This is a genomic window from Acinetobacter sp. 479375 (assembly GCF_000581715.1).
Classification (GTDB): Bacteria; Pseudomonadota; Gammaproteobacteria; order Pseudomonadales; family Moraxellaceae; genus Acinetobacter; species Acinetobacter ursingii.
Genome location: NZ_JEZN01000006.1, coordinates 57,672 through 171,942 on the forward strand (window position 1 = coordinate 57,672; position 114,271 = coordinate 171,942).

General features: G+C 41.2%; 124 protein-coding genes, 4 tRNA genes and 1 pseudogene (2 of these 129 only partly in view). 79 read left to right on the plus strand and 50 right to left on the minus strand.

Annotated elements, in window-relative coordinates; all coding sequences use genetic code 11:
- Both yccS and J500_RS07005 read right to left on the minus strand, forming a co-directional pair.
- Positions 1–1,200, minus strand: partial view of a YccS family putative transporter gene (yccS, locus tag J500_RS07000; RefSeq protein WP_034698903.1) — the 5' portion only. It extends 951 nt beyond the left edge of the window; only the first 1,200 of its 2,151 coding nucleotides appear in the window; it begins with the start codon at positions 1,198–1,200; its stop codon lies off the left edge, out of view.
- 121 nt (positions 1,201–1,321) lie between these two features.
- Positions 1,322–1,933 carry an NAD(P)-dependent oxidoreductase gene (locus J500_RS07005; RefSeq protein ID WP_034698906.1) on the minus strand — a complete coding sequence of 204 codons (612 nt, stop codon included), beginning with the start codon at positions 1,931–1,933 and terminating at the stop codon, positions 1,322–1,324.
- A 215-nt stretch (positions 1,934–2,148) separates the two neighbouring features.
- Here J500_RS07005 and J500_RS17375 point away from each other — a divergent pair, with 215 nt between their 5' ends.
- A complete protein-coding gene (locus tag J500_RS17375) occupies positions 2,149–2,316 on the plus strand; it encodes a hypothetical protein (protein ID WP_155757820.1) in 168 nt (55 codons plus the stop codon).
- A gap of 39 nt (positions 2,317–2,355) precedes the next feature.
- On the opposite strand, the gene J500_RS07010 is transcribed toward J500_RS17375, so the two are convergent.
- The 3 genes from J500_RS07010 to J500_RS07020 form a co-directional block, all read right to left on the minus strand.
- Positions 2,356–3,036, minus strand: a complete 681-nt coding sequence (locus tag J500_RS07010; RefSeq protein WP_004995195.1) for a hypothetical protein — start codon at positions 3,034–3,036, stop codon at positions 2,356–2,358.
- 205 nt (positions 3,037–3,241) lie between these two features.
- Positions 3,242–4,351, minus strand: a complete 1,110-nt coding sequence (locus tag J500_RS07015) for an AI-2E family transporter (RefSeq protein WP_004995194.1) — start codon at positions 4,349–4,351, stop codon at positions 3,242–3,244.
- Positions 4,352–4,574: 223 nt separating this feature from the next.
- Positions 4,575–5,219 carry a ParA family protein gene (locus J500_RS07020; protein ID WP_004995193.1) on the minus strand — a complete coding sequence of 215 codons (645 nt, stop codon included), beginning with the start codon at positions 5,217–5,219 and terminating at the stop codon, positions 4,575–4,577.
- 153 nt (positions 5,220–5,372) lie between these two features.
- Between J500_RS07020 and J500_RS07025 the strand changes: the two genes are divergently transcribed.
- Together J500_RS07025 and J500_RS07030 are read left to right on the plus strand one after the other, a co-directional pair.
- On the plus strand, positions 5,373–5,840 hold the full coding sequence (locus J500_RS07025) for a Holliday junction resolvase-like protein (protein WP_004995192.1): 468 nt from the start codon (positions 5,373–5,375) through the stop codon (positions 5,838–5,840).
- A gap of 204 nt (positions 5,841–6,044) precedes the next feature.
- Positions 6,045–6,605: a hypothetical protein gene (locus J500_RS07030; protein ID WP_004995190.1), complete on the plus strand. Its 561-nt coding sequence runs from the start codon at positions 6,045–6,047 to the stop codon at positions 6,603–6,605.
- 82 nt (positions 6,606–6,687) lie between these two features.
- Here J500_RS07030 and J500_RS07035 read toward each other — a convergent pair whose 3' ends face one another.
- Both J500_RS07035 and J500_RS07040 read right to left on the minus strand, forming a co-directional pair.
- On the minus strand, positions 6,688–7,257 hold the full coding sequence (locus J500_RS07035) for a hypothetical protein (RefSeq protein ID WP_004995189.1): 570 nt from the start codon (positions 7,255–7,257) through the stop codon (positions 6,688–6,690).
- Positions 7,258–7,288: 31 nt separating this feature from the next.
- On the minus strand, positions 7,289–8,059 hold the full coding sequence (locus J500_RS07040) for a class I SAM-dependent methyltransferase (protein ID WP_004995188.1): 771 nt from the start codon (positions 8,057–8,059) through the stop codon (positions 7,289–7,291).
- A gap of 203 nt (positions 8,060–8,262) precedes the next feature.
- Here J500_RS07040 and J500_RS07045 point away from each other — a divergent pair, with 203 nt between their 5' ends.
- From J500_RS07045 to J500_RS07055, 3 genes are all read left to right on the plus strand, one after another.
- A complete protein-coding gene (locus J500_RS07045; RefSeq protein WP_004995187.1) occupies positions 8,263–9,111 on the plus strand; it encodes an aldo/keto reductase in 849 nt (282 codons plus the stop codon).
- A gap of 127 nt (positions 9,112–9,238) precedes the next feature.
- Complete coding sequence (locus J500_RS07050; protein ID WP_004995186.1) at positions 9,239–10,141, plus strand: siderophore-interacting protein; 903 nt, start codon at positions 9,239–9,241, stop codon at positions 10,139–10,141.
- Positions 10,142–10,460: 319 nt separating this feature from the next.
- Positions 10,461–11,732 (plus strand): hypothetical protein, encoded by a 1,272-nt coding sequence (locus J500_RS07055; protein ID WP_004995185.1) that lies wholly within the window; start codon positions 10,461–10,463, stop codon positions 11,730–11,732.
- 116 nt (positions 11,733–11,848) lie between these two features.
- Here the strand turns inward: J500_RS07055 and J500_RS07060 are convergent, their stop codons facing one another.
- Entirely contained in the window at positions 11,849–12,436 is a 588-nt protein-coding gene (locus J500_RS07060; protein ID WP_004995184.1) for a hypothetical protein, read from the minus strand.
- Positions 12,437–12,754: 318 nt separating this feature from the next.
- Between J500_RS07060 and J500_RS07065 the strand changes: the two genes are divergently transcribed.
- Positions 12,755–13,717: a 2-hydroxyacid dehydrogenase gene (locus J500_RS07065; RefSeq protein ID WP_004995183.1), complete on the plus strand. Its 963-nt coding sequence runs from the start codon at positions 12,755–12,757 to the stop codon at positions 13,715–13,717.
- A gap of 20 nt (positions 13,718–13,737) precedes the next feature.
- Here the strand turns inward: J500_RS07065 and J500_RS07070 are convergent, their stop codons facing one another.
- The 3 genes from J500_RS07070 to J500_RS07080 all read right to left on the minus strand — a co-directional run bounded on the left by J500_RS07070 (position 13,738) and on the right by J500_RS07080 (position 15,777).
- On the minus strand, positions 13,738–14,253 hold the full coding sequence (locus J500_RS07070) for a hypothetical protein (RefSeq protein WP_004995182.1): 516 nt from the start codon (positions 14,251–14,253) through the stop codon (positions 13,738–13,740).
- Positions 14,254–14,428: 175 nt separating this feature from the next.
- Positions 14,429–14,818 (minus strand): hypothetical protein, encoded by a 390-nt coding sequence (locus tag J500_RS07075; RefSeq protein ID WP_004985234.1) that lies wholly within the window; start codon positions 14,816–14,818, stop codon positions 14,429–14,431.
- 86 nt (positions 14,819–14,904) lie between these two features.
- Entirely contained in the window at positions 14,905–15,777 is an 873-nt protein-coding gene (locus J500_RS07080) for a LysR family transcriptional regulator (RefSeq protein WP_004995181.1), read from the minus strand.
- Between the two features lie 104 nt (positions 15,778–15,881).
- On the opposite strand from J500_RS07080, the gene J500_RS07085 reads away from it, so the two are divergent.
- Positions 15,882–16,769, plus strand: coding sequence for a DMT family transporter (locus J500_RS07085; RefSeq protein ID WP_004995180.1), 888 nt, complete (start codon positions 15,882–15,884; stop codon positions 16,767–16,769).
- A gap of 109 nt (positions 16,770–16,878) precedes the next feature.
- Here J500_RS07085 and J500_RS07090 read toward each other — a convergent pair whose 3' ends face one another.
- From J500_RS07090 to glyQ, 4 genes are all read right to left on the minus strand, one after another.
- Positions 16,879–17,331: a hypothetical protein gene (locus J500_RS07090; RefSeq protein WP_004995178.1), complete on the minus strand. Its 453-nt coding sequence runs from the start codon at positions 17,329–17,331 to the stop codon at positions 16,879–16,881.
- Positions 17,328–17,567, minus strand: a complete 240-nt coding sequence (locus J500_RS07095; protein WP_004995177.1) for a hypothetical protein — start codon at positions 17,565–17,567, stop codon at positions 17,328–17,330. Before J500_RS07095 ends, J500_RS07090 begins: the two co-directional genes overlap by 4 nt.
- 168 nt (positions 17,568–17,735) lie before the next feature.
- Positions 17,736–19,805, minus strand: a complete 2,070-nt coding sequence (glyS, locus tag J500_RS07100; protein ID WP_004995175.1) for a glycine--tRNA ligase subunit beta — start codon at positions 19,803–19,805, stop codon at positions 17,736–17,738.
- Positions 19,805–20,791, minus strand: a complete 987-nt coding sequence (gene glyQ, locus J500_RS07105; protein ID WP_004995174.1) for a glycine--tRNA ligase subunit alpha — start codon at positions 20,789–20,791, stop codon at positions 19,805–19,807. The genes glyS and glyQ overlap by 1 nt, the downstream gene beginning before the upstream one ends.
- A gap of 177 nt (positions 20,792–20,968) precedes the next feature.
- Between glyQ and J500_RS07110 the strand changes: the two genes are divergently transcribed.
- The 3 genes from J500_RS07110 (at position 20,969) to J500_RS07120 (ending at position 23,566) form a co-directional block, all read left to right on the plus strand.
- Complete coding sequence (locus J500_RS07110) at positions 20,969–21,931, plus strand: alpha/beta hydrolase family esterase (RefSeq protein ID WP_004995173.1); 963 nt, start codon at positions 20,969–20,971, stop codon at positions 21,929–21,931.
- Between the two features lie 12 nt (positions 21,932–21,943).
- Positions 21,944–22,345 carry a lysozyme inhibitor LprI family protein gene (locus tag J500_RS07115; protein WP_004995172.1) on the plus strand — a complete coding sequence of 134 codons (402 nt, stop codon included), beginning with the start codon at positions 21,944–21,946 and terminating at the stop codon, positions 22,343–22,345.
- Positions 22,346–22,453: 108 nt separating this feature from the next.
- Positions 22,454–23,566: an HPP family protein gene (locus tag J500_RS07120; protein WP_004995171.1), complete on the plus strand. Its 1,113-nt coding sequence runs from the start codon at positions 22,454–22,456 to the stop codon at positions 23,564–23,566.
- Positions 23,567–23,656: 90 nt separating this feature from the next.
- Here J500_RS07120 and J500_RS07125 read toward each other — a convergent pair whose 3' ends face one another.
- Positions 23,657–23,923: a PspC domain-containing protein gene (locus J500_RS07125; RefSeq protein ID WP_004995169.1), complete on the minus strand. Its 267-nt coding sequence runs from the start codon at positions 23,921–23,923 to the stop codon at positions 23,657–23,659.
- A gap of 343 nt (positions 23,924–24,266) precedes the next feature.
- On the opposite strand from J500_RS07125, the gene J500_RS07130 reads away from it, so the two are divergent.
- Entirely contained in the window at positions 24,267–24,902 is a 636-nt protein-coding gene (locus J500_RS07130) for a hypothetical protein (protein WP_004995168.1), read from the plus strand.
- Positions 24,903–24,977: 75 nt separating this feature from the next.
- On the opposite strand, the gene J500_RS07135 is transcribed toward J500_RS07130, so the two are convergent.
- Positions 24,978–26,801: an acyl-CoA dehydrogenase C-terminal domain-containing protein gene (locus J500_RS07135; protein ID WP_004995166.1), complete on the minus strand. Its 1,824-nt coding sequence runs from the start codon at positions 26,799–26,801 to the stop codon at positions 24,978–24,980.
- Between the two features lie 487 nt (positions 26,802–27,288).
- Positions 27,289–28,077, minus strand: a complete 789-nt coding sequence (gene aroE / locus J500_RS07140; protein ID WP_004995164.1) for a shikimate dehydrogenase — start codon at positions 28,075–28,077, stop codon at positions 27,289–27,291.
- A gap of 249 nt (positions 28,078–28,326) precedes the next feature.
- Here aroE and J500_RS07145 point away from each other — a divergent pair, with 249 nt between their 5' ends.
- On the plus strand, positions 28,327–29,769 hold the full coding sequence (locus J500_RS07145; RefSeq protein ID WP_034698914.1) for an OmpA family protein: 1,443 nt from the start codon (positions 28,327–28,329) through the stop codon (positions 29,767–29,769).
- A 169-nt stretch (positions 29,770–29,938) separates the two neighbouring features.
- On the opposite strand, the gene J500_RS07150 is transcribed toward J500_RS07145, so the two are convergent.
- The 3 genes from J500_RS07150 to ribA all read right to left on the minus strand — a co-directional run bounded on the left by J500_RS07150 (position 29,939) and on the right by ribA (position 32,010).
- Positions 29,939–30,145 (minus strand): hypothetical protein, encoded by a 207-nt coding sequence (locus J500_RS07150; protein ID WP_004985269.1) that lies wholly within the window; start codon positions 30,143–30,145, stop codon positions 29,939–29,941.
- A gap of 196 nt (positions 30,146–30,341) precedes the next feature.
- A complete protein-coding gene (gene hemF / locus J500_RS07155) occupies positions 30,342–31,280 on the minus strand; it encodes an oxygen-dependent coproporphyrinogen oxidase (RefSeq protein WP_034698915.1) in 939 nt (312 codons plus the stop codon).
- Between the two features lie 127 nt (positions 31,281–31,407).
- Complete coding sequence (gene ribA, locus J500_RS07160; protein WP_004985274.1) at positions 31,408–32,010, minus strand: GTP cyclohydrolase II; 603 nt, start codon at positions 32,008–32,010, stop codon at positions 31,408–31,410.
- Positions 32,011–32,320: 310 nt separating this feature from the next.
- Here ribA and dxs point away from each other — a divergent pair, with 310 nt between their 5' ends.
- The 9 genes from dxs (at position 32,321) to J500_RS07210 (ending at position 41,912) form a co-directional block, all read left to right on the plus strand.
- The gene (dxs, locus tag J500_RS07165; protein ID WP_034698916.1) at positions 32,321–34,234 is read left to right on the plus strand and encodes a 1-deoxy-D-xylulose-5-phosphate synthase; all 1,914 of its coding nucleotides are present in this window, start codon (positions 32,321–32,323) and stop codon (positions 34,232–34,234) included.
- Positions 34,235–34,352: 118 nt separating this feature from the next.
- Positions 34,353–35,183: an inositol monophosphatase family protein gene (locus J500_RS07170; RefSeq protein WP_004985277.1), complete on the plus strand. Its 831-nt coding sequence runs from the start codon at positions 34,353–34,355 to the stop codon at positions 35,181–35,183.
- Positions 35,184–35,258: 75 nt separating this feature from the next.
- Positions 35,259–35,798 carry a shikimate kinase gene (locus tag J500_RS17090; RefSeq protein ID WP_081402792.1) on the plus strand — a complete coding sequence of 180 codons (540 nt, stop codon included), beginning with the start codon at positions 35,259–35,261 and terminating at the stop codon, positions 35,796–35,798.
- A 379-nt stretch (positions 35,799–36,177) separates the two neighbouring features.
- A complete protein-coding gene (locus J500_RS07180) occupies positions 36,178–38,277 on the plus strand; it encodes a DEAD/DEAH box helicase (RefSeq protein ID WP_034698918.1) in 2,100 nt (699 codons plus the stop codon).
- Between the two features lie 399 nt (positions 38,278–38,676).
- Complete coding sequence (locus J500_RS07190; protein ID WP_004985282.1) at positions 38,677–39,495, plus strand: ABC transporter ATP-binding protein; 819 nt, start codon at positions 38,677–38,679, stop codon at positions 39,493–39,495.
- Positions 39,492–40,271, plus strand: coding sequence for a lipid asymmetry maintenance ABC transporter permease subunit MlaE (mlaE, locus tag J500_RS07195; RefSeq protein ID WP_004985283.1), 780 nt, complete (start codon positions 39,492–39,494; stop codon positions 40,269–40,271). The genes J500_RS07190 and mlaE overlap by 4 nt, the downstream gene beginning before the upstream one ends.
- The gene (locus J500_RS07200) at positions 40,271–40,954 is read left to right on the plus strand and encodes an outer membrane lipid asymmetry maintenance protein MlaD (RefSeq protein ID WP_004985284.1); all 684 of its coding nucleotides are present in this window, start codon (positions 40,271–40,273) and stop codon (positions 40,952–40,954) included. The genes mlaE and J500_RS07200 overlap by 1 nt, the downstream gene beginning before the upstream one ends.
- Positions 40,955–40,972: 18 nt before the next feature.
- The gene (locus J500_RS07205) at positions 40,973–41,605 is read left to right on the plus strand and encodes an MlaC/ttg2D family ABC transporter substrate-binding protein (protein WP_034698920.1); all 633 of its coding nucleotides are present in this window, start codon (positions 40,973–40,975) and stop codon (positions 41,603–41,605) included.
- A 13-nt stretch (positions 41,606–41,618) separates the two neighbouring features.
- Positions 41,619–41,912, plus strand: a complete 294-nt coding sequence (locus J500_RS07210; RefSeq protein WP_004985287.1) for an STAS domain-containing protein — start codon at positions 41,619–41,621, stop codon at positions 41,910–41,912.
- 54 nt (positions 41,913–41,966) lie between these two features.
- On the opposite strand, the gene J500_RS07215 is transcribed toward J500_RS07210, so the two are convergent.
- Positions 41,967–42,980: a CorA family divalent cation transporter gene (locus J500_RS07215; RefSeq protein ID WP_004985290.1), complete on the minus strand. Its 1,014-nt coding sequence runs from the start codon at positions 42,978–42,980 to the stop codon at positions 41,967–41,969.
- Positions 42,981–43,137: 157 nt separating this feature from the next.
- Here J500_RS07215 and J500_RS07220 point away from each other — a divergent pair, with 157 nt between their 5' ends.
- Positions 43,138–43,722 carry a TIGR00730 family Rossman fold protein gene (locus J500_RS07220; RefSeq protein ID WP_010588689.1) on the plus strand — a complete coding sequence of 195 codons (585 nt, stop codon included), beginning with the start codon at positions 43,138–43,140 and terminating at the stop codon, positions 43,720–43,722.
- Positions 43,723–43,737: 15 nt separating this feature from the next.
- Complete coding sequence (locus J500_RS07225) at positions 43,738–44,163, plus strand: NUDIX hydrolase (protein ID WP_034698922.1); 426 nt, start codon at positions 43,738–43,740, stop codon at positions 44,161–44,163.
- Positions 44,164–44,169: 6 nt separating this feature from the next.
- Here J500_RS07225 and J500_RS07230 read toward each other — a convergent pair whose 3' ends face one another.
- Positions 44,170–44,826, minus strand: coding sequence for a ComF family protein (locus tag J500_RS07230; protein WP_034698923.1), 657 nt, complete (start codon positions 44,824–44,826; stop codon positions 44,170–44,172).
- Positions 44,813–46,858 (minus strand): ATP-dependent DNA helicase RecG, encoded by a 2,046-nt coding sequence (recG, locus tag J500_RS07235; RefSeq protein WP_034698925.1) that lies wholly within the window; start codon positions 46,856–46,858, stop codon positions 44,813–44,815. Before recG ends, J500_RS07230 begins: the two co-directional genes overlap by 14 nt.
- 38 nt (positions 46,859–46,896) lie before the next feature.
- Here recG and J500_RS07240 point away from each other — a divergent pair, with 38 nt between their 5' ends.
- Together J500_RS07240 and J500_RS07245 are read left to right on the plus strand one after the other, a co-directional pair.
- Positions 46,897–47,730: an NAD-dependent epimerase/dehydratase family protein gene (locus tag J500_RS07240; protein WP_034698927.1), complete on the plus strand. Its 834-nt coding sequence runs from the start codon at positions 46,897–46,899 to the stop codon at positions 47,728–47,730.
- A 70-nt stretch (positions 47,731–47,800) separates the two neighbouring features.
- A complete protein-coding gene (locus J500_RS07245) occupies positions 47,801–48,787 on the plus strand; it encodes a putative solute-binding protein (RefSeq protein WP_034698928.1) in 987 nt (328 codons plus the stop codon).
- Between the two features lie 58 nt (positions 48,788–48,845).
- On the opposite strand, the gene plsB is transcribed toward J500_RS07245, so the two are convergent.
- Positions 48,846–51,413, minus strand: a complete 2,568-nt coding sequence (plsB, locus tag J500_RS07250; protein WP_004995138.1) for a glycerol-3-phosphate 1-O-acyltransferase PlsB — start codon at positions 51,411–51,413, stop codon at positions 48,846–48,848.
- A gap of 281 nt (positions 51,414–51,694) precedes the next feature.
- Here plsB and J500_RS07255 point away from each other — a divergent pair, with 281 nt between their 5' ends.
- On the plus strand, positions 51,695–52,570 hold the full coding sequence (locus J500_RS07255) for an acyl-CoA thioesterase (RefSeq protein WP_004995137.1): 876 nt from the start codon (positions 51,695–51,697) through the stop codon (positions 52,568–52,570).
- Positions 52,571–52,710: 140 nt separating this feature from the next.
- The gene (locus J500_RS07260; protein WP_004995135.1) at positions 52,711–53,952 is read left to right on the plus strand and encodes a dicarboxylate/amino acid:cation symporter; all 1,242 of its coding nucleotides are present in this window, start codon (positions 52,711–52,713) and stop codon (positions 53,950–53,952) included.
- Positions 53,953–54,060: 108 nt separating this feature from the next.
- Here J500_RS07260 and J500_RS07265 read toward each other — a convergent pair whose 3' ends face one another.
- From J500_RS07265 to J500_RS07290, 6 genes are all read right to left on the minus strand, one after another.
- Positions 54,061–55,005 carry a metal-dependent hydrolase gene (locus tag J500_RS07265; RefSeq protein ID WP_004995133.1) on the minus strand — a complete coding sequence of 315 codons (945 nt, stop codon included), beginning with the start codon at positions 55,003–55,005 and terminating at the stop codon, positions 54,061–54,063.
- 132 nt (positions 55,006–55,137) lie between these two features.
- The gene (gene yihA, locus J500_RS07270; protein ID WP_004995131.1) at positions 55,138–55,938 is read right to left on the minus strand and encodes a ribosome biogenesis GTP-binding protein YihA/YsxC; all 801 of its coding nucleotides are present in this window, start codon (positions 55,936–55,938) and stop codon (positions 55,138–55,140) included.
- Positions 55,939–56,031: 93 nt separating this feature from the next.
- Complete coding sequence (locus tag J500_RS07275; RefSeq protein WP_004995128.1) at positions 56,032–56,472, minus strand: RrF2 family transcriptional regulator; 441 nt, start codon at positions 56,470–56,472, stop codon at positions 56,032–56,034.
- Positions 56,473–56,576: 104 nt separating this feature from the next.
- A complete protein-coding gene (locus tag J500_RS07280; protein ID WP_004995125.1) occupies positions 56,577–57,341 on the minus strand; it encodes a globin domain-containing protein in 765 nt (254 codons plus the stop codon).
- Positions 57,342–57,549: 208 nt separating this feature from the next.
- Entirely contained in the window at positions 57,550–59,100 is a 1,551-nt protein-coding gene (locus J500_RS07285; protein ID WP_004995123.1) for a helicase HerA-like domain-containing protein, read from the minus strand.
- A gap of 17 nt (positions 59,101–59,117) precedes the next feature.
- Positions 59,118–60,314 carry a PLP-dependent transferase gene (locus J500_RS07290; protein ID WP_034698930.1) on the minus strand — a complete coding sequence of 399 codons (1,197 nt, stop codon included), beginning with the start codon at positions 60,312–60,314 and terminating at the stop codon, positions 59,118–59,120.
- Positions 60,315–60,483: 169 nt separating this feature from the next.
- Between J500_RS07290 and J500_RS07295 the strand changes: the two genes are divergently transcribed.
- The 30 genes and pseudogenes from J500_RS07295 to J500_RS07440 all read left to right on the plus strand — a co-directional run bounded on the left by J500_RS07295 (position 60,484) and on the right by J500_RS07440 (position 76,705).
- Positions 60,484–61,215 carry a type 1 glutamine amidotransferase gene (locus J500_RS07295; protein WP_004995119.1) on the plus strand — a complete coding sequence of 244 codons (732 nt, stop codon included), beginning with the start codon at positions 60,484–60,486 and terminating at the stop codon, positions 61,213–61,215.
- Positions 61,216–61,476: 261 nt separating this feature from the next.
- Positions 61,477–61,788, plus strand: a complete 312-nt coding sequence (rpsJ, locus tag J500_RS07300) for a 30S ribosomal protein S10 (protein WP_004725677.1) — start codon at positions 61,477–61,479, stop codon at positions 61,786–61,788.
- Positions 61,789–61,847: 59 nt separating this feature from the next.
- Complete coding sequence (gene rplC / locus J500_RS07305) at positions 61,848–62,486, plus strand: 50S ribosomal protein L3 (RefSeq protein WP_004985326.1); 639 nt, start codon at positions 61,848–61,850, stop codon at positions 62,484–62,486.
- 11 nt (positions 62,487–62,497) lie between these two features.
- Entirely contained in the window at positions 62,498–63,100 is a 603-nt protein-coding gene (rplD, locus tag J500_RS07310; protein ID WP_004985328.1) for a 50S ribosomal protein L4, read from the plus strand.
- Complete coding sequence (gene rplW / locus J500_RS07315) at positions 63,097–63,417, plus strand: 50S ribosomal protein L23 (protein ID WP_004985330.1); 321 nt, start codon at positions 63,097–63,099, stop codon at positions 63,415–63,417. Before rplD ends, rplW begins: the two co-directional genes overlap by 4 nt.
- 11 nt (positions 63,418–63,428) lie before the next feature.
- A complete protein-coding gene (rplB, locus tag J500_RS07320) occupies positions 63,429–64,253 on the plus strand; it encodes a 50S ribosomal protein L2 (protein WP_004985332.1) in 825 nt (274 codons plus the stop codon).
- A gap of 13 nt (positions 64,254–64,266) precedes the next feature.
- Positions 64,267–64,542: a 30S ribosomal protein S19 gene (rpsS, locus tag J500_RS07325; RefSeq protein WP_004985338.1), complete on the plus strand. Its 276-nt coding sequence runs from the start codon at positions 64,267–64,269 to the stop codon at positions 64,540–64,542.
- 11 nt (positions 64,543–64,553) lie between these two features.
- Positions 64,554–64,883, plus strand: coding sequence for a 50S ribosomal protein L22 (gene rplV, locus J500_RS07330; protein ID WP_004754247.1), 330 nt, complete (start codon positions 64,554–64,556; stop codon positions 64,881–64,883).
- A 1-nt stretch (position 64,884) separates the two neighbouring features.
- A pseudogene (gene rpsC, locus J500_RS07335) lies at positions 64,885–65,704 on the plus strand (30S ribosomal protein S3).
- The gene (rplP, locus tag J500_RS07340; RefSeq protein WP_004985344.1) at positions 65,644–66,057 is read left to right on the plus strand and encodes a 50S ribosomal protein L16; all 414 of its coding nucleotides are present in this window, start codon (positions 65,644–65,646) and stop codon (positions 66,055–66,057) included. Before rpsC ends, rplP begins: the two are co-directional and overlap by 61 nt.
- Entirely contained in the window at positions 66,057–66,254 is a 198-nt protein-coding gene (rpmC, locus tag J500_RS07345) for a 50S ribosomal protein L29 (protein WP_000849927.1), read from the plus strand. Before rplP ends, rpmC begins: the two co-directional genes overlap by 1 nt.
- Complete coding sequence (rpsQ, locus tag J500_RS07350; protein ID WP_004924117.1) at positions 66,251–66,508, plus strand: 30S ribosomal protein S17; 258 nt, start codon at positions 66,251–66,253, stop codon at positions 66,506–66,508. Before rpmC ends, rpsQ begins: the two co-directional genes overlap by 4 nt.
- Before the next feature lie 90 nt (positions 66,509–66,598).
- Positions 66,599–66,967: a 50S ribosomal protein L14 gene (gene rplN, locus J500_RS07355; protein ID WP_004924120.1), complete on the plus strand. Its 369-nt coding sequence runs from the start codon at positions 66,599–66,601 to the stop codon at positions 66,965–66,967.
- Between the two features lie 9 nt (positions 66,968–66,976).
- Positions 66,977–67,297, plus strand: coding sequence for a 50S ribosomal protein L24 (gene rplX, locus J500_RS07360; protein ID WP_004985347.1), 321 nt, complete (start codon positions 66,977–66,979; stop codon positions 67,295–67,297).
- 15 nt (positions 67,298–67,312) lie between these two features.
- A complete protein-coding gene (gene rplE, locus J500_RS07365; RefSeq protein ID WP_004985349.1) occupies positions 67,313–67,849 on the plus strand; it encodes a 50S ribosomal protein L5 in 537 nt (178 codons plus the stop codon).
- Between the two features lie 9 nt (positions 67,850–67,858).
- Complete coding sequence (gene rpsN, locus J500_RS07370) at positions 67,859–68,164, plus strand: 30S ribosomal protein S14 (protein WP_004985353.1); 306 nt, start codon at positions 67,859–67,861, stop codon at positions 68,162–68,164.
- A gap of 11 nt (positions 68,165–68,175) precedes the next feature.
- Positions 68,176–68,571: a 30S ribosomal protein S8 gene (gene rpsH / locus J500_RS07375; RefSeq protein ID WP_004995115.1), complete on the plus strand. Its 396-nt coding sequence runs from the start codon at positions 68,176–68,178 to the stop codon at positions 68,569–68,571.
- 13 nt (positions 68,572–68,584) lie between these two features.
- Complete coding sequence (gene rplF / locus J500_RS07380) at positions 68,585–69,118, plus strand: 50S ribosomal protein L6 (protein WP_004985355.1); 534 nt, start codon at positions 68,585–68,587, stop codon at positions 69,116–69,118.
- Between the two features lie 14 nt (positions 69,119–69,132).
- The gene (gene rplR, locus J500_RS07385; protein ID WP_004869518.1) at positions 69,133–69,483 is read left to right on the plus strand and encodes a 50S ribosomal protein L18; all 351 of its coding nucleotides are present in this window, start codon (positions 69,133–69,135) and stop codon (positions 69,481–69,483) included.
- Between the two features lie 2 nt (positions 69,484–69,485).
- On the plus strand, positions 69,486–69,983 hold the full coding sequence (gene rpsE, locus J500_RS07390; protein WP_004657688.1) for a 30S ribosomal protein S5: 498 nt from the start codon (positions 69,486–69,488) through the stop codon (positions 69,981–69,983).
- 6 nt (positions 69,984–69,989) lie between these two features.
- On the plus strand, positions 69,990–70,166 hold the full coding sequence (gene rpmD, locus J500_RS07395; RefSeq protein ID WP_004985357.1) for a 50S ribosomal protein L30: 177 nt from the start codon (positions 69,990–69,992) through the stop codon (positions 70,164–70,166).
- 3 nt (positions 70,167–70,169) lie between these two features.
- Positions 70,170–70,610: a 50S ribosomal protein L15 gene (gene rplO / locus J500_RS07400; protein ID WP_004995114.1), complete on the plus strand. Its 441-nt coding sequence runs from the start codon at positions 70,170–70,172 to the stop codon at positions 70,608–70,610.
- Between the two features lie 45 nt (positions 70,611–70,655).
- The gene (gene secY / locus J500_RS07405) at positions 70,656–71,975 is read left to right on the plus strand and encodes a preprotein translocase subunit SecY (RefSeq protein WP_171063242.1); all 1,320 of its coding nucleotides are present in this window, start codon (positions 70,656–70,658) and stop codon (positions 71,973–71,975) included.
- Between the two features lie 20 nt (positions 71,976–71,995).
- Positions 71,996–72,112, plus strand: coding sequence for a 50S ribosomal protein L36 (gene rpmJ, locus J500_RS07410; RefSeq protein WP_000867907.1), 117 nt, complete (start codon positions 71,996–71,998; stop codon positions 72,110–72,112).
- 108 nt (positions 72,113–72,220) lie between these two features.
- Positions 72,221–72,577, plus strand: coding sequence for a 30S ribosomal protein S13 (rpsM, locus tag J500_RS07415; protein ID WP_004985363.1), 357 nt, complete (start codon positions 72,221–72,223; stop codon positions 72,575–72,577).
- A gap of 19 nt (positions 72,578–72,596) precedes the next feature.
- Entirely contained in the window at positions 72,597–72,983 is a 387-nt protein-coding gene (gene rpsK, locus J500_RS07420; RefSeq protein WP_001040166.1) for a 30S ribosomal protein S11, read from the plus strand.
- Between the two features lie 12 nt (positions 72,984–72,995).
- Complete coding sequence (gene rpsD / locus J500_RS07425) at positions 72,996–73,619, plus strand: 30S ribosomal protein S4 (protein ID WP_004985367.1); 624 nt, start codon at positions 72,996–72,998, stop codon at positions 73,617–73,619.
- A gap of 18 nt (positions 73,620–73,637) precedes the next feature.
- Positions 73,638–74,645, plus strand: coding sequence for a DNA-directed RNA polymerase subunit alpha (locus J500_RS07430; protein ID WP_004924164.1), 1,008 nt, complete (start codon positions 73,638–73,640; stop codon positions 74,643–74,645).
- 18 nt (positions 74,646–74,663) lie between these two features.
- Entirely contained in the window at positions 74,664–75,041 is a 378-nt protein-coding gene (rplQ, locus tag J500_RS07435) for a 50S ribosomal protein L17 (protein WP_004924167.1), read from the plus strand.
- A gap of 167 nt (positions 75,042–75,208) precedes the next feature.
- A complete protein-coding gene (locus J500_RS07440; RefSeq protein WP_004995111.1) occupies positions 75,209–76,705 on the plus strand; it encodes a flavin-containing monooxygenase in 1,497 nt (498 codons plus the stop codon).
- A 73-nt stretch (positions 76,706–76,778) separates the two neighbouring features.
- Here the strand turns inward: J500_RS07440 and J500_RS07445 are convergent, their stop codons facing one another.
- A complete protein-coding gene (locus tag J500_RS07445) occupies positions 76,779–77,951 on the minus strand; it encodes an acyl-CoA dehydrogenase family protein (RefSeq protein WP_004985371.1) in 1,173 nt (390 codons plus the stop codon).
- 188 nt (positions 77,952–78,139) lie between these two features.
- Between J500_RS07445 and J500_RS07450 the strand changes: the two genes are divergently transcribed.
- From J500_RS07450 to J500_RS07470, 5 genes are all read left to right on the plus strand, one after another.
- Positions 78,140–78,397 (plus strand): succinate dehydrogenase assembly factor 2, encoded by a 258-nt coding sequence (locus J500_RS07450; RefSeq protein ID WP_004985373.1) that lies wholly within the window; start codon positions 78,140–78,142, stop codon positions 78,395–78,397.
- Complete coding sequence (locus tag J500_RS17690) at positions 78,390–78,773, plus strand: hypothetical protein (RefSeq protein WP_227613791.1); 384 nt, start codon at positions 78,390–78,392, stop codon at positions 78,771–78,773. The genes J500_RS07450 and J500_RS17690 overlap by 8 nt, the downstream gene beginning before the upstream one ends.
- A gap of 542 nt (positions 78,774–79,315) precedes the next feature.
- Positions 79,316–80,440: a hypothetical protein gene (locus J500_RS07460; RefSeq protein WP_004995107.1), complete on the plus strand. Its 1,125-nt coding sequence runs from the start codon at positions 79,316–79,318 to the stop codon at positions 80,438–80,440.
- 112 nt (positions 80,441–80,552) lie between these two features.
- On the plus strand, positions 80,553–81,146 hold the full coding sequence (rrtA, locus tag J500_RS07465; RefSeq protein ID WP_004995103.1) for a rhombosortase: 594 nt from the start codon (positions 80,553–80,555) through the stop codon (positions 81,144–81,146).
- A gap of 156 nt (positions 81,147–81,302) precedes the next feature.
- Positions 81,303–83,501, plus strand: a complete 2,199-nt coding sequence (locus J500_RS07470) for a TRAP transporter large permease subunit (RefSeq protein WP_034698984.1) — start codon at positions 81,303–81,305, stop codon at positions 83,499–83,501.
- Between the two features lie 298 nt (positions 83,502–83,799).
- Here the strand turns inward: J500_RS07470 and J500_RS07475 are convergent, their stop codons facing one another.
- From J500_RS07475 to rnr, 5 genes are all read right to left on the minus strand, one after another.
- Positions 83,800–84,237 (minus strand): hypothetical protein, encoded by a 438-nt coding sequence (locus J500_RS07475; protein WP_004995095.1) that lies wholly within the window; start codon positions 84,235–84,237, stop codon positions 83,800–83,802.
- Positions 84,238–84,249: 12 nt separating this feature from the next.
- Positions 84,250–84,459 (minus strand): YheV family putative zinc ribbon protein, encoded by a 210-nt coding sequence (locus J500_RS07480; protein ID WP_004985388.1) that lies wholly within the window; start codon positions 84,457–84,459, stop codon positions 84,250–84,252.
- Positions 84,460–84,501: 42 nt separating this feature from the next.
- On the minus strand, positions 84,502–86,541 hold the full coding sequence (locus J500_RS07485; protein ID WP_004995092.1) for a M3 family metallopeptidase: 2,040 nt from the start codon (positions 86,539–86,541) through the stop codon (positions 84,502–84,504).
- A 161-nt stretch (positions 86,542–86,702) separates the two neighbouring features.
- Positions 86,703–87,302 (minus strand): dihydrofolate reductase family protein, encoded by a 600-nt coding sequence (locus tag J500_RS07490; RefSeq protein WP_004995089.1) that lies wholly within the window; start codon positions 87,300–87,302, stop codon positions 86,703–86,705.
- Between the two features lie 37 nt (positions 87,303–87,339).
- Entirely contained in the window at positions 87,340–89,760 is a 2,421-nt protein-coding gene (gene rnr / locus J500_RS07495) for a ribonuclease R (protein ID WP_201686718.1), read from the minus strand.
- 263 nt (positions 89,761–90,023) lie between these two features.
- Here rnr and J500_RS07500 point away from each other — a divergent pair.
- The 6 genes from J500_RS07500 to J500_RS07525 all read left to right on the plus strand — a co-directional run bounded on the left by J500_RS07500 (position 90,024) and on the right by J500_RS07525 (position 92,612).
- Positions 90,024–90,113: transfer RNA gene (locus J500_RS07500), tRNA-Ser, on the plus strand.
- 15 nt (positions 90,114–90,128) lie between these two features.
- A tRNA-Arg gene (locus tag J500_RS07505) sits at positions 90,129–90,205 on the plus strand.
- Positions 90,206–90,257: 52 nt separating this feature from the next.
- Positions 90,258–90,334, plus strand: a tRNA-Arg gene (locus J500_RS07510).
- Positions 90,335–90,408: 74 nt separating this feature from the next.
- Complete coding sequence (locus J500_RS07515) at positions 90,409–90,747, plus strand: hypothetical protein (protein ID WP_004995085.1); 339 nt, start codon at positions 90,409–90,411, stop codon at positions 90,745–90,747.
- Positions 90,748–91,159: 412 nt separating this feature from the next.
- Complete coding sequence (locus tag J500_RS07520) at positions 91,160–92,419, plus strand: GAF domain-containing sensor histidine kinase (RefSeq protein WP_004995083.1); 1,260 nt, start codon at positions 91,160–91,162, stop codon at positions 92,417–92,419.
- A gap of 116 nt (positions 92,420–92,535) precedes the next feature.
- A tRNA-Arg gene (locus J500_RS07525) sits at positions 92,536–92,612 on the plus strand.
- 85 nt (positions 92,613–92,697) lie between these two features.
- On the opposite strand, the gene J500_RS07530 is transcribed toward J500_RS07525, so the two are convergent.
- Positions 92,698–94,005, minus strand: coding sequence for a hypothetical protein (locus J500_RS07530; RefSeq protein WP_004995080.1), 1,308 nt, complete (start codon positions 94,003–94,005; stop codon positions 92,698–92,700).
- Between the two features lie 200 nt (positions 94,006–94,205).
- Between J500_RS07530 and J500_RS07535 the strand changes: the two genes are divergently transcribed.
- Both J500_RS07535 and J500_RS07540 read left to right on the plus strand, forming a co-directional pair.
- Complete coding sequence (locus tag J500_RS07535; RefSeq protein WP_004985404.1) at positions 94,206–94,703, plus strand: YcxB family protein; 498 nt, start codon at positions 94,206–94,208, stop codon at positions 94,701–94,703.
- Positions 94,704–94,735: 32 nt separating this feature from the next.
- A complete protein-coding gene (locus J500_RS07540; protein WP_034698952.1) occupies positions 94,736–95,377 on the plus strand; it encodes a fumarylacetoacetate hydrolase family protein in 642 nt (213 codons plus the stop codon).
- 49 nt (positions 95,378–95,426) lie between these two features.
- Here the strand turns inward: J500_RS07540 and J500_RS07545 are convergent, their stop codons facing one another.
- Both J500_RS07545 and J500_RS07550 read right to left on the minus strand, forming a co-directional pair.
- Positions 95,427–95,807, minus strand: a complete 381-nt coding sequence (locus J500_RS07545) for a VOC family protein (RefSeq protein ID WP_004995074.1) — start codon at positions 95,805–95,807, stop codon at positions 95,427–95,429.
- 23 nt (positions 95,808–95,830) lie between these two features.
- Positions 95,831–97,105, minus strand: a complete 1,275-nt coding sequence (locus tag J500_RS07550; RefSeq protein ID WP_004995073.1) for an MFS transporter — start codon at positions 97,103–97,105, stop codon at positions 95,831–95,833.
- A gap of 134 nt (positions 97,106–97,239) precedes the next feature.
- Here J500_RS07550 and J500_RS07555 point away from each other — a divergent pair, with 134 nt between their 5' ends.
- Positions 97,240–98,133, plus strand: a complete 894-nt coding sequence (locus tag J500_RS07555) for a LysR family transcriptional regulator (RefSeq protein ID WP_004995071.1) — start codon at positions 97,240–97,242, stop codon at positions 98,131–98,133.
- Between the two features lie 6 nt (positions 98,134–98,139).
- Here the strand turns inward: J500_RS07555 and J500_RS07560 are convergent, their stop codons facing one another.
- The gene (locus tag J500_RS07560) at positions 98,140–98,943 is read right to left on the minus strand and encodes an AraC family transcriptional regulator (RefSeq protein ID WP_004995068.1); all 804 of its coding nucleotides are present in this window, start codon (positions 98,941–98,943) and stop codon (positions 98,140–98,142) included.
- Between the two features lie 116 nt (positions 98,944–99,059).
- Here J500_RS07560 and J500_RS07565 point away from each other — a divergent pair, with 116 nt between their 5' ends.
- Complete coding sequence (locus J500_RS07565) at positions 99,060–99,980, plus strand: DMT family transporter (RefSeq protein ID WP_004995065.1); 921 nt, start codon at positions 99,060–99,062, stop codon at positions 99,978–99,980.
- 42 nt (positions 99,981–100,022) lie between these two features.
- Here the strand turns inward: J500_RS07565 and J500_RS07570 are convergent, their stop codons facing one another.
- Positions 100,023–101,267 carry a YhjD/YihY/BrkB family envelope integrity protein gene (locus J500_RS07570; protein WP_004985425.1) on the minus strand — a complete coding sequence of 415 codons (1,245 nt, stop codon included), beginning with the start codon at positions 101,265–101,267 and terminating at the stop codon, positions 100,023–100,025.
- Between the two features lie 109 nt (positions 101,268–101,376).
- Between J500_RS07570 and wrbA the strand changes: the two genes are divergently transcribed.
- Positions 101,377–101,967 carry an NAD(P)H:quinone oxidoreductase gene (gene wrbA, locus J500_RS07575; RefSeq protein ID WP_004995064.1) on the plus strand — a complete coding sequence of 197 codons (591 nt, stop codon included), beginning with the start codon at positions 101,377–101,379 and terminating at the stop codon, positions 101,965–101,967.
- 185 nt (positions 101,968–102,152) lie between these two features.
- Here wrbA and J500_RS07580 read toward each other — a convergent pair whose 3' ends face one another.
- From J500_RS07580 to J500_RS07595, 4 genes are all read right to left on the minus strand, one after another.
- On the minus strand, positions 102,153–102,527 hold the full coding sequence (locus tag J500_RS07580; protein WP_034698956.1) for a hypothetical protein: 375 nt from the start codon (positions 102,525–102,527) through the stop codon (positions 102,153–102,155).
- A 194-nt stretch (positions 102,528–102,721) separates the two neighbouring features.
- Positions 102,722–103,297, minus strand: a complete 576-nt coding sequence (locus J500_RS07585) for a xanthine phosphoribosyltransferase (RefSeq protein ID WP_004985432.1) — start codon at positions 103,295–103,297, stop codon at positions 102,722–102,724.
- 86 nt (positions 103,298–103,383) lie between these two features.
- Entirely contained in the window at positions 103,384–104,100 is a 717-nt protein-coding gene (locus J500_RS07590) for a DUF3108 domain-containing protein (RefSeq protein WP_004985435.1), read from the minus strand.
- A gap of 155 nt (positions 104,101–104,255) precedes the next feature.
- Positions 104,256–104,951: a hypothetical protein gene (locus J500_RS07595; protein ID WP_005002076.1), complete on the minus strand. Its 696-nt coding sequence runs from the start codon at positions 104,949–104,951 to the stop codon at positions 104,256–104,258.
- Between the two features lie 238 nt (positions 104,952–105,189).
- Between J500_RS07595 and J500_RS07600 the strand changes: the two genes are divergently transcribed.
- Positions 105,190–106,071: an energy transducer TonB gene (locus J500_RS07600; protein ID WP_034698958.1), complete on the plus strand. Its 882-nt coding sequence runs from the start codon at positions 105,190–105,192 to the stop codon at positions 106,069–106,071.
- 24 nt (positions 106,072–106,095) lie between these two features.
- On the opposite strand, the gene ybeY is transcribed toward J500_RS07600, so the two are convergent.
- From ybeY to miaB, 3 genes are all read right to left on the minus strand, one after another.
- Positions 106,096–106,575, minus strand: a complete 480-nt coding sequence (gene ybeY, locus J500_RS07605; protein ID WP_034698961.1) for an rRNA maturation RNase YbeY — start codon at positions 106,573–106,575, stop codon at positions 106,096–106,098.
- A gap of 78 nt (positions 106,576–106,653) precedes the next feature.
- A complete protein-coding gene (locus J500_RS07610; protein ID WP_004985450.1) occupies positions 106,654–107,736 on the minus strand; it encodes a PhoH family protein in 1,083 nt (360 codons plus the stop codon).
- 40 nt (positions 107,737–107,776) lie between these two features.
- Positions 107,777–109,228 (minus strand): tRNA (N6-isopentenyl adenosine(37)-C2)-methylthiotransferase MiaB, encoded by a 1,452-nt coding sequence (gene miaB / locus J500_RS07615; RefSeq protein WP_034698964.1) that lies wholly within the window; start codon positions 109,226–109,228, stop codon positions 107,777–107,779.
- Positions 109,229–109,529: 301 nt separating this feature from the next.
- Here miaB and J500_RS07620 point away from each other — a divergent pair, with 301 nt between their 5' ends.
- The 4 genes from J500_RS07620 (at position 109,530) to J500_RS07635 (ending at position 113,815) form a co-directional block, all read left to right on the plus strand.
- Positions 109,530–111,515 (plus strand): lytic transglycosylase domain-containing protein, encoded by a 1,986-nt coding sequence (locus J500_RS07620; protein WP_034698968.1) that lies wholly within the window; start codon positions 109,530–109,532, stop codon positions 111,513–111,515.
- A 44-nt stretch (positions 111,516–111,559) separates the two neighbouring features.
- Positions 111,560–112,222, plus strand: coding sequence for a ribonuclease T2 family protein (locus tag J500_RS07625; RefSeq protein WP_034698970.1), 663 nt, complete (start codon positions 111,560–111,562; stop codon positions 112,220–112,222).
- Positions 112,223–112,391: 169 nt separating this feature from the next.
- Positions 112,392–113,378 carry a malate dehydrogenase gene (locus J500_RS07630; protein ID WP_004985458.1) on the plus strand — a complete coding sequence of 329 codons (987 nt, stop codon included), beginning with the start codon at positions 112,392–112,394 and terminating at the stop codon, positions 113,376–113,378.
- A gap of 188 nt (positions 113,379–113,566) precedes the next feature.
- A complete protein-coding gene (locus tag J500_RS07635) occupies positions 113,567–113,815 on the plus strand; it encodes a DUF2789 family protein (RefSeq protein WP_034698972.1) in 249 nt (82 codons plus the stop codon).
- Between the two features lie 22 nt (positions 113,816–113,837).
- Here J500_RS07635 and J500_RS07640 read toward each other — a convergent pair whose 3' ends face one another.
- A protein-coding gene (locus J500_RS07640; protein WP_034698974.1) for a hypothetical protein crosses the window boundary here: on the minus strand, positions 113,838–114,271 show its 3' portion. Its footprint extends 94 nt past the window's final position; the window shows 434 of its 528 coding nt (coding positions 95–528); the start codon falls outside the window, past its right edge — the gene reads right to left on this strand; the stop codon is at positions 113,838–113,840.

The window sequence follows — 114,271 nt, forward strand, 5'->3', positions numbered from 1 at the left end:
TGTTGCATGGCGAAATAGCGCAGATTTTGGAGTAAGATGCTGCTTGAATTTAAGCCATAAGTCTTTGATGCCGTGAATATCATCATCCAATAAGTTTAGATTATCGACATGCTGTTCAAAACGATACGCATAGGTAAATTGCACATCCTGTAAATGACTGAGTTGGTCGTGTAAATCTTTTAAGTTTTTTACGATCAATTTCAGATTTTTGACTTCAGTATTATATGGATGATCCTGAATCCAGTCCTGTAGTGAAAGTTCCAGATTTTCTAAAGCATGTGTGGGATCATGAATTGGCGTAAATGCTTCATTTCGCAAAATACATTCAGATAATTGCTGGCAGGAAAGCGCCAAAAGCCGAATATTCTTTTGAAAGCGAAAGATCAGATCACTGCGGCTAAAATTGTGTGGGATCTGTTCATAATGTAAATAATTGGCACTCACTTTCTCGTGAATATCTTGCGCGACAAAATATAAATGCAGCCAGTAGATGCTGTTTTTATTAACCCGAGAGGCTTTTAGTCGAGTCAGTAAAGAGGCTTTTGTGGTATTGAGATATTGAACCACTTGCGCATTTTCGTTTGAGAGTTCAAATAATAATGGCTCAACATTGTCTTTGTTATCAGGGTCAAAGAGTCGGGCTTTGGTCATCAACACATCAGATAAATGGCTAAAGACTTGCGAAAGATTATCCTGAACAGGCAGCGTTGGTTTAATCAGAAAAAAAACAATTGAGGTAATGCCGTACCAAATCACGCCGTACACAAAATAGACGGGTTGTTGATACCAATGCTGATATTCACCTAAACCAAATAAGCTGTAGATTGAAATTAAAATGGTACCAAACGAAATGGTAGCGTAGCGCTGACCAAGTGAACCTAATAAAATCAAAAAACCACTCGAAAGTGATAAGTATAAAATCAGTAGAAATTTATAAGGTGCTAAAAACTCTAAAATACTGCTGACCGCAAAAAACAATACAGCCACATAAAACAAATTTCGAAGTCGAATGCTTAAGCGATCATCAAAGTCGGTCAATGCTGTCGCAATCGCACCGAGTGTAACTGGAACGATCAACTCATCATGTCCAAGCCAACGCAAGCCAAGCGTTGTTCCTGTCAGAACAATAAAAATTTGAAAGCAATAAACCAGTGTCGCATTAAAATTATAATGTTTAAAGAAACGGGTGAGGCCATTCATGAATTGGGAGGATTTCATTAATATTTTTATTGAGGTTGGGCTTTTTTTAAAAGCCTGTCAATCCTGATTCAACAAAAAGGAAGCGAATGATTCGCTTCCTTTGCAAAAACGATTTACGATCTTAATAACCCACGGTAAAACGTTGCTGGATATGATTGTTTTGTTCAAGCTCATCAGCTAGCGCCACCGCAAAATCTTCAGCCGAGATTTTACTGCCTTCTTCACCGATCAAAAGCTCATCTTTACCCAAGCGAAATTCACCTGTACGTTTACCTGGGCCAAATTCGGCAGAAGGCGAAATAAACGTCCAGTCGAGATCATCGATTTCTTTGAGTTTATCGAGAAATGTTGCGGCTGCTTCTGCTTCAGGTTTATAAGCATCAGGAAAATCAGGCGTATCCAAAACACGAATATTTTGATGAGGCACATGTAAACTTCCTGCACCACCAACGATCAAATAACGTTTTACTTTGGAATCCCGTACCGCTTCAATCAATGCATGAGCATCTAAGCCCTGAAAACGAACGGCACTAATCACCGCATCTTGTCCTTTTAATGCATCTACTAAAGCCTCATGATCATTTAAATCGGCATCAACTGCCATCACACGTTCCGTATCCGCCACTTTATGTGTGTCTCGCGCAATGGCTTTGACATAGTGACCACGTGAAACTAGTTCTTCCAAAATACGTGACCCTGCCATACCTGTTGCACCAATTAAAGCAATTTTCATTGTTAGCCTCTTTATTTTTTGTCAAAAATTTAACTTAAGTTTGAATTACAGTGACTTCTATCATGCCCATGTGGCATGTAAGTTGCGTTCGTTTTATGTCCATACCCTGTAACAGGTTTTATATAAGTGTTGAGGTATGAATAAGAAATTTAAGCTGGATGGTAGCTTTGATACGGACAGATAGGTGAGGTTAAATAGAAAGCTATTTGGAAGAAATGTTAGAGAAGGATCGATGGAATCGTTTAATGTACCTAACTCAAAGTGATGGCGTATTGCTTAAAATGGTAGGCTGGGAACGTGAAGAATTAATAGAAAACCGTTCCAGTATGCTGAATTCTGGAATGACTTCGCTTAAGGTATTTATTTTTATTGATAAATTTTAATAATTTTACTTTCGTGGGGGCTTTGTGCGACAAAGCTCTTTATATCGTTACATCAAATTCTTTTGCCCATTCGTTAATTTGAAGAGGTTTCCATTTTTTATCTGTATAAGTTTTATAAATTAATTGATATTGATCATGGGTCAGTAAAGCTAGACGTCCATCATTTCCTCCATTGATTAAATAGCATCTTTCATCAATATTTTGTTTTTCTAATTCATTATTTAAAATTTGAGCAATTTTATAGGGCGCTTCGCCCCAACCATATCCTTTGAAATTATAAAAAATAATATATTCTACTTCATTAATAGTAATACGATGATTCAACCATTCATTTTTTTCATCCCATACTTCAAAATTGTTTTTGACATTACAATAAAAATTCATTTTAGAAAATGCAGGCATCAATTCTTTTAATAATTCAGTAATTCCACCTTGTTCAAAAATATTTTCACCATCACATAAATAGTAACGATAGTCCTTAGAAAAACCTTTTTTTTCATCCCATTGTGTGCATAACTCTCCTTGCGGATCAAAGTTCTCTATAAAGTATTTTTTTACATTCAAATAATCTAACTGACTTGTATACTTAAAATAATTTAATGCTTCTAAGTCATTAACAAATTTTTCGGCATATGTTTTTTTTAGGAAACTCTTCCTCTTTTTATTTAAATATAGAAAAATACCTAAAATTAAAAATAATGTGATTAATGTTATATACATATAGTTCTCAACATTAAATAGTCTGCTAGATTAGCAGAGTATTCAAACTAGTTTAGCGTCTTCAATAAAATAGAAGATATTTTTACCCTTATAGACTGAATTCCAGAGCAATTCAATTTTACCTATAAAACATTATACAAAGAAAAAGCCGATTGATATCAATCAGCTTTACCCCTTAGTTTCAAAACTTAAAAATATTCAACCACTAAACTTTAGGATCGTCCAGATCATCATAAATCATGGTGGTTTTTGGCATCGGTTCAGGTTCAATATTTTCATGTAACCATTCACGCCAGATCGCAAGCAAAATCGCCAAAATCACAGGGCCGATAAATAATCCGACCAAACCAAAACTCGCCAAACCACCTAAGACACCAAACATAATGAGTAAGAATGGAATCTTGGTTGCACCTGAAATCACCAAAGGGCGAATCACATTATCCGAGGTACTGACGATACAAACACCCCATAGCATCACACCAATCGCACCCATCATATGATCTTGAGAAAACAACCAAAGTGCGACAGAGGTATATGCCACAGGCGTTCCAAAAGGAATCAAAGCTAATAAAAAGGTAACAATGGTCAAAACCATTGGATTGGGGACACCTGCTATAAAATAACTGAGTCCTGCTAAAATTGCCTGAGCCACTGCGGTTAAACCAACACCGTAAACAACTGCACGAGTGGTTTCAGAAATGGTGTCCAGATAATGATGAACCCGTGGCCCGATGACCATTTCCATGGCTTTACTGACCTGACTTAAAATGATCGGCCCATCACGGTAAAAGAAATAGAGTGATAAAAGTGCAAAACCCAATTTAACCAGATTTCGGCTAATTTCACTTAATACAAAACGCCCATAGCCCATATGCCCCTGAATCCACGCGGCCACATTTTGGGTAATACTATTAGGATCATTATTGATGTCATTGAGGATCCGTGAAACTTCCTTTCCAATAATCGGCAGTTCACGAATAAAATCTGGAACATCTAAATGACCTGAAAAAATTTGTTTTTGCAGTTCAAAAAAAAGATTACGACCTTCATGTTGCAGCATAAATACGCCAAAGGTCAGCGGTACACCAATCACCAGAATAATCAGTAAAATCATGAGCGAGGCATTTAGATTTGGGCGATGCACTCCACACAAACGCTGTACCCACAGATAAATTGGCCAAGTCATATACGCAATAATCGCCGCCCAAACTACAGGAACAATAAAATATTTTAGGATATTAAATCCTAAAAAAAGCAGGATAATCAGTAATCCGAACAGTAAAGCTCGTTGTAGGGTTGGCGCGTATTGTTGCACTGAACTCTCTATCTGTTAAATATTGGGCAATTCATCATCTTAACTGAAAACAAATAATCAGAAAATAAATCTTGAGTTGCATTGCGTTGTTAAAATGAACGCAAATAAACTTCTTTCATCATTGTTGAAACCTTCTTTATTTTATTTCTCCCATAGGGAGAAATAAAAAGGATTTATGAAAGAAGTCTAATATTGCTCTAATAATTTAAAAATTTAAACGCAATTAAAACCATTCAGCAGGATCTTCAATTAAAGTATCGAGCAGCGGTTGCCATTGCGTCTGTAATAATAAAAAATTCTTTTGAGATCGATCAAAAATACTCAAGCCCTGCATGGCCAGTTGACCATAAGCACTTCGTTCAGAAATCACAGCTACAGGTTGTTGTTCGATTTTTTCAAAAAACTGCTGAATATCTTTACTACTTGAAGTATTGGCTTTCATACGATTGGCTACTAAATGAATTCCAACCTTGCCTTTGCGAATTCGTTTAATATCCTGTAAATGTTTTAAAAAACGCTTGGTACTGTCAATATCAAAAAAAGAAGGTTGAAGCGGCGTGACAATCGCATGAGCTTCACTAATCAGTTGTTCAGCCTGTTCACCTGATAAGGCACCTGGCGCATCAATAATCAGATAATCGATATTTTTAGGCGCATCTCCAATGGATTTTTCATGACGCCAGTCCAGACTCTGAATCGTTGCTGCGGTTTTTGGCCGCTGTTTGAGCCATTGCAGCGCTGATTTTTGATTATCTGCATCGGCTAGCGCAACTTTATATCCTTTTTGCGCCAGTGCCGAAGCCAGTGTAATTGCTGTAATGGTTTTACCGCATCCGCCTTTTTGATTTGCTATAAGTATCGTTTTCATGCCCGAGATATATTCTTGATTTACTGGATTAGATTAGCATCTTTTTAGCATTGAAAGGTTACACATGACAAAAGTCTTCAGCTTATTTAAAGTGTTTAAACGTTAAAATATTTAGACCTTAAAGTATGAACCAAATTTAGAGTAGGTAAATTCATGTCCATCTGGATGGCAATGTTAATAGGAGCATGTATTGGTGTCATCATCACCACCTTGATTCTTTCAAATACACGAAACGGACGTATTCGGGCAGAATATGAACAATATATTAGCGAACTCGAACTTGAACATCAGCAGGCTTTGGCGCAGGCACAAAAGCGCAGTGTAAATACCAGTCGTGCGGTCTTAAAAGGCAAAATGGCGGAACAGCTTGCCCCGATTATGCCAGAATTTCGTTATCTGCCGAGTGATGCCAAATTTTTAGGTGATCCTGTGGATTATGTGGTATTTGATGGTTATACCGACTTTCGTGATGGTGAAGGTCGAGCTGAAGATATCGAAGTGATTCTGATGGATATTAAAAGTGGAGGCGCACGACTCACTAAAGGTCAGCAAGCGATTGCGCAAGCGGTGCAAGAAGGTCGAGTCCGTTTCGAAACACTTAGAATTGATTTTGACGATTAGGTGAATCAATGATTTCTCTGCGATCTAATGCTATTTATTCTGGTCTATTTGCATCTGAAGATGAGAGTTCAAGCGTGTCTTTGCGCCACAAAAAGAGACTAAATCTGTCTTTATTGTTACCCAATTTTGCAATTTTTTATTAAATTTAAGCCTATGATAAAAAGATCAAAATGAATATTGTGATGTTTTAGTGGAGGAGTTGATATGCTCAAGCAGATAGGTATCGGATTGATTGTGGCATTGAGTATTGGGCAGGTGAGTGCCTCGACTTCCAGTGACTACAACATTGCGCGAGGTTTGGCTCCTGCGGTTAAAGGACAATCGGTGTCGGTGTTAAAACCTTTTAATGGTGATTTTCGTATTTTGGGTTCTAAACAATATCGTAATGATGAACAGGCAAAATTCTCTCCGATCGATTTTGCTGTCAGTTATGGCTTATTTGCACATCCTGAAATTGCCTCACAAATTAAAATTAATCAGTACGATCGTTACTTGAACTGGAGTATGCAAACACTCCCTGTGCCGCCAGATCAGGCAATGAAACTGGTGTCGAATATGCATATTATTCCTGCTAACCCAGATATTGCTAAACAGATTACCCAAGTCAAACGTGGTGATTTGGTTCGTCTAAAAGGTGAATTGGTCGAAGTAAAAGACAATAATTTAGTCTGGACTTCATCGCTTGCTCCCGGCGGTGTGGGTGATGGAGCCTGTGAAGTATTTCGAGTGCATTCGATTCAATGGATTGAGCGTCAAAAAATTTAATTTCCTGCTCAAACCTTAAAAAGTGATCCGCAGCGACACAGTTCTTTTGAATAATGTCGCTGCTTTTATTTCTATATGGTTTCTATGCTGGCTTTTGTTGGTCTTTCCAATGTTTTAATTGTTCCTGAGCATGTAAATAATCACTCAGGTCTTGTACATTGATTGCCGCTTTTTTCTGATTCTGAGCATTTGCAGAGCTGGTTTGCTCATTGATTAACTTGCCCTGATTTTCCCAGTATTGATATAACAATCCCTGAATATACCGTCCTTGTGCTGTTTTTAAATCTAAATCTTTTAGCATGATCAGTGCCGACTGAATATGATCAAGTTTACGGTTACGTTCAAATTCAGGGGTTAAGCTTCCATCCTGTTGCATTTTTGCCAGTTCATTGTCCATATCATCTGTCATTGCAGTAAATTTTTCATCAAACTCATCTAATAGCGCAATGTCATGATTATCTTGTTCTGTCGCAGGAAACTCTTTGATCGGTGGCGTTTTTAACTGATCTACATTTGCCTGATGCTCATTGGTCTGTTGTTCAGTTGATGGTGCTGTTTTGCTTTGATCATTTTTATTACATGCACTGAGTAACAGTGTACTACCTAAAACCAAAGCAAATATTTGCAAGGGCTTATTGTTTTGGATGCTCATGATGTTTTTCCTTATTGAGTTTGAATCAGCATTAGATTTTTTTAAAGTGGTAAGCGTAGGTGATATAAGGGAATTCAATTTCATCCTGTGGGTGTTTACCCGTGAACTCATAGACGACTTGTTCAAATTGTTGTTTCAGTTCGAGCTGTTGTTTTTCAGTCATCGCAGCAATAAAACTGGTGGACAGCAAGCGTTGACTTACCACTTGCTCCACAGTTCCTTTTTGAACTTGAGAATAAACTTTGACACTTTCGAGTCGAAATAAAAATTGATGCTCAAATACTTTTTTCCAGTCGCCACTGTGATAACGAGGGGTATCCTGTTCTAACGGTTGCAACATATCCGCCAGTGCCTTGACCCAGTTGACTTCAATATCACGCTGATTCCAGATCAACCCCAAATGCCCATCAATTTTGAGGAGTTGATAGATTTCATTGAGGGTTTCGATATTGGCAAACCAATGAAATGACTGCGCACATAGCACCGCATCGACGCTTTGAGGGGGCAATGGAATTTCAGTGCTATGGGCGTCGAGTATTTTAACGTCAGGGTGTGCAAGGCTTAACTGTTCACGCATAGCCTGAACGGGTTCAACCGCAATAATATCTGAGGTCACTTGCTCAAGATAAGGGATGAATTTACCTGTGCCAGCACCTAAATCCACAACACACGAGCTTTGATCTAATTGCAACTCCTGTTTTAGCCAGTTCACAATTTCATTTGGATAATCAGGTCGAACCTGTTGGTAGAGTTCGGCAGCCTGACTAAATCCTTGTTGTGCAGCATGATGAATCAGTTTCATAAGCGTTGACCCAAAATCGTCTTTTTTAATGCAAATAATCTCTTGCTATTATGAACCCCGCATCTATACGACGCGTTTAGAAAATAGCATTTTTCATACAATTCGATGAGTTTTATAACATTTTTATATGTGGATACAGCAGAGCTATACGATTTTACATGTTAAAACTTGAGATACAATGCATACCTAAAAAGAGTGAAAAAATGACTCAGCAGATTAAAATTCCTTCTTTAAAACTTCATGACGGACATCAGATTCCTGCACTTGGCTTTGGTACTTATACATTAAAAGGCAAAGCAGGGGTTGACGTCATGTTACGGGCCTTGAACAATGGTTATCGTCTGTTGGATTCGGCGTTTAACTACGAAAATGAAGGTGCTGTGGGTGAAGCATTGCGGCAATCTGGATTAGAGCGCAAAGAAGTTTTTATAAGCTCTAAGTTACCAGGTCGTCGTCATCCATATAAACAGGCAATGGAAACCATTGAAGAATCTTTATATCGTATGCAACTGGATTATCTGGATCTCTATCTGATTCATTGGCCCAATCCAAAACAGGGATTATACGTTGAGGCATGGCAAGCGCTGATTGAGGCACAAAAGCAGGGCTTGATCAAATCCATTGGCGTCAGTAATTTTTTGCCTGAGCATATTGATACATTACAACGTGAAACAGGTATATTGCCTGTGATCAATCAGCTCGAGCTACATCCTTATTTTAATCAGGCAGAGCAGCGTCAATATGATCAATCCAAGCAGATTTTGACGATGGCATGGAGTCCTTTGGGGCGGGGCAGTGAGGTCATTAAAAATGAGGTCTTGCAGCAGATTGCTCAAGAGCTGAATTATTCGGTGCAGCAAGTGATTTTAAGATGGCAGCATCAACTGGGTGTAATCCCGATTCCGAAGGCCAGTAGCGATAAAAACCAATTGGCCAATCAGGAAATTTTTAACTTTAGTCTGAGTGATGAGCAGATGCAGCGAATCAACCAATTGACCCGCGCAGATGGTCGTTTAGCCAATCAGAACCCTGCTGTGTATGAAGAATTTTAAAGGTTGGTGATCGGATTCAGATCATATCTTCTTGATGGAAATGTGAATACAAGCATGATGATGAAATTGATAATCATTATCTTTTGGTGCTATATTGAAATGACTTTTCCTATATGAGGATGTGATCATGAGTCAGGCACAGCCTTATTTGATTGTGAATATGCAATTAGCTCAAATTCAAACATTATCCCCAACCATGACTCGATTTACCTTTCAAGGAGATCAACTGGATCAGGTGCTCAGTTATGCGCCTGATCAGCGGGTAAAGTTATTTTTTCCCATAATAGGCAATCCTGAACAAACACAATGGATTGAAAACCATGCTGAATGGTATCAGCATTATCGGCAATTACCTGAACAGCTTCGTCCACCGATGCGTACCTATACCATTCGGCATTTAAGACCGCAACAAAAACAAGTGGATATCGATTTTGCCATGCATGGTGCGATAGGGCCTGCATCTACGTGGGCAGAACAGGCAAAGATTGGTGATTATTTACAAATGGCTGCACCCAATGCGCATTGGCAGGGTGATCAAGCAGGATTTGAATGGCAACCGCCACAACACGCGCGTCAAATGTTACTGATGGCGGATGAAACTGCACTTCCTGCGGTGTCTGGAATTATCGATCAACTTATTCAGCAAAATACACAGGCACAGGTCAATGTGTATATTGAAATGCCGTCTGAATTAGATCGGATCGCATTCACGCCACATCCGAATATAAAAGTGCAATGGTTTCATCGTGTTCAGGGACAGCAACCTGGACATCATTTGATTGAAACGGTTCAGCAATTATTTAAACCAACACAGCAGCAACAAGTTGAATTAGAAGATATTAATGTCGATGAGAAAATATTGTGGCTGACTAAAAATGAACAGCAAGCACAGCAAACTTTTTATGCATGGGTTGCCGCTGAGTCGGCGGCTGTTTTGGCGATACGCCGTTTTTTAATTCAGGATTGCGGCATTGATAAAAACTGCCTGAATTTTATGGGCTATTGGCGAAAAGGAAAAGTATTTGATTGAATTCGGTTGAGGCTTAATATTTCAACAGTATTGATGATTATTTTTAGACATTTCAGGCTGAAGATGTAATGACTAACTGCCATAAGTGCAAAATAAAATTGCTGAAATAATATGCAATCTGAATGAATTGTGGATAACTTTTTTAATTTTGCTGATAACTTTTGGATGTATATATTTATAGGAAGTTTCAACAAGATTGCAACATTGTGGTAGCTTTTGCCCTGTTTTCTTATCTCAGTCTTTATAAAATAACAAGTTCCGCGTTGTTCTGTAGAGCATAGCGTTTGGAACTAAGCCAGTCATTATTTTTGGTAGCCTAATGGACAAGCAAATTATTTTTGAAGACGAACATATACGGGTTATTTTTCTAAAAGGCACATCTAGCGAACTGGTGATTTCATTTGGAGATTTAATTAGTCGTGCCAAAGGTTTGACCATTAATGCTGAAAAATCCTTAATTAAATATGATTACAACGTCTTGGGTATTATGCCCAAGCTTAAATCATGGTTTCCGCAAGCTTCCATGCAACAGATGATGGAAAGTGTACAGCCCATACTGAATCAGTTTGAACATATTGTGGGATATGGTGGTTCGATGGGGGGCTATGCTGCGATTAAATATTCTAAATTGCTGAAAATGAATCGTGTGATTGCTTTTGTTCCCCAATTTAGCATTGATCCTCAACAAGTTGAAGATCGCCGCTATGCCGAGTTTTTTGATGTCAATTTAAATCGCGATATGCAGATTCAAGCGACCGATCTCTCAGCTCAGGCTGAATATATCGTGGTCTATGATCCTTACTATAAAGAAGATCGTGAACATTATTTAAAAATTAAAAAAGTGATTCCAAATTTACTGACCTTAAAACTTCCCTTTACTGGACATGAAGCACTTTCAGTGTTGGCAAGTTCTAGTTTGCTCAATGATTTTATTCGTCATTCATACGATCAAGGCTATTTTTACCAGCAAATGCGTAGTGTAAAGAAAAATAGCAAGTTTTATTATCGTACCGTCATTGCAAATTTGATGTCGCGACACAGTGCCGCACTGGGGCGAATTTTGAGAAATAATGAGCTTCATCTGGATGATCAATATTTTGATGCCAATTTAAAACAACTGATTACCCGTGTCATGTTAAGTCGACGTCAGGTCACAGAACAGGATTTACAAAAACTAGGCATCAAGGTTAATTTGCCGATGTCTCAGCAAGAAACCAATGATCAATTACAGGATAATTTTGGACATCATTTGGTATTTAATCTGATCAGCCATAAGCTCGAAAGCTATTTGGCAGATGCTGTGCAACTCAATAATAAATACCTGATTGGTATTCATGCCAAAAGTAGTGGGATTGTTAAAATTGTCATCAATGCCGAACGTTATATTGTGGCGATGAATGATCGACGAGTCATGAAGTTGTTTAAGGACGAAGATGCATTAACAACCGATATGAGTCCGATCCTCATTAAAAAATATGCTGATTATTTTGTGTTGAGTTATAAGCAGTTAAGTCTTAATAGCGATGAACATGGAATATGTACTTTCACTGAAAATTCTGTTCAGGATGCGGAAAAGTTTAAAACGATTTAAGAACATATTTAAAGCCAATGTTCCGATAGGAAAAGGGGATGACTAGTATTCACCTAGGTCATCCCCTTTTCATGTTTTGTGTTATTCCATCCTACAATAATCTTGCGCTTACCGATTTAGTTTGTCGCTGAATTTTGTGGCGCCGTTGGCTGTCTTTCAATCCCAGTTTGACCCTGAACGCCTAAATTGTGGATAGACGCATTGGTGGCAACACCCGCATTAGCGTTGACTGAACCTACTTTTACCCCTGCATTTGTATTTGCGCTTATGCCACTATTTGCAGTGTTCTTGCTTGCATTCCAACGAGATTCAGCTTTGGCTTTTTCCTCAGCAGTGAATTTTTCCGTTTTATTTACGGCTTTCTTGGTTCCACGTTTGGTATCCTGCCAAGCTTGTTCGCTTTTATCACCTACTTTCTCTGCGGCATTGACGGTTTTATCTTTAGCACTCACTGCAACATCATGAGTTTTATGCGCCACATGGCTTCCCGCATCAATTGTGGCATCAGTTGCTTTAACTGCTGTTGAATGAACCGCATGTGCGGTATTGCTGACGCCCTGTGTTACCCCGTGGCCAATGCGACTAAGCATGCCATCTGATTCGACTTGAGCATTTGCACCAACATTGACAGAAGCATTGCCAGCAAAGATGCTTGCCGAAGCTAAAATACTTGCAGTTAAAATCGCGGTTTTCATCATTTTCATTTTTCTTTCCTTTTGTGAATCCACTCAGCCTGATGATTGAGTGATCGACGTTGCTATCATAAGTAACAATTTTTGATTTGTGTGACTTAGTTCAAAAAAATTACAAGTGGTTAACTGCGTGAATAAAGTTAAGGAGAAATTATGGAGACAGAAAAAATAATGAATTTGACTCAAAGTTAAAATTTTCAAGCTGAGGAAGAATACGCTGCATCCCTTGCCATTTCAGCTTGATCATAAGTTTTGTATCTGACGCGAACAAGTTAGAATTTTCGTGATAAGTTTTTTATTTTAAATAGCCAATTTACACAAGAGTACATGATGAGTTTAGCTGCTGCATTTTTGGATTATGGTTCTCTGGACATGAATGATCTGGATTTTAGCTCTTTACGGGCTTGTTTTAATGAGCTTCAGTTATATGAAAGTACTGCGCCTGAACAGGTGATCGAGCGACTGAGCCATGTTGAAGTGGCCATTAGCAATAAAGTTGTTATAGATGCCGAGACCATTCAACAGCTTCCACAGTTAAAATTGATCCTCATTTCTGCCACAGGGACCAATAATGTCGACCTGAAAGCGGCCAAAGCACAAGGGATCGTGGTGTGTAATTGTCAAGGCTATGGCACGGCATCCGTTGCACAGCATACTCTGACGCTGATGTTGGCATTGGCTACTTCACTGATTCGTTATGATCGTGCGGTTACACAAGGGCGTTGGCAGCAATCTTCACAATTCTGCTTTTTGGATTATCCAATACTTGAACTTTCAGGAAAGACCTTAGGCATTATGGGTTATGGCGAGTTGGGACAGGAAGTTGCTCGTTTGGCTCAAGCCTTTGGCATGCAGATTTTAATTGCCAATTTACCCAACCGACCAAAGCATGAAAATGGTTTAGAACTGAGTGAATTGTTACCGCAAGTGGATTTTTTAAGCTTACATTGTCCATTAACACCCGAGACTCAAAATTTGATTAATGCAAATGCATTCGAGCTGATGAAAAATTCAGCCTTTTTAATCAATTGTGCGCGGGGTGGCATTGTACATGAAGCCGATTTGGTTGATGCCTTAAAGCAAGGAAAGATCGCGGGTGCAGCCACCGATGTGCTGACTGTTGAGCCACCTAGAGAGGGTAATGTGCTACTGGATGCCAATCTTCCGAATTTAATTATTACCCCACACTCTGCATGGGGCAGTGTGCAATCCAGACAACGTATGGTGGAGCAATTGGCTGAAAATGCGCAAGGATTTATTTCCGGTCAAATGATTCGTCAGGTGAATGTCTGAGACCTAGCTCTCCCAAAGATTTAAGGATTCGCACTTTCGGGCAATGGCGCAGCCGATGTTACTGGGTTGGTCGTAGATGGACTGACCGAACTTGCAGGAGCAGCAACTGCCGCTCTAGCAGTCGCTGGTTCTGCTGAGGACTGGCTTAAGCTGCCTTGTTCAATCGGAACAGTGCCGCCGTTGGTACCGACCACAGCATCTTTGGTCTGCTGCCACTTTTGTTCAGTGTAGGTCTTTGCTTCATTGGCCTTTTGCTGTGCAGCTTGTGACTGTTCTGAGCCATAAGCTTTGCTTTCTTGCCATTTTTCACTGATCTTAGCGGAAGACTTATCCGCGCCGCGCTGAATCGAATTTCCTAAACGACTAATGCTTTGCCCAGTTTTATAGGTCAGTACCCGAAAGATATTGGGGTTATCACCATAAGGCATAATTTTGGGTTGATCTGATGTAGATGTCACGCTTTCATTTGCATTTGCTGCAATAGGCAAAAAAGTAATCAAACTCAGTGTTGCAGCATAAAGGGCATGCTTAAGCATTTTTTAGCCATCCTTTTTCTTGATTCTAGAATGTGGATTATCTTAGCGCATGAACTGAATTTAAGAATAAAAAAGATCAAACTGATACAGCTTGCTACAAGCGATATACAGTGAAGGAGATAAATATAATGAAATAGTTTGCCCCTAATTTGGATTAAGGGCAGAACATTAAGTCTTATTCACACGCAGCAACGTTTTCTTTTTTGAAATTGTCACGGAGCGAAAGGAAGTTTGCTTGAACTTGTTTGTCATACAGGTCAAAAGATTTGGCTGAACTGGTGCCATCTTTAGCCACGATCACTGTTCCCGCAGAGATTAAAGTATTGCCTTTAAATACCCAGTTCTCACGCGCACGACCTGCATCCATAATACCTGTAAATTCAATGTTGCAATGATCACCCAGCTTGATCAATTTTGCCTTATTATTTTGAGTATCAGGAAAGGCTTTAATATTGCTGACTTCTTCAATCACACCTACAGTGGTTTCTGGAACAGGAGGAGTCGTTGAACAGGCTGTAAGGGTTAAACAGGTAGCAGTTGCTAAAAAAAGAGTTTTAAGTTTCATCATTCAAGTGCTTACATGTGTTGTTATTGCCTACCAGTATAACCATATTTGTTCATTCAGCGAGAGTAGTGAATAAAAAAATTAAGCTATTTTTTATTTGAAAATTCTGTTTTTAACAGCGCAATAAATGCATCTCTGGCTTTATGATGTTGAACATTTTGATGCCAGAAAAATTGATTTTGAATTGAGGACAAATGCGCAAAATCAAAACCGCGAATACTGCTGAGACCTTGATATTGTTCATACAAACTTTTAGGAACCAAAGAAACACCAGAACCCGCACTGACGCAGCCAATAATGGTAGCGTAACTTGCGATACCTGTCATGGGTAAGGACAGGTGTTTTAATTTAAGCCATGCTTGCAGTGCTGCACGATAAGGACAACCTTCAGTCCACATAAAAATTTCCTTATCAATCAAATCTTCCTGACAACGAATTTCGCCCATGGATGTTGGTGCAATCAGCACCATATTTTCTTGATAAATTTCAAGTTGATGGAGCAATGGAAAATTTATCTGTCCCGCGACAATGGCACCATCTAGTTTATGTTGAGCGACATCCTGTAAAAGTTGTTTCCACGTTCCTGTCGTAATTTGAACGGAAACATCGGGATACAGTTGATGATACTGAGCCAATAAACGCGGCAGACGAGTCGTGGCTGAAGATTCAATTGCACCAATTCTTAATGGCCCAGAGGGCGCTGCATCAGGATGAATACTACGTTTGGCTTCATCGCATAGAGCTAAAATTTTTTGACAATATTCCATAAAAATCTCACCAGAAGCAGTGAGTTTAAGGGTTTTTCCTTCACGTAAAAAAAGAGGGGCTTTGAGTTCTTGCTCAAGCTGTTTAATACGAGTGGTGATATTGGAGGGAACACAATGCAGTTTAGTCGCAGCTTGAACCATACTGCCGCATTCCACGATGCTTTGAAACATTTTAAGTTGTTGGATATCCATATTTTATACTTGAATAAAAATGAATGATAAGCTTAATATAAGTTAATTTTACTCAATCATCTATCGCTTTATGATGCAACTAAGCCCAAATCTGGTAAGTTTTAATGCATCACTTTTACATCTCATTGCTCAATCATCAGCAGTTCAAACTTTATTTCTCTATTACTTTGGTGGTGATCTGTTGGGGCTATTCGCCCGTAGGTGTGCATAGCGCTTTATTATCCTATTCACCTGAACATATTGCGTTATTACGCTTTGTGATTGCTTCGGCTGTTTTAGCTGTGATTGCATTTCAGAAAGGAATTGTGATTCCCAAAATACGTGATCTTCCCTTGTTCTTCATATTGGGATTATTTTCTGTGAGCTTGCATCATGTTTTGATCAATACTGGACAGCAGTATGTCACGGCAACGGCTTCAAGTATTTTAAGTCAGTCGATCCCTTTGTTTACTTTGATCATTTCAGCATTGGTGTTTAAAGATAAAATTTCACTGAAACAAAGTGTCTGTATTGTGATGGGACTGGCTGGTGCCATTTTAGTGGTCAGTGGCGATCGTGGGCTGATTTTACCAAATGCGCATAGCTTATTGATTTTACTCGCAGCGATGTGTTGGGCGATTTATTTTGTTCTTTATAAAAAATTTGATCTGCCTTATGACTCGATCAGTATGATGTGTTATGTCGTCTGGTTTGGCACTCTGCCTTTATTGTTTTATAGCCCTGATGTGCTTGTGCAAATCCAACATGCTAACTGGCAGGCAAATCTTGCAGTGGTGTTATTGGGACTTTTCCCGAGTGCTTTGGCATATGTGCTTTGGGGTTATGTACTCAAGCAAATGCCGTTAATGCAGGCTTCAAATTTTCTGTATTGTACGCCTTTGGTGGCTATGAGCATTGCTATCTTATTTTTGGGTGAACGGCCGTCGATTTATGTATTGATTGGAGGATTAATGATTGTGGGTAGTATTGGCTGGATGAATTGGAAAAGATAAATAGTTATAAATGAAAAATGACGCTGTAAAAAATTCTGTGTAAATGCCTTTTAAATGAACGCGTCTAAACTCTAGCTTTTCCTAGAGTGTGCATTGCTTTATTATTATTTTAAATTCTTGTTGTTGCTACTTCGAATGTTGCATCATTCAATGTACCTTGTTGATGTAACCAAGTTGCTACTTCAGGCCAAGAGTATAATGCAGACTTCGGTGTAGTAACTCCGTACATTGGTCTTGGGAATTGGCCTTTACCTCGTTTACCTAAGGCATATAGTGATAGAGCCTGGCGTGTTAGGTTTGCACGTTCAGCCATTTCAGCTAATGTGGCGAAACCATGTTCTTCAACAATCAGGTCATTAAAGCCAAGCTTTCGAATGTCTGCTAAAGCAGATGTAATCGCTTTCTCTGCGTCGATAGCTTCACGATCAAACTCTAAATAGATTGTATCGTTATAACTACACAGTAGTGCATCATCGCAACCAGCCTCAAAGAATTGATCTTCAAGATTATCTAAACTATCAAAAGCATCTCGTACTATGACCGTAAAATGGTAAATAGTCATTCTTTAATCCTCTCATCATTACCTTTACATTGATCAGCTTTACGTCTGATTTGCTTCGCATGGTTCTCTGGACTTTTAGGTGTACTCCAAATACTCATTTGATGTTCTGAATGTCCATAAACACATTTCAATCTACAAAATGAGTGAGCGGATTTCCCTGACTCGACTACATACCAACCATTTTCCATAGCATATTGAATGGCTTCTTCAATATGTTTATTAGGATGCTTACTCATTATGAAGAAAAGACCTTTTGAATATTTTATTAGATTGTTGTCTTATGTCAACACGCTTCATTGATAAATCGAGATTACTTAATAAATATAACCATAAGTTTTTAATCAATGAAAAAACCCCGCTAATTTATAGCGAGGTTTATATTAAAAAACAAGGATGATAAAAACTTAACTTTGCAACATACTCACATCCGCAATCGCGGTAAATAAACCACGCAACTGAGCCAGTAAACGCAAGCGATTGGCTTTAAGCTTTGGATCTTCTGCCATCACCATGACATTGTCAAAGAACGCATCAATCGGCTCTCGTAGAGAAGCCAGTTGTGACAGTGCATCGGTATAGTTATGCGCTTCAAGCAAAGGTTGTACCACTGGCGTCACATTTTGCAGTGCAGCAAATAACGCTTTTTCAGCATCTTCAACTAACAGCGAGGTATCCACATCACCGACAATCTGACCCTCTTTAGCCAAAATGTTGGCCACACGTTTATTGGCAGCAGCCAAAGCCTGTGCTTCGGGCAAAGTTTTAAAATGATTGACCGCTTTAACGCGATGATCAAAATCCAGTGGAGATTTTGGAGATAACGCCTGAACCGATTGAATCACATCAATGGCAACGCCTTGATCTTCATACATGGCACGATAGCGTGCTTCAATAAAGTTCAGCGCTTCATGTTGCGCTTTGACAGGCTCACGTAACTTGCCATGATAGTTTTCAGAAGCGATTTTGGTCAGTTCTACCAATGGTAAATCTAACTCTTTTTCAATCAATAGACGCAATACACCAATCGCAGCACGGCGTAAGCTGAACGGATCTTTTGAACCTGTCGGGGCTTGACCAATGCCAAAAATACCGACCAAGGTATCTAAACGATCTGCCAGTGCAAGCGCAGTACCCGTTTGAGTTTGTGGTAAAACATCACCTGAAAAACGTGGTAAATACTGCTCGGCAATTGCATCAGCAACTTCGCTTGGTAAACCTTCCAAACGCGCATAATAGGTTCCCGCAGTGCCTTGTAATTCAGGAAATTCACCAACTAGCTCAGAGGTCAAATCGCATTTTGCCAAAAGACCAGCCTGTTCTGCGGCAGCGCGATCACCTTGAGTTAACGTAGCAATCTGGCTGGCTAATTTGGCAATACGCTGTGATTTATCCCAGAGTGTTCCAAGTTCTGCCTGAAACACCATATTGGCCAATTTGTCTTTACGGCTGGCAAGCGGTTGCTTTTGATCTTGCAAGAAAAAGAATTCTGCATCGCTCAAACGTGGACGTACGACTTTCTCATTTCCTTCAATGATTTGAGTTGGATCTTTCGACTCAATATTGGAAATAGTAATGAAGTAGGGTTGTAGCTTGCCTTCAGCATTGACCAAGCAGAAATATTTCTGGTTGTCTTGCATGGTGGTAATTAAGGCTTCTTGTGGTACAGCAAGAAAGCGTTCTTCAAAACTTGCACGTAACGCAACTGGCCATTCCACCAATGCAGTGACTTCGTCCAGCAAGTCAGCAGGGACAATTGCGCTCGCATTAACTTCATCTGCCAATTGTTTCACTTGCTGCTGAATCGTGGCTTGACGTTTTGCAAAATCTGCCACGACATAGCCGTTTTCAAGTGCAGTCAAATAATCATTAGCATGCACCAAAGTGATCGCTTCAGGCGCATGGAAACGATGACCATAGGTCACATTGCTGGCTGAATGATCCTGAATCGTAGCTGAAATGATTTGATCATCTTTAAGCAATACGACCCATTTGACTGGACGGACAAATTCAGTACGGCTTGCCGCAGAACGCATGCGTTTAGCAATCGGTAAATTGTCTAACGCCGTTTGTAGAATGTTTGGCAATAATTCATCAAGGCTTTGGCCTTTGATGTCTTTGTAGTAGCAGACTTTCTCAACTTTACCAGCCTGAAAGCTCGATACTTGATTCGCCTCAATGCCTTGACCGCGCATAAAGCCTTCAAGGGCTTTGGTCGGTTTGCCTTCGCTGTCATAGGCCGCCTGAACTGCGGGGCCATCAAAACGTTTTTGTGTATCTGCCTGAGCGCCATCAACATTCACAATTTTTAAAGCCAAGCGACGTGGTGCAGCATAGGCTTCAACGCTTGCAAAGTTCAAGCCCGCATCGTTTAAACCTTTGATGGTCTCTGCTTGTAAGGCATCGCGTAATGTTTTTAAACTTTTTGGTGGCAGCTCTTCGCAGCCAAGTTCAAATAAGACCGTATGTTGACTCATTATTTGTTCTCCGCTTTTTGCGCTTTCGCTGCATCACTTTCTGCTTGTGCTTTGAGTTGGGCTAAAACTTCATCACGTAAATGTGGCTCTGCCATTGGAAAGCCAAGTTCGGCACGCGCCTGAACATAACTTTGCGCAATGGCGCGCGCTAAAGTTCTTACACGCAAAATATAACGTTGACGCTCGGTGACTGAAATTGCGCCACGCGCATCCAATAAGTTGAAGGTATGCGATGCTTTAACCACTTGTTCATAGGCAGGTAAAGACAGTTTTGCGTCAATTAAACGAACGGCTTCTGATTCATAAAAATCAAATAGTTCAAATAATTTCTCGACAGGGGCATATTCAAAGTTATAGGTCGATTGTTCCACTTCATTTTGGTGGAACACATCGCCATAAGTCACTGTGCCAAATTGACCTTTAGTCCAGACTAAGTCATAAACTGAATCGACCCCTTGCAGGTACATGGCAAGACGTTCTAAACCATAGGTAATTTCACCTGTGACAGGATAACACTCAACACCACCGACCTGTTGGAAGTAAGTAAACTGAGTGACTTCCATGCCATTGAGCCAGACTTCCCAACCTAAGCCCCATGCACCAAGCGTTGGAGATTCCCAGTTATCCTCTACAAAGCGAATATCGTGGGTCAGAGTGTCAATCCCAATCGCTTTAAGTGAGTCTAAATAAAGCTGTTGGATATTGTCTGGGTTTGGCTTAAGTACCACTTGAAATTGATAATAATGTTGTAAGCGGTTTGGGTTTTCACCATAGCGTCCATCTTTAGGACGACGCGAAGGTTGCACATACGCTGCATTCCATGTTTCAGGGCCAAGTGCATGTAAGAAGGTTGCGGTATGGAATGTACCTGCACCCATTTCCATGTCATACGGTTGTAATACGACGCAGCCTTGTTCGGCCCAATAGTTTTGTAGGGCAAGAATTAAGCCCTGAAAGGTATCAATATGCGATATGGCGCGACTCATGGTGCATCCACTAATAAAATCAAAGAAAAATTGCGTTCAAGTATAAGGATTTTAAAGGGGAGTGGCAAAGGTTCTGTCGAGTTCTTGCGAATAAAAAATAGCGGAGATTAAACTTCATCTTTTCTGCTGAATTTAGGCGTAGATTAGAGCTAAAAATAAACACAAAGGTTAATCGATATGGCCTATCTCAGAAAAATATCTAAACGATGGTGTGCGATATTCGGTGTCATTGCCCTGATCATGCATACCCATTCAGCTCAAGCGGCATGGTTGGCAGAGCGGCCGCTTGCACAAAAAATAAAGCAAAAATTTGAACAAAGAATAACTGAGAATAATTCGCTATCATCACGATATCTTCAAGTTGATGCTATGCAGCGCAGCTATCAATTATATATCCCGCCTTCTGCAAGGCAATCTGCTCGCCCAGTGGTGATTGCATTACATGGCGGAGGAGGCAATGCCAATCAAATGCTGAAACGCTGGCAAGCCATTGCACAACAACAAAACTTTATTTTAGTTGCGCCACAAGGCATAGGTGCAAATAGCAAAATGGGAACATGGAATGCATACGGTTGTTGTGGTCAAGCCGTGCAGAAGCAGGTAAATGATATTAAATTTATTCAGGCGGTTCTAAAAGATGCATCGCAGCATGCACTGCTTGATCCGCATCGAATTTATGTAGTGGGTTTTTCAAATGGAGGAATGTTGACGCATCAATTAGCCATCCACATGGGGCGACAACTGGCTGCTGTCGCGATCGTGTCAGGTGCATTATTTGGAGATGAAGCAATAGCAAAAGATGCAGTGCCTATTTTAATGATTCATGGTGAAAAAGATTCGGTGGTGCCTTTTCAGGGAGGAATAAGCCCAACTCGATTTGTTGCTAAAGCACAGCAACAACCGTTTCAATCGGTTGCTTATGCGATGAATTACTGGAAGACGGTCAATCAATGTCACACAAAAGGCTTTATAGAGCAAACAGTCCATTTTAGGATTGAAAAAAACTTAAACTGCAAAGCTGATGTCGTACTTTATGATATTGATCAGGGGCAACATGTCTGGCCAACTGCCGATCAGGTAGATGAAGGATTTGATGCGACTCAAGTGGTTTGGAATTTTTTCAAACAACATGCACGTTAAAAGGAGGGAAACATGACAAAGCTCAAAAATAGCTTACTTTCACTGAGCCTAATTTTCTTGGTAGAAACTGCAAATGCGCAGAATTCTGTTGAGTCAGATTTATATAGCCAATGTGTGGAGGAAACGATACAGGAGCAGCATTTGCCGAGTATTAATAACGCAGTGGTAGACGTCTGTAGTGGCCACGCCCGAGGTCTTTATGAAAAGCAGATTGTACAATTGCTAGACCAGATCAAAACAACTGGAAATCCTGAGCGATATAACAAGATCATGAAGTCACAGCAGCTTTGGAAACAATATGTCGATCAGGAATGTCAAAATGCAGGGGATTATATAGGCTCTCCAATGTATGGATTTTGTCCAATGCTCGAATATCAACATCGGGTAGAACAACTACAGGAATACATCAATTAAAATGATGAGCAAATTTTCTGATTCTCTTAAGATATAATACAAATACATTTTTAAGAAAAATCCGCTTATACTTTTGTAACTCAGGCAAGATCAAAACCTAGGTGAGCGGTGAGCGATATACAGCAAGATTGGCTTTCAGCCTTAAAACCAAATTTCAAGATTCTTCCTTTAAAAGAACGACTTTTTTGTAGCATCGGCGCATTATGTGGTTTAGCCATTTCTTCACTCATTAGCTGGTATGCCCTGGGTGGCATAAATCCATGGTATATCGCGCCGATGGGGGCATCCTCTGTTTTGTTATTTGCTGTCCCGTCAAGTCCTTTGGCGCAGCCGTGGAATATGCTGATCGGGAATACTCTTGCTGCTATTGTGGGAGTCGTGTGTTCCACGTGGATTCCAGATTTAACGGGCGCATTTAGCTTGGCAGTAGGTCTCACTATTTTTCTGATGATGACTAGCGACTCATTGCATCCTCCGAGTGGCGCAGTTGCAATCACCGCGGTGTTAGGCGGAGAGGCTGTTCACCGTTTAGGTTTTAACTTTGTGATATATCCAGTGTTACTGAATTCAGTGTTATTGCTGGCATTTGCCTTGTGTTTTAATCGATTGATTGGCCGACATTATCCTTATCCAAAACATCTCAATTCACGTTCTAAAGATCCCACACCGACACAAAAGGTCAGCATTCAGCCACAAGATATTCAACGTGCACTGCATGAACACACAGAGTTGTTGGATATTAGCCAATACGATCTGGAAAAAATCATCTTGGAAGCGCAGGAGTTAGCCCACCAACGCCAAGTCAATGTCTATCGATGTCAGGATATTATGAGTAAAGACCTTATTACCCTCGATGAAAATGATGATATTCATCAAGCACTAGATAAATTTAAATATAATAATCTCATGAGCTTGCCAGTTATTCAAAAGGATAATCATATTGTCGGGACATTGGCTTTATACGATGTGGTGGAATGGTTTAAACGCGCGGCAGATCCGAGAGCTTCATGGGAGCATCTGGTTAAACAAATTATGAATCGCAAAGTGGTAACGGTGATGCCGTTACAACCTATTCAGGATTTAGTGCCTTATTTTGTGGAAAAATCGTTTAACTATATTCCTGTGGTTCAGGATCAAAAATTGATTGGAATTATTAGCCGTGCCGATATGATTGCCGCATTACAACAGCAGTTAATGCATATTCAAGCGTCATCAGGTTAATGGAGCGTTTTAGCCAAAAAAAGCTACGATTGCATTTTAGGGGGATCACAATCGTAGCGACCAGAATAACAAGGTCAAATGATGTTGGGTTTAACGTCTCATCCGTTGTTCTTCATGTACTGTTCGAATGGGCTGCTGATAGCTTTGCTGATATGGCAGACGTTCAGTTTGTTTGGGCATAATCAACCATAAAATCAGATACACCAAAATGCCAGGGAAAGCCGCACTCATGACCGAAATGATGACGAAAATAAGCCGTAATAAATTTGCATTCCAACCAAAACGTTCAGCAATACCGCCCATGACACCGGCGATCAAATGTTGTCGGTTAGAACGATATAAACCAGTATTGGCCATTCAGAATATCTCCTCAGATAAAAATAAATACATCTCCAATTTATGTTTTGGGTATGTATTTTATAAAATGGGGAAGATCTCAACGCTTTAAAGGTATAGAAGCTAAAAAATCGTTATTTTATGTAAGCAAAATCACTGAATAAAAGCTGAAATAGATAAACTTGCACCAATTTCACGCAGAATTTGAATTTTTTAAACAAGATCAATCTCTCAGTGTGAGATCCAGAACGTAATCATGGTCTTAAATTTATGATATGGCGTTATTTCCCTGAAAAATAGAGGAAAACGCTAAAGATACTCATCTATGTCTTATTCAAAAAACGCTTCGGTAAGGTTTACGTTGATGCAAACACGGTTGCTATTGGTGTTGTTATTCAGTCTCGGATTATCAGCATGTGATCAACATCATGCTCAGCCTGATATTGCATCAAGCGATCCTGTGGCAGCGGCATCCGTTGCAGAAGATTCTGCTCATGATGACGAAGATCAGGGCAGTAAATTGGTGGATGTCGCTGGTCAGGCAACATTGCCAGTTGAGACACCGCCGAATCAGAAAAAGTCTACGTCATTGTCTCCAGAGGCCTTGCAATATACTGGACGTTATCATGTGCACATTCCTTGTTCTGATCCAGTTGCGCTTTGCAAAGAGCCTGAAGGACAGATTGATTATGTGATCAGCTTATTGCAGGATGGAACGGCTTATCGTCAAAGAATTAGTACAGGGCGGATCGTGATCGATGAGAGACAAAACACAAAAATATCTCAGCCAGATGCTTGGACAATCGATAGTGCTCAGAAAGAAATTAGTGTCAGTGTTTTTGGTGGAGGAAACCTTTATTTTAAAATCATCGACTCTGAACGTATAAAAACCGATCTGGATAAAATTAAAAATACAAATAATGGCGAAAACCTTAGAAATTTGGGCGAGAATTTCGTTTTACCTCAGAAAAGCCGTACTCTGACTAAGCTTCCTGATTAGATGGAAATAGAAAAGTAAAAGTAAAAAAGGATGCCTCAAGGGCATCCTTCTTGATCACTGGAGTTTCAACGAGACTTAGTAGTCAAAACTAAAATGTTCTGGTGCTAATGATGTTAATGCACGAGATGGTGTAACCATCGATTCAGCATGACCTTGTGCACGTGGTAATAAACGATCAAAGTAGAAATCTGCAACTTTAATTTTGGCTTTATAGAATTCAGGTGTTTCTTTACCGTCACCTGCTTCTAGTTTCTCAGATGCAATCACGGCTTGTTGTGCCCAGAAGTAAGCCATCATGGCATAACCTGAGAACATTAAATAATCTACTGATGCAGAAGATACGATATCACGGTCTTTACGTGCAGCGAGCATGATGCGGACAGTTAAAGTATTCCACTGCGCACAGATTTTGGTTAGATCCCAGGCAAAGCGACGCAAGTATTTGTTACGTGCATGACGGCCACAGAATTTCAAAATTTCAGCAGTATAGTCACGAACGACTTTACCTTTAGACGATAACAGTACTTTACGACCAATCAAATCGAGTGCTTGGACACCAGTAGTACCTTCATAAAGTGTTGAGATACGTGCATCACGAGCAATTTGCTCCATGCCCCATTCACGAATATAACCGTGACCACCGTATACTTGCATACCATGATTCGCAGCTTCCAAACCAAGTTCAGTCAAGAAACCTTTTAGAATCGGGGTAAAGAAGCCCAGTTTGTCATCGTAGTCTTCAAATTTAGCTTGGTCACCTGTAATTAATGCGTCGGTCATTTTATCTGCAAGTTGTGCTGCATGATAAATCATTGAACGACCACCTTCCGCGATGGCTTTTTGAGTCAGCAACATACGACGGACATCGGCATGATGAATGATTGCATCAGCGACTTTATCTGGATCTTTTTTACCAGAAAGGGCACGCATCGACATACGATCTTTGGCATACGGTAACGCACCTTGGAAAGACAATTCAGCATGTGCAATACCCTGAACCGCCGTTCCAATACGGGCTGTATTCATAAAGGTAAACATCGCATGCAGACCTTTATTCACTTCACCAATCAGGTAACCTGTTGCACCGTCAAAATTAAGCACTGCTGTTGCAGAAGCTTTAATTCCCATTTTGTGTTCAATTGATCCACAAACAACACCGTTACGCTCACCCACACCGCCATTCGCAGTAGGGAGGAATTTAGGCACGATAAACAATGAAATACCACGTGTACCCGCAGGTGCGTCTGGAAGACGGGCCAATACGATATGAATGATATTATCCGTTAAGTCATGCTCACCCGCAGAAATAAAGATTTTAGTACCAGAGATTTTGTATGTGCCGTCTGCCTGTGGTTCTGCTTTAGCTTTAACTTGTCCCAAATCTGTACCACATTGTGGTTCAGTTAAACACATGGTGCCAGACCAAGTTCCTTCAACCAGTTTTGGCATGTAAGTCGCTTTTTGCTCATCTGTACCAAATTGCATGATGGTATTCATACAGCCCATGCTCAGACCTGGATACATGGTAAATGACCAGTTTGCCGTTCCCATCATTTCAGATTTGATCAGGTTCAATGACATTGGTAAGCCTTGACCACCAAATTCTTCTGGATAAGACAGACCTTGCCAGCCACCTTGTACGAACTGGTCGTAAGCTTCTTTAAAGCCTTTTGGTGTTTTCACTTCACCATTGTCAAAATGACAACCTTCTTCATCACCACTTTGATTAAGTGGAGAAAGTACATTTTCACAGTAGTCGGCTGCGCCTTCTAAAATCATATCTACTGTATCTGCATCGGCATTTTCACCGTTAGATAACGTTTTATAGTGAGAAGCATAATCAAATACTTCATTCATTAAGAAGCGAATGTCACGGAGCGGGGCTTTATACGCTGGCATAGTCTTTAATCCTAAATTTAGAAATAGTTCTGGATTATCTGTATCGATGCTAGGGATTATTCCTACTCATCTTTAAAAATACATTGATACTCGGTTATGAAAAAAATGTCAGAAAAGCGAATTTTGTAGATTTGGACAAAGGCTTTTTGATGATTTTCTGATAAAGTCCGAGTGTATGGTTCTGATTTAAAAATAATCATATAAGGCTAGTAACTATAACTATATTAAAGGTGTAAAGCGTGAAAGTGCGTTTAAAATATTTAACATATTGTGTACTTGGTTTAAGTCTTTCGGGGTGCACTCAACATGTCATTAAAACCAATTCATTGAATCGGGTCATTACAAAATGAGTCTTATTTATTAATTGTAAAATGAGTCGGTTAAAGTATTTTACGATCATAAGGAATAACGCCCGTAACTACTTGATACTCCCATAAGCATAAGTGAAGCAGTGACAGCAATCTGTTTGCTGTCACTGTTTTCTAGCTTAAAGAAAATCTTTAAGTTCTGGTTTAACACCATGCCAAATGGCAAAAGCTTCTACAGCCTGACCAACGAGCATACCAAAACCTTCAGCCGTTGGCACACCACGAGCTTTGGCTTGGTCAATAAAGGTGGATGGTTTGCCATAAGCCATTTCATAAGCATGATGAAATTTAAGCTCTGACGGTAACACTAACGCCTCACCACTGAGACTGGCCGATGTCGCATTGATAACCAAATCATATTCACCTGAAAGTTTAGAAAGCTCCATCATATTCAGTTGAGCCTCTGGAACAGAAGATTCAAGATCACTGATTAATTGTTCTGCTCGGGTGAGTGTGCGGTTGGCAATAGTGATCTGTTTTGCACCTGCTTTAACCAAGGGATAAATCACGCCTCGCGTTGCGCCACCCGCACCCAAAATTAAAATACGAGTATTTTTGAGTGACCAATTCAACGCTAAAATGGCATCGACCAGACCTTGTCCATCAGTATTGTCGCCAAATAATTGCCCGTCTTTTTTCCACAAAGTATTGACTGCTTTGGCAATTTGCGCGCGCTCTGTAAGAATGTCACACATTGCATAGGCTTGCTCTTTAAAAGGTACAGTCACATTCATTCCTGAACCGCCCTGTGCAAAGAACTCAGTGACACTTTTTTCAAAACCATCCAAAGGTGCCAGACGCTTTTGATAACTCAATTCAATCCCTAATTTTTCAGCAAAAGCATAATGTAACTCTGGAGAACGTGATTGCTCAATCGGATTGCCAATTACCGCAAATTGTCCTGTCATTGCGAAGATCCATCACTATCAAAAAATGGCATCACTATACGCTAAAAACTGCTGCAAAATAAATCATCTATGCAACGCAATGTTTGAAATTGATTTTATGGATGAGTTTGTAGCTTTATGGTGTGTTTGTGTTTCTCATGATTGCCTAATTGTTTTTATGTGATCAAAATGTAAGCGCGAATTAGTAATTCTTCTTATAAATAACTGATTTAATTTTAAGTCGTAACACAACAAAAATGGAGAACAATAATGACATCAAATTTCAACCCGCTAGAGCTTCTAGCGGAGAGAGTGACACCGCTTGTCGTTGATCAGTCGCAACTCGAAATCGATATAGATAAGAAATCCTCATTACTTAAACAGTTTTATCCCATTGTTCTATCTTTATTCCATAAATTTCCTGACCGATTAAATAGCATATTACATGGCAGTCAGGCACCGCTACAGGAGTTGTTGGGAAATCATCAAGGCGTTTTAAATGAAATTCTGGATGCATTCTCAAAACATCATAGTTTACAGCCCGCAACGATCGAATCTCTTTTCAATCACGCGATTCCTCTCAGTGCCAGAGCGTTGAAAGAGGAGGTGGGTGAGGAAAATATTGTTTCTTACATCGGTTCTTATCTACCTCAAATAACCAGTCAGCTGCCAGCATGGTCAGCACCTATTTTATCAGGTTTGGGTTTGGGCAGCTTATTTCATACAGCATCGGCTAGCCAGTCATTCAAAACACCACCCGCAGATTCATCGGGAGGCGGCTTTAAAAAGTTCCTGCCGTGGTTAGCTTTAATTATTCTTGCCTTATTACTTTTATTGTTCTGGCATTCTTGCCAAAAACAGACACCTGCACCAAATAGTGTTGCAGAACCTACAGCAAGTTCTGAAGTCGCGCCAACAGTGGCTGCTACGTCTCCTGCATCCCTAAGTTTGACTTCTGGAACAGGAAATCAGGTTTTAGGTTGTCAGTCAAATGTGGGAGACAGTGGTCTTGCGTCTCTTCTACAGGCTGGAATAGCCAAAGTCTTTGGTACAGGTGTAAATTGTAATATCGCCACAGATTCAGCTTATGCCGCACAGTTACCTGCACAAGATAAACTAGAAAGTATTTTAAACTTGGTTAAAGCTGTTCCAAACGCAAGTATTGCATGGGTGGGGGATCAACTCACGGTGAATGCACCAGATGCAAATGCTCTAAAAGATCTGATTGAAAAAATTAAAGCATTAGCGCCTGAATTAAATGTCGTTTCAGCTGCTCCTTTAAATGTTGAACAGTCTGTGAATAATAGTATTGATGCCAGTACGCAGGCGTTGTCTGGGCTCAATGAATCTTCAACGCCTGAACAGATCGTTCACGCATTAAATATGCAAATTATTAATTTTGCTAGTGGTTCTGCCGATATTCCAGATGCCAATAAAGCCGTGTTGGATCAGGCTTCGACGTTATTGCAAAAAGTGCCGAATCTTTCCTTAAATGTAGAAGGTTATACCGACTCAACGGGGAATGCTGAAACCAATAAAGCGCTTTCACAAAAACGTGCGCAAGCAGTTGTGGATTATTTAACTGGAAAAGGCGTAAGTAGTTCAAGTTTAAAAGCAGTAGGTTATGGTTCTGAACATCCAGTGGCAGATAACGAAACTGAACAAGGTAAATTCCGTAATCGCCGGATTGAGTTTAAGTTGGCAGGTTCTTGATTTAAATAATATTTAAAATTTAAACATAGATGAAAGTCGTCTGAATCAGGCGGCTTTTATTTTTGTGGATGCTTTAAATTTAGGGTATTTGGAGACTATGATTTACAAATAACAAGATGTGTGGAATTTTGCAGGGGGGATATATCGAAGTTTTGATCGTATCGGAATATTATGGATTACAAATGGATTCAATTTCTTCAATGAAGAAAATCACAGCAGCCAAAAATAAACCTATACCAGCAAGCACAGTCACAGAAATCGAAATACTGTCTGAATAAACATTTTCATATTCGATGGTAATACCAGAAGAAATCACTACAGTAGCAATTAAGGCATATAAAACCAGCATACGATGCTTTTCTAAAATGTTAGACATAATATGACCCTTTCATTTTTTTCAAATTAGATCAAAACAATATGAAATCAAGATGACAAACAGTTGCTGCTTTACTGTGTGGGGGCTTTTTTCAATCATGTAATGACATGAACTTTCATGTACTAGCAGCATAACGCATCACGGCAAACATTCAAGAGACGATTTAATAATAAATACTCTCATTTGCAAGTGAATATTACAGTTCTGCTAACCAATCATGAGGTTTTAGATAATAATCAGTGAGTTGCTTCTCAATCGAGTGTTCATCCCATTCCGGACGATAAGACCAAGCGGCAAGATTAGGAAGACTGACTAGAATTGATTCAATTCGTCCGCCTGTTTGTAGACCAAATAACGTACCACGGTCATATACCAGATTGTATTCGACATAGCGGCCACGTCGGTATAACTGAAATTCTCGCTGTGCTTCGGTATAAGGCTGTTCGCGATGTTTCTCAAAAATTGGAAGAATGGCATCGAGATAACCATTGCCAACGGCTTTGATGTAGTTAAAACAAGTGTCAAAATCCCACTGATTTAAGTCATCAAAAAATAAACCACCAATGCCACGTTGTTCATCGCGATGTTTCAAATAAAAATAATCATCACACCATTTTTTATGTTCAGCATAAACATGTTCACCAAAAGGCTGACACAAATCAAAAGCAGTTTGATGCCAATGTTTAATGTCTTCGTCATCTGGATAAAACGGCGTTAAATCAAAACCACCACCAAACCACCAGATCGGTTCCTGACCTTCAGGTTCAGCCACGAATAAACGGACATTGGCATGAGAGGTGGGAATATTGGGGTTTTTAGGATGAATCACCAATGACATGCCTAATGCTTGCGCTTTGGCACCTGCGATATTGGGATGACGCTGTGTCGCAGAAGCGGGGAGTTGGCGAATATCAATATGTGAAAACATCACGCCGCCTTTTTCGATCACTTCTCCGTCTTGCAAAACACGAGAGCGTCCGCCGCCACCTTCTGCACGTTGCCAGTCATCAATCATAAATTGTGCAGAACCGCCGCCGCGTTGTTCTTGTTGTTCTAAGGCAGCACAAATCCGTGCCTGTAGGTCGAGTAAAAATTCACGTACTCGTAGAATATCAGCCGAAGTTGGATGCTGCATGATGACCTCAAATGACCTTATTTTCTTTAGATGAAGCATAAAGAAAGCGTGAGAATAAGTAAAAAAAGGATTTTATTCAGTCAATGAATAAAATCCCTTGCAATGTAAATGCGAGAATAACGTGAAATTAGAAATCATCTTTTTTATATAAATGATCCATACGTTCGCGTTTGGTCTTTAAATAATGTTCATTAAATGGGTTACGTCCAACCGTGAGTGGAACACGCTCAACTACATTGATCCCCAAATCAGTCAAGGCTTTTAACTTCAGAGGATTATTGGTGATTAATTTAACTGCTTTGACCTGCAAATGATCCAGCATAATGGTACACATATCATAGTGACGTGCATCCGCAGGAAGATTCAATAAAAGATTGGCATCGACTGTGTCGTGTCCCTGATCTTGTAAGGCATAAGCACGGATTTTATTGGTCAATCCAATACCACGGCCTTCCTGACGCAAATATAAAATAACGCCTTTACCCGTATCATTAATGAGCTGTTGTGTTGCTTGCAACTGCGGGCCGCAATCACATTTGAGTGAGGCAAAAGCATCTCCCGTGAGACACTCAGAGTGAATACGCACTAGCACAGGTTCATTCGGCGCACTTTCTAAACCTTTGGATAATGCGACATGCTCTTCACCCGTTTCAGGATCTTGAAACACCGAAATATTGAAGTCACCAAACTTGGTCGGGAGTTTTGACGTTGCGACAAATTCGATAGCCACTAATTACATATCTCATCAGGAAAACGGCTAAAGTATAGCGTACTGGTCATATATTGGTAGAATTGAACTGCTGAATTTATGCATAATAATTTCTTTTTTGTATAATGCACACGATAATAGTTGATAAACAGTAAGATTATTCTGGATAATCTAGCCAACCACGCCGCAGGGAAAATTTCCATGCGACCATGTTAGAAATGTGGCTGATTGAAGGTGACTTTAAATTCGATAAGATTATGATGTCATTCATCATATCGAATCCCATTTACCCAGCTTAGGATTTGCCAGGCTTAAAAAGGCTTTGCCACATATGTTGTATACCGAAATACCAACTCAACGCCCTGTTACGCCATTGTTAGATGAAGTTGATCATCCACAACAATTACGTCAGCTCGAGCAAGGCCAATTGACTCAAGTGGCTGATGAGTTGCGTCAGTTTATTTTATATGCGGCAGGACAAAGTGGCGGGCACTTTGGCGCAAATTTAGGTGTGATCGAGCTGACTGTTGCGCTTCATTATAGTTTTAATACCCCGCATGATCGTTTGATCTGGGATGTGGGTCATCAGGCTTATCCGCACAAAGCATTGACGGGACGTCGTGAACAATTGACCACGATTCGTGCGCAGCATGGTCTGGCTGCATTTCCTGCGCGTGAAGAATCTGTATTTGATACTTTTGGTGTTGGGCATTCTTCGACTGCAATTTCGGCAGGCTTGGGTATGTCACTTGCGCGCCGTTATCAGCAAAATCCATGCGAAGTGGTGTGTATCGTAGGTGATGGCGCTATGACCGCAGGTATGGCTTTTGAAGCCATGAATGATGCTGTGGCACATGATGCAGATCTAATTGTGGTTTTAAATGACAACGACATGTCCATCTCCTGTAGCACAGGTGGTTTTGCCAAACATTTGGCAGCCATTTGGGAACATGGCCATTCAGTCAATATCAATGACGAGGGTGAGGCTTATGTACAGCCGCATCCACAATGGACATATAATTCACGATTACATCAGTCTGCTACTGATGCCGCAGATAACTTATTTAAAGCCATTGGCTTTGATTATTTTGGCCCTTTTGATGGGCATGATGTCGAACAACTGGTCAATGTTTTCAATGCGCTGAAAAAACGTAAAGGACCTCGTCTGGTTCATGTCTATACTAAAAAAGGCAAAGGATTTAAGCCTGCCGAAGCTGACCCGATCACCTATCATGCCATTACCAAAATTGCACCAGTCGCGACTGCGGCAGCAAAAAAATTACCTCCAAAATATTCTGATGTCTTTGGGCAATGGTTATGTGATCAAGCGGAACAGGATGATCGACTTTTAGCGATTACCCCCGCGATGTGTGAAGGGTCGGGCATGGTTAAATTTGCCAAGCAATATCCTGAACGTTTCTTTGATGTAGCGATCGCTGAGCAACATGCAGTCACTTTGGCTGCGGGCATGGCGTGTGAAGGCTTAAAACCAGTTTTGGCAATTTACTCGACCTTTTTGCAACGCGGTTATGATCAACTGATTCACGATGTAGCTTTACAGAATCTGGATGTGACTTTTGGTATTGATCGTGCGGGTTTAGTGGGTGAAGATGGCCCAACGCATGCAGGTGCCTATGATTATGCCTATATGCGTACCGTGCCAAACATGGTGATCATGGCACCTAAAGATGAAAATGAATGTCGCCAAATGCTACATACTGCGTACTTACATCATGGGCCTGCTGCTGTGCGTTACCCACGTGGTAATGGAGTTGGCGTTGAAATTCAACAAACATTGACCGCGCTCGAAATAGGCAAAGCTGAAATTGTGGCTGAATATCATGCTGAATATGATGAACAAATTAGCATTCTAGCCTTTGGTAGTCGTGTGACGGCAGCTATTGAAGCGGCTATTCAACTCAGCAAAATGCATGATATTGGGGTACGTGTCATCAATATGCGTTTTGTGAAGCCGTTGGATGAACAAATCATTCGTGATTTCGCAGAAAAAACCAGTTTATTTGTGACAGTTGAAGAGCATGCGGTTATGGCTGGTGCAGGCAGTGCCGTAAATGAGTTTTTGGCCAAAGCACAAATCTTGAAACCAATACTGAACTTAGGCTTAGCTGATAGTTTTCTGGCTCAAGCCACACATGCACAGATGTTACAGAACTGTGGGCTAGATGCGGAAGGTATCCAGAAAGCCATAGAAAAAGTGTGGTTAAAGCTTGTACAGACAGCTTAAATTCTTCAGTTAAAAAAATCCTAACATTTTTTACCCAAAAGCGCGCTAATTTGATAGAATCTGCGCGCTTTCATGCATTATTCTTTGTCAAAATCTTCAAACTTGTAGTGGGTGTTCAATGGAACCTATGGTGGTCATGGCTGCGCGTGCAGCTCAATTAGTTGGTCAAGAGCTTTTAAAAGCACATCAAAATCGTCATAAGCTCGATCTACAAGTTGAAGAAAAAGGCATTGAAGGTCCAGTAACACGTGTTGACCGTTATTTAGAACAACTGACCATTGATACTTTACGTAAAAGTTATAAGAACCACAGCTTTCTAGGTGAAGAGTTTGGCCTACAAGAAGGCAAGGGTCATGATGCTGATTGGTGTTGGGTGATTGACCCATTAGATGGCACACAAAACTTTATCAACGGTTTTCCACATTTTTGTATATCTATTGCTGTGCAACATAAAGGCATTACCCAACATGGTGTGATTTACGATCCAGTTCGCGATGAATTATTTTCAGCGAGTCGTGGTCGTGGTGCTGTGATGAATCAGCGCCGTATCCGTGTCAATGTCCGTGACAATCTAGAAAATGCTTTCTTAGCAGTGGGTCATCCGTATCGTGCGATGCGTAATGGCGAAGTGGTATCTTATGCCGAGCAACATTTTGCTTCATTGCTAGCAGTGACTCAAGCGGGAGCGCATATTCGTCGTGCAGGTTCTGCTGCGTTAGATTTGGCTTATGTTGCTGCGGGTCGTTTTGATGGCTTCTTTGAAGTAGGTCTAAAACCGTGGGATATAGCTGCGGGTGAATTGATTGTCAAAGAAGCAGGCGGTGTTGTGGTCGATGCCCGTGGTGGCAATGATTCAATGGAAAATGGTCAGGTTCTGGCATCTTCATTAAAAATGTTAAAGCCATTGATGCAAACGGTTGTACCTGCATGGGGCGAAATGGCGAAGTAAGCTGAATCGATGCATTAAAAAAGCTCTCATGAAAATTTGAGGGCTTTTTTTATAATAAGAGAAATAGATAAAGTCATGATGATTTATTTGATTGGTCCAGGTGGAGCTGGAAAAACAACAACTGCACAGTTGTTAGCATCACAACTTGGCTGGGATTGTTTTGATCTGGATTTATACTTTATGCAAACTGTGGGCGATATTTCCACATATATTGACCAATTTGGTTATGCATATTATGCACAAAAAAATATTGAGTGTTACTTAACCATAATGCATAAGGTTCATCAAAAAGGAAGTAATGTAATTGTGGTCTGCTCTTCTGGTTTTATGACTTATCCAGAAGACATTCATTTAAATTATTTAGAGCTCAAAACGCAAATACTTGAACATTCTTTAACTTTTGTATTGCTTCCTTCGTTAAGTTTTGAAATTTGTGTGCAGGAAATTGTCAAAAGACAAATGAATCGACCCTATTTAAAAGCCTCAGCAGAGAAAGAACGCAATAAAATAATACAGAGATTTCATATTTATTCTCAATTACCCTGTCAAATCATGCTTACAGATGTACAGCCATTACAAGTGGTAAATAATATTAAAAACAATTTGAATCAATAGCTTATATTTTTTATGCAATTGTTTATTGCAGAGAGTGAGTCAACTTGTTTGATTTTATGTAAAAACCTATTAAAAAAGGTGACTTTTAAAAACTTTCTGTTATACTCTCGCCACGCACTTAAATTTCCGTTCATTACCTGAACATTCTGTTCTATTCATTGTATGCGCACGCCGTCCATAGAGAGGACCATTCATTGCGCCCAAATCGCTCAGCGATTCTTCAGGTTCCGGCCGTAATCATGCGTGCGTATAGTCTACATCGTCGTTATTCGGATTGCTGTTGAATATAAACTATTCAGCCTAAGATGCCGTGCCGCCTTTTGTCGATGTCCATATTTGTATTTATTAAAATGGAGCACCCACCAGGGTGAAACTCTCTATGAGCAAAACTTTTGCCGATTTCTCTCTACACGAATCTTTACAACAAGCACTACAGGACCTTGGTTTCACTTCACCAACCCCTGTGCAAGAACAAGCGATTCCAGCTGCTATTGAAGGTAAAGACCTTTTAGTATCAAGCCAAACTGGTTCTGGTAAAACAGCAGCATTTTTATTACCAACATTACATGCACTTGCTGGTCAGGACACTTTTGTTCCGTTTAAAGAACGCATGAAAGCAGTAACTCAACCGAATATTTTAGTGATTTCACCAACACGTGAATTGGCTCAACAAGTCAGTCAAGATGCGATTGCATTTGTACGTCACATGAAAGGTGTTCGTATCGCTGCGATTATGGGTGGTATGCCATTTGCAAAACAAATTCAACAATTAAAAGGCGCGCAAGTAGTGGTTGCTACTCCAGGTCGTTTGTTGGATTTGGTCAATCGTCGTCAAATTAAATTAGATAAAGTAGATGCTTTGATTGTCGATGAAGCGGATCGTATGCTTGATCTTGGTTTCTCTGAAGATTTGGAAGCCATTAGCGAATTAGCTGCAAACCGTAAACAAACGTTGATGTTCTCTGCAACATTTGCTGATCGTATCATCCGTCTTGCTGAATGCATGATGCAAGATCCAATGCGTATTGCGATTGAGACAGGCCATTCAACCAATACTGACATTACCCAGACTTTACACTGGACAGATGGCTTTGAGCATAAGAAAAAATTGCTGACTCACTGGTTAAGTGATGAAAATCTAGATCAGGCTGTGGTGTTTGCAAGCACACAAGAAGACACAGACATGCTAGCTGAAGAACTTGCTGAAGCAGGTCATTCAGTGGTTGCACTTCATGGTGCGATGCCACAAACCGTGCGTAACCGCCGTTTGCGTAGCATTCGTGAAGGTAAAGCTAAAATCTTGGTTGCGACTGACGTTGCTGCGCGTGGTTTAGACGTACCGACTATTTCTCACGTGATTAACTTTGGCTTGCCAATGAAACACGAAGATTATGTGCATCGTATCGGTCGTACAGGTCGTGCAGGTCGTACAGGTCAGGCGATTACTTTAGCAACTTATCGTGAGCGCGGTAAAATTCGTGCCCTTGAAGATTATTTAGAAGCGCGTTTGAGCGTTTCTGAAATCGAAGGCTTAGAGCCATCTCCACCTCCTGCGCGTTCAGGTCGTGATGGCGGTGGTCGTGGTCGCGGTGGTAACGGTGGTGGTCGTCGTGAAGGCGGTCGCGGTGGTTTTGGTAGCGGTCGTCGTTTTGAAGGCGAAAGCAACTTTAAACGTCGTGAAGGTGGTCGTGATGATCGTCCGCGTCGTAGCTTCGATGATAAACCACGTGGTGAACGTCCTGCATTCGGTGGTGAAGATCGTCCGCGTCGCGAGTTCAATTCTGACCGTCCACGTCGTGAAGGCGGTTTTGAAGATCGTCCAAAACGTAGCTTCGGTGGTGAAGATCGTCCGCGCCGCGAATTCAATTCTGACCGTCCACGTCGTGAAGGCGGTTTTGAAGATCGTCCAAAACGTAGCTTCGGTGGTGAAGATCGTCCGCGCCGCGAATTCAATTCTGACCGTCCACGTCGTGAAGGCGGTTTTGAAGATCGTCCAAAACGTAGCTTCGGTGGTGAAGATCGTCCGCGCCGCGAATTCAATTCTGACCGTCCACGTCGTGAAGGCGGTTTTGAAGATCGTCCAAAACGTAGCTTCGGTGGTGAAGATCGTCCGCGCCGCGAATTCAATTCTGACCGTCCACGTCGTGAAGGTGGTTTTAATGATAAACCGCGTTTCGAATCAAATGATGACAACCGTGGTAATCGCGTAGATTACAAACCACGTCGTGAGGGTGGTTTCGGTGATCGTCCAAAACGTGATTTTGGTGATCGTCCAGCACGTCGCGAAGGTGGTTTTGGTGACCGTCCACAACGCTCATTTGGTGAAGATCGTCCAAAGCGTAGTTTTGGCGGTGAAGATCGTCCTAAACGTACTTTTGGTGGTGAAGACCGTCCAAAACGTTTCGGTGATGACCGTCCGCGTCGTGGTGTAAACGAAGAAAACTTTGGTCGTGACCGTTCACGTAAAAATGATCGTTAAGATTTAATTTCTGAAGTTATTTTAAAGCCGATGCTTTTATGCATCGGCTTTTTCTTGTAATAAAACTATCAAAAAATATATAATATGAGAACTGTATCAGGTTTTTATTGTAAAAATGAAAGAAAAAAAGGATCTTAATGTAAAATTCTTGTCCCGATTACGTCATTTCAATTTGCGCAAACTTGGCGCAGCGCTAGTAATTGGGAATGCTTTATATTTTTCTTATAGTATCTACGTTCACCATGATATTTCGCCGCAAGCACTTGCAATGCAAGATCATCAAAATAACAGTATTCAGCTCATCAAGTAATTGGTCGTTTCATTGTTAAATAACAAGAATTTCATAAACGTTCAGTGCTATATTATATGAGCTTAAAATATGCAGGAACATATACTGCTATGAATAATTCGATACTTTCGACAGCTCAGCCACTGATTGAAGTGAAAAATCTGAGTTTTAATCGAGGGGAGCGCGTCATCTATGACAATGTTGATTTAACCATTCGACGTGGACAAATTACAGGCATCATGGGACCATCAGGCACAGGAAAAACAACACTATTACGTTTAATTGGGGGACAATTAACCCCAGATCGTGGTGAGGTTCTGCTTGATGGTAAGGATATTGCCAGCATGTCTCGTCAAGAGTTATTTGCTGCACGGGCACGTATGGGTATGCTGTTTCAAAGTGGCGCACTCTTTACCGATATGTCTGTCTATGAAAACGTGGCATTTCCAATCCGTGCGCATACCCATTTACCAGAACATTTAATCGCTGAATTAGTCGGACTTAAATTAGAATCCGTCGGTTTGCGCGGTGCAGAACACTTGATGCCAACAGAACTGTCAGGCGGGATGAATCGTCGTGTGGCTCTAGCACGAGCCATTGCCCTTGATCCAGATTTGATCATGTATGATGAACCTTTTGCGGGTCAGGATCCGATTGTAAAAGGAGTGTTGACGCGATTGATCCGTTCACTCCGTGAAGCATTAGATCTAACCACGATAATTGTGTCTCATGATGTTGCTGAAACACTTGAAATTTCAGATTATATTTATGTGATTGCCGAAGGTAAAATTCAGGGTGAGGGGACACCTGAACAATTACAGGCTTCAGCTTCACCTTTTGTAAAACAGTTTTTGACAGGCTCTGCCGAAGGACCCGTTGAATATCAATTTAGCCATCAAGCATATTTAAGTAACGAGGTACATCCATGAATGCGATTGCCTGGTTAGGTCGACTCGTGATTGAGCGGGTACGTGGAATTGGTGACGCAACGGTAATGTTGCTACAAATTATCTTTTCTTTGCCGTCTGCGGGTGGTTTTGGTCGATTTATCTACCAAATGTACCGTGTTGGCGTCATGTCCTTACTCATCATCGCTGTATCTGGGTTATTTATTGGGGCTGTTCTTGGCTTGCAGATGTATAACATTTTGGTTACTTTTGGTAGTGAGGCCATGCTAGGCACCGCAATTGCACTGACCTTGTTGCGTGAGCTTGCACCTGTTGTAGCAGCGTTATTATTTGCAGGACGTGCAGGCTCTGCGCTAACTGCTGAAATTGGTCTGATGAAAGCCACAGAGCAACTTTCCAGTATGGAAATGATTGGGGTTGATCCATTAAAACGTGTGGTTTCGCCTAGATTATGGGCTGGGATTGTGAGTTTACCGATGCTCTCAATTATATTTGCTGCGATTGGTATTTTTGGCGGTAAAGTCGTCGGCGTCGATTTTTTGGGTGCGGATGATGGTTCATTTTGGAGTGGCATGCAAAGCTCGATTCAGTTTATGCATGACATTTTTAATGGAACCGTGATTAAAAGTATTGTATTTGCTCTGATTTGTACATGGATTGCGGTTTATCAGGGCTATGCCTGTGAACCGACTTCAGAAGGTATTGCGACATCAACCACTCGTACAGTGGTGTATTCATCGCTGTGTGTTTTAGGTTTTGACTTTGTGTTGACTGCGGTCATGTTCGGAGGTGTTTAATGAAATCACGTACTAGTGAGCTGGCCGTAGGGATTTTTGTCATTATCTTTGGCGTGGCCTTGTTCTTTTTGGCGATGAAAGTCAGTGGTCTGGTTGGAACCAATTTAAATGACAGTTATCACATGACGGCGCGTTTTGATAATGTGAATGGTCTTAAACCACGTGCTAAAGTCACCATGAGTGGCGTAACTGTCGGACGGGTTGAATCGATTACGCTTGATCCTGTGACTCGTTTGGCGACTGTTGATTTTGATCTGGATGGAAAATTGACCTCATTCAATGCAGAACAGCTCAAGGCGGTTCAACAAAATGCTTTGGATGAGTTACGTTACAGTTCTGATTATACGCAAGCCAATGCTGCGCAACAAAAAGAAATGGAACAGAAACTGATTGCCAACATGAAATCCATCACTAATATTGATGAAGATGCTTATATAATGATAGCAACCAACGGTTTATTAGGTGAAAAGTATCTTAAAATTGTACCAGGTGGTGGATTTAACTATTTAAAACGTGGTGAAAATATTACCAATACTCAAGGTACAATGGATCTTGAAGATCTGATTAGTAAGTTTATTACTGGTGGTGCCAATAAATCATCATCGGGTGGCTCGGCAGAAGACTCGGCGTCACAGCCACAGGCGGCTGCATCCAATAGTGCCGAACCTTCTTTTACTGAGTAATTTTAAGGAGCGATTCTTGTGAAGACGTTGTTCAAACAAACCCTTACTGCAAGTGTATTATCCACTCTTCTTGCGGGTACTGCATTTGCTGCGCCAGCAGAAGCGCCACCAGCATTTATTAAACGTGTTGCCGATAATTTTATTTCGCGTTTACAGGCAGATCATGCCAAGCTGCAAAACAATCCGACTGCTGTAAAAGCAATTGTACGTCAAAATCTTGATCCATATATTGATTCGCAAGCCTTTACCCGCATTGTGATGGGAACTTATGCGACCAATCAAAACAGTACCGCGGCGCAACGTGCGCAGTTTGAAAAGAATTTCCGTGAAACTTTGATTGAAAACTATGGTACTGCGTTTGCAAAATATAGTAATCAAAGCTATACCATACGCCCTTATAAAGAAACGGGTAGTCGTAACCCTGTGGTGACGATTGATTTTAGTAACAAAGGCGACAAGATTCCTGTTTCTTTCCAGCTTACCGATGCTGGCAGTCAGTGGAAAATTCGTAATATCAATGTGTCTGGTATTGATTTAGGTTTGCAATTCCGTAACCAGTTTGCTGCAACGGTACAGCGTAATGGTGGTAATTTGGACAAAGCCATTGCCAACTTTAAGCCAGATGCTGATGCGGCTGTAAACAAAAAATAAGTGAAGGTTTATTGTGATTGAAATCGTCGATCAGCACTTGGTGCTATCAGGAAAGATTGATTTTGACAATGCGCAGACGGTTTATCAGGATGGTCTGCGTTTGATTCAACAACATCAACACTTTCCTTTGGTGGTGAATTTAAGCCAATTACAGCATGGCAGTACTTTGGCATTGGCGGTTTTGGTGCAATGGCTAAGAAAAACACCAAATGCACAAGGGTTACATTTTCAGGATGTACCAGAAAAAATGCTCAAAATTATCCAGTCTTGTCATTTACAGGATGATTTAACCCTGCTGCACAGCTAATTAAATTTCAATAAAAAAGCACCGAATCTCGGTGCTTTTTTTATATCGATAATTTTAAACCCATTTCTTCCAGCGGAAGTACATCATTGGACCGACAAATGAAACCATCAAAATTGCTGCAACAATTAAAAAACTCAAAGCACCATGGGCAAAGGGTAACTCCGTTGTATTCATCCCATAGATACTAGCAATCAACATCGGTGGCGCAAGCATACTCGGTAAAATCGAGAATCGACGAATGGTGTCGTTCTGCTCGGTATTAATGAATCCAGATGTAGTATCGAGCAAGAAACGAACTTTCTGGAATAAAAAGGCATCATGTTCGACCAGTGAGCGAACGTCTTCACTCAACTCGCGAATGTCCGCATCATAAATATGACTGCCCAAAGCACGTGGACGAGATAAAAAGGTCAGGACACGACGTAAATCAATCAGACACAGTTGCGCTTTACCCAGTACGTCTTCTTGTTGTGCCAGACGGGTAATCATGTCATCCAGATCTAAAATCTTTTCACGATGATGGTTATTCAGCACTTCTGTAGAATATTTTTCCAAGTCTTTGTGGATATCTTCGAGAATATCCGCAAGCTCATCCAGTTTAGCTTCGAGTAAACCGAGTAAAATCCAAGTCGGATCTTTATAATCCATGTCATAGTCGTTACGTCGTGCACGGGCACGAAATGCACGAAACGCCACCAGCTTTTCACCACGCATGGTAAATAGCCGATCTTTATGTAAAATAAATGCGACCGTTTGTACCGTTGCTAAGATATGACTGGTGTCTTCATTATCGCCATCGACCTGATAATTTTTATTTTTCGTTAAAAAATAGGTACTGATATGCAAAATGCCATCATCATCGCGGTAAAATCGGGCAGAGGATGAAATGTCTTCAAGTGACTTGAGGGTGGGTAGATTTCGGTCATAGGCATCAATGACCCATTGTTGCTCTTCTTGAGAGGGTGCAATTAAATCGATCCAGACCAGATCCTGATGTAGATCAAAACCACCATTAATGGTTGCATCTTCAAGGCTACCGCGCTCTGTGGCGTAAAAGGCTTCAAGCATAATGTCTTTTCTCCCTTGCGCAGTATGGATAAATTTGATGGGTGTATTTTAGACAAGGATTCACTTAAAAACACTCATTGTTGTCGTTTTTTCTGAAAAAATCTTGCTAAAGCTTATATTGTAAGCATGACAGCTTAAAAACATGGTTAAAAGTTTTATGAATTCAATTTGTATTTTTTGTGGTTCAGCAGTTGGGAATGATCCTTTATTTTTACAAGCCGCTCAGTTGACAGGTGAAACCATTGCCAGACAGGGCAAAACACTGGTGTATGGCGGTGGTCGTTCAGGACTGATGGGTGTGGTTGCAGATAGTGCCTTGCAGGCAGGCGGCCGTGTGATTGGAGTCATTCCTACCGCTTTGGTTGATCGTGAATTGGCCCATCCCAATCTAACTGAATTGCATATCGTAAAAAATATGCACGAGCGTAAAACCAAAATGGCTGAACTTTCGGATGGTTTTATTGCTTTGCCAGGCGGAGCAGGCACACTGGAAGAAATTTTTGAACAATGGACGTGGTCACAGTTGGGAATTCATCAAAAACCCTGTGCTTTTTTAAATATTCAGGGTTTTTATGATGATTTACTCAAAATGATTCAAGGAACAGTAGAGCGAGGCTTTACTCAGTCGCGTTTTGTCGAGAAGTTAATTGCATCAGATCAGATTGATGTGATTTTAAATGCCTTTGAGCATTATCAACCTGCCGCGCCGAAGTGGGGTGCACAAACGCAAGTTCATCCTTAACATTGAGACAGCGCTGTGGAAAAAGTTGATGTGAAAAAAAGCACTGCCAAGAGAATTACCGTTGCCGCAGCGATTATCTTAAATGAGGCAGGTGAGCTCTTGGTGGTGCGTAAGAAAAATACTCATGTATTTATGCAGGTGGGCGGTAAGTTAGAGGCAAATGAGCCGCCTGAACAAGCGATTGCAAGAGAAATCAAAGAGGAAATTGGCTGTGATATTCAGATTGATCAGTTTATTGGATGTTTTGAAACAGCAACGGCCAATGAGCCTGATCATCAATTGGTAAGTTATGTTTATTTGGCGCAATTAAAGCAGACGCCGCAGATTGCAGCCGAGATTGCCGAAATGAAATGGGTTACGCTAGATGATCAAGTTACAGCACTTGCACCATTAACACGTGAAGTGGTGATGCCTTGGTGTCGAAAGTATTTAAAGATTTAGCGATTTTTAAGTTTTGGCGTTTTGATTTGTTGCTGCTGCAATACAACATGCGTAAATCTGCTGGCATCCTAATTGTTGTAATGCTTGATGCAAGGCATAAATTGAGCTGCCAGTCGTGACGACATCATCAATGATCAAGACTTTTCTGTAGCGAATTTGGGGTTTCTCTAACAGAACAAACTGCTGTTCTATGCCTTGAATCCGCTCTATTCGATTCAGTCCTTTTTGAGAATGTTGTTCAAGCCGATGAATCGGCTGCCAGACGGGAAGATTGAGTTTCTTTGCCAGTTGTTGTGCCAAGAGCAAAGATTGATTATAACCGCGTTCGATCAAACGTGCCTCTGAGATCGGCATGGGCACAATCGCCTGAACTTTAGGATATTTCATCTGGGCAAGGAGTTGATCGAGTAAGGGCTGGTGATGTAATTTTTGTTCGTATTTAAACTGCTGTAAAATACGATCGATCGGATAATCATAGTAACAGGCCGCCATGATCTGTAATTCATGCCGATGGATCGGTTGTTTCAGCCAAGGCAATTGCTGCCAGCAACTTTTACATAGAACATAATGCTTTAAACGTGGACTGGATTTACACAGACGGCAGGGTAAAAGTTTTTGTCCAAGCTGTTGCATGGAGGCTTTAATATCATCAAACATAGGCATAGCGCGGCGCCTCGGGTAACCAGCGTTTAAGTAATGCATCAGCTTGTTTTGGATAATTTTTTAAAATCTGTTCTGCCACATAATGTGCTTGTGTCAGCAAATGATCATCACGCTCCAGACGTGCCACGCGAAAGCCCATATCACCTGTTTGTTTGGTTCCTAATAATTCTCCAGGACCGCGGATTTCCAGATCTTTTTCCGCAATCACAAAACCATCGTTACTTTCTCTTAAAATGGATAATCTTTCATGTCCATTTTGCGATAAAGGTGTTTTATAAAGTAAGGCACAAAAACTGGCGGTTGCACCGCGCCCAACCCGACCACGTAATTGATGGAGTTGGGAGAGTCCAAGTCGTTCAGCATTTTCAATGACCATAATCGAGGCATTGGGAACATCTACGCCAACTTCAATCACGGTCGTCGCAATCAATAATTGCAACTGATTGTCCTTAAATGCTTGCATGACACTTTGTTTTTCATCAGCTTTCATTTTGCCGTGAACCAGTCCGATATTCAGTTCGGGAAAGCGTTCTTTAATTTCCTGATAGGTGGCTTCGGCGGCTTGAGCATCTAGGGTTTCCGACTGTTCGACCAGTGTACACACCCAGTAGGCCTGTTTGCCCTCACGGCAATTACTGGCGATTCGTTGCAGTACGTGTTCGCGCCGATCGAGTGGAATAGTGACAGTTTGAATTGGGGTACGTCCCGGCGGGAGTTCATCAATGATGGAGGTATCCAGATCGCCATAGGCACTCATGGCTAAGGTGCGTGGAATCGGGGTGGCTGTCATCACCAACTGATGTGGTGTAAGTTGATCATTCCCTTTATTGCGAAGTGCCAAACGTTGATCGACCCCAAATCGATGTTGTTCATCAATAATCACCAAACCTAATTTAGCGAATTCAACGGTATCCTGAAATAACGCATGAGTACCCACTACCAATTGTGCTTCACCAGTTTTAATAGTTAGTTCAGCCTGTGTACGAGCCTTCCCTTTTTGTTTTCCAGACAGCCACGCGACTTGTATTCCTAGTGGTTCAAACCAGCGTTTAAAATTTAGATAATGTTGCTCGGCCAAAATTTCAGTCGGTGCCATTAGCGCAACTTGCCATCCTGCTTCTAATGTATGACAAGCAGCGACAGCGGCAACCAATGTTTTGCCTGCGCCGACATCACCTTGTACCAAGCGTAGCATGGGTTTGTTTTGCTTGAGATCGGTGACGATTTCTTTGGACACTCGTTTTTGGGCCTGTGTCATTTCAAAGGGTAATTGGGCGAGTAAGGCTTTGGCAAGGGTCTTGCTTGGACTAAAACTGGGAGAAGCAATTTGTCGAATATAGGCACGTCGGGTGAGTAAACTGACCTGATGTGCGACCAGTTCTTCAAAAATCAGTCGTTGCTGTGCGGGATGTGAACCTTGTGCCAATTGCTGCATATTGGCATCGACAGGCGGTTCATGGATATACTGTAAAGCTTGTTTCAGCGCATAACCATTGGTGTATTGTTCAGGCAATAATTCTGGTAAATGATCGCTGTATTGTCTGAGTGCCTGTTTGACATATTCACGCAGTTTGGGCTGAGTCAGTCCTTCTGTACTGGGATAAATTGCAGTGAGCTGAGTTTTAGGTAAAGCGCTATGATCAGTGACCAGTTGTATTTCAGGATGATACATCTCCAAACCGCGCGCGCCGACTCGAACTTCCCCAAAAACACGTAAACGATGACCTGCTTTTAACTTATCAGTCAGATTTTTATAAATATGATAAAAGCGTAAGGTAACTTTACCTGAGTCATCTTGCAGTAAAGCGGCCAGAGATTTACGTTTTCCAGGTGGAAAGTCCAGAGCTTTGACTTCACCCTCAAGCAAATAGCTGCGTCCCACCACCAGTTGGTTCATGGGAATGACCGTGCTACGATCTTCATAGTCACGCGGCAGGTGAAACAGAAGATCATCGGTGGTGAAAATATTAAGTTTTTCCAAAAGTGCAGCGGCAGCACCACCGACACCCTGTAACTGCTGGACTGAAGTCATATCTCTCCAAGTCAGGACCCTTTACATCAGGATCATGCATGCATATTTTATTTATTGGTTATGGTAAAACATCTCAACGCGTTGCCCAATCTCTATTTGAACAGAACTCGAATCAACAGCGACATCAAATTACCACAATTAGCCGTAGCCCGAAAACAGATGTGTACGCGAATCACCTCATTCAAGATGTGCATGACCTTAATCTGGACAATCTTGCACCAATTGATTTGGTCTATGTGGCTTTGGCGCCTTCAGAAAGTAGTGTAGAGGCCTATCGTCAAACCTATCTGGATTCAGTTGAACCAATCGTTCATGCATTAAAATCACATCCTGTACAAAGGATTATGGTGCTGTCATCGACACGGGTTTATGGTGAACATCAGGGCGAACGAGTCGATGATGAATCGCCCATTCAACCTGTAGATGAGCAAGGACAAATCTTGCGTGACATGGAATTAAAATGGCGGGCAGCATATCCGAAACAGACCGTGATAATTCATCCTTCTGGGATCTATGGTCAATCGGTTGCGCGTTTAATAAAAATGGCAGAAAACACCATTAGTTACCCAAAGATTCATTATAGCAACCGCATTCATATTGATGATCTGGCAAGATTTTTAGCGTATTTATCGACATTAAAAAATGTTGATTCGTCTTATATCGTGACCAATAACCACCCTTTAGCTTTACATGAAATTATCTTGTGGTTCCAGCAACAACTCGATTTGCCAAAGCTACAATTGGGCAGTCAGGAAATTTCAGGAAAACGCTTATATGCAACACGGATGCTCAAAACGGGATTTCAATTACAGCATTCAGTTTGCTTTAATGACTATACAATCTGCCTGAAACAACATAGGCAAAGCCAATAATTTAATTAAACTCAAGAATGCGGCAACATCTACAATTAAATTAAACCGATAAATACAAGATTGGTGGACGATGTTTAAACAGGCATTTGGAAGCTTGCTTCTGCTCATCGTGGTACAACAGGTGGCAGCGGTTGAAAAGACATGGTGTGTATATGATCCAGTCGGTGCGCAAGGGGATATTACCCAGCGTTTAAAAGAGATTGTGCTTTATGCACAGCGTGATCAGGTCAATTTGCAACTTAAAATTTATCAGCATGAAACAGAGGCTATTGCACAATTTAATCAGAAAGAATGTTCAGGTCTGGTCGCAACCAACTTTAATACTCGAAACTATAATGCATTTATGGGAAGTACGGCTGGTGTGGGATTTATCACAAATAATATAACCGCGCAGCATTTTATTCAGTTGTTGAACCAACCTGCATTACGTTCTGCCATGCAACAAGGAGAGTATGAGGTGGTCGGGTTTATTCCTGTGGGAATGACCTATATGATGCTCAAAACGCCAACGCTTTATAAAGTGACAGACTTAAAAAATAAACGGATTGGTGTTTTGGCTGAAGTTCCGCCCCAAACGGCTTTGGTGCGTAGTGTGCGTGCACAGCCTGTAGCTGTGAGTTTTGATAACGCAATCAAGGCCTTTAAAAGTAATCAGGTGGATATTTTACCTGTCCCTGTTTATGCTTTACTTGCTTATAATTTGAGAAAAGAGTTTGGTGAATCGACACGAGTCATCAATTTTCCAGTGGTCTATACAGGCTTAAATATTGTGATTCGCGCTGCTGAATACCCATCAGATTTTGGTGTGAATATGCGGCATTGGTTTGCAGGACAGGCAAGGGTGTTGGTGGGACAAGTGATACGCTGGGAAAATCGATTACCCGCGTATTATTGGATGGATGTCTCTGCCACTGAGAAACAAGCTTATAATGTGGTTATTGCTAAAGTACGCAATCAATATTCCCAGAACTTTTTTTACGATCCGCGCTTTGTCAAACTGATCAAAAAATTACGCTGTAAAGATGAACCGCAATATTTTGAGTGTCAGATCTGGTAAATCAAATATGGCAACCGAAGTTGCCCTGTTGAGCTCAAATTTTATATGACAGGATCATTTAAGCTTTTTTACGTTTTGAACGACGTTTTGCTTGTTGTGAAGCGACTGCGTCCAGTGCAGCTTTAAGCTCATCATCATTAAAGGTGGTGATATGTTGCAACATTTGTAAGGTTGCTTCATCCAGTACCAATTTGGCACCTTCAGCCATATTGCTAAAGTTGCGTTCAAACGCGATTGCCCCTTGTTCATTGGTGCAGATATATCCTTGCTGGGTCAGAACTTTGATAAAGCTCTGGAACAATGATTTATCAAAAAATTCAGGTGAGTTGAATTCATAGAGGACCGACAGGCGTTGCCCTAGCAAATGACTCAAATCCTCGACTTGTCTTACCGAAATATTTCCAGAACCACGTTGTGCAATTAATGCCAAGGTCATGTAGTAGCGTTCCAGACTTTGTTTGACTGGAGCTGCTAAGATCACCAATTGATTATGATCTTCTGAATTTGGTGCAGGACTAATCAAGTCGCCTTCACTGTCGCGTTCAATCAGTTTGGCATTGATCAGAGCGTCGGCATATTGACTAATTTGCTGTTCAAGTTGCTCAGGTTTCCATTTCAGGAATAACTCTGCCTGTAAAAACGGATAGAGTGTTTTAATGACATTGATCAGATTTTTCTGGCTAATTCTACCATTGTGTTCAACTAGCGCTGCAATTAAAGAGGGCAGCACAAAAGCATGTAAAATATTATTGCGGAAGTAGGTCAACAACACCGCTTGATAATCTTCGATTGCAATAATGTCGCCTAATACATGCTGAACACGTTTAATCAATTTCAGTTTCAAGCCGTAAGCAATAATTTCTTTACCAGACAGCGGTGTAACTTGTGTGCGCTCATCATAAGGAAGTGTGGTAACAAGATTACGATAAGCATCGAGTTGTTTAATACACAACTCTTCGTCCAATGTGTGTTTAGGGGTTGCCAATAAAATTAAAGAAAGCAACGAAACAGGATTGATCACTACAGCGCGGTTAATATTTTCAACAATCGCATGTGCTGAACTGTTAATGACCTCTGAAACTTGTGGTGGAATCGGATCATCGTTTTTCTCAATTTTGATCTGATCTGCACCATGTGCTTTTAGCAAATCGTCCAGAAACACAGGTTCACCGAAGTTAACGTGTACCTTGCCAAAAATACGTTCAATTTTGCGTAAAGTTTGAATAATCCCGAAGATGGATTCTGCTTCTTTGGGTTTGCCTTGCATTTCTCCTACATAGGTTGAACCTTCCATTAAGCGTTCATAACCAATATATGTAGGAACAAAAACAATCGGCTTGGCACGACCCCTTAAATGACTGTGTATGGTCATGGCCAGCATGCCTGTTTTGGGCGGAAGTAAGCGACCAGTACGCGAGCGGCCCCCTTCAATAAAATATTCAAGTGGGGTATTACGCGACAAAATACTATATAGGTATTCTTTAAATACAGACGTATAAAGTGCATTGCCACGGAACGAACGACGAATAAAAAATGCACCGCCGCCACGTAAAAGCTGACCGACAAATGGCAGATTTAGATTATCTCCCGCTGCAATATACGGCACCATTAAACCACGACGATAAATCACATAAGACAACAATAAATAATCGATATGACTGCGGTGACATGGTGTGTAGATAATTTCGTAGTCTTTGGCCAGTTCACGTACGGTACTAAAGTTATGAACTTCGACACCATCATAAAGTTGTGTCCACAATCGAGTCAGGGCCATATCAGCAAAACGGATGGCTGAATATGAATAATCTGAGACAATTTCATTTAAATAGCCAATCGCACGGCGTTCAGCTTCAAGCATGCTGACTTTGCCGCGAATACTTTCCCGACGAATCGCATCCTGCACATCACGTGATTTGATCAGGGATTCCATCACATTACGGCGGTCAGACAAGTCAGGTCCCAGAACCACTTCACGTTGACTATCTAAATAGTCATTCAGAGTGCTTACGATATATGTGGCAGGAGACAGATTCGGGTAATGCGCACTGGCATAGTTGACCAGTTGGCGTAACGACTGCGGTTCATGAAACTCAACATAAGTTTGACGACCATGCAGACCGATATTCATCAATTGTTTAACTTTACCTGGGGTTGCCCATGTATCGGTAAATAACAACTTAAACCATGAATCTTCTTTATCAGGAGAGCGCCCCCATAGCACCGTGACAGGAACCAGTTCAATATCGTAGTCAGGATGTTTGTCTAAAAACTCAATTAAACGCAGTAATCGCGGAGGAAAGGCATGCGGTGGTGGATTGAGTAAATTCTTTTCATCGTGATGCTGTAAAAATAAAACCGATGCTTTTTCTTTGTGATCATCCATCACCAGTGGATCTAGTGCGGGCTTTAAATGCAAACGACGTGTTTCACCATCAAGAACTAAAGCATTGCTGCGAGAGTAATTTTGTAATACATAGCAGACGACTTTTTTCTGTGCAGGATGTTCTGAAGTCTGCTGATCAGTAGATTCAGAAGGGACTTCCCCAAGAACATGCGGTGTTACCACGAGGTCAAGTAATTTACTCGACAGGCGTCGATACATCTGACCCAAGCCACTCTTGGCCATAAGAACTCCTACTCAAACAACAATCTCTGTCCTAAAGAACGAAAACTGCCTTAGTGAATTGATGTGAAAAACAATGGGCTATTTTCTGATAAATCACATGGATTGCGCTAGTGTTTATCGTTAAAAAACGTATTTTTAATACGAATAACAATGCTAAAGTGTGACATGACAGTCAACTAATCTTGATGGTTATACTCTGAATTTGTGGAAAAATACCGTATATATGTTTTATAGTTTACAGTTGTCTTGTTTTTAAATTGCCGACACTTTAAAGGTATCTTATGAATGCATTAACCCAGGAACTTGTCGAGCTTTTATCTCTTGAAAGGCTTGAAGATCATTTATACCGTGGACAAAGCCGTAATCTGGTCGGAAAACGCGTATTTGGTGGACAAGTTCTGGGACAAGCGTTACGTGCTGCGTCCTATACTACAGATCGTCCTGCACATTCGCTACATGCTTATTTTCTCTATGGCGGTGATGTCAATGCACCGATTATTTATGAAGTCGATCCTTTACGCGATGGTCGAAGCTTTTCTAGTCGTCAAGTTCGTGCTATTCAGCATGGTCGCACCATCTTTTCGGCAATGATATCGTTTGCTTATCTAGAACAAGGCTTGAATTATCAACCAGAAGAACCTAACTATCCAGCGCCAGAAGACCTCAAATCAGAAAATGAACTCAAAGAAGGATTAGTTAATTTCCTGCCTGAAAATGTGCGTGCCAGTTTTATGCGTGATCGACATGTTGAAATTCGCCCGATTGATCCAGTCAATCCATTTCAACCTCAACCACAAGCACCGATTAACGCACACTATATCCGAACCCATGATTCTATTCCTCAAGAGTTGGATGAGCAGTCTTTACATCAAGCGATCGTTGCATTTTATTCTGATTTCAGCTTAATGACGACTTCCTTAAAACCGCATGGTTTAAGCTATATTTCACCGAGTTTGCAATGTGCCAGTATCGATCATGCCATTTATTTTCATCGTCCAGTCCGTGCGGATGAATGGATGCTGTATGACATGGAAGCCACCGTCACTGCAAATTCACGTGGATTAAATTTTGGACGCATGTGGCAAAATGGACAACTGGTTTGTAGTACCACACAAGAGGGGCTTATACGCCTGCGTGAAATAGCTAATAACCAATAAAACCACATCAAATGTTTCAGTAAAGCTGCATGGATGCGGCTTTTTATTTTTAAATTGTCAGATATGCTAAAAAATTATTCGATTCTAGACATCTTGCGTGTCATAGTAATTCAAAACAATGACATTCTATTTCAAATGGTATGAGCTTAAATACACAGATTTTAGTTGCTGCAATCATCGGTATCGCATTTGGGTTTTTATTAAATCTATACCCAGACACCGCTTTTTTTCAACAGAGTCTCTATGGACTTGGTATTATCAGTAGCATATTTATCGGGCTGTTGAAAATGCTTTTAATCCCACTGATTTTTTCCTCAATAGTGGTGGGAGTTTCAAATTTGCAAGCCAGCGGGCAGTTTGGTCGAGTCTGGAAAATCACAGCATTATGTTGTTTAACTACGACTACATTGGCTTTAATTCTCGGTATTGGCTGTGCTCATTTATTTGGAGTGGGCAAAGGCATGGATATCGGAATTTTTAGTGAAGCCATGAGTAATCATCAATCTCCAGATACATTATCGCCATCCACCTTCTTTACGAATTTTATTCAAAATACGCTGATTAATCCCTTTAAAGCTTTTAGCGATGGCAATGTTCTAGCGGTTGTGGTGTTTGCCTTGTTCATCGGGGCGGCTTTAATTAAAGGTGGAGATCGTTTTCAGTCTGTACGGGTTCTAAGCTTACAGTTTTTTGACATCATGATGATGTTGGTCGGCTGGGTCATGAAATTGGCTCCATTAGGAATTTTAGCCTTACTCGCTAAACTGATTGCAACGGAAGATGTCAAAATCCTGAACAGTCTGGCTGAGTTCGCCTTAGTTGTAACAGGAACGACGATTTTTCATGGTGCGGTGGTGTTGCCCTTATTACTGTGGATTTTTGGAAAAATGAATCCCATCACTTTTTTTAAAGGTACACGCTTAGCCCTCATTACTGCTTTTGCCACCAGTTCCAGTTCAGCCACGATGCCATTGAGCATGAAGTGTGCCCAAGAAAATCTCAAGGTTCGCCCACAAACAGCAGGTTTTGTTATTCCTTTAGGAACGCAGTTAAATATGGACGGTACCGCGCTCTATGAAGCCGCTGCCGCATTATTTATTGCCAATTTGGTAGGAATGGATTTAACCCTGACTCAGCAATTGATTGTTTGTTTAACTGCCATGATTGCATCATTGGGTGCGCCAGGCATTCCAAGTGCAGGAATGGTCACCATGATCATGGTGCTACAGTCTGTTGGGCTTCCTGCCGAAGCGATTGCGATTTTACTGCCAATCGACCGAATTTTAGATACGGTACGAACTGTGGTCAATGTGCAGGGAGATATGATGATTAGTGTCGTGGTAGATCGTTATGCCAAATCAGATTCTATTGAACCATCTTAAAATGCAGTGCGATTAAGATGGTCGACTGAAGACATTGCATCACGAGAATGATAAAAAGCAGAGGAGAACTTCTGCTTTTTATCTCTTGTTTTACGCAGGTAACTTCATTCAAGCAGCAGTTAATAACGCCCGTTTCGCTGCTGGAGATTGATCTAAATATTGGACAGCATCTTCGGTACTTCCTTCTTTGACTGGATCGTACCATGGCATTAAATAATCGATCTGTTGTGCAACCAACCAGATTGGGCTAGGAAGGACTTGGTTATCCTTGCGCCCTTGTTTAAGCCATTCTAACCAGATCCAAGGATGCCACAGACTCGGATTTTTATCTGCGAAACGTGGGTCTTGTTTCATGATATGTGCGGCACCATCGACCCATAAACCTAATACCCCCGCAATCACTGCGACACTTAAATAATAACGGGCAATATAACCACCACCTAAATGACGATATAAATCAAATGCAACTGTCCGATGTTCAATTTCTTCTGCACCATGCCATTTGACTAAATCGACCATTTCAGGGTCAGCGCCGAGTTCTTCCCATTTTTTGTTGTAAAGCGCGTATTTACCCAATACGCACGTCATGTGTTCTACTGTGGCAATCACACCTAAACGAAATAAATCCCACTGATGTTGTAACGCTTTAGGCACGTCATAGTCTAGAGGTTTATCTGCCAATAACTTGCTAAATAAAAAGTTCATGATGTCCAGATTACGCTGGATATCGATATTACGGGCAGACAAATATTCTTTATTGGCAGAGGTATGCGCATTGGCATGCATGGCTTCTTGCCGAATAAAAGCCTGTACATCTTGTTTGAGTTTTTCATCGGTAATTTGCGGCAAGACTTTATTATAAAGACGACAGAACCAGAACTCGCCCGCAGGTAAGATATTGTTAATTTCATTGATGAAATAACTGGCAAAAGGTTGATTGGGAATCCAGTCCACTGGAGTTTCTTTCCAGTCGAATTTTACCTTTCGTGGTTGAATGCGATAGTGAATCGAAGATCCTGGCAACTTGTGTTTAAAAAATGAAAAAATACTCATGTCCTTACCTTTATTTGTTCTTATCGAACTTTTGCTGGTTTTTTTGAGTATAAAAAATGCCCCTGTATTTTGCTTTGCAATACGGGACATTCAATTGTCATTACGTGATGAAATGATCAGAAAAGCGGTAGTTTATTCTTCTTTTAATACTAAATCTGCTTCATCTTCATCATCAATTGTAGCCTCTGCAATTTGACTGAGGTCAAACTCAGACTGTTGCTCTAAGGTATAATTTAAGCGACCTGCCATTACACTGGCAAGCTCTTCAAGTCCTTGTTTATTGAGTGATGAAAAAAGTTGAATGGAAAAATTCAGCTTCATCTTTTTTAGGTTTTGTTTAACTTCGAGTAGGGCTTGATGAGCAGGGCCACGATTCATTTTGTCCGCTTTGGTCAGTAAAATATGCACAAACAATTTACGTGAATGCGCCCATTCCAGCATCATGGTATCGAAATGTTGGAGTGGATGACGAATATCCATCAATAGCACTAAACCCTGTAAGCTTTGACGATGAATCAGATAATTTTCCAGTTCTTTCTGCCAAACCCGTTTCATATCTTCAGGGACAGCGGCATAACCATAGCCTGGCAAATCCACCAAACGCTGATCAGGATTCCCTAGACTAAAAAAGTTAATCATCTGGGTACGTCCTGGCTTTTTAGACGCACGTGCCAGTTGTTTTTGATTGGTTAAGGTGTTAATGGCACTGGACTTGCCTGCATTGGAACGTCCTGCAAAGGCAATTTCATAACCTGTATCTTCTACACAAAGTGCCAGTTTGGGCGCACTCATTAAAAATTCAGCTTTGCGTAGCCAATTGAGTGCCTTTACTGAGTATTCAGTAATTGCAGGATCAGCCTTTTTCTCATAACTAATTTTTTGTTTAGGGGCGAGTTTGGCTTTGGTGTCTTTGGATTTCGCATAGCGATGCATAGAGCTTAACTTTTACAATCAAAATATATATAAAACGCATTATAAAGGATGCGAGCCTTTGACGCGAATTTTAACCGCATTTGGATCAAACGATCAGGAGATCGAGATAAACTCGATGGGTGAATGACTGGAAGTAGAAGGCGGAGCAGCCAAAACATCGGCTAAAGTGTATTGGTCGAGTGTTTGATAAAAGCTTTCCAGTGCATCATCTAAAATTCCTTTTAAGCCGCAGTGCGAGCGTAATACACAAGGCGGAGTATTGCATTCTACAATCTGATGATCACCTTGTAAGATCCGTACGATTTTACCCAATGTCAGATCGAGCGCTTTGGGATTTAAACGAAGTCCACCGCCTTTGCCGCGCGTGGTAATGATCCACTCTTGTTTAGCCATGAAATGTACAATTTTGACCAAATGATTTTGAGAAACATGCAAATCAGCCGCGATTTCTGCGATGGTATACGGCATTTCACTTGGGCGTGAAACGTACATGAGTATACGCAAGGCATAGTCGGTAAATTTATTGAGTTGCATGTTGAGCTAAATACCAGAAATTTATAAAGATCATATTAGCCTGAAAGTTTCCCGAAGGAAACTCCCGAGTCCAAACACCTGAAAATCACAGTTTTATATTCAGTTTAACCTTTGAGAGGAGCAGAAACAGCGAGCTCATCTCCGACTTGATAGTGACTTAACAGAATATTGGCAACATCGTATTCACTATGTTCAGCCTGTGATTTGACTAAGAAACCATATTGAGCTGTATCCTGAGCTGAACTAAAGCTAAATTGTTGAGGTTGATCAATTCCTTTCTCGGGAACATGGACTTTGACTGAGATATATTCACCTGCTTGTGCCGTTGGAATCGTTTGTTGATCGGCTGCACGAATGTTAAAAAATTTACCTTCTGCATGATCTTCGATCGACACAATTTTGAAATTACGCCAACCTGACCATCCTCCACTTTGCGAAGCCAACTGATCATATTTTTGTTGCTCAGCCCCAATCAAAATATCAGCTAATTGCAAATAGGCTTGTTTCCACGCTTCGATTAAATCTGATTCAAACGGGACATCAAGCACTTCACTAATCGAATGTAATAAGTTTTCTCCCACAATCGAATATTGCGCGGGTTGAATATCCAGACTGACATGTTTGGTTGCAATATGTTCCACTGCTTTGGCTAGTTTCTCAGGGGTTTCGATATTTTCTGCATAGGCCAAAACTGCTGCGGCTAAGGCACGTGGTTGACGTCCTGTTGTTTGGTGATCCAGATTAAACACATTTTTGAGTTCAGGATGATTGCCAAGCATACGCTTATAAAAATAGCTGGTCAGTGCGACGCCGTGTTCACGTAAGACAGGTACAGTTGATTTTACAAGTTCGATTTGTTGTGGAGTCATGGCTAGACCTTTTTATCTGGCTATATAAGATATATTTAAAATACATCTTATAAAATACATTTGCAATGCATCTTTAATTAAAAGTCATGATTTTTTTAAGGGATTAAATAGATCGTATTAGTCAAATTGATTGGTTTTTCGCAAAAAAATTAAACACTGATTTTACAAGAGATTAGTTTTGTAAAATCAGTGTATTTTTGAAAGTTATTTAGCGTTTTCCAAACAAGGAGCCGAGCAAGCCGCGAACCAGTCTTTGTCCTGTTGGTCCGCCTAAACTACGTGCTGCGCTTTTTGCAAAGGTTCCAAGTACGTCTTGTGTGAGCTTGTCTCGCTCGCGTTGTGCTTTTTCATCTGCCTTTTGCTGTTCACGTGCTAAACGCTCTTGTTCTTTTGCCTGTTGCTTCGCATCTGTTTCTTGTTGTTTGGCTTGTTGTGCGGCTTCGAGCTGGGCTTGTTGTTGCGCTGCACTTTCGCTCACTTTGCGCTGTAACATTTCATAGGCGCTATCTCGATCTACAGCGTGTTCATAGATTCCTGCGACAATACTTTGCGACATTAATGCTTTACGTTCATCAGCGCTTAAAGGGCTAAATGCAGAATAGGGAGGCATGATCCAGCCACGTTCCACGATCTGTGGCGTGCCTTGTTCATCCAGAAAACTAATCAATGCTTCACCAACGGCAAGCTCAGTAATGGCTTGATCCACTTTAAATTCAGGATTGGCACGAAAGGTATCTGCTGCTGTTTTCACTGCTTTTTGATCTTTTGGTGTAAAGGCACGTAAAGCATGTTGAACCCGATTTCCGAGTTGCCCTAAAACCGTTTCTGGTATGTCGAGTGGATTTTGGCTAATAAAATAAATGCCCACACCTTTGGAGCGAATCAAGCGTACCACTTGTTCAATTTTTTGTTGGAGAGCAGGGCTGGCATTGTCAAAAAGTAAGTGCGCTTCATCAAAGAAAAATACTAGTTTTGGTTTATCCAGATCTCCAACTTCTGGTAATTGTTCAAATAACTCTGAAAGCATCCACAGCAAAAAGGTCGCATAAAGTTTAGGCGTATTCATCAGTTTATCTGCGGCGAGCAGGTTGATATAACCATGACCATTACTATCGGTCTGAATAAAATCCAGAATATTTAAACTTGGCTCACCAAAAAACTGTTCACCACCTTGATCACCCAATGCCAATAAATTTCGCTGGATTGCACCTAAACTTGCAGGGGATAAATTGCCATAATCTGCTTTTAAGTCATTTGCATTGTCACTGACATAACTCAGCATGGCCTTTAAGTCTTTAAAATCAATGAGCAATAACCCTTGATCATCTGCAATACGAAACACCGCAGAAAGCACACCTTCCTGTGTATCATTTAAATTCAGCATTTGAGCCAAAAGCAATGGCCCGATTTCAGAGACAGTGGTACGAATTGGATGACCTTGTTCACCAAATAAATCCCAAAAAATAGTGGGAGAAGCAGCAAACGCAATAGTGTCTATACCAAGTGATTTAATCCGTTCATCAAATTTTGGATTATCACTTCCCGCTTTGGCAATACTCGAGACGTCACCTTTTGCATCTGCTAAAAAAACAGGCACACCAATCCGAGAAAAATTTTCAGCCATGACTTTGAGTGTCACAGTTTTACCTGTTCCTGTTGCACCTGCAATCAGACCGTGACGGTTCGCAAATTCGGAATGTAAAACAATATCCTGATGAATATCTGTGGTTTTTTTTGCAATCACAATTGGTGTGCTCATACTTATTCCTATTCTTATCACTTTTCAATTTGTTGGAGTGCATTTTGGATATCTTGTATTAAATCTTGGGCAGATTCTAGTCCTATACAAAAGCGAACCAATAAACCCTGTTGTAGATGTGTATTTGGCAATACTCTCATTTGTTTTAAATCATAAAGCATCACCAGGCTTACGGGGCCGCCCCAACTAAAACCTAATTTAAATAATGTTAAGGCATCACAAAAGCGGCGAACGGCGTTCATGTCATAGTCGGCTTGAATGATCACACTGACCAAACCTGCGCTTTGTTGATCAATACAGGTTTCTTGCCAAAAGGCGTGTCCAGGGCTATTCGCATCGCTGGGATGTAAAACTTGTGCAAACTCAGGCTGTTGTTTGAGCCACGCTAATAGATCTTGTGTGGTTTTGGCTTGTTGTTGATAACGTAGGTGTATATGCGGCAGGCTACGTATAACCTGTGCGGTATCATCACCCGACACACAAATACCTTGTGTGGCATGCATCTTAAAGAGCTGATGATAAAGTTTCTGATCCCGAGTAATTACGCTGCCCATTAAGATATCACCACCACCGCTTGGATACTTGGTAAGCGCATGGACAGTGATGTCAACGGATAAGTGTTCATCTGAAAAATCGAAAGCGTTAAAGGCGAGCCCTGCGCCCCATGTATTGTCCAATGCAATCAACACATTGGCTTGTCGGGCTTTTTTAACCAGATTTTTAAGATCGGGAAATTCTAAAGTGACTGAACCTGCCGCTTCGAGCCAGATCAGTTTAGTGTGTGTAGAAGGCGTAAATGAATCTACATCGATCGGATTATAGACTTTGACGATGATGCCATAACGTTGTTGTAGATTTTTGAGATGTTCCATGTTTGGCCCATACACATTATCTGGAACCCAAACTTCATCGCCTTGATTTAAAAAGGTTGAATTAACCAGATTAATGGCAGATAGTCCACTCGGTGCGAGTAAGCAATGTGTCCCCCCTTCAAGCTGTGCTAATTGATCAGCTAAGGTATAAGTGGTCGGTGTGCCATGTGTGCCATAACTATAATCATAAGCATCTGTCCAATGCCGATCAAAAAGGTGCGCTGTCGATGGAAATATAATCGTCGATGCACGAAACAGGGGAGGTTGAATGCTCACGATGTATTGAGGAGCCTTTCGTGGGGCGTGAATAAGCTGGGTTTGAATGGTTTTATTATCTGTCATGGTGCATATCATTTAGGTGATTTAGCTCTAGATTAAAAAATATAAATCCTTTCTGCTAGTTTTGGTCGAGTTTTGTGAGTATTTATTTACATAAAACTGTGTTGACAAAAGTTGGCTTCATTTTTGCTATGACTTAGCTAATACCAACAACAATATAGGTTCTAAGTGCATGAAGTCGCATTTAAAAGTGCATTATTTTCAGCATATTGCTGGTGAAGGGTTCGGGAGTTGTTATGATTTTTTGAAAACACATCAGTCAAAAATTACCGCGACTGAATTTTTCGCACTCCCCCCTGATTTACCGCTTGAAATAGAGGCGCTCCCTCGTATTGATGATGTCGATTTACTGATCATTATGGGCGGAACCATGAGTGTTAATGATGAAGCTAATTTTCCTTGGTTGAAAATTGAAAAACGCTGGATTCGTCGCTATTTAGCCGCGGGTAAACCGGCGATTGGATTGTGTCTGGGTGGACAACTGATTGCGAATGCTTTAGGTGCTGCCGTGAGCCGCAATCCATTTCAGGAGTTAGGCTGGACGACCGTACATCGAGTACCACAATCGGCAGCACAGTGTTTTCCTTTACCCTCTTCTTTGCATGTGATGCAGTGGCACAGTGAAACTTTTGAGATTCCCAAAGGCGCGATTCATTTAGCTGAAAATGACGTCTGTCGTAATCAGATGTATCAGATTGGGCAAAATGTTTTAGGTTTTCAGTTTCACCCAGAAATCACCCCACAAACACTGGCGTTATTTTTGGAAAATGATGATGAAGTGGCCATTTTTCAAGGAGAATATGTACAGCCAGCCAATCAACTCAAACAATCAAAACAATCAAAATTTATAGAAGGAAACCAATTGCTCAATCAGGCGATTGAATATGTAGTGAACGCATCGTAATCAAAATAAAATGCAAATGATTTAAAATAAAACTCGGATATTTAACGATTCAGCAACAAATAGAATTGCATAAGACTTAAACAGTCGTTATAATGAGCGACCCTCAAATTGTGAGGTCATTTACTGCAAAGAACGTAGTAAATGCATGACAGTCGCGGCATCGATCGTGACCTTAGTGATTTTCACTGCCTTTGACACTTACCAATGGGTGAGGTGCGTCAAAGGTGATTCTTTATATATTTTGGCTTGGAGTTTACTGGTATGTCTAACCAGAGAATCCGTATCCGTCTTAAGTCTTTTGATCATCGTCTGATTGATCAATCTTCTCAAGAGATCGTAGAAACCGCTAAGCGTACTGGCGCACAAGTGTGTGGTCCAATCCCGATGCCTACTCGCATCGAACGCTTCAACGTTCTTACTTCACCGCACGTAAACAAAGATGCGCGTGATCAGTACGAAATCCGCACCTACAAACGTTTGATCGATATCGTTCAACCAACAGATAAAACTGTTGATGCATTGATGAAATTGGATCTTGCAGCGGGTGTTGATGTTCAGATCGCATTGGGTTAAGGCTTTCGGGTTAATTAGTGCCTGGCATTAATTAAGCTGCTTTTTTAGAGGTTACACACATGGCTATTGGTTTAGTCGGCCGCAAGTGCGGTATGACCCGTATCTTTACAGATGCCGGCGTCTCTGTGCCTGTTACAGTGATTGAGGTTGATCCTAACCGTATCACTCAAATTAAAACGCTTGAAACTGATGGTTATCAAGCGGTTCAAGTTACTACTGGTGAACGTCGTGAATCTCGCGTAACCAATGCACAGAAAGGTCACTTTGCGAAAGCGGGTGTGGCTGCTGGTCGTTTGGTTAAAGAGTTTCGCGTGACTGAAGCTGAGCTTGAAGGTCGTGAAGTTGGCGGCAGTATTGGTGTTGATTTGTTCACAGTGGGTCAAATTGTTGACGTTACTGGTCAATCAAAAGGTAAAGGTTTCCAAGGTGGTGTTAAGCGTTGGAACTTCCGTACCCAAGACGCGACTCACGGTAACTCAGTTTCTCACCGTGTTTTAGGTTCTACAGGTCAAAACCAAACTCCTGGACGCGTGTTCAAAGGCAAAAAAATGGCCGGTCACTTAGGTGATGAACGCGTAACAGTACAAGGTCTTGAAATTGTATCCGTTGATGCAGAACGTTCAGTTCTTGTTGTTAAAGGTGCGATTCCTGGTGCTACTGGTGGCGACGTTATCGTTCGTCCTACGATCAAGGCCTGAGGGGAAATAACGTGAATTTAAAAACTGTTTCCGGCTCTGCTGTTGAGTTGTCTGAAGTTGCTTTCGGACGTGAATTTAATGAAGCGCTTGTACACCAAGTGGTTACGGCTTATTTAGCTGGTGGCCGTCAAGGTACGCGTGCTCAAAAATCACGTGCTGAAGTATCTGGTGGTGGTAAAAAGCCATTCCGTCAAAAAGGTACTGGCCGCGCTCGTGCTGGTTCTATTCGTAGCCCAATCTGGGTTGGCGGTGGTAAAACTTTTGCTGCACGTCCACAAGACTGGTCTCAAAAAGTAAACCGCAAAATGTACCGCGGTGCAATGCAATGTATCCTTGCTGAACTTGTTCGTCAGGATCGTCTTGTATTGGTTGAAGAGTTTGCTGTTGCTGCTCCTAAAACTAAAGAATTGCTTGCAAAACTTAACGACTTGAATGCAGCTCGTGCACTTATCGTGACTGATGCTGTAGATGAGAACTTATATCTTGCTGCACGTAACCTTCCACACGTTGATGTGGTAGATGCTGCTGCAATCGATCCTGTTAGCTTGATCGCGTTTGATAAAGTTGTCATGTCTGTAGCTGCTGCTAAGAAAATTGAGGTAGAACTCGGATGAACAACGAACGTATCTATCAAGTCCTAAAAGGACCGGTCTTCTCAGAAAAGGCACAAGTTTTAGGTGATACTGCTGGTGTTCAAGTGTTTAAAGTTGATATTAATGCAACTAAGCTTGAAGTTAAAAAAGCAGTAGAACAACTATTTGGTGTAGAAGTTGTTAAAGTTAACACAACTATTACTAAAGGTAAGACTAAGCGCTTTGGTAAAACATTAGGACGTCGTTCTGATGTTAAAAAAGCATACGTCACCCTGAAAGCTGGCCAAGATGTTGAAATGGCTGACTTGGGCGATACCGCTGAAAGCGCAGCGGAATAAGGACGAAAATTATGCCGATTCAAAAATGTAAGCCAACGTCTCCAGGACGTCGCTTTGTAGAGAAAGTGGTGCATAGCCATCTTCACAAAGGCGCGCCTTATGCACCGTTGGTTGAAGCTAAAAAACGTACTGGTGGTCGTAATAACAACGGTCACATTACGACTCGTCACGTTGGTGGTGGACACAAGCAAAACTACCGTATCGTTGACTTTAAACGTAACAAAGATGGCGTTCCTGCAACTGTAGAGCGCATTGAGTACGATCCTAACCGTACAGCGCATATTGCTTTGTTGAAATATGCTGATGGTGAACGTCGTTACATCATTGCGCCTAAAGGTTTGCGTGCGGGTGATAAAGTTCAATCTGGTAACGATGCTCCAATTCGTCCAGGTAACTGCTTACCACTTCGTAATATGCCTATCGGTTCTACACTACATAACGTTGAACTTAAAATCGGTAAAGGTGCTCAAATTGCACGTTCTGCTGGTACATCAGTTCAGTTGTTGGGTCGTGATGGTTCTTACGCAATCATTCGTCTGCGTTCAGGCGAAATGCGTAAAGTACATGTTGAATGCCGTGCTGTTATTGGTGAAGTTTCTAACCAAGAAAGCAACCTACGTTCATTGGGTAAAGCTGGTGCAGCGCGCTGGCGTGGTGTTCGTCCTACCGTTCGTGGTATGGCGATGAACCCAGTTGACCATCCACACGGTGGTGGTGAAGGGCGTAACAAAGGTATCCAACCTGTAAGCCCATGGGGTCAAAAAGCGAAAGGGTACAAGACTCGTACCAATAAGCGTACGACTAAGATGATTATCCGCGACCGTCGCGTCAAGTAAAGGAATCTGACTAATGCCTCGTTCATTAAAAAAAGGTCCATTCGTCGACGCGCATTTGTTCGCTAAGGTTGAAGCTGCTGTAGCTGCTAACAACCGTAAGCCGATCAAAACTTGGTCTCGTCGCTCAATGATTCTTCCGGATTTTGTTGGTTTAACAATTTCTGTTCATAATGGTCGTAACCACGTTCCAGTAATCATTACTGAGCACATGGTTGGTCATAAACTCGGTGAATTCGCGCCAACTCGTACCTATCGTGGTCACGGTGTTGACAAGAAATCTAAACGTTAATAGGTGTCATGATGGAAGTAACTGCTAAATTACGCGGTGCCGCTATCTCGGCACAAAAGGCACGTTTGGTTGCAGACCTAATCCGTGGCAAATCTGTTGCTCACGCGCTTAATATCCTAAACTTCAGCAACAAAAAAGCTGCTGTTTTAGTGAAAAAAGCTTTGGAATCTGCAATTGCAAATGCTGAACACAATAACAGTTTAGATGTAGACGACCTTAAAGTTTCTACGATTTACGTTGATGAAGGCATTAGCCTGAAACGTATTATGCCACGTGCTAAAGGCCGTGCAGATCGTATTACTAAGCGTACTTGTCACATCACCGTTAAGGTAGGGGTTTGATATGGGTCAGAAGGTTCATCCAATCGGTATCCGCCTAGGTGTTGTGAAACGTCATAACGCTAACTGGTATGCGAATCCGAAACAATACGCTGAATACTTGCTTAAAGATCTTCAAGTTCGTGAGTTTTTAACTAAAAAACTTAAGAGCGCGATGGTGAGCAATATTCTTATCGAACGTCCAACAGGCGCTGCTAAAGTAACGATTAGCACTGCTCGTCCTGGTATCGTGATCGGTAAAAAAGGCGAAGACATTGAAAAATTACAGCGCGAACTTACCAATATTATGGGTGTTCCTGCGCAAGTAAGCATCAACGAAATCGATCGCCCAGACTTAGATGCGCGTTTAGTTGCTGAAGCAATTGCTTCTCAATTGGAAAAGCGTGTGATGTTCCGTCGTGCTATGAAGCGTGCGGTTCAAAACACCATGCGTGCTGGTGCTAAAGGTATCAAAGTTGAAGTTTCAGGCCGTTTAGGTGGTGCAGAGATTGCACGTACTGAGTGGTATCGTGAAGGTCGTGTACCTTTGCATACACTTCGTGCGGACATCGATTATGCAACTATGCGTGCAGAAACAACTTACGGTACGATTGGTGTTAAAGTCTGGATTTTCCGTGGTGAGATCTTAGGTGGCATGAAACAAGTCATGAACCCTGCTCCTGCTGAAGAGCGTCCAGCTAAACGCGGTCGTGGTCGTGGTGAAGGTCAAGAACAGCGTCGTGGACGTCGTAATGACCGTGCTGCTGACAAGGGAGAATAATCCATGTTGCAACCTAAACGTACCAAATTCCGTAAGATGCACAAAGGCCGTAACACTGGTCTAGCGCATCGTGGTAGTACAGTATCATTTGGTTCGATTGCGATTAAAGCGACTGAACGTGGTCGTATGACTGCGCGTCAGATCGAAGCTGCGCGTCGTACTATTAGCCGTCGTATTAAGCGTGGTGGTAAAATCTTCATCCGCGTATTCCCAGACAAGCCAATTACCGAAAAACCATTAGAAGTACGTATGGGTAACGGTAAAGGTAATGTGGAATACTGGGTTTGCGAGATCAAGCCAGGTAAGATCCTGTACGAAATTGAAGGTGTGAACGATGAATTAGCAACTGAAGCATTTAAGCTTGCTGCTGCTAAACTTCCGTTTAAAACCACTATCGTGACTCGGACGGTAATGTAATGAAAACTAAAGATCTACGTGAAAAATCGGTAGAAGAGTTGAAAGCGTTGCTTGATGAGCAACAGCTTAACCAATTCCGTCTTCGTATGGCGAAAGCGACTGGTCAATTGGGTAAATCGCACGAAGTGCAAATTGCTCGTAAAACTATCGCTCGTATCAAGACACTCCTTACCGAAAAACAGGGGAACGGACAATGAGTGAAAAAACAGTCCGCACGTTAACCGGCAAAGTCGTAAGCGACAAAATGGACAAGTCTATTGTTGTTCTTATTGAACGCCGCGTTCAACACCCGTTGTATGGCAAATCAATCCGCCGTTCAACTAAACTACACGCTCATGATGAGAACAATGTTGCTAAATTAGGCGACCTAGTGACCATCAAAGAAAGCCGCCCAATTTCTAAAACTAAAGCTTGGACTTTAGTGGAAGTGGTTGAAGTAGCTGCTGAGTAATTACGTTCTTGTTGCATCATCGGTCAATTTCGAGTACTCTTTGAGCCTTTCGAAATTGCGACCGGTGTTGCTCGGTTTTGGAGTAGGGCAATGATTCAAACCGAAAGTATGCTCGACGTAGCAGACAATAGTGGTGCTCGCCGCGTACAATGTATCAAAGTACTAGGTGGTTCACATCGTCGTTATGCTTCTGTTGGCGACATTATTAAAGTTACTGTTAAAGAAGCAATTCCACGTGGCCGTGTTAAAAAGGGCGACGTGATGAATGCTGTTGTGGTACGTACTAAGTTTGGTATTCGTCGTCCAGACGGTTCTGTGATCCGTTTTGATGACAATGCAGCTGTATTGTTAAACAACAATAAAGCTCCGATTGCCACTCGTATTTTCGGACCAGTGACTCGTGAACTTCGTACTGAACAGTTCATGAAAATCATTTCATTGGCTCCTGAAGTTCTATAAGAGGCAATCATGGCTAAGATTAAAAAAGGCGATACGGTTATCGTGATCGCAGGTAAAGAAAAAGGCAAACAGGGTACTGTTCTGTCTGTTTCTGAAGACCGCGTTAAGGTTGAAGGCCTTAACTTAGTGAAGAAGCATCAAAAGCCGAACCGTGTAACTGGCGCTGAAGGCGGCATCGTTACTCAAGAAGCTTCGCTTCATATCTCAAACGTGGCAATTTTAAATGCTACAACCCAAAAGGCTGATCGTGTTGGTTACCAAATTGACGAAAATGGCGTGAAAACTCGCGTTTATAAGTCAAATGGTGAATCAGTGGCGACAGCAAAGTAATAGGTTGACACGGCAATGGCCAGACTTAAAACACGTTACAATGAAGAACTTAAAGCTAAGTTACAACAGGAACTTAGCATTAAGAATGTAATGGAGATTCCTCGCATTACAAAAATCACCCTAAACATGGGTGTAGGCGCAGCTGCAACTGACAAGAAATTGTTAGATGGTGCTGTTGCTGACATGACTTTAATTGCTGGTCAAAAACCAGTAGTTACGCTTGCACGTAAATCAATCGCAGGTTTCAAAATCCGTGATGGTTGGCCAATTGGTTGTAAAGTGACTTTACGTGGCGAACAAATGTACGAATTCTTGGACCGTTTGATCTCAATCGCAATCCCTCGTATCCGTGACTTCCGTGGTTTCTCAGCGAAATCTTTCGACGGTCGTGGTAACTACTCAATGGGCTTGAAAGAGCAAATCGTTTTTCCTGAAATCGATTTTGATAAGATTGATCGTATTCGTGGTATGGATATTACTATCACTACTACTGCTCGCACCGATGACGAAGGCCGTGCGCTTATGCGTGCATTCGGCTTCCCGTTCAAATAAGAGGTCGATATGGCTAAGAAAAGTATGATTAATCGCGAGTTGAAACGCGAACAAACCGTTGCTAAATACGCTGCAAAACGCGCTGAATTAAAAGCGATTATTGCCAACGTAAATGCAAGCGATGAAGAGCGTTTCCAAGCGACATTAAAGTTACAGGCATTGCCACGTAACGCATCTCCAGTACGTCTTCGTAACCGTTGTGGTTTGACAGGTCGTCCTCATGGTTACTTCCGTAAGTTCGGTCTAAGCCGTAACAAATTACGTGATACAGTAATGCAGGGTGATGTACCTGGCGTTGTTAAGGCAAGCTGGTAAGGAGCAACTAAATGAGTATGCAAGATACCGTTGCCGACATGCTAACACGTGTTCGTAACGCACAAATGGCAAAGAAACAAACTGTTTCTATGCCGTCTTCTAAGTTGAAAGTTGCAATTGCCAACGTTCTTCAACAAGAAGGTTATATTTCAAACGTAGAAGTTGCTCAAGAAGAAGCAAAAGCTACTTTGACTATTACGTTAAAATATTTTGAAGGCAAACCAGTTATCGAAACTGTGAAGCGTGTAAGCCGTCCAGGTCTACGCCAATATCGCGGTAAAGATAAACTTCCAAGCGTTAAGCAAGGTTTAGGTATTGCAATTGTTTCTACAAGCAAAGGCATCATGACTGATCGCGCTGCACGTGCTGCAGGCGTTGGTGGTGAAGTTATTGCTTTTGTTTCTTAATAGGTGATTCCTCATGTCTCGTGTGGCTAAAGCCCCAGTAACTGTCCCTAACGGTGTAACAGTTACTCAGAACGGCCGGCAGGTCGAAGTGAAAGGCACTAAAGGTACATTGTCTTTCAACCTGCATGCGCTGGTCGAGCTAAAACAGGAAGAAGGTAAACTTCAACTAGCTCCTGCAAAAGAGTCGAAAGACGCTTGGATGCAAGCTGGTACTGCTCGCGCTGTGCTTAACAACCTTGTAAAAGGCGTAAGCGAAGGCTTCGAACGTAAGTTGCAACTTATTGGTGTTGGTTATAAAGCTGCGGTAAAAGGTACAGTTGTGAACCTTAACCTTGGTTTTTCTCACCCAATCGATTACAACCTTCCTGAAGGCGTAACTGCTGAAACTCCAACTGCGACTGAAATTGTTTTGAAGTCAGCAGACAAGCAGTTACTTGGTCAAGTTGCTTCTGAAATCCGTGGTTATCGTCCACCAGAGCCGTATAAAGGCAAAGGTGTTCGTTACTCGAACGAAGTTGTTCTTCGTAAAGAAGCTAAGAAGAAATAAGGCGCGAGGTTCTTATGAACGAAAAGAAACAATCCCGTTTGCGTCGTGCGAAAAGCACACGCTTGCACATTCGTGCATTGGGTGCGACTCGTTTGTGTGTAAACCGCACTCCGCGTCACATCTATGCTCAAGTGATTTCCGCAGATGGTGGCAAAGTATTAGCGCAAGCTTCTACTTTGGATGCCTCTTTACGTAGCGGTTCAACTGGTAACGTAGACGCAGCTACTAAAGTAGGTGCTTTAATCGCAGAACGTGCGAAAGCTGCAGGTGTAACGAAAGTTGCATTTGACCGTTCTGGTTTTAAATATCATGGTCGTATCAAAGCCTTGGCTGATGCTGCTCGTGAAAACGGCTTGGAGTTCTAATCATGGCTAAAGTTGAACAAAACGAAGGTCTTGTTGAAAAGCTGGTTGCCGTTGACCGTGTAGCCAAAGTTGTTAAGGGTGGTCGTATCTTCTCTTTCACAGCATTAACAGTTGTGGGCGATGGGAATGGTCGTGTAGGTTTTGGTCGTGGTAAAGCACGTGAAGTTCCAGCTGCTATTTCTAAAGCGCTTGAAGCTGCACGTCGCAACATGATTACTGTAGACCTTGCTGGTACTACATTGCAACACCCTGTGAATGCTCGTCATGGTGCAAGCCGTGTATACATGCAACCTGCTTCTGAAGGTACTGGCGTAATTGCTGGTGGCGCGATGCGTGCTGTTTTGGAAGCTGCTGGTGTACATAACGTACTTGCTAAATGTTATGGTTCTACGAATGCGGCGAACGTTGTAAACGCGACTTTTAAAGGTTTGCGTGATATGACTTCTCCTGAGAAAGTTGCTGCAAAACGTGGTCTTTCAGTAGAACAAATTCAAGGGTAATCAATCATGAAAACGATTAAAGTTACCCAGACTAAATCTGCTTCGCATCGTTTGAAAAATCACAAACTTTGCCTTCAAGGTTTAGGTCTGCGTCGTATTGGTCATACTGTAGAAGTGCAAGATACGCCTTCTAACCGCGGTATGATCAACAAAGTCTACTATATGGTTAGTGTAGAGGAATAAGCCATGACTCTGCGTTTAAATGAACTTTCACCTGCTGAAGGTGCAAAGCGTGAACATCGTCGCTTGGGTCGTGGTATCGGTTCTGGCGTTGGTAAAACTGGTGGCCGTGGTGTTAAAGGCCAAAAATCACGTAAAAGTGGTGGCGTTCGTCCAGGCTTTGAAGGTGGTCAAACAGCGATTTATCGTCGTTTGCCTAAATTCGGTTTCACTAGCCAAATCGCATTGAAAACTGCGGAAGTACGCTTGTCTGAACTTGCAAAAGTTGAAGGTGATATTGTTTCACTTGAAACTTTGAAAGCTGCGAACGTAGTTCGTCGTGATCAGACTCGTGCACGTGTTGTTCTTTCTGGTGAAGTAACTCGCGCGTTTACAGTGCAAGGTGTTGCTTTGACTAAAGGCGCTAAAGCTGCGATTGAAGCGGCTGGCGGTAAAGTCGAGGAGTAATACCGAGTGGCTATGTCTCCTAGTTCTTCAGGTCATGTCAACATGATGAAAGGACAACCATTTCATGTGAAATATCGTGAAATTATTCGCCGATTAATGTTCTTGGTTGGTGCATTGTTGGTCTTTCGACTAGGAGCGCATATTCCGTTACCGGGTATTGATAATGTAGCGCTAGCCCGTTTTTTTAAAGCCAATGAAGGAACCTTCTTGGGTTTATTTAACATGTTCTCTGGCGGTGCATTAGAACGTATGTCAATTCTGGCTTTGGGAATTATGCCGTACATTTCTGCATCGATTATCGTGCAGTTGATGTCAACGGTTGTTCCATCGTTAGAAGCTTTGAAAAAAGAAGGCGAGCAAGGCAAACGTAAAATCAATCAATACACACGCTATGGCACCTTATTCCTTGCTTTGGTGCAGGGGGTAGGGATGTGTGCAGGCTTGATCAGTCAGGGGATTACTTTGACTTCAGGTCTGGCATTTTATGTTCCAGCAGTGACTTCATTGGTCGCTGGAACTATGTTTTTGATGTGGCTTGGAGAGCAAATTACCGAACGTGGTATTGGTAATGGTATTTCCATGATTATTTTTGCAGGGATTGTTGCTGGATTGCCAAATCAGGTGATTCAGGGTTTCACTTCTGTACAAAATGGTCAAGGCAGTTTAATTGGAATGGCTGTATTTGCTTTGTTATCACTTGCGGTTCTTGCTGCAATTGTTTTCATTGAGAAAGCGCAGCGTCGAATTCCAGTCAACTATGCACAAAAACAGCAAGGTCGTCGTGTGTTTACTGCACAGCAAACACATTTGCCATTAAAAATTAATATGGCAGGTGTTATTCCAGCAATTTTTGCCAGCTCACTGTTATTATTTCCAGCGAGTCTAGGTCAATGGCTTGGAAGTGCTGATCCAAATGCAGGAATTGTGAAACGTGCTTTGCAAGATTTGGCACTCGTGTTATCGCCTGGACAGCCGTTATATCTCATGCTTTTCGGTGCGTTAATTATTTTCTTCTGTTATTTCTATACAGCACTAGTGTTCAGTCCGAAAGAAGTTTCAGAAAACTTAAAACGTAGCGGTGCATATGTACCTGGTATACGCCCAGGGGAGCAAACGGCTCGTTATTTAGATCATATTTTGAATCGTTTGACTTTTATCGGCGCGATTTATATTACTGTAGTGTGTTTAATGCCAATGATTCTGCAAAGTTCATTTGGAATTCCATTTCACCTCGGTGGTACATCGTTGTTAATTGTTGTTGTAGTGGTGATGGACTTTATGGCGCAACTTCAAGCGCACCTGACTTCACATCAATATGACAATCAAACGTTAATGAGAAAAACGACTGCTCATCCTAAGGGATAAGCGCACTTAGAGGTTTCATCATGAAAGTACAAGCTTCTGTAAAGAAAATTTGTGGTAGCTGTAAAGTTATCCGTCGTAATGGGGTTATTCGCGTGATTTGCAGCGCAGAACCTCGTCATAAGCAGCGTCAAGGTTAATCTGATCAAGACCTGTTGATTTCAGTAGGCGAATTAGGTTAATATCCGCCCCTCAAAGTTTTTTTGTGGGGCGGTTGATTTATCTACTGCCTTTTTGGAGAAAAGTGAATGGCTCGTATTGCCGGTGTAAACATTCCGGATAACAAGCATGCTGTTATCTCACTTACGTATATTTTTGGTATTGGTCGCCACACATCTAAGAACATCTTAGCTGCTGTAGGTATTGCACCAACAACAAAAATTCGTGAGTTGGATGATGCTCAGCTTGATGCGATTCGCGCAGAAGTTGCCAAGGTTCCGACCGAAGGTGATTTACGTCGTGAAATTTCCATGAACATTAAACGTTTAATGGATTTAGGCTGCTATCGTGGTCTTCGTCATCGTCGCAGCTTGCCTGTCCGTGGACAACGCACCAAAACTAACGCACGTACCCGTAAAGGTCCGCGCAAACCGATTAAAAAGTAAGATTTCTGGAAGCTAAAAGATGGCTAAAGATACTCGCACACGCAAGAAGGTCACTCGTACCGTCTCTGAAGGTGTTGCACACATTCACGCGTCTTTTAATAACACCATTGTTACGATTACCGATCGTCAAGGTAATGCATTGGCTTGGGCCACCTCAGGTGGACAAGGCTTCCGTGGTTCACGTAAATCAACTCCGTTTGCTGCTCAGGTAGCTGCTGAAGTTGCTGGTAAAGCAGCTTTGGATTACGGTTTGAAAAACCTAGACGTCCTTGTAAAAGGTCCTGGTCCAGGTCGTGAGTCTGCGGTTCGTGCATTAGGCGCAGTGGGTTATAAGATCAACAGCATTACCGATGTGACTCCAATCCCTCACAACGGTTGCCGTCCACCTAAAAAACGTCGCGTGTAAGGAGAAACATTCATGGCTCGTTATATTGGTCCAAAATGCAAACTCTCTCGCCGCGAAGGGACAGACCTGCAATTAAAATCTGGCGTTAAACCGTTTGACGTCAAAACTAAAAAACATGCTAAAGCGCCTGGTCAACATGGCCAAGCTCGCGGTAAGCAATCTGAGTATTCACTACAATTACGTGAAAAACAAAAAGTACGTCGTATGTACGGTGTGTTAGAGCGTCAATTTAGTAATTACTATAAAGAAGCTGCTCGTGTAAAAGGTGCAACAGGTGAAAACTTGTTGAAATTGCTTGAAAGCCGCCTTGATAACGTAGTTTATCGCATGGGTTTTGGTTCTACACGTGCAGAAGCTCGTCAGCTCGTATCTCACCGTTCTATTACTTTAAATGGCCGTCGTGTTAACATTGCGTCTATTCAAGTAAAAGCGGGTGATGTGATTGCAGTACATGAAGGTGCTAAACAACAATTACGTATCAAAAACGCAATTGAATTAGCTGCTCAACGTGGTATTCCTGCTTGGATGGAAGTTGATCATTCTAAGTTTGAAGGTACGTTCAAAGCTGCACCAGATCGTTCTGATCTACCTGCTGAAATCAACGAAAGCTTGATTGTAGAATTGTATTCTAAATAATCCTTGAGGTAGCAATAAATGACGCGTACTGCAAACGAGTTTCTAACTCCGCAAGCGATCAAGGTCGAAGCGGTGAGCGGGACCTCGGCAAAAGTGATTCTGGAACCTTTAGAGCGTGGTTTTGGCCATACTCTAGGTAATGCTTTACGTCGCATTCTATTGTCTTCTTTGCCTGGCGCTGCTGTGGTTGAAGTGGAAATAGAAGGCGTCGAGCACGAGTACAGTACTTTAGAAGGCTTGCAGCAGGACATCGTCGAGCTCTTGCTGAACCTAAAAGGATTGTCTATTAAGCTGTTCGATCAAAATGAAGCATATTTGACATTGGAAAAACAAGGTCCTGGCGATATTACTGCTGCGGATCTTCGTTTACCGCATAATGTTGAAGTGGTTAACCCAGAGCATTTGATCGGCACATTGAGTGCTTCAGGTTCAATTAAAATGCGCCTGAAAGTTTCTCAAGGTCGTGGTTATGAAACTTCTGACTCGCGTTTCCCTGAAGGTGAAACACGTCCTGTAGGTCGTCTACAGTTAGATGCTTCTTATAGCCCAATCAAACGTGTTTCTTACACCGTTGAAAATGCGCGTGTTGAACAACGTACTGACCTTGATAAACTGGTCATTGATCTTGAAACCAATGGTACTGTCGATCCTGAAGAAGCGATCCGTAAAGCGGCAACAATCTTGCAACAACAAATTGCAATTTTTGTTGATCTTCAGAAAGATCAGGCACCAGTGGCTCAAGAACCTCGTGAAGAAGTTGACCCAATCTTGCTTCGTCCAGTAGATGATCTAGAGCTTACTGTTCGTTCTGCTAACTGTTTGAAAGCAGAAAATATTTACTACATTGGTGATCTTGTTCAACGTACTGAAGTTGAGTTGTTAAAAACTCCTAACTTAGGTAAAAAATCGTTGACTGAGATTAAAGATGTTTTAGCTTCGAAAGGCTTGCAACTCGGCATGCGTTTAGAAAACTGGCCACCTGCTAGTTTACGCATGGACGATCGTTTCGCCTATCGTAGCCGTTAATTAAGTAGGACTATCACCATGCGTCATCGTAATAGTGGTGTGAAATTAGGCCGTACAAGCAGCCATCGTAAAGCGATGTTCCAAAACTTGGCGAATTCTTTGTTTGAACATGAGTTGATTAAAACAACTGTGCCTAAAGCAAAAGAATTACGTCGTGTTGCTGAGCCTTTAATCACTCTAGCAAAAAACGATACAGTAGCAAACCGTCGTTTGGCGTTTGCTCGTACTCGTTCAGCTGCAACTGTAGGTAAATTATTTACCGTACTTGGCCCTCGTTACAAAGAACGTAACGGCGGTTATCTACGTGTGCTTAAAGCGGGCTTCCGTGCAGGTGATGCTGCACCAATGGCTTATGTTGAGCTTGTAGATCGTGAAGTAAACACTTCAGCAGAATAAGATACTTATTCAAAAAAAGATCGGTTTTTACCGATCTTTTTTTTTGCCTTTTGAAAAATTGTCCTCAAGTGATAAGAAAAAGCGACAAATGACCCAAACTTGACATTGCACATTGTCAAATTTGTGCTTTAATAAAATGGAACAGTTCTCAAGGTTATAAAAACAACATGGAAAAGATCGTTGATGTATTAATTATAGGTGCAGGTATCTCTGGGATTGGAATTGCGGCACATCTTGCTAAGAATTCTCCACAACGTCAATTTGAAATTATTGAACGTCGTGACAGTATTGGTGGAACTTGGGATTTATTTCGTTATCCTGGCATTCGCTCTGACTCTGATATGTCGACGTTTGGTTTTAATTTTAAACCATGGCGTAGTGCAAATGTACTCGCGGCTGGCCCCGCAATTAAGGGATATCTAGGCGAAGTGGTTGATGAATTTGATTTAAAGAAAAAAATTCATTTTAAGCATCGCGTACTTACAGCCAATTATGATACAGCCAAGAAAAAATGGTTTGTCGAAATTGAAGATGCCAATCAAAAAAGGCAAACTTGGATTGCGAATTTTGTCGTCGGATGTACGGGTTATTATAATTATGATCATGGCTTTGAACCTGATTTTCCAAATAAGGATATTTTCAAAGGTCAATTTATTCATCCACAGCATTGGCCTGAAAATCTGGACTATACAGGCAAGAAGGTGGTGATTATTGGTAGTGGCGCGACTGCGATTACGTTGGTGCCAGCAATGGCAAAAGGGGGGGCAGGGCATGTCACGATGTTACAGCGCTCGCCAACTTATATTGCGTCTATTCCTTCAATCGATTTTGTCTATGACAAAATGCGTAAGCTTTTACCAGAAGATGTGGCATATAAATTAACACGTGCGCGCAATATCGGCATGCAACGTGGTATTTATGCCTTATCTCAGAAGCAACCACAGTTAGTGCGTAAACTGCTTTTAAAATCAATTGAAATGCAGCTTAAGGGTAAAGTGGATATGAAGCACTTTACGCCGAGCTATAATCCTTGGGATCAGCGTTTGTGTGTCGTACCTGATGGTGATTTATTTAAGATTTTGCGTTCTGGTAAGGCTAGCGTTGAAACCGATCAGATTGAGAAATTTACTGAAACAGGTATTCAGTTAAAATCAGGCAAACACTTGGATGCAGATATTGTGGTCTCTGCAACAGGTCTAGAAATCCAGATTTTGGGCGGCATTAAAGGGACAATCGATGGACAGCCTTTGGATACTTCAAAATCAATGCTGTATCAGGGGGTCATGGTCAGTGATGTTCCGAATATGGCGATGATCATCGGTTATATTAATGCATCATGGACACTCAAAGTGGATGTCGCCGCAGACTATATTTGTCGTTTGCTGAATTATATGGATAAAAATGGCTATGATGAAGTCATTCCAGAAGGTGATCAAACCGAGTTAATGGATGATACCGTGATGGGAAGTCTGTCTTCAGGTTATATTGCTCGTGCCGCCAAAGTAATGCCAAAACAAGGTAAACATGCACCTTGGAAAGTGACCAATAACTATCTGGCAGATCGTAAGGCACTTAAAAATGCGCGTTTTGATGATGGCGTTTTAAAGTTTCATAAAGTAGATACAAGTGTTGAACGAAAATCCAAGCCAAAATTAGTTTCATAATCTCGATATGTAAATTAGAAAAGGAGCTTAGATAAGCTCCTTTTTCATTGCATTAGCAAAGATGGGTTAACGATCAGAGTGTCCGCGAAATCAATTCTTTCATAATTTCATTGGTTCCTGCATAGATGCGATTTGCTCGGTTGTCGATATAGGCGCGAGCAATTGGATATTCCAGCATATAGCCATAGCCACCATGTAGCTGTAAACAATCATCCACGACTTTGGAGAACATGTCAGAAATTTTATATTTGGCTGCTGCGGCTGCATCTATCCCTAATCGTTCTTCGAGCTGTAACTGCATACAGCGATCTAAATACGTTCTACAAAAGTCGATTTCAGTGCGTAATTCAGCGAGTTTAAAGCGGGTATTCTGAAATGATCCAATTGGCTTACCAAAAGCTTTACGATCCTTAGTGTATTGAACTGTATGAGCAAAAGCAGCTTCAGCACCTGCCTGACAGATAATGGCAACTAACATACGCTCCCATGCCAACTCTTTCATGAGCATCATGAAGCCCATACCTTCCATACCCAATAAATTTTCTTTAGGGACGCGAACATTATCAAAGAATAATTCGCAAGTATCCTGACCTTTCATCCCAATTTTATTCAGCGGTTTGCCTTTACTAAAACCAACTCGATCAGCTTCAACGATGATTAAGGATAAATTGGCTGAACCCTTTTCATTATTTCCAGTTTTACATACCACAATGGCCATATCGCATAAATAGCCATTGGTGATAAAAATTTTAGAGCCATTGATGACATATTCATCGCCATCTAAAACAGCAGAAGTACGCACAGCTTGTAAGTCTGAACCTGTCCCTGGTTCGGTCATGGCAATCGCAGTGACGACTTCTCCACTTGCCATTTTTGGCAGCCACTTCTGTTTTTGTTGTTCATGACCAAAATTATTAATGTAATTGGCAACGATATCAGAGTGTAATGAAAATCCAGTACTGGAGTCCATGGCATAGGCTTGTTCTTCAATCAAAATCATACTGTAAAGACGATCCACTCCAGAACCACCATATTGTTCTGGCATGGTGGTACATAACAATCCCAAATCGCCTGCCTTGTTCCATAAATCACGATCAACATGTTGTTGTTTTTCATATTTTTCAATATTGGGAACTACTTCTTTTTCGTAAAATTTACGTACAGTTTCACGGAAGGCTTCATGCTCTTCATTAAAAAGATTGCGCTCCAGCATATTAGGAATGGGACGAATCGCAGCTGATTGCATTGTTATTGTATCCTTGCAGTTTGTTTTCTCAGCAGAAAGTAAAAATCATCTGACTCAGGCAAACAATAGGATGAATGCTCAAAAGTGAAGTGCGAATGATGGATTTAGTCATTCAGCTCAATCAATTACCCACAAACCTATGCTGATCGGTTAAACTAGCGGGGTTTTTTATCGACTTGGGGAATCTAATGTCTGAAGAACTTACGCTCGAAGAGCGCAAGGTGATTTATCGTGCGCGACGCGGCCTGAAAGAAATTGATGTCTATTTTGATCCTTATGTCCGTAATCATTACCTGAGCGCTGAACCCGCAGAAAAAGCACTTTTTGCTGAATTGGTTGATCAGGAAGATCCAGATTTACTGGATTGGTTTATGGAAGTATCAGAACCACCGAAGCCAGAGCTCAAAACCTTTATTTTGAAACTCAAGCATTACGTGCATGGTTAATCATCAATTTCAACTGAAACGCAGCTTGCTTGCCCTGTTGTTTCAGTTGGGAATGTTGCTATTGATCGGAATCATCTGGTTTCAGCTTTTTCCATTTTATATGTCTTTAAGTGCAATATTTTTGGCAATCATTGCTTATCTTGCGTTCTTGAGACGTTCGAAAATGTGCTCTTTGGCTTATCTCGATCAAGATCTTTGGTCAATTCAATGGCGCAATCACAGCAAAATTGAACATGTGCAGCTTTATCGTGTGATAGATCACCACATTTATATAGTTCTATATTTTAAGCAAAATCGCAATTCGCAGATCATTTGGCGTGATCAAGTGAGTTTAAATCAATGGAAACAGCTCAAAGTCATGGCAAAACTGGTTTAATTGTTAAACAATTTAAAAAATAGAATAAAATTAAAATAGATTAAAATCAGAGTGTTAAGTTATTTAAATAAAATTTAGGCGCATATTGTCTGATCAAATCATTGAAAAAACAGCCTAAACAGGCATTGTCTGACAATTTTAAAGTTGTGTCTCAAAGACTTCAGTTAAAGTACAAATACCAACGTAAAGTGTGAAGGAGGTCAGAAATGATCGATATTCCAACGTGGTTGTTTCCAGTCATTGCTTTTGTTTTGGCAGTGGTTATAGGACGAGCAGGAACTTTACTCAGGGATTATATTGAACACCATCAATAAATAAGAGTACAACCCATTCTCAGTTAACAAGTAGCATGTGCTGAACCGTCGCAATGCTACTTTTTTTTGCCTAAAATTTGTATAAACACAAGAAAAAAGCCAATCTTTTCATTATTTTTTTATGTCATATTACGTGATTAATATTAGAGTAATTGCTCTTTTATTCGCCTTGTGCATCTGATAAGGTACAACGCAAAGGAAAAATAAAATGATTTCGAGGGATAGAAAATGCCAAAAGTATTCAAAATAGGTCAGGGTTTGGCCGTTGCGGTTCTTGCCTCATCTGTATTGTCTGGATGTTCCTATGTGATTAAATCGGGTGCCAATGTTGCCTTGAATTTTAGTGAAAATCATATTGTTCCACCTATTTTGGCAATGGGTGATGTGGATATGATTTGTAATTCTGGGAATGCATTAACGCCAGCAATTATGGCGACCAAAGATATGGGCGCTGACCCGACCAATATGGCAGTATTACTGTACGCTGGTGCAGGAATGTGTGCAGAGAATCAGGCATTAGAAGGTGAATTACGTTATTTGCGTGCTTCTAAAGCGGGGCAGGTGACGGAAGCCCAAGACGCACGTATTGAACAAAAACGTTGGGCTGCAATTGCTGCACAGCGTCAATATAATGCTTACCAATTATTTGCACAGCGTTGGGAAAGTAAATATAAATATCATTTAGGTGAGTCTTGTCCAAAAATGCGTAGTGACAAGGATCAACTGACTTATATGCTTGGATTGTTAAGTGGTTTGCAGGCCGTAACCAATGACATCAATTCTGGTGGTGATGTCAATGTACCTAAAGATATTGCAGGCATTGTTGAACGGAGTATGGCTTGTTTGGACAACACCAAGTTTTGGGGTGTGCCAAATGCGACTCGTGCTGTCATCTGGACTTTATTACCAGGGGCCGATGAAGGAAAACCTGATCCTTATGTGACTTTAAAACAATCCATGCAAATTGGTGAGCAAAAAGGGGTGAGATTACCTCACGCATTATATGCGGTTGCAGCGCAAGCCAGTGGCGATGATAATAAAATTCGTGATGCGCTTAGATCATACGCTGAGTCACGTGGTGATGATAAACCTGTCAATCCGAATTTCAGACTATTTGATGCAATGGCAGGGGTGATGATTCGTGGTATTTCGGATCGTTACTGGACTGAGCATACAGGTGTGCGTACTGGCGATGATGGGATGACCACTTTCTGGGATGAGCAAAATAAAACATCTTCAGAGCTAGAAGATTTATTTAATGATGGCGGTGCAGGTGCTAGCAGTCCTGATGCAACGGGTGAGAGTAATGCTGATTCTCAATCGATGCCTATTGAGGAAAAGCCAGCTGAGTAATTCAAGGAAGTCGAAAAAGCTTAAAGAACTGAATATTTAACTTGATCGTGGAGGGGATGAGGCTGTTGGAAAACACCTGATCCCTTTTGCACATGTGAATGGAGGGCAAATCATGAAAGATGAAGATCTCATTAAAAAAGTGATTTTTGTCGCGGTATGTATTTCCATTTCAGCATGTTTACAGGTTTTTTCAGATTGGTTTATTTACTGGCGACCTGCTTTATTAACAGAATTCTGGCGTTTATGGACGGCGCATTGGGTGCATGTCGGTTGGATACATTTTCTACTGAATATGTTGGCGTTTGCCTGTTTGCCTTTTATTTTTCCTCATGCCAGAACACGACATATGACCTTATTATTGATGGTGTTATCGCCATTTATTAGTCTCATGTTTTACTGGTTTATGCCTCATATTGAAGCTTATGCAGGCTTATCTGGTGTGTTGCATGGTATGTATGTTGCTGTTGCGATCGTGTATTTAAAATATCCTAAAGAACGTAATTTCGCTCTTTTAGTTCTAGCGCTGATTGTCATTAAAATTATCTGGGAAAATACGTGGGGTAATAGCCGTACTGCACAACTCATTGGCAGTCCTGTATTGGTTGAGGCACATTGGTTAGGTGCTCTCGGTGGAATACTGGCAGGAAGTGCCTATTTACTCAAACAAAAACTGAAATACGAGAAAGTTGACAAAATAAACCGCTAAAAGTTGCGATCAAGCCATTCTTTAATGGAAAGGTATGTTGCAAATTTAAACAATGGAAAAGGACTGCAATGGGGGATGGAACAACCCGTTGCCAAGGAGAGATCACTTAAAACTATCGCTGGTTTGGGTGATGCTGCAAAAAAAATTGGAAAAGACATGCAAGAAAATCAAGAAAATAGATCTGGCTTGGGTCTCCTGAGTTATATCTGGAACGAATGGATTTCAACATACGTCATCCTCATTATGTTATTGCTAACACTGATTATTGGAACAGGTGAAATGATCCATGGTCAGATGTTGCGTATGGGTGAGCGTTTATATGGTGATCCTGCAAGTGGGATGCAATATTCTTTTTTACGTGCTGAACCACAAAAACCAGACTGTGAACGCCATCCAAATATCGATGCGCAAGTTCAGCAACAGATGCAAGCCAATAAACATGATGAGTTTGCTGACTTTTTTGGTGCAGCATCTGAATCAGACGTCCGTGCTTCATTATTGGCGGCACAACAACTGTGTGAAGAAAAGTATCAGTTTTACGATAAAGCGATGAAGCATATTGAATCGCATCCATCGCTTCGTGCTTATCGCACCATGGAAACCACTTTCTTTGGTATTTTTAAATTTGGTACAGAGAATCGTACGATTTTCCTACTGATTATGGTGTTTTTTGCTGCCATTACAGCCAGCTTGAAAATCCATCATATTGGTCTGCGTAGTCCAAAAACACGCGTTGATTTCCGTGTTTATTCAGTGGCGATGGTGCTGGGGAATGCATTATTAACCGCATCTACTGTGAGCCAATATCGTTCCCTGATCAATTCAGGTGTGACATTGACCACTGAAACATTGGTCATTGCATGGTTATGGATGGGCTTATTTGGGATCTTGACCTTAATTAGTGTGTACCAACTCTTCAGAATTCCAAAAACGGCATTGCCGGGTGGAAACTTTGGCTTAGCCTTACTCAGTATCCCTTTATATGCTTTTATGTCCATTTTGACAGGTATTGCATTTACCTTCTTTATGGATTACCCAATGGGGCAAGGGATTTATTTGAGTATTCTGGTCGAATTCTCAGGGATCTTCTTGAATTTGGCGTTATTTATCTGGGCGGGTATGTTGTTAACTCAGACGCGTGTGATGGATTTGTTCCTGAACATTTTACGTCCGTGGAATCTTGCACCTGAAACTCTGACTTGGCTCATTCTCTTAGCAGCGGCAATTCCGACAGCTTATACAGGCGCTTCAGGGATTTTCGTGATTGCAGCAGGTGCGATTATCTATAAAGAGGTCTGGAACTCGGGCGCACGTCGTCAATATGCATTGGCTGTCTCTGCCATGTCGGGTTCATTGGGTGTAGTGATCCGCCCGTGTCTACTGGTGGTTCTGATTGCAATGCTGGATAGCCGTCATGTCACGTCTGACGAGTTGTTTGATCTTGGCTTCTATGTATTCTGGTTGACGGCATTTATTTTCTTAGGCGTGTCGTTACTGCTGGCTGAAACCAAATTCCGTGTGAATTCACCTAAAGTTGCGATTCCAGGCATGTTACGTGCTTTCATGCCTGTAATTCCTTATATCGTGATCACAGTGATAGTTTTGGCGTTCTATAAGTATGGTCTAGACACCAGTATGAACGAATTCACTGCACCTGTGATTTTACCACTGGTATTGATTGCGATTATCCTGTTTGACAAGTTGCGTAAAGAGCCAGAATACATCCCTCAAGTAGAGGCGCATGAATCTTTAGTTAAGCAACATGAGCAGGATTCTCCTTACTTACGTGAGCATGGCGCGCAAAGTGACCAATATCGTCGTGGTTTTTTCAGCTCTATGCACTTTGCCACAGCGGAGACCGTCGGGCATATCGGCGCATTGATTATCTTGATGGCGCTTTCTGCGAGTGTTGGTGGTCTGATTGAACGTACCGAAATCGTGGAATATTTACCGACTCATTTAGGTAGCATTTATATTTCATTGTTCTTTATTGCGATGCTATTGGCTTTGATTGGAATGTGTACCGATCCATTTGGTGCGGTGATTCTGGTGGCCGCAACCATTGCTCCAGTCGCCTACGAAAATGGTATTCATCCGATTCACTTCTGGATGATTGTACTAGTTGCCTTCGAGTTGGGTTATGTCACGCCACCAGTTGCACTGAATCATTTGTTGACGAGGTTGTCAGTCGGTGATGAAGAGGTCGCAGCAGCAGATCGTGAAGCTAAAGAAAAATATACCAGTTTCTATTATCGCTATGAGCGTTGGTTATTGCCGATCATGGTGCTATTTCCAGCGTTAATGATTGTGACCTTTGCACCTTATATCTTTAAGATGTTCGGTTGGTATCATTAATCTGCAAAGATAAAAAATAAAGCACCTTTGGGTGCTTTATTTTTTACGATTGAAATCAATCGCATCATCAAACTAGACTTTATTCAGTGATTTATTACCAGAGATATTTTGGATCGCGAATCAACAGGCTGCTTTCCTTAAGGCGTAAATAAGTAAACAGGCTAAAGTCGAATAATTTGATTTAAGCATTTTCTATATAAGTTATAGCGCGTATTTTTTGTGGCACTTTAATACAGATTTTTATTGATACCAAAAGTTGGGCCTGTGATGCACAAACCCAAGTTTTTAAGTATAGACTTTATTTTTGCTCGGCCAATTGTGCTTCAAGTAACTTGATTTGTTCCTCTTTCAGTTTAATCAATGTATCGGCATCCTGATGTTGGGCTTGGAGCGTTGATTTCTGATCTTTAAGTTGTGCTTGAATATCATCAAGTTTGGCGATTTCCTCTTTTGCAAGGGAAGGATGATCTGGCACGGGTGTTTTTAGGATAGAGTCATCCACTAAAGTACTTGGTGCAGGCTCGCTTGCAGCAGATACATCGGCAGTTTTTGTCGATGGTTGTGTTGAATTGGATAACTTTGTTTGCGTTTCGGTGGTTGGTGTTTGAGTTTTTTCTGATTCATTTTGATTCTCAGCAAAAAACCATTGTGCAGCTAAAAATAACAACACAACGATGCTGATGCCCCCAATAATAATCCATAACAAACGAGAGTTATGGCGTTGTTCTAACGTCATTGCTTAAACCTTTTATTTTGAACGACGTGGTTTGAACTGTATCACTCCGACTTCATCTGCAACTGCGGGAATATCGGGTTCTTCAACATGAGTAGGACGATTTTCACTATAGTCGCACTCGATACATTCAATCCATTCGTCGTCGTTTGTGGTGAGCATGACAATCCGATCTGTGGCACCGCATTTTGGACATTTAGCACCTGCAATAAACCGACGTTTCATTTTGTCACTTCCCAACCACTTACGAACATTTTAATGTTTAGTTTAAGCCGTTTTAGGGTCGCTCGTCCAACCCTGATGACGTAATAATGCATCAATTTTGGGTTCACGACCTCGGAAGTTAACAAATGCTTCTAAAGCCGTATCTTTGCCGCCCACCGCAAGAATCGCTTCGCGGAACTCGTGTCCTGTTTTAGTGTTGAAAATACCTTCTGTTTCAAATCGGTCAAAGGCATCACTGGCAAGCACTTCAGCCCATTTGTAAGAGTAATATCCTGCCGCATAACCGCCTGCAAAAATATGACTAAAACTGTGTTGAAAACGATTGTATGAGGCAGTTGGCAATACCGAAAATTGACTGCGAATTCCATCTAAAACGGACTGGATTTGTGTGCTATTCAAAGCAGGATTTTTGGAATGAATGGTCAAATCGAACAAAGCAAATTCAATCTGTCTAAGGGTCTGCATTCCAGACTGAAAAAAGCGAGCATTTAACAATGCACTGAGTAATTCTTCAGGCAAGGCTTGCTTGGTTTCAATATGTTCACTGAGGACATCCAGACTTTCTTTGTCCCATGTCCAAAATTCCATAAACTGGCTTGGAAGCTCTACAGCATCCCATGCTACGCCATGTGTGCCTGCGACCGAAATATTATCGACCTCAGTCAGCATGTGATGTAAGCCATGTCCAAACTCATGAAACAGTGTATTGACCTCATCATGGGTGAGTAATGCAGGCTGATTACCCACAGGTGGAGTAAAGTTACAGACCATATAGCAAATCGGTTTTTGTAAACCCTGTGTCGTTTGCATACGCGAACGGAAACCACTCATCCATGCGCCACCCCGCTTACCGTTACGTGCATAGAGGTCAAAATAGAATCCTGCAATGACTTTGCCTTGGTCTTCAAGTTCATAATAATGGACGTCAGGATGCCAAACGGGTGCTTGACGCTCAACAATCTGAACCCCATATAAGCGATTTACGATCTGAAATAACCCTTGAATAATTTTAGGTGCTGGGAAATACGGTTTCAGGGTTTCCTGTGACAAATTAAATTGCTGCTGTTTAAGTTTTTCTGAATAATAACCACTGTCCCAAGGTTGTAATTGTTCAATACCATCTTGTTGAGCAATGGTTTTCAGTTCCGCTACTTCCTGTTGAGCAGGCGCGCGTGCATGTTCAGCGAGATCAACCAAAAAATCATGTACCGTTTGTACATCAGGTGCCATTTTGCTCGCCAATGAATATTCGGCAAAATTATGAAAACCAAGCAATACACCCATTTCCTGACGTAGTTTTAGGATTTCTTCCATGATCTCAGTATTATCAAACTCTTTATGATCGGATTGATCCGAGGCGCGGGTGGTATAAGCTTTATATAACGCTTCGCGTAAATCACGGTCTTCGGCATAGGTCATAATGGCTAAGTAAGCAGGCATATCAAGCGTTGCCACAGGTTGATCCAGTTCACGCTGCTGACCATATTGTTTTAACAACTCAATACTGCTTTGTGATAAGCCTTTAAGTTGAGCTTCATTTAAAGGTTTAAAATAGGCCTGAGTTGCATCGAGCACATGATTGGAAAAATCAGAAGAAAGCTGCGATAAACGTGCTGAGATTTCTGCGTAACGTTTTTTGGCTTCACCTTCAAGCGCAACACCTGAAAGTTTAAAATCACGTAAGGCTAAACGGATAGCACTTTGTTGGGCAGCACTTAAACTAGAAAATTCAGCGCTATCATGGATCTGCTGATACGTTTGATAAAGCGTCGTATGTTGCCCAAGCTGCGTATAATATTCACTTAGAGTAGGCAATAATGATTGAAACACTTCGCGGGTTTGCGCATTGCTCATCACGGCATTTAGATGTGATAAAACGCCCCATGATTCACTCATATTATTTTCAAGTTCATCCATTTGTTCCAATACATGTACTTGTGCAGCAAAATCAGTTGGAACATTTTGTAAAGTGTCTAAAAACTGCTGACCCTGATCAATATTTTTTTCGATCTCTTGTTTTAGGCTGTCTAGTTGGATGTGATCAAATTGAGGAACGGGAAGCGTTGCTTGCTGTAAGGTCATTGTATTCGCCATAATTTTTTAAACTTATGACTAGATGTAAGGGTTTAACGCAAGGAAATCAAGCTGGGCTAAAGATTTATTAAGCGGATTTCTCACAGTGATGATTTGGCTTTATTGATTTTGGCCAACAATCATTCTGAGTAACGTCCATAAAACCAATGTTATTTGAGGATGCGATATTTGATATGGGTGACCAAATCTGTTCCTCTTTGTTCTAATATTTCTAAATTGATCTCTGGCATTTCTTCAAACAAACGTTGACCTTGACCGACAATGACGGGAACGATATGTAGCCACAACTCATCAATCAGCCCTGCTTTAAGATATTGATTAACGGTATGCGCACCGCCTGCAATTGCAACATCTTTATCGCCCGCCAATTTTTTTGCTTGTTCAAGTGCGCTCAATATTCCATCAGTGACAAAATAAAAAGTCGTTCCAACTTGTAAACTCAAGCTGTCACGTGCTGTATGCGTCAGAACAAAAACAGGCGCATGATAGGGTGGTTCTTCACCCCACCAGCCTTGCCACGTATTATATTTTGGCCCAGTTGGGCCAAACATATTACGACCCATAATAAACGCGCCCGCAGACGTGAGACTGGCGATTTCATTTTTGTTTTGATCTGCTTGACCAAATAACCATTTACATAAACTTTGGTGAATATTGGGTAATTCACCAAAAGGTTTATCTTCGGTCATATGCAGACCAGCAACGAAACCATCCACAGATATACACATACCGCTTATGACTTTTCCCATACTGACCTTCCTTGGTTCTATTAACTGGTCGTTCTATCTAACTATCCGATTTGCTTTTGGCATTGGACCTTTTACGTTTGGGCTTGGTTTTTTTCTTCGGTTTTTCAGTCTTCACTGCTACGGGAGCAACAGCTTTTTTAGTTGACTTCTTACCATACGAACTCGGTTTACTTTTCGATTTCTCTTTCTTGCGTGAGGGTTGTTGATGAGATTCAACGCTGTCACCTTGCGCATTAAACACTTGTTCAGTGGTTTGAGCTTTGCTAGTTCGTGGCGCACGACTCCGAATGATTCGACCTGCATGGGTAATTTGCTGAATCAGCTCAAAATCAATTTTGCGTTCTTCCAGATTTACCGCAGCGACTTTGATTTTGACTTCATCACCTAGACCAAAGATTTGACCACGATTTTGCCCGACTAGACTTTGGCTCGCTTGATCGTAAAGGAAGAAATCATCACCCAAATGACTGACATGAATCATACCGTCTACATATAAATCTTTTAAGGTGACAAATAAACCGAACTCAGTTACCGCACTAATAATGCCAATAAATTCTTCACCCAAATGCTGTTGCATATAGTGACATTTCAGCCATGACGTTACGCTACGAGACGCTTCATCTGCACGGCGTTCAGTTTTGGAAAACTGTTCACCTGCGTCATCCAGTGCTGCACCAGAAAGAGGATACGGTTTTTGCTGTAAATGCGCCTTAATCGAGCGATGCAACAATAAATCAGGATAACGACGAATTGGCGAAGTAAAATGCGTATAGGCTTCATACGCCAAACCATAGTGACCTGCATTTTTAGCGCCGTAATAGGCTTGCATCATTGAGCGTAATAACACTGCATGGATACTTGGTGCATCAATCCGATCTTTGGTGGCTTCAATGACACGTTGATAATCTGCCTGTGTTGGCTGATCAGGGAACGGTAAACCTAGTAATTTAACAAAATCTTTGACTTTTTGAATGCGTGAAAATTCGGGTGCTTCATGCACACGATACAGCATCGGAATATCATGTTCTAATGCATATTCGGCTGCCGCGACATTGGCAAGCAACATACATTCTTCAATCAATTTATGCGCTTCATTTCGAGTACGCGGTAAAATTTCCTTAATTCCACCCAACTCATCAAAAGTCATATAGGTTTCAACAGTTTCAAACTCCATCGCATGACGTTTTGCACGTAGCTCTTTCAGCGTTTGATAAAGTTGAAACAAGGTATTTAGTGATTTTTGAATCGATTTATCGACAGGAATTGCATCCGTTTTACCTTCAAAATATTGACCGACCTGTGTATAGGTCAGACGTGCTTGAGAATGCATCACTGATGGATAAAATTCATAACTCATCACGCGACCAGCGCGGGAGAGTTTTAAATCACAGACCATACATAAACGATCGACATGCGGATTTAACGAACATAGTCCATTGGATAAAGCTTCGGGCAACATCGGCAACACAAAATGAGGGAAATACACTGAAGTTCCACGTTCTTGCGCTTCATCATCAAGCGGTTTGCCCAAACGGACATAATGACTGACATCCGCAATTGCTACGACCACGCGATAACCACCCCCTGCGCGTTTTTCAGCATAGACCGCATCATCAAAATCGCGGGCATCTTCGCCGTCAATGGTTACTAATGGCAAATCACGTAAGTCGATACGACCTTCAATATCTTTTTTCGATGGTTCTTTAAAACGTTCTGCTTCCTCAACGACTTCTTTTGGAAACTCATAAGGTAGACCATATTCTAAAATAGTCTGAGGAATAATAATCTCAGTGTCGGCTTTATCTGCCATCGATTGAATCACATGACCCGTGGCAAATTCTTCGCGGGTTGGATAATCGTCAATTTCAATCCGCAAATAATCGCCCACTTTGGCATGGGCATGTTCAATCAATTGTTTTTCTAAAGGAATCGGCTGATGCGCATTGGGTGCAGCAGGTTGAATATGAAATTCACCTTCATGTTCTGCTACTTTACCAATGAGTTGTTTCAAGCGATGTTGTGTGACTTCAGTAATAAAACCCCAGCCTTTGCCTTTACGGTCAACAGAGGTCTGACGAACTTTAACCCGATCGCCATTAAATACTAAACGTAACTCGCGCTCAGGCAGTAACAGATCATTTTGCCCATCAATATGTGCAGAACCTAACCCTTTATTATTAATATAAACTGTTGCATCAAAAGTCGGTTGATCGCCAAGGAGCTGAAACTTAAAACCATCTTTGGCAATTTGACCGTCGCGAACCATCGCGCTCAAACGATGACTTAAAGCATCGATACTTTTTTGATCTTTGATTTCAAAATGATCGACCAATTCGGCATGCGAAAGGGGCGTGTCGACTTGTTCGAGTGTATTTAAGATAAGCGTACGACTCGGGATCGGATTATCGTAACGTTCAGATTCCGCTTTCGCTTCAGGGTCAACCCAGTTTTTCATAATGTCTTTTGGCTTCATATTTGAAGATAAGTTTAGCATAGCTTATGCAGGAACATTCTGCATGATCATCATGACAAGTCTATGTGATTTAGTTTTGCATAGGTATAGCGCAAAGATAGTCATTATATTAACAAGCTGTAAACACTCATTAATTCATTAGCGCGCAATTTTGTTTAAAAAATAGTTGATTGGATAAAAAACTAAGAAAAATTAGATGTGATGACTTGCAGTTAACAGGCTAAGTTTGTATTATGGCGGCTCGTTACGGGGAGATGGGGGAGTGGCTTAAACCACATCCCTGCTAAGGATGCGTACGGGTAACTGTACCGAGGGTTCGAATCCCTCTCTCACCGCCAACGAATACTTACGATGCGCTCATAGCTCAGCTGGATAGAGCACTTGGCTACGAACTAAGGGGTCGGGAGTTCGAATCTCTCTGAGCGCACCAATTTAACAAGTATTCGGAATTAACGAAGCCTTTATATAGGCACACAAGTAATGCGCTCATAGCTCAGCTGGATAGAGCACTTGGCTACGAACTAAGGGGTCGGGAGTTCGAATCTCTCTGAGCGCACCAACTTGAACAATCAACCGCTTAATTGCGGTTTTTTTGTTTTATAATATCGATAAAATTGATCTGTTATTTATTTCATGTCATTGATTAAACCTATATTAATCGTCTTGTGCATTTCCGTTCTGAGTTTGATTGCGTATAAAATTTGGCAGCCTTCGCCAGCCCAATATGAAGATTATCGCGCATTATTCTGCTTGGTGATTCAAAAAGATGATTTAACAGAAAAAGATCAGATTTTCATTGAAATGGAAAAAGTGCAAAAACACTCTTATCCAGATTACGCATTGCATAAGCCCACTTTTAAAACACGATTTGCGCGTCTGGTCTTTTCTCAGTTTCAGGATTTAAAATTAGCGGAGCAACAACAAGCTCGAAAATCTTTAAAGAATTGTGAAAATTTACTTGCTTGGAAATGATTTGGTGTTGTTGCAACAAGATGAAATAGTTAAAACAAGATATCAAGCTATATGAATGTATGAAATACGGGATGGTTATCAATTTGCAAATGTGAAAGATCCATAAGGACACTCTGTTTCTGTTTCTAGCCGTTTATATCAATCATCGTAAAACCGCATCATAACGCGTTAAAAAGATAAAAACTTACACGCTTAACTTCAATGCATTAAATATAGAATTGTTCAAACGTAGATATATTTATACGGAAAAAGGATACACCATTTATCTTAATTACGCATTTCATACATAGGATAGCTGTATAAATCGTTGTATTATCAATAATAATACATAATTATAGGTGGGTTGTTACAAACTATAGTAGTTGTTTTAAGCTTTTTTTAAAACCGAACTAGATCATAACTGAGACTTAAAATGATTGAAGCAAAACTGCCTGAAAATGAATTGGGACGGATGCATGCCTTAAATGAGTATCAGATTTTGGATACCATGGCTGAACAATGTCTAGATGATCTTGTTTTGTTGGCGTCAAAAATTTGTGAGGCACCAGTTTCTATTATTAGTTTGATCGATGAAAGCCGCAGTTGGTTTAAATCCTCTTATGGCGTACCGCGTGGAGAAGTTGAGCGAAAATACAGTATTTGTAGCCATGCGATTTTGCAGCAGGACATCTTTATTATAGAAGATACTTTGCTTGATGAAAGATTCCATGATAATCCAACAGTGAAAAGTGATCTCGGGATTCGTTTTTATGCAGGCGCGCCATTAAAAACCTATGATGGTTTTAATCTGGGTACCTTGTGTGTTCTTGATTCTAAACCACGTCAATTAACTTCTGATCAGTGTCAGGCGCTTGCTGTTTTAGCAGCGCAAGTCGTCCAACAGTTTGAGCTACGTAAATCCAATTTTGAAATACAGCAAAAAAATAAAGAATTAGAATACTTAAATGCAAGTAAAGATAAGTTTTTTTCCATTATTGCTCATGACTTACGCGCACCATTTCATGGCATCTTAGGCTTCTCTGATGTACTAGAGACAGAAATCGAAACACTGGATGAACAGGGCATTCGTGATATTGCAGGTTATTTGCGCAGTACGGCTCAAGCGACATTTAAGCTTCTTGAAAATTTATTGCAGTGGGCGATGTCGGAAGGTGGCGCAATTGTTTATAACCCGCAATCTGTCAATATGGCAGAACTGATGTCAGATGTTTGTGAAATTCTTCAGGCAGTTGCACAGAAAAAAAGTATTCAGATCGAATGTAATATCGAAAAGGATTTATATTGCTTTGTCGATTTAAACATGATGCTTTCGGTATTTCAGAATCTTATTTCCAATGCCCTCAAATTTACACCGAATGGTGGTCAAATTTATATATCTGCCTTAACCCAAAATGGACAAGTCGAAATTACCGTCCGTGATACAGGTGTTGGTATGTCAGATGAATCTTTTCAAAACTTTAATCAGAGAAAGCAGATTCGCAGTGAAAAAGGTACGGATGGCGAAAAAGGATCTGGTTTAGGACTCTTGCTGTGTTTACAGTTCATTGAAAAAAATCGTGGAAATGTACAAGTGACAACGCAAAAGGGCGAAGGAACCGTATTTACGATTTGTTTGCCTATCGATCAAACTCATCTTCCAAGCATAAATCATGAACTCAGAATGATAGGATAATCTTTCATCAGTATAAATTTTAAAACAATGCCTAATAACTAAACGTTTGGTGACAGTTTTGTGAAAAAAGACTTATCAATGCAGAAAAAATGCGTATAATGCGCTCCATCAAGTACGCGCTCATAGCTCAGCTGGATAGAGCACTTGGCTACGAACTAAGGGGTCGGGAGTTCGAATCTCTCTGAGCGCACCAACTTGTTGAACTCGATATGAGTTAAATTAAACCACTTTTTTAAGTGGTTTTTTTGTGCTTATCATAAATGGCATTTCTTACAAAATTATTTCATTTTCTCTTTAATTTTTAGACTAAAGACAGCATTGCCACCGGCTGCGGGCAACATATCGTGATAAGGTAAACTACGCATTGCGCGTAATAAAAACGGCGCTTTTTCATCAATTTTGGCGGCACTGGTCATTTTAAGTAGTGTGCCATTATTATTCTGTGGTAGTAATTGCATCCCTCCTTTAACAAAGCGTAAATCACCACCAATGGCATTATATTGTGATTGATTGGAGTCGATATGGTTAAAACGCATTTTAAAATCAAATGGAATGTTAATAACTCCTAATCCTACCGAAACCCGAAAATTAGCGTCCTGTAATTGGGGGGCAGGAGAACTCAATTCCACTTTTTTGATTTGTCTTAGAAATAAACTTTGAAAAGACGCAGGATTGAGCCAGTTTTGCAGTTGCTGTGGTGTTTTTGTGTAATACTGATATGTTGTGGTGAAGCGCATTGTTTCACGTCCTTGAGGATAAGGGATCGAGGACGCAGGTTGAATAAAAGACACTGGATATCCCGTACTTCGGCTTATTTCACTTATTTTTCTAATTTGATTGCTCGTCAGTTGTAACGACGGTAATTGATTCGCATCAAGTGCCGCGGTTTGAGTTTTTGTCCATTTACGTTGTAAAGACTCAAGTATAAAAGCATTACTGCCAATCGGGATACCGAGTTTTGCATCAGGTACAGCAGACAAAATTTTGCGAAGTAGAAAACCATTAATCTGATTTAGGTCACCCCATTGCGTCAAGGTAATCAGCGTTTTTTGTGGGCCTAAACTAAACCATTCAAATTTTCCTAGGCCATAGGGTACAGGTGCATCGGTAATCAAACTGGCAATACTGTTATTCCCTATTTGATGTTGCATGGAAATATCTTCGTTAAAATTGAGCACTGGAATCGGGGTCGGAATTTGAATTTTATATTTTACCTGCGTGGTATTACCGTTTTTTTCTTCAATTTTCGCAGATTTTAACGTGGGGAATAAGCCAACATAATGATTATAATCGGTTAATACTCTGGCAACCTCCTGTGTGCTGACAGGCACAATAAGGGCTGCACTGACAAACTGAACGGTCGGTTGAGGGTTTTTCTTTTGGGTAGGTACATTGGTTTTGGTATAAGGTTGTGCATAAATTAAAATATTGTTTTGAGCCAAATCCGCCAGTTGTTGGGGGTTTTGTTGAAATAATGCCAGACTGCTCGGAATGTTTTCATTCCACGTGACAAATTGGGCAGAAATGATGCTGCTATAACTCAAAAGACTAAAAAAAATGCCGCATCCATAGGCAAAGCGTTGCATAACATCCTCGAAACTTATCGTTGTTTTGATTGAGTCTTAAGTGTTTAAAACGTTTTGGCTTCAAAAAAAAGCCATTTTATGTAAATACTGATCAATGTCAGGGGGATTAAATTCTTAATCAAATGTGATCAAGCGCTAAATAAAATAGTCGAACTGGTGTAGTATTTTGAGGGTAATTCATCGCTTATGTTGAACATTTTATGTCAGAACTGAAACCCGCCATTTCATTGCGTTATCAACTCAATTTAGAAGAATCTCAAGACGGCTTTGCACTTGCGACGTTTGGAAAAAAACAATTAACTCGCTTTATTACGCCCGTGATTAGTATTGCGATTATCATTTGGGGTTTTTATCTCGGATTTTCTGGTGTTGGACGTTATTACGTCGCATTGGGTGCTTTTTTTCTGGTGATGCAAATTTTGATGCGTTACTGGTTTTTACCGATGATGTTTAAACGTCAGTTTGTCAAATATCAGTTTGGTAAAAGTGAACAGGGCATCGACTTGTATCAAGATCGTATGGAACTTTATGCGAATGGTCGTAAGCAACAATTCGCGTATAGTGAAGTGGTCAATTTTGCCAAAGGTAAATTGACCTATATGATTGAACTGAAAAATCGTACCGTGGTGATTGTGCCAAAACGTGCCTTTAGCGACAGTACACAACAAACTCAGTTTGAAAACACCTTTAAAAAATAATCAACACGCAACGCCATGTAAAGGGAAGTCTTATGAACGCACGACCATCAAAAATTATTTGTGTGGGTAGAAGTTATGCTGAGCATGCCAAAGAACTCGGCAATGCCATTCCCGATCGTCCAGTGTTATTTATTAAGCCACCAAGTAGCTTGATTGGTTTGCAGGATGGAATTGAATTGAATCCAGCGAATGGAGGTTGTCATTTTGAATGTGAATTGACCTTGAGAATCGATCAGCCACTCAAGAATGAAACTGATCCAGCAAAAGCATTGGCTGCGATTGGTGCGGTCACGATTGGTCTGGATTTGACGTTGCGGGATTTACAAACTGAGCTAAAAAATAAAGGTCAGCCGTGGGAGCGAGCTAAAGCTTTTGATGGTGCGTGCGTATTGGCTGATTGGGTCGATGTCAGTGAAATTGAAGACTGGAAACATGTGACCTATCGTTTTTATATTAATGATACGGTTCGCCAACAGGGTGATACAGCCTATTTACTATTAAGTGTTGGTGAATATCTGTGTGATATGAGTCAAGCATTTACGATTGAAGCAGGGGATGTCGTTATGACTGGAACACCCGCAGGCGTAGGGCCGCTAGAACGTGGTGATCAGCTCAAAATGGTGCTCAATGGTAAAACTCAACAATTTGTTTGGGAAACTTTTGTTAAAGCTTAATTTTATGGTCATACCGAAAGCCTGCTATTTGAAGCAGGCTTTTTATTACTTAAAGATAATTTGAAATCTCAATCAGATTTTGATCTGGGTCACGAATATAGACCGATAAAATAGCACCCATTGCACCTGTACGCTGGATCGGGCCTTGTTCGATATCAATATGCAGTTGTTTTAGCTGTTGAATGATGTGTTCTATCGGTGTTTCGCTGATAAAGCAAAGATCGGCAGAACCTTCGGTTGGGAAAGCGGCTTTCGGTTCAAATTCATGCCCTGCTTGGTGTAGATTGATTTTTTGAGAACCAAACTTAAGCGCTTTACGGTTTTCCCCAAACTCAATCACTTCAAAATTTAATACGTGCTGATAAAAGTTACAGGTCGCTTCAATATCTGCAACCGTTAGCACTAAATGATCAAGATGAGAAATTCGCATAATCTGATCTCCAATTTTTCAAATCATTGATTTGATGATGCTTGCAACGGTTTTGGCGCGGTCATCACGATAAAAATGGCCGCAGCAACCAGTGCCAGTGTCAGATATACAACAGCATGCCAACCGCCGTATTGCCAGAACCATCCCCCTACTGAACCAATGATGCTTGAACCCAAATAATAAAATAACAAATACAGTGCAGTTGCATGCCCTTTGGCCTGTTTTGCTTCAAGTCCCACATTGCTGCTGGCAATGGCATGTGCAATAAAATAACCCGTGGTAATGGCTGCAATTCCAATAATAATCGCAAATAAACCAGCGTTTAGGGTGAGCAGAATTCCCGCCAACATAAAACCAAAACCCATCAACATTGCCATTTTTCTGCCAAATTTGTCTACCAGAGAACCTGCAAGCGATGAGGAAATCATCCCTAAACTATAAGACAAAAAGATGAGACTGATCTGGGTTTGACTGAGTTGATAAGGCGCAGCAGCCAAGCGAAACGTGACATAATTAAATAAGGTGACAAAAATACTGGTAATGAGAAAACCGATCGCATAAATACGAACCAGTCGAGGATTTTTTAAATGATTTTTCCAAGCAGATAAATGAAACTGAAGCTGTATCCCTTTTTGTGCAATAAAATTTTGAGATTTAGGAAGTAACCATAAAAATCCTAAAGCGCAGATCAGGCAGATTCCACCTAATACCCCCAACGCAACACGCCATGAGAAATATTGTGTCAGTAAACCCATTCCAACACGACCCATCATGCCACCAAACGCAGTTCCTGCAATATATAGCCCCATGGTTTTACCCAAATGAGCGGGATGAATTTCCTCAGCAATCCATGCCATTGCAACAGCGGGAACACCTCCGATCACAAAACCTTGTACCGCACGGGCAATGAGTAAAATATGCCAATTGGGTGCAAAGCCACACAAAATATTCAGTAGTGCGGCTAAGCCCATTGAAACGAACATTAGACCTTTGCGACCTAAAGCCTGAGAAAAAGCACTGGACAATAAAATGGAAACTGCCAGTAATCCAGTGGTCAGTGACAAGGCAAGCGCACTGGTACCTGGGCTGATATGAAATGTATGGGTAAATTCAGGCAATAATGGTTGCACACAGTAAATCATGGAAAAACTTGCAAAACCGAGTAAAAATAGTGCAAGTCCTGCTTTCAGGTAAGCAGATGTGCCACGGCTAATCCAATGTTCAGTATTGGTCTTATGAATAATTTGAGGTGAATCAATACCGCGTTCAGACTCGCTTACTGTTGAAGGAATCGTCATGAAATAAACCAAAGTGTTTTTAAAAAGAAGAGAGTGTGTTGGCAGTGCTTGCCTAGCTGCCAACAGGGTGAGAATAGCAATCTGAGTATTATTTGTCTAATATATATAAATATCAATCACTATATGTTTTATATATGGAACTGCGTCATATTCGTTATTTTTTGGTGGTTGCAGAAGAAAAAAGTTTTACTCGTGCAGCACAGCGTTTGGGGATTAGTCAGCCGCCCTTAAGCATGCAAATCAAAAATCTGGAAGATGAGATTGGAACAGAGTTATTTTATCGTTCGTCGCATGGTGCAGAATTGACCGCAGCAGGGCAGGTTTTTTTGAATGCGGTACAGCCGATTCAACAGCGAGTGGACGATGCTGTGAGTTTGGCTCAACAAATGGCGAACGGTGAATTAGGACAATTACGTCTGGGTTTCACTGGAACCGCCATGCTTAATCCAGTCTTACCTCATAGTATTCGTTTGTTTCAGCAGCAATACCCTAAAGTCCAACTTCGTTTAGAAGAAGGAAATTCTTTGGTTTTAATTGATCGATTGTTGAATGATCAGCTTGATATTGCTTTAATTCGTCCACCCCATCATGTGCCTATAGATATTCATATTCAGACTTTAATGTACGAGCCGCTAGTGGTAGTGATGCCTTTAGAACATGTGATTGATCAGCAACAAGACATCCAGCTTAAATTGTTAAAAGATGAAAATTTTATTATGGCTGCACATTCGGTCAGTGCAGGTTTGCATGATGCTGTACTGGATGCATGCCGTAGTCATGGACTTGAACCCAAAATTGGACAAAGTGCCCCACAAATTGTATCGATTGTTTCACTGGTAGCTGCAAACTTGGGTGTGTCATTGGTGCCAGCCTCCGCCATGCAATTAGGCATTAAAGGCGTACAGTATTTACAAGTGGCTGAACCTAAACCCGTAGTGGGGTTCTCTCTTGCTTATCGACGAAATACGCATGCCCAAGCTGCGATCAATTTTTCTAGTCTTATTCAGTCTTTACTGAAAAACGATTAAATGCATTTACCCTGCCGAAAATGTTTTTCTAAATTGATCAGGGGTAAGGCCCATCCAGCGTTTAAATAGATTAATAAAAGCTGTCGCACTGGCATAACCTAAATCTAGCGCGATACTTTCTACCGTATGACCTTGTTCAAGTAAGGGGAGTGCCTGCATGACGCGTAAGCGTTGTCTCCATTCATGTAATGACATGCCAAGTTCACTTTGACTATAGCGTGCCAACGTTCGCTCGCTGGTATTAACCAGTTGTGCCAATTCTGCCAAGGAACGATGATCAGACGGATTTTGTTTTAAATGGTCAAGTAAAGGCTGTAACAATGGATGTGACGTTGTAGGTAGATAACTTCCTACAATTTGAGCACGTTGAAGTTGATCTAATAACACATACAATAACCGTAAATGTTCATCTGGGCTTGTCTGTGCCACTTCATTATTTTTAAGATGTTCCATAATCGCAGGAACCAGTGCAGAACTAAGAAGAATTCCTGCATGTTTTGGCATGTGCTGACATAAAGATTCATGAATATACACCGTACAATGTGTCACTTTTGTCCGATTCAGTCCGCTATGTTTTAAATGCGGTGGTAGCCACAAACCATAAGGCGGTGGGGTTAAATAATGAATTGAATCGACATTTACCTCCAAAACACCATGATAAGCGTAAATAAATTCTCCCCATGCGTGTTCATGTTGCGGATAAATGGTTTCGGCAGGCGCATCTCTCACCTGACACCAGAGCGGTGCGGGAATATCATTACAGGCAGGGATTTCCAAAAATTTTTTGATGAGATGCGCTGTTTTTTTCATAGCGATATTTGAGTTGAGTTGCCTGTATTGGGTGATAAGTTGTCTGATTTGAATTATATCATTTAAATAGGTCAGCGCTATAGTCCATTTTCATTGATTGAATAAAGGAATAGACGGTGGATGATCGGAAGGTGTTAGATGCTCGTGCATCTAGTCTCATGGTCGTGCTCTGCATGATATGGGGCTTACAGCAAGTGATTTTAAAAATGGCTGCTCCTGATATTTCACCCATCATGCAAATCGCATTACGTTCAGGGCTAGCCGCAGTTTTAGTCTTACCACTTTTGTGTCGAGAAAGAAATATCCAACTTTTGGCACCCGTTTATTTGCGCTCAGGGCTATTGGTGGCTTTTTTCTTTGCGCTTGAGTTCTTTTTACTCGCTGAAGCCATTCGGCATACCTATGCTTCGCATACCGTAGTATTACTTTATACAGCCCCCATTTTTGTTGCATTGGGTTTGCACTGGAAACTTCCCGCTGAACGTTTAAGCATTTTACAATGGTCAGGAATTGGCATTGCTTTTTTGGGAGTTCTCTTGACTTTCATTCGACCACAGACCGTGCAGGGAATTGATACACAATCAATTTTGTGGGGCGACGGTTTAGCACTTATGGCCGCAATCGCATGGGCTGCAACGACCATTTCGATACGTCTGACGCCACTTTCCCAAGCACCTGCTACCCAAACCATGTTTTATCAAATGTTGGGTGGTTTCATTGTATTGATGATTGTGGCATGGATTACAGGGCAAACTCAGATTCACTTTACACCATTGGCAGTGGGGAGTCTGATTTTTCATACATTTGTCGTTTCTTTTGCGAGTTTTCTGGCGTGGTTCTGGCTATTAAGAACGTATTTGGCTTCACGTTTAGGAGTGTTTTCATTTCTTACCCCGATTTTTGGGATGGGATTTGGTGTTTACCTGCTCAATGAAAAACTGGAACTAAATTTCTTGATTGGAACGGCTTTGGTGTTGCTGGGTGTGATTGTGGTCAGTCTGCCAGGTTGGATACAATCGAAGAGGCTTAAAATCTAAATATGAAGATACCGTTTTAAATCAAACGATATCTTCAAATTATTATTTCTCTTCAAAAATAGTTGAAAGAGGAATAGCCAGTTTGGCAGCCAGATAATCATCCGATTCAATCAAGGCAGGCCCTAGTTTTTGCATCCATTCATCATCAGGGTGAATATTTCCAACATCCTGACGACGCGGTAAGGAAAAAGGTAAAGCGGTATAAAATGACCAGAAATCGACTTGTGATAAATTTCTAACTAAAACATATTCATCTTTATCGGTACGTTTGATCAAGTTCTGCTTTTCTAGCATTTCCACATAGCCTGGCCAGCGTCCAATTTCACCACGTCCCATAATATCCAGTGCTTCAAGATCCGTCACACTCTCGCCTAATTTTTGTTTTTTATAAAAAAGTTCCAGTACATCCAATAGCATGAGCACAGGGTGTCGAGTCTGAATTTTTTGTGAATGAAAGGCGGTCAGTGCATAACTGACTTCAACGCCAAGAAGCACAATATTCCATGAAAGAAAAATCCACAATAAGAAGATGGGGATCGCAGCAAAAGCACCATACACCAGTTCATAACTGGTAAAATTAGACATCGCGAAACTAAAAATGTTTTTGAGTAATTCAAAGAGTGTGGCACTAAAACAAGCTGCAATGATGGCCGAATAAATGGGAATCGTCCGATTTGGAATCGTCCAATATAAAAAGAAAAATCCAATAATCGTCAATCCAAAAGAAATTAGCCATAGCACAAATGCACCATTGAGTTCATAACCTGCAAAATTATTGCTGAGGATATTCATGGATGCGACAGCAGAAGAAATGACGAAGGCACTTCCTAATAAAATAGGCCCAAGTGAAATAATGGTCCAATAACGCATAAAACCGACGATGCCACCACGAGTTTCACGCACCCGCCAAATACGGTTAAATGCGGTTTCAATGGTACTAAGCATCATCACGGTCGTAACAAACAGAAATAACACTCCGATGACAGTCAAATTACTGGATTTCTCGGTAAATGAATTTAAAATTCGATCAAAGGCAATGGTACTTTTGGGCAAAAAATTACTATAAATTAGTTGCTGTAACTGTTGTCTAGCAGGTTCTAAGGCTTTGATCGATGAGATAATCACTAAGAAAACCGTCAACATTGGGACCACTGCAAATAACGTGGTGTAAGTCAGCGCCCCTGCATGTTCACGACAACGATCTGCTTCAAAACGACGCAGTACAAACAGGATAAACTGAAACCATGTCTTATCGTAAAAAGGTAACTTTTTTAAAAAATTCAGCATAAAAATAAAGTCTCATTTTTTTGATCTTTTTAGGTTTTCCACGTAAAGCTTAACCAAAAAAGGCCATAAATATCGTATAGTTTTGTTTTTAATACCTCATTTTAAAATTATGCAGTCTTATATTCTTGTCCTTTATTACAGTAAGTATGGTTCAACCAAACAGATGGCACATTTGATTGCCAATGGCGTAGAAGCCGCAGGTATGCCAGTAAAAATTCGAACCGTGCCGCAACTGGCTACAGTCGTTACAGAGGCACAGCCAAGTGTGCCAGCAGAAGGCGAGCTCTATTGTACTTTAGATGATTTGGCACATTGTTCAGGTCTGGCATTGGGTTCACCCACGCGTTTTGGCAATATGGCCAGTGAAATGAAGTATTTTTGGGATCAAACCACCAGCCTTTGGCTAAATGGAGCATTACATGGCAAGCCTGCGTGTGTATTTACTGCATCGGGTTCTATGCATGGTGGTCAGGAAAGTACTCTGTTGACCATGCTTCCGCCTTTATTTCATCACGGTATGTTAATTTTGGGTTTGCCCAATTCGATTGCGGCGCTGTCTAATACGAAAACAGGTGGCACCCCTTATGGCGCAAGTCATGTCAGTGGCCCAAGACATGATCAGGAACTAAGTCAGGATGAAAAAATATTGTGTGAAGCAATGGGCAAGCGTTTGGCTGAAGTTGCGCTAAAATTATCTTGAAATCCAGATCATAGCGGTACGCTGTGTTAAATCATATTCCAATCGCGATGTATCGATTTTTAAAACGAGCCATTTTAAATGGACAAACTTTAAATCGACAAAAGGCTAGATTTCTTTCAAAACGGTTGGGCTGTTCTTTATTTTTTCTGCGTAGCAGAGAAATAAAAAGCACTTCCGAAAGAAATCTACTGCTTAAAACGATAACCACATTTTAGGCATTTATAATCCTGAAAAATATTTTTATCGATCATTACGCCCGCTTTTTTCCCAAAACGATTACCTAAAAAACCACCCGTAATTCCAACACTAATCGCACCGACAAAGGTTCCGACTGTTCCTCCTACAATCACTCCTAAAGGTCCTGCGACAGTGCCAATAGCCGCACCTACCGATGCACCAGAGGCCGCACCACCTACTGTTCCAGCGGCTGCGCCTGCTGAGGTTAAAAGTACACCACCAGCTTTTTGTAAAACTTGTTCATGATTGCGTTGTTCAAGATCGGTCGAACCACATTTAGGGCAGACTACTTTTGTTTCCGTTTCTTTTGGCGCTTTACCCATGTAATTCAATTTCCTATTTTTCTTCAAATCATTCTAGCCGAATCATAGCTCAATAGTTTAGCGCAGTTGTAAATGAAATGATGAAAATAGCAGAAAAATGCGAGTAAGCGTTAAATGATACTGTTTAAAATCTGACAGAAATAAAAAAAAGCGCCGAAGCGCTCTTTTAGATCATTCAAGGAATTTTGCTCGAATTATTCTTTGACAAAGGTCACTTTACCATCGGTTAATGATTGAACTCGTGCTAGAGATTCAACGCGATAACCTTTTTCGATCAGTAGATCACGACCAGACTGGAATGATTTTTCAATCACAATTCCAACGCCTACAATTTCGGCCTGAGCTTGATGAATCAAATCAATCAAACCTAAAGCAGCCTGACCATTTGCCAAAAAGTCATCAATCACTAAAGCTTTATCGCTTGAGTTGATGTGTTTATTGGAAATGGCAATGGTACTTTCAGTTTGTTTGGTAAATGAAAATACTTTGGCACGGTACAAGTCATCTTTTAGAGTCAATGATTGATATTTGCGTGCAAAAATCACAGGAACACCCAGTTCAAGACCTGTCATAATCGCAGGCGCAATACCAGATGCTTCAATGGTAATAATCTTGGTGATGCCTGCATCTTTGAAACGAGCAGCAAACTCTTTACCAATTTTCTGCATCAGTACAGGGTCAATTTGGTGATTTAAGAAAGCGTCGACTTTCAAAACTTGATCAGATAGAACGATACCTTCTGTTAAGATTTTCTGTTCTAGTGCATGCACGGGAGAATCCTCTAGGGCGGATGCCTTTTCAGCAAAAGCGTATTTTAAAAAGCATCCAAAAAAATGCAAGCCAAAATCGACAATTCTTAGTTAGTTTTACCAGAATAACCTGTTAATAGCAGCCCATAAGAAGTTTTTTCATCGACATGACTGACTTTCACAGGTAAGTAATCCAGTTTAGGGGCTAACCAAAATGTGGTATTACGACCTGGTTTATTGTCATATTGAATAATGACTTTAATGGTATTGAACGTACCATAAGGGGTTTTGATATTTTCAGTCCCTTGTTTCACAAACCGGCGCGTATCAATACCTTTGGCATCCGCAATTGGGTAGGTGGCTTTTATACCATTTCCCTTTAAATCTTCGCGAATTTGTAATTCAGCATTGAGTTCATCAAGCACACCCGCTTTCCAAGCAAATGAGCGTTTTTTATCATCTTTTTGAGTGTTAATGGTTTTGCTGGATGGGTTGAAATTGATATTCATGGTGTTGTTATGCACCAAAATCTTACTGCTACGGCTAAATTGCTGTGAACTAATTTGCCCATTATTAAAGCTAAATTTACTAATTTCACTGGCAGAAGCAATCACACCTGCTTTCGCAGAAAAATCATAAGTCCAGTTATTGCCTTGTTGGCTCAAGGTTCGTGTTCCTGAACCCATATTTTTCCCATTATAGGAAAATTGATAACTTGCCTTAAAAGGACTCATGGCGAGTGCATGACTGGAAAAGCCTGTAAATAACAGTGCTGTGGTCAGACTAGCTGCCAAAGTCATGGTTTTCGTTACATGAAGTGCCATAAGAAAGTTCCTGATGTCATAAATGAAATAGTGAAAAAGTCTTCAATCATTCCAGATAGTATTACATTTCGTGATGAAGAAAAACGCAGTATTTCCGTATGCATTGTTTCATTATGTTGATATTTAATGTCTTTATGCGTGTTTTGTTTCTGAGCTTATTCATTTTTTTGTCGTATCGGAGTGACCGTGGTTTCTGCAAGTTCTAACTCTTCTTCGGCAGCATCCTCTTGATCTCTTGGTTTACTCAGTCCTTTATTAAAGAGTGCCATAAAGTTGACATTGCCCAGTACCACCAGCTCTGCTTCTCTGAGTTGTGCATGATTAACATGAACTTTGGAAAGTGCATCGATCACACTACGGTTTTTGCCTAGCCAGCGATTTAAATCTAAAAATAAAAGCTCATCTTTGACTTTGACTACCTCGAAACGCTCAAGAATCGGGCCGAGCGGATCTTTGCGCAATATTTTGTGATAGAAAAAAACATAACTATTAAAGGCGATTTTCTGTAAGGTATTTTTAAATTTGGCTTCAACAACCTGTGTGTCGCTAATTTGTTCAAAGACCAGAAGTTGGGTGTCTTTATTGAGCTCCATTTGGATCAACTTTAAATCGACCGAAAGTGTGGTACTCAATCCTTTAAAATGTAACGTGGCATACAAACGTAGCCAACCCTCGTAGACATCGGCATGTAAATCATCCAGAAAACTGAGATTATCCGTTACATAGCGTTTGAAGGTGGCATTTAAGAATACTTGTGAAACTGGAATTTCGCGTTCTTCTTCGATAAATTCTTCGGCTTTTTCATAAGCTCGACGCAAATGTTTAGAAATCGATGACAGTAATGTTGGCATAAAGGCTGTCCAAAAAATAGCTGTTTTGGTCGATTGCAAAATTACAATCTAATCTAAAACATGAAAAAAATGAGTTTATTTGTTGCAGTTTAGCAAAATTAATTGCTACATTTTTAAAACTTCAAACCTTATTGTTATTGGTTTTGAAGTAGGTCACGCTTTTATTTAAAAATGAATAATGGTTTTATTTTATCCTGTTTTCACAGGTGGGGATGCAATATTTTGTTAGTTGAACACAATGTTTAAAAAAAATGTAGGTTATTTTCCAGTGATTCGACACTGGTGGCAGGATTCTATTTTATTGGCTGCAATTGCGATTGCAATCGTGCTGCATATTTTCGTTTTGCTGATTCATTTCGCCATGCCTGCGCCATCGGATACTGCGACCAAAGAAATTGCGGTATCGATCCGTCCAAGTACTGATCCGGTTGAGCATGCCGACTTTTTAGCACAGGCAAATCAAAAAGGATCTGGAAAATTCCATGATTCACACCGTATGTCGAGCGATATGCCCAAAGCCATGCCTGATCAAAGCTCAGGCGAATCTGCAACACAAACCCTTGATCATATTCAGCAACAACGTGAGCTAAAATTTGAAGAAAAAGTGCTGATGACGGTATTAAGCTGGCAAAAACAGGCCGAAGAAAACCAGCGAAAAAAAGCACAGGATGATTTACAAAGCCAGTTTCAAGCTAAAGCAGCCATGGTCGCGAGCATTGAGGCGCAATATTTACAGCGTCAGCAGAACTTTAGCCGACAGCAACGGATTAAAACCGTAGATGGTATTCAAGCCAAGCAAGATGCATCAGCAGCCTATTTAAATAAGTTCCGCGAAAAAGTAGAGTTGTATGGCAATCGTTATTATCCAGATGAAGCCAAACAACAAAATTTAGCAGGCGAAGTTCGACTCATGGTGGTGCTGAATGCACAAGGTGGGATTCGCGCGATTCGTTTAATCGAGAGTTCTGGACATCCAATACTGGATGAGGCTGCCAAAGCATCGGTACGCCGTGGTGCACCGTTTGGTCGTTTTGATACAGGAATGAAGGATATTTCCGAATTACGGATTATCCGAACATGGAAATTTAACCCAGCTCAGGCCGAGTTTGAAGTGCATTAGACGTATTCATTGAAATACTGAAAGCTACCGCTCCAAGTATGGATTTTCCAATCCCAACTTAGCTAAAATTTCGATTTCTAGCGCTTCCATTTCTTCTGCGTCTTCATCACTCAGTTCATGGTCATAACCCAGTAAATGCAAAGTACCATGTACCAGCATATGCATAAAATGATCGTGTGCTGTTTTATATTGCTCAATGGCTTCTTGTAGCACAACAGGAATACAAATGACCAAGTCACCCAAAGGGCGGGCATCCAGTAAAGGTAAAACTTCTTCAGGAATATCACTCGGAAAAGACAGTACATTGGTCGATTTATCTTTACCGCGATATTCCAGATTTAGACGATGACTCTCTTCATGATCGACACAGGCAATCCCAATTTCACAATCACTGTCAATATCCACATGACGTAATGTCACTTCAATGGCTTTTTTAAGTTGAACACGCTTCAAGACTAAATCAGAAGATTTAAATTCTTGTTGTAAACTAAGATTAAGCTTCAAACCTGATCCTTCATAAAAATAGGGGAATGCATGGCAATCCCCTGATTTTGTAAGTTGATAGACAACTTGATGAATATATTAAACTTCCTGATGCTGGGCATCCGCCGCGGCATCATGTTCATTCATCAAGGCTTCTTGACGTGCTTTGCGTTCAGCACGTGCTTCTGCACTTAAGCGATTTTGTTCAGAGTCCCAGCCTTCATAGGCTTCAACAATTTTCTGAACCAGTTGATGACGTACCACATCACGTGAATGAAAACGGGTAATGTGAATTTCTTTAATCGGTTCTAGTACACGTAAAGCATGCGCCAAACCAGATTGTTGTCCACGCGGTAAATCGACTTGCGTGATATCGCCCGTAATGACAGCACGTGAACCAAAGCCTAAACGGGTGAGAAACATCTTCATCTGTTCAGGCGTGGTATTTTGCGCTTCATCCAAAATCACGAAAGAATGATTCAGTGTACGACCACGCATATAGGCAAGTGGTGCAACTTCGATCACCTGACGTTCAATCAGTTTGGCAACTTTTTCAAAACCCAACATTTCATATAAAGCATCATAAAGAGGACGCAAATATGGATCGATTTTTTGAGCTAAGTCACCTGGCAAGAAGCCGAGTTTTTCACCTGCTTCAACGGCAGGTCGAACAAGGAGGATACGCTGGATTTCATTGCGTTCCAGCATGTCGACAGCCGCAGCAACGGCAAGATAGGTTTTACCTGTTCCTGCTGGCCCGATTCCAAACGAAATGTCACTTTGTAAAATACGCTGCACATAACGCTTTTGGTTGGTACCACGAGGGTTAATACGACCTTTGGGAGTTTGTAGCCAGACATTATCCAGACCTGTATGTTCCTGTTCGGAATCATCCATAAGCTCTCGATCAGTCTGACTGCCCTGAATCATCAGGTGTAAGATATCGGCACTAATCTGGCTGGAAATTTCTGATTCATCGTAAAGACGCTGGAGCAGTGATTCTGCTCGTTCGACTGCATCAATGTCACCATCGATGTAGAACGCGTCACCACGATGAGTTATTTGTACATCTAAACGCTGTTCAATCTGCTTCAAGTGACCGTTGTATGCACCTAACATGCTTTTTAAACGGGTCATTGAAACGCCGGGAAAAGTAACGGTACGTCGAATCGCTGCAGTCAAAGAGTTATCCTTTTTCTAGCCTTGTTCTAATACCCTTACATTACGCCACGTCAGGCTCAAGATTCAAGAGTTCACCATAAACTAAATTCAAAGTTTTGATCTCGGTAATCTCAATCTCTGCGAAGCGTCCCACCCATGAAGGATCTCCGATAAATGTAACCAGTCGTGTATTGTCCGCAGTCCCGACTAAAAGATCTGGATTTTTCTCGGAAACATTTTCAATCAATACTCGTTGTACTGTACCTAACATGGCATCAGTTTTACGGATACTAGACTGCTTGATCCAATGTTGAACTTTGCCTAAACGCTCTTTTTTGACTGTCTCGGATGTCGTATCTTCTAGCTCAGCCGCGGGTGTCCCAGGGCGTTTTGAGTAGACAAAACTATAAGAATGATCGAAATCCAAATCCTTGATAAATTGATAAGTTTCTTCAAAATGCTCATCGGTTTCACCCGGGAAGCCAATAATAAAATCGCTGGATAAATGCATGTCTGGGCGGATTTTACGGAGTTTTGCAATCTTCTCGATATACACATCAATGGTGTGGTTACGCTTCATCGCTTGTAACACGGCATTTGAGCCACTTTGTACAGGCAAATGCAAATGAGACACCATTTGTGGTAAGTCTCGGTAGCATTGAATCAGGTCATCAGAGAACTCAAGTGGATGCGAAGTGGTATAACGCAAACGTCCGATGCCCGGAATTTCTGAAACGAGTCGTAACAATTCAGGGAAGGTACAAATTCCACCTTCGAAAGTTTCACCACGATAGCCGTTGACGTTTTGGCCGAGCAATGAAATTTCACGGACACCTTTTTCAGCCAATCCTGCGATTTCAGCCAGTACGTCATCCAAAGGACGTGACACTTCTTCACCGCGTGTATATGGAACTACACAGAAAGAACAGTATTTAGAACAGCCTTCCATAATAGAAACAAATGCTTTAAAGCCTTCTACGCGTGGTTCTGGTAAAAAGTCGAACTTTTCAATATCTGGGAAAGAAATATCAACCAGTTTGATTTTGTCTTTTTTCGGTTTTTCTACTTGAGCATTATGTTGATCAAGCATTTGCGGTAAACGGTGTAATGTTTGAGGGCCAAAAATCATGTCTACATAAGGCGCACGTTTTTGAATATTGTCGCCTTCCTGAGACGCAACACAGCCCCCAACCCCAATAATCAGGTCAGGATTATGTTCTTTAAGCTTGCGCCAGCGCCCTAACTCACTAAATACTTTTTCCTGAGCCTTTTCACGAATCGAGCAGGTATTCATTAGTAGAATATCGGCTTCTTTCGGATCTGTAGTTAGGACATAGCCATGAGAGTCGCCTAAAAGATCTGCCATACGATGACTGTCATACTCATTCATCTGACACCCTTGAGTTTCAATATACAATTTCTTGATTGAAACATCTTGGGTGTGCGCTGGCTGGGTGACAGTGTTTTCTGAGGCAGCTTTGGCACCATTAGGAATGAAAGTTTGAACCGTCATGTAGGCTCCTAAATAAAGTAAACCGGTCTATCGGGATTTGATCCGACGAAAGCGCGCAATTGTAGCAGTATTTGCGACAAAGATCGCGAAATAAATAAAGTGGCTAAACATTGAGCTTCAAATCAAGATATTTTGCAGCCTGTTATAAGTAAGTGATTCGCTAATATGGTTGATTTTTCAATTAAAAAAATGTGAATATTACTGTTGCTGAATCAGCAGTTTACATAACACAACAGTAGCGGGCGTCAAGAGTAATTACACTAGCAGAGCGCAGAAGTGATTGGGGTTTAAAAAAGCGTCTATGGCATGGAAAAAAAAGAGTAAATTTTCAGTGGCAGTTTTCTTTAAAAATAAATGGATTTATACCAGTGCGATCAGTGTCTTAACATCACTTTCAGCATCTGTGGCTTTTGCTGCTGAGGAACAATTTAACGATGCATTACGTGCTGCCAATGCAGGCGATTTAACTGCGCTCGATCAATACCAATTTTCCATGCAAAATGATGTGCTAGGTTATTATCCAGAATATTGGAAACTTAACACTGATTTAGGATTGCAGCCTGCCACCACCATTATTAATTTTGCCAAGCGTTATCCTAACTCTGCGATGGCTGAAAAATTATCGGCAGATTATGTCGAAGAAAAAGTTAAACAAGGAGATTTGGCAACTGCTCAACCTGTATTGCCGTATGTAACCAATCCAGATCGTGCTGAAAGCTGTGCTGTGGCACAAGTTCGCGCCAGTTCAGGTGATCCACTGGTATTTGCTGAGTATAAAGATGTCTGGCTCACTACCAATACCCAACCTGAGTCCTGTAACGGATTGGGACGCATGATGCAATCCAGCCCACTGATGTCTGCGCAGGATAAACAACAACGTTTGTGGGGGCAGTTACGAGCAGGTCAATCGGGACTGGCTCTGTCCACTGCGCAAACTTTAGGCATGAGTTTATCTCTTGCACAATTGAATCAGATTCAATCCAATCCACTGAATTATTTATGGTCTGCGCCTAAAACTTCTCAGACCGATTATGCCTATCTAATTTTTGCTTTAGGTCGTTTAGCAGATAGTGATTTAACTTCAGCATTGGGCAATGTAAAGCGGCTTGCAGAAGGCACACCGCCCGATGTTCAAAAATATTTATATCGCACGGTGGGGTACATCGGCGGTACCACAGTCATGAAAAATAACTTTAATCGTGAAGTTTTAAATAGTTTTGATTTAAGTTATGGCTATCCCTTCAGTCCAGAAGAAGCGGAAGTGTATGCGCGCCAAGCCATCCGCTTTGGTTCATGGGAAAGTGTGATTCGTGCCATTGATGGCATGTCGGTCAGTCAAAAGCAAGAAGATCGCTGGCAATATTGGTTAGCGCGTGCTTTAGAACAGCGCAATGATCGGCAGGCAAAACAACAAGCGCAGCAGATTTATCAAAAATTGGTTCAGTCAGGTGATGACTATCATAATTTGTTGGCGCGGGATCATTTGGGGAAAAAATACAATGATATTCCAGCTTACACCCAAGCGACTAATAATGATTTACAACGATTGAATCAAGATATTCATTTTCGACGTGCTTTTACTTTGCGCAATGTCAATGCGCCGGATAACTATGTCAATCGTGAATGGAACTGGGCAGTACGTCAGGCTTACTTAAAACAAGATGATGGTTTATTGCTGGCTGCTGCGCAACGTGCCAGTGAAATGGGTTGGTATGATCGTGCGATTTACGCGGCAGACCGTACGGTCAATAAACATAATTATGCCTATCGTTATGTGATGCCCCATCAAGTCACGGTGGTGAATCATAGTCAAAATGCAGGAATTGATCCTGCGTGGGCTTATGGTTTAATGCGTCAGGAAAGTCGCTTTGTAACCTCTGCACGTTCGCATGTCGGGGCAGGTGGACTCATGCAAATTATGCCTGATACAGCAAAACTGATTGCCCGACAAATGGGTGAGACTTACAACCCTGCTGCCTTGACTGATATGAACACCAATGTGCGTTATGGAACATTTTATTTATCCATGATTCAGGGGCAGTTAAGTGGTAATCCCGTGCTGGCAACCGCAGGATATAACGCTGGGCCAAATCGTGCTCGCCGCTGGCAGCCTGATTTTCAAGCTTTGTCAGCCGATCAATATACGGAGAGTATTCCGTTACTTGAAACACGAGATTATGTAAAGCATGTTATGACCAATGCTGCACATTATGGTGTTCTTTTGGGGCGGGGGCCTCAATCGATAGAACAACGCATGCTTCCCATTCCTGTTCGTAGCACACCTTAAAACAGGATGGCGCTTCTTATGATAACGGTTAAGTTTTTAGTTCGATGAAAAAGAAAAGTTTTACATACCATTGTCTTTCATGGTTGACGGGATGCGTATTATGGGTAAATGTTATTTTATTTGCTCCGAATTTATATGCCGAATCACCACGCTTACAAGGCTATGTCATGCAAATTCAAATGACACCTGCGGTATGTGCGCTAGATTCTTCGCGACAAAAACAGCGTAAATGTCTGGAAGGATATTCCCTAACCATTACAGGCTTGCTGCCTGAAACCAGTCATTCGAGTTGTGAAACTACTTCTGCTCCTACATTATCACCATTACAAGCCAAAGTTGTGGCACGTGTCATGCCTGATGAAAATGCCCGCGCACAATTATGGCGTAGTATTGGCGGTTGTATTCCTATGTCCGCCAGTCAGTATTTCCGAATGATTATTAATTATGCAGAGCGTTTGAAAATTCCTGCGGATTTAACCAGTGGAATCAATAAGGAAATTCAGAAAAATAATCTACAACAACAGTTTGTTCGCTTAAATCCTTCTTTACCTGCCAATGGTATTCGATTGAGTTGTGAATCTTCACGTTCAGAACAGATTTTGACAGAAGTTCAGGTCTGTTATCAGGTCAATGGAACCTATAAGCAATGTTCTAGTCATGTGGTGTCCAATTGTCCAAATGAGTTCACAATTAAAGGTAGTTATTAATCACTTGGTCGCAATTGATTTGTATTTTCTATCAGACTTTTGTTGAAATTCATTCTCTTTTAAATGCATCTCTTGTGGGTTTGGAGTACAATCTTTGCCGTTTATGATTATTAGATTAAATAGACTATCTGTTTAATCATCTTAACGATCCTCAATTGGAGATAATTACATGAAGCAACCCGTTCGTGTTGCCGTTACTGGCGCTGCAGGTCAAATTGGTTATAGCTTGTTATTCCGTATCGCAAGCGGTGAAATGTTAGGCAAAGATCAACCAGTGATTTTGCAATTGCTTGAAATTCCAGTTGAGAAAGCTCAACAAGCGCTTAAAGGCGTAATGATGGAACTTGACGACTGTGCTTTCCCATTGTTGGCTGGCATGATCGGTACTGATGATCCTAAAGTTGCATTTAAAGATGCAGACTACGCATTGTTGGTAGGTTCTCGTCCACGTGGTCCTGGTATGGAACGTGCTGACTTGTTGAAAGTGAACGGTGAAATCTTCATCGGTCAAGGTCAAGCGCTTAACGAAGTAGCAAGCCGTGACGTGAAAGTATTGGTTGTGGGTAACCCAGCAAACACCAATGCTTACATCGCAATGAAATCTGCTCCAGATCTTCCAGCGAAAAACTTTACTGCAATGCTTCGTCTTGATCACAACCGTGCTTTGACTCAAATTGCGCAAAAAGCAGGTGTTGCGGTTGCTGATATCAAAAACCTTACAGTTTGGGGTAACCATTCTCCAACCATGTATGCGGACTACCGTTTTGCAACTGCAAATGGCGTAAACTTAAAAGACAAAATCAATGATGCTGATTGGAATGCGAACGTATTCCTTCCAACTGTTGGTAAACGTGGTGCTGCGATCATCGAAGCGCGTGGTTTGTCTTCTGCTGCTTCTGCTGCAAATGCTGCAATCGACCATATGCGTGATTGGGCTTTGGGTACAAACGGCGAGTGGGTAACGATGGGTATTCCTTCTGACGGTTCTTATGGTATTCCAGAAGGCGTTATTTATGGTGTGCCTGTTACTTGTGAAAATGGCGAATACAAACGTGTTGAAGGTCTTGAAATTGACGCATTCAGCCGTGAACGTATGGACAAAACACTTCAAGAACTTGAAGAAGAACGTGCTGCAATTGCAGACATGTTAAAATAATTAAAAACGATTTCTAATCGTCAAAAAGCATTCCTTAAAGGGGTGCTTTTTTTATGATCATATTTTTTTGCATAATGATGATTTAAAACAAAAAATAACAAGAAGATTAAACGGATATAGATGACAAAACAGCGTATTGTGGTTAACGTGAAGCTTAACTTAGGTCAGTTGATTCATGGAGAATAACAATGTTCGAACAACAACCCACTTTAGAATTATTATTTGAGCAGCTTGGATTGGATGCCAGTGAAAGTGCGATGGATCAATTCATTAAAGGACATCAACTTTCGGCAGATGTAGAGCTGCATGATGCAGAATTCTGGAGCGAAGGACAGCGTCAGTTTTTACAAAGCCACATTGATAAAGATGATGATTGGGCGATTGTCATTGATGAACTCAATCAACAGTTACATATCGATAGTAATCCTAAAGCCTAGGCTTTAGGATCCATGATTCAGTTTAATGTGTTTTTGATCGAATTAGTGTTTTAAACCAATCGTGTTGATGCAATTGAGTAAAAGCTGAATGATGTTGCATTAACTCCAGATCAAACTCAGTGCATTGGCTATATTTTTCTAGCCAATGCCGTGCCAGTGCATACTCGGTTTTAACCGCAGACGCATAAGCCAAAAAGAACAATACATCACCATGTTGTAAATGCGCCAAAGGTTTTAAAATTTGCTGAGTAATCGTGGCAAATTTTGCTTCACGATTCAGCTCATAATACATCATATAGGCTTTGGTCAATTGTAAAGACAAATCTATATAAAGCGACATAGGCATTTCATCAAATTCAACGCGAGATGTCTCTAAAATCGCAATCGCTTCATGTAAAAAGTGCACACGTTCCTGACGGTTGCGACTGATCTCAACCAATTGTAAACGTAAATCCC

Excerpts from the sequence above, each read along its gene's own strand:
- J500_RS07005 (WP_034698906.1), bottom strand. The coding sequence starts at position 1,933 with ATGAAAATTGCTTTAATTGGTGCAACAGGTATGGCAGGGTCACGTATT.
- J500_RS17375 (WP_155757820.1), top strand. The coding sequence starts at position 2,149 with ATGTTAGAGAAGGATCGATGGAATCGTTTAATGTACCTAACTCAAAGT.
- J500_RS07010 (WP_004995195.1), bottom strand. The coding sequence starts at position 3,036 with ATGTATATAACATTAATCACATTATTTTTAATTTTAGGTATTTTTCTA.
- J500_RS07020 (WP_004995193.1), bottom strand. The coding sequence starts at position 5,219 with ATGAAAACGATACTTATAGCAAATCAAAAAGGCGGATGCGGTAAAACC.
- J500_RS07025 (WP_004995192.1), top strand. The coding sequence starts at position 5,373 with ATGTCCATCTGGATGGCAATGTTAATAGGAGCATGTATTGGTGTCATC.
- J500_RS07030 (WP_004995190.1), top strand. The coding sequence starts at position 6,045 with ATGCTCAAGCAGATAGGTATCGGATTGATTGTGGCATTGAGTATTGGG.
- J500_RS07035 (WP_004995189.1), bottom strand. The coding sequence starts at position 7,257 with ATGAGCATCCAAAACAATAAGCCCTTGCAAATATTTGCTTTGGTTTTA.
- J500_RS07040 (WP_004995188.1), bottom strand. The coding sequence starts at position 8,059 with ATGAAACTGATTCATCATGCTGCACAACAAGGATTTAGTCAGGCTGCC.
- J500_RS07045 (WP_004995187.1), top strand. The coding sequence starts at position 8,263 with ATGACTCAGCAGATTAAAATTCCTTCTTTAAAACTTCATGACGGACAT.
- J500_RS07050 (WP_004995186.1), top strand. The coding sequence starts at position 9,239 with ATGAGTCAGGCACAGCCTTATTTGATTGTGAATATGCAATTAGCTCAA.
- J500_RS07055 (WP_004995185.1), top strand. The coding sequence starts at position 10,461 with ATGGACAAGCAAATTATTTTTGAAGACGAACATATACGGGTTATTTTT.
- J500_RS07060 (WP_004995184.1), bottom strand. The coding sequence starts at position 12,436 with ATGAAAATGATGAAAACCGCGATTTTAACTGCAAGTATTTTAGCTTCG.
- J500_RS07065 (WP_004995183.1), top strand. The coding sequence starts at position 12,755 with ATGAGTTTAGCTGCTGCATTTTTGGATTATGGTTCTCTGGACATGAAT.
- J500_RS07070 (WP_004995182.1), bottom strand. The coding sequence starts at position 14,253 with ATGCTTAAGCATGCCCTTTATGCTGCAACACTGAGTTTGATTACTTTT.
- J500_RS07075 (WP_004985234.1), bottom strand. The coding sequence starts at position 14,818 with ATGAAACTTAAAACTCTTTTTTTAGCAACTGCTACCTGTTTAACCCTT.
- J500_RS07080 (WP_004995181.1), bottom strand. The coding sequence starts at position 15,777 with ATGGATATCCAACAACTTAAAATGTTTCAAAGCATCGTGGAATGCGGC.
- J500_RS07085 (WP_004995180.1), top strand. The coding sequence starts at position 15,882 with ATGCATCACTTTTACATCTCATTGCTCAATCATCAGCAGTTCAAACTT.
- J500_RS07090 (WP_004995178.1), bottom strand. The coding sequence starts at position 17,331 with ATGACTATTTACCATTTTACGGTCATAGTACGAGATGCTTTTGATAGT.
- J500_RS07095 (WP_004995177.1), bottom strand. The coding sequence starts at position 17,567 with ATGAGTAAGCATCCTAATAAACATATTGAAGAAGCCATTCAATATGCT.
- glyS (WP_004995175.1), bottom strand. The coding sequence starts at position 19,805 with ATGAGTCAACATACGGTCTTATTTGAACTTGGCTGCGAAGAGCTGCCA.
- glyQ (WP_004995174.1), bottom strand. The coding sequence starts at position 20,791 with ATGAGTCGCGCCATATCGCATATTGATACCTTTCAGGGCTTAATTCTT.
- J500_RS07110 (WP_004995173.1), top strand. The coding sequence starts at position 20,969 with ATGGCCTATCTCAGAAAAATATCTAAACGATGGTGTGCGATATTCGGT.
- J500_RS07115 (WP_004995172.1), top strand. The coding sequence starts at position 21,944 with ATGACAAAGCTCAAAAATAGCTTACTTTCACTGAGCCTAATTTTCTTG.
- J500_RS07125 (WP_004995169.1), bottom strand. The coding sequence starts at position 23,923 with ATGGCCAATACTGGTTTATATCGTTCTAACCGACAACATTTGATCGCC.
- J500_RS07130 (WP_004995168.1), top strand. The coding sequence starts at position 24,267 with ATGCAAACACGGTTGCTATTGGTGTTGTTATTCAGTCTCGGATTATCA.
- J500_RS07135 (WP_004995166.1), bottom strand. The coding sequence starts at position 26,801 with ATGCCAGCGTATAAAGCCCCGCTCCGTGACATTCGCTTCTTAATGAAT.
- aroE (WP_004995164.1), bottom strand. The coding sequence starts at position 28,077 with ATGACAGGACAATTTGCGGTAATTGGCAATCCGATTGAGCAATCACGT.
- J500_RS07145 (WP_034698914.1), top strand. The coding sequence starts at position 28,327 with ATGACATCAAATTTCAACCCGCTAGAGCTTCTAGCGGAGAGAGTGACA.
- J500_RS07150 (WP_004985269.1), bottom strand. The coding sequence starts at position 30,145 with ATGTCTAACATTTTAGAAAAGCATCGTATGCTGGTTTTATATGCCTTA.
- hemF (WP_034698915.1), bottom strand. The coding sequence starts at position 31,280 with ATGCAGCATCCAACTTCGGCTGATATTCTACGAGTACGTGAATTTTTA.
- dxs (WP_034698916.1), top strand. The coding sequence starts at position 32,321 with ATGTTGTATACCGAAATACCAACTCAACGCCCTGTTACGCCATTGTTA.
- J500_RS07170 (WP_004985277.1), top strand. The coding sequence starts at position 34,353 with ATGGAACCTATGGTGGTCATGGCTGCGCGTGCAGCTCAATTAGTTGGT.
- J500_RS17090 (WP_081402792.1), top strand. The coding sequence starts at position 35,259 with ATGATGATTTATTTGATTGGTCCAGGTGGAGCTGGAAAAACAACAACT.
- J500_RS07180 (WP_034698918.1), top strand. The coding sequence starts at position 36,178 with ATGAGCAAAACTTTTGCCGATTTCTCTCTACACGAATCTTTACAACAA.
- J500_RS07190 (WP_004985282.1), top strand. The coding sequence starts at position 38,677 with ATGAATAATTCGATACTTTCGACAGCTCAGCCACTGATTGAAGTGAAA.
- mlaE (WP_004985283.1), top strand. The coding sequence starts at position 39,492 with ATGAATGCGATTGCCTGGTTAGGTCGACTCGTGATTGAGCGGGTACGT.
- J500_RS07200 (WP_004985284.1), top strand. The coding sequence starts at position 40,271 with ATGAAATCACGTACTAGTGAGCTGGCCGTAGGGATTTTTGTCATTATC.
- J500_RS07215 (WP_004985290.1), bottom strand. The coding sequence starts at position 42,980 with ATGCTTGAAGCCTTTTACGCCACAGAGCGCGGTAGCCTTGAAGATGCA.
- J500_RS07220 (WP_010588689.1), top strand. The coding sequence starts at position 43,138 with ATGAATTCAATTTGTATTTTTTGTGGTTCAGCAGTTGGGAATGATCCT.
- J500_RS07230 (WP_034698923.1), bottom strand. The coding sequence starts at position 44,826 with ATGCCTATGTTTGATGATATTAAAGCCTCCATGCAACAGCTTGGACAA.
- recG (WP_034698925.1), bottom strand. The coding sequence starts at position 46,858 with ATGACTTCAGTCCAGCAGTTACAGGGTGTCGGTGGTGCTGCCGCTGCA.
- J500_RS07240 (WP_034698927.1), top strand. The coding sequence starts at position 46,897 with ATGCATATTTTATTTATTGGTTATGGTAAAACATCTCAACGCGTTGCC.
- J500_RS07245 (WP_034698928.1), top strand. The coding sequence starts at position 47,801 with ATGTTTAAACAGGCATTTGGAAGCTTGCTTCTGCTCATCGTGGTACAA.
- plsB (WP_004995138.1), bottom strand. The coding sequence starts at position 51,413 with ATGGCCAAGAGTGGCTTGGGTCAGATGTATCGACGCCTGTCGAGTAAA.
- J500_RS07255 (WP_004995137.1), top strand. The coding sequence starts at position 51,695 with ATGAATGCATTAACCCAGGAACTTGTCGAGCTTTTATCTCTTGAAAGG.
- J500_RS07260 (WP_004995135.1), top strand. The coding sequence starts at position 52,711 with ATGAGCTTAAATACACAGATTTTAGTTGCTGCAATCATCGGTATCGCA.
- J500_RS07265 (WP_004995133.1), bottom strand. The coding sequence starts at position 55,005 with ATGAGTATTTTTTCATTTTTTAAACACAAGTTGCCAGGATCTTCGATT.
- yihA (WP_004995131.1), bottom strand. The coding sequence starts at position 55,938 with ATGCATCGCTATGCGAAATCCAAAGACACCAAAGCCAAACTCGCCCCT.
- J500_RS07275 (WP_004995128.1), bottom strand. The coding sequence starts at position 56,472 with ATGCAACTCAATAAATTTACCGACTATGCCTTGCGTATACTCATGTAC.
- J500_RS07280 (WP_004995125.1), bottom strand. The coding sequence starts at position 57,341 with ATGACTCCACAACAAATCGAACTTGTAAAATCAACTGTACCTGTCTTA.
- J500_RS07285 (WP_004995123.1), bottom strand. The coding sequence starts at position 59,100 with ATGAGCACACCAATTGTGATTGCAAAAAAAACCACAGATATTCATCAG.
- J500_RS07290 (WP_034698930.1), bottom strand. The coding sequence starts at position 60,314 with ATGACAGATAATAAAACCATTCAAACCCAGCTTATTCACGCCCCACGA.
- J500_RS07295 (WP_004995119.1), top strand. The coding sequence starts at position 60,484 with ATGAAGTCGCATTTAAAAGTGCATTATTTTCAGCATATTGCTGGTGAA.
- rpsJ (WP_004725677.1), top strand. The coding sequence starts at position 61,477 with ATGTCTAACCAGAGAATCCGTATCCGTCTTAAGTCTTTTGATCATCGT.
- rplC (WP_004985326.1), top strand. The coding sequence starts at position 61,848 with ATGGCTATTGGTTTAGTCGGCCGCAAGTGCGGTATGACCCGTATCTTT.
- rplW (WP_004985330.1), top strand. The coding sequence starts at position 63,097 with ATGAACAACGAACGTATCTATCAAGTCCTAAAAGGACCGGTCTTCTCA.
- rplB (WP_004985332.1), top strand. The coding sequence starts at position 63,429 with ATGCCGATTCAAAAATGTAAGCCAACGTCTCCAGGACGTCGCTTTGTA.
- rpsS (WP_004985338.1), top strand. The coding sequence starts at position 64,267 with ATGCCTCGTTCATTAAAAAAAGGTCCATTCGTCGACGCGCATTTGTTC.
- rplV (WP_004754247.1), top strand. The coding sequence starts at position 64,554 with ATGGAAGTAACTGCTAAATTACGCGGTGCCGCTATCTCGGCACAAAAG.
- rplP (WP_004985344.1), top strand. The coding sequence starts at position 65,644 with ATGTTGCAACCTAAACGTACCAAATTCCGTAAGATGCACAAAGGCCGT.
- rpmC (WP_000849927.1), top strand. The coding sequence starts at position 66,057 with ATGAAAACTAAAGATCTACGTGAAAAATCGGTAGAAGAGTTGAAAGCG.
- rpsQ (WP_004924117.1), top strand. The coding sequence starts at position 66,251 with ATGAGTGAAAAAACAGTCCGCACGTTAACCGGCAAAGTCGTAAGCGAC.
- rplN (WP_004924120.1), top strand. The coding sequence starts at position 66,599 with ATGATTCAAACCGAAAGTATGCTCGACGTAGCAGACAATAGTGGTGCT.
- rplX (WP_004985347.1), top strand. The coding sequence starts at position 66,977 with ATGGCTAAGATTAAAAAAGGCGATACGGTTATCGTGATCGCAGGTAAA.
- rplE (WP_004985349.1), top strand. The coding sequence starts at position 67,313 with ATGGCCAGACTTAAAACACGTTACAATGAAGAACTTAAAGCTAAGTTA.
- rpsN (WP_004985353.1), top strand. The coding sequence starts at position 67,859 with ATGGCTAAGAAAAGTATGATTAATCGCGAGTTGAAACGCGAACAAACC.
- rpsH (WP_004995115.1), top strand. The coding sequence starts at position 68,176 with ATGAGTATGCAAGATACCGTTGCCGACATGCTAACACGTGTTCGTAAC.
- rplF (WP_004985355.1), top strand. The coding sequence starts at position 68,585 with ATGTCTCGTGTGGCTAAAGCCCCAGTAACTGTCCCTAACGGTGTAACA.
- rplR (WP_004869518.1), top strand. The coding sequence starts at position 69,133 with ATGAACGAAAAGAAACAATCCCGTTTGCGTCGTGCGAAAAGCACACGC.
- rpsE (WP_004657688.1), top strand. The coding sequence starts at position 69,486 with ATGGCTAAAGTTGAACAAAACGAAGGTCTTGTTGAAAAGCTGGTTGCC.
- rpmD (WP_004985357.1), top strand. The coding sequence starts at position 69,990 with ATGAAAACGATTAAAGTTACCCAGACTAAATCTGCTTCGCATCGTTTG.
- rplO (WP_004995114.1), top strand. The coding sequence starts at position 70,170 with ATGACTCTGCGTTTAAATGAACTTTCACCTGCTGAAGGTGCAAAGCGT.
- secY (WP_171063242.1), top strand. The coding sequence starts at position 70,656 with ATGAAAGGACAACCATTTCATGTGAAATATCGTGAAATTATTCGCCGA.
- rpmJ (WP_000867907.1), top strand. The coding sequence starts at position 71,996 with ATGAAAGTACAAGCTTCTGTAAAGAAAATTTGTGGTAGCTGTAAAGTT.
- rpsM (WP_004985363.1), top strand. The coding sequence starts at position 72,221 with ATGGCTCGTATTGCCGGTGTAAACATTCCGGATAACAAGCATGCTGTT.
- rpsK (WP_001040166.1), top strand. The coding sequence starts at position 72,597 with ATGGCTAAAGATACTCGCACACGCAAGAAGGTCACTCGTACCGTCTCT.
- rpsD (WP_004985367.1), top strand. The coding sequence starts at position 72,996 with ATGGCTCGTTATATTGGTCCAAAATGCAAACTCTCTCGCCGCGAAGGG.
- J500_RS07430 (WP_004924164.1), top strand. The coding sequence starts at position 73,638 with ATGACGCGTACTGCAAACGAGTTTCTAACTCCGCAAGCGATCAAGGTC.
- rplQ (WP_004924167.1), top strand. The coding sequence starts at position 74,664 with ATGCGTCATCGTAATAGTGGTGTGAAATTAGGCCGTACAAGCAGCCAT.
- J500_RS07440 (WP_004995111.1), top strand. The coding sequence starts at position 75,209 with ATGGAAAAGATCGTTGATGTATTAATTATAGGTGCAGGTATCTCTGGG.
- J500_RS07445 (WP_004985371.1), bottom strand. The coding sequence starts at position 77,951 with ATGCAATCAGCTGCGATTCGTCCCATTCCTAATATGCTGGAGCGCAAT.
- J500_RS07450 (WP_004985373.1), top strand. The coding sequence starts at position 78,140 with ATGTCTGAAGAACTTACGCTCGAAGAGCGCAAGGTGATTTATCGTGCG.
- J500_RS17690 (WP_227613791.1), top strand. The coding sequence starts at position 78,390 with ATGGTTAATCATCAATTTCAACTGAAACGCAGCTTGCTTGCCCTGTTG.
- J500_RS07460 (WP_004995107.1), top strand. The coding sequence starts at position 79,316 with ATGCCAAAAGTATTCAAAATAGGTCAGGGTTTGGCCGTTGCGGTTCTT.
- rrtA (WP_004995103.1), top strand. The coding sequence starts at position 80,553 with ATGAAAGATGAAGATCTCATTAAAAAAGTGATTTTTGTCGCGGTATGT.
- J500_RS07470 (WP_034698984.1), top strand. The coding sequence starts at position 81,303 with ATGCAAGAAAATCAAGAAAATAGATCTGGCTTGGGTCTCCTGAGTTAT.
- J500_RS07475 (WP_004995095.1), bottom strand. The coding sequence starts at position 84,237 with ATGACGTTAGAACAACGCCATAACTCTCGTTTGTTATGGATTATTATT.
- J500_RS07480 (WP_004985388.1), bottom strand. The coding sequence starts at position 84,459 with ATGAAACGTCGGTTTATTGCAGGTGCTAAATGTCCAAAATGCGGTGCC.
- J500_RS07485 (WP_004995092.1), bottom strand. The coding sequence starts at position 86,541 with ATGACCTTACAGCAAGCAACGCTTCCCGTTCCTCAATTTGATCACATC.
- J500_RS07490 (WP_004995089.1), bottom strand. The coding sequence starts at position 87,302 with ATGGGAAAAGTCATAAGCGGTATGTGTATATCTGTGGATGGTTTCGTT.
- J500_RS07515 (WP_004995085.1), top strand. The coding sequence starts at position 90,409 with ATGTCATTGATTAAACCTATATTAATCGTCTTGTGCATTTCCGTTCTG.
- J500_RS07520 (WP_004995083.1), top strand. The coding sequence starts at position 91,160 with ATGATTGAAGCAAAACTGCCTGAAAATGAATTGGGACGGATGCATGCC.
- J500_RS07530 (WP_004995080.1), bottom strand. The coding sequence starts at position 94,005 with ATGCAACGCTTTGCCTATGGATGCGGCATTTTTTTTAGTCTTTTGAGT.
- J500_RS07535 (WP_004985404.1), top strand. The coding sequence starts at position 94,206 with ATGTCAGAACTGAAACCCGCCATTTCATTGCGTTATCAACTCAATTTA.
- J500_RS07540 (WP_034698952.1), top strand. The coding sequence starts at position 94,736 with ATGAACGCACGACCATCAAAAATTATTTGTGTGGGTAGAAGTTATGCT.
- J500_RS07545 (WP_004995074.1), bottom strand. The coding sequence starts at position 95,807 with ATGCGAATTTCTCATCTTGATCATTTAGTGCTAACGGTTGCAGATATT.
- J500_RS07550 (WP_004995073.1), bottom strand. The coding sequence starts at position 97,105 with ATGACGATTCCTTCAACAGTAAGCGAGTCTGAACGCGGTATTGATTCA.
- J500_RS07555 (WP_004995071.1), top strand. The coding sequence starts at position 97,240 with ATGGAACTGCGTCATATTCGTTATTTTTTGGTGGTTGCAGAAGAAAAA.
- J500_RS07560 (WP_004995068.1), bottom strand. The coding sequence starts at position 98,943 with ATGAAAAAAACAGCGCATCTCATCAAAAAATTTTTGGAAATCCCTGCC.
- J500_RS07570 (WP_004985425.1), bottom strand. The coding sequence starts at position 101,267 with ATGCTGAATTTTTTAAAAAAGTTACCTTTTTACGATAAGACATGGTTT.
- wrbA (WP_004995064.1), top strand. The coding sequence starts at position 101,377 with ATGCAGTCTTATATTCTTGTCCTTTATTACAGTAAGTATGGTTCAACC.
- J500_RS07580 (WP_034698956.1), bottom strand. The coding sequence starts at position 102,527 with ATGGGTAAAGCGCCAAAAGAAACGGAAACAAAAGTAGTCTGCCCTAAA.
- J500_RS07590 (WP_004985435.1), bottom strand. The coding sequence starts at position 104,100 with ATGGCACTTCATGTAACGAAAACCATGACTTTGGCAGCTAGTCTGACC.
- J500_RS07595 (WP_005002076.1), bottom strand. The coding sequence starts at position 104,951 with ATGCCAACATTACTGTCATCGATTTCTAAACATTTGCGTCGAGCTTAT.
- J500_RS07600 (WP_034698958.1), top strand. The coding sequence starts at position 105,190 with ATGTTTAAAAAAAATGTAGGTTATTTTCCAGTGATTCGACACTGGTGG.
- miaB (WP_034698964.1), bottom strand. The coding sequence starts at position 109,228 with ATGACGGTTCAAACTTTCATTCCTAATGGTGCCAAAGCTGCCTCAGAA.
- J500_RS07620 (WP_034698968.1), top strand. The coding sequence starts at position 109,530 with ATGGCATGGAAAAAAAAGAGTAAATTTTCAGTGGCAGTTTTCTTTAAA.
- J500_RS07625 (WP_034698970.1), top strand. The coding sequence starts at position 111,560 with ATGAAAAAGAAAAGTTTTACATACCATTGTCTTTCATGGTTGACGGGA.
- J500_RS07630 (WP_004985458.1), top strand. The coding sequence starts at position 112,392 with ATGAAGCAACCCGTTCGTGTTGCCGTTACTGGCGCTGCAGGTCAAATT.
- J500_RS07635 (WP_034698972.1), top strand. The coding sequence starts at position 113,567 with ATGTTCGAACAACAACCCACTTTAGAATTATTATTTGAGCAGCTTGGA.